Source organism: Streptomyces odontotermitis, assembly GCF_050510915.1.
Taxonomy (GTDB): domain Bacteria; phylum Actinomycetota; class Actinomycetes; order Streptomycetales; family Streptomycetaceae; genus Streptomyces.
The window spans coordinates 1-113173 of the sequence record NZ_JBNJLS010000018.1; the positions used below are offsets into that span (position 1 = coordinate 1).

Sequence of the window (113173 nt, forward strand, 5' to 3'; positions counted from 1 at the left end):
ATAGCCGCACAGCCGCACGCAATAATCCCGGCGACGTCGACGGCCGTCCGGGATATTGGTCGCCATGGATGAGGTCAAGGTCGTCGTCGCGCATTCCGAGCGCGCGACCCTGCGCGTCGGCGACGTGTTCCTGAAGGTGGACGCCGATCAGGCGCGCATCGACGTCGAGGTCGAGGTGATGGCCCGGGCGCCGGTCCCGACCCCGGAGGTCCTGTGGCGCAAGCCGCCCGTGCTGGCGATCGCCGCGGTCCCGGGGACGACGCTCGGCCGCCTCGGCGAGCCGTCGACCGCATCGCCGTCGGCGTGGGCCGCGGCAGGCGCCGCCATCCGGAAGTTGCACGACGCGCCACTGCCGCCCCGGCACGGACGGGCCGGCCGAGCGCTCGACGACCTCGCGGCGGAGCTCGACAAGGAGTGCGAGCTGCTTGTGGCGAACGGTGTCCTTCCCTCCGACCTGGTCACACGCAACCGGCAGGTCGCCGAGGCCGCGCTCCGGCCGTGGACGCCGGTGTTCACACACGGCGACCTGCAGATCGCGCACGTCTTCGTCGACGGTGACCACGAAGTCACGGGCATCATCGACTGGTCCGAAGCCGGTCAGGGCGATGCCCTGTACGACCTCGCCACCTTCACGCTCGGGCACGAGGAGCACCTGGGCGACGTCATCGCCGGCTACGGCACCGACCTCGACCTCGATCTCGACGTGATCCGGGGGTGGTGGTCGTTGCGCAGCCTGCTGGGGGTCCGCTGGCTGGTGGAGCACGGCTTCGACCCGTCCGCGCCGGGCTGTGAGGTCGACGTACTGAAGTCCCGGATGTGAAGAGAACCCCTGGGCGAACGCCCTGCGCGACCTGCGCCGACGCATCGACCACTACGCCACTCCCGAGCAGTCCCAACGCTGCGTCACCGGGATGCAGACCCTGTTCTCCGGCCTGGCCTGGGAAAGCCGCTACCGGATGCGCACGGTCACGCGACGCTCCGTTCCGAGGGCTGGTGCTCGTGTCGTACGCGGGCCGAGTGCCGCCGCCAGCGCGGCCGCGACGCGGTCGGCGTCGACGTTCACCGGATGGCCGCGCCTCGGCAACTGCCCGGACGTGGACACGTACTTGATGATCCGCCGGGGAAGCATCGGCATGGAGCCCCTCACCAGCCTCAACGACATCGCCGACGGGTACGTCCTGGCGCCGGACATCTACCACTCACCCTTGGTGCGCGCCCTGCGCGAGCTCTGCTGGACGCTCATCATCTGCGACAACGACCTCTACTCGTACAACAAGGAATCGGCCCGCCACACCACGTACTTCAACTACATCAACTGCATCGCCGAGGAGCAGGGGATTCGGCCCCAGCAGGCGCTCCCGCACGCCATCGCGCTGCGCGACCGCATGATGTGCCTCTTCCTCGCCCTGCGCGACCAGGCCATTTCCCGGGCCACTTCGGACACGCGCCGCTACCTCGTCAGTCTCGGCCTGTGGCTGCGCGCCAACATCGACTGGGCCACCAGCAGCCACCGCTACTACTGCGACGCCCCGGAAGACCTCTACACCGACCGCCCCGTCGACGACCGGCTCGAACCCCCGGACCTCCCCTCCACCACCTGGTGGTGGCAGCTGCTCGCCCCGCGGCAGCACCACAGGGCGCCGACGTGCTGAGCACCACCGAAGTGCCCCCAGCCCCCGGGCGGCTGCCCGGCCTCGGCCACCTGCTCCCCTTGTGGCGCGCCCCGCTGAAGACCTTCAGATCACTCGACGCCCACGGCCCCGTGGTCCGCCTCGACGTGGCCGGCTGGAGCGTCCACATGCTGACCCGGCCCGAACTCGTGCGCCGCGTCCTGGTCACGGACACGGGCGCCTTCACCAAGGGCCGGATGTTCGACGTGATCAAACCGCTGTTCCGCGACGGCCTGCTCGCCGCCGACGGCGAGACCCAGCGTCGCCAACGATGCCTCGTACAGCCCGCGTTCCATCACCACCGCATCGCCGCGTGCGCGCCCACGATGGCCCGCCTCGCCCGGGAGCTGTCGGACTCCTGGCAGTCCGGGCAGGTCCTCCGGGTGCACCCGGTGATGCACCAGCTGACGCTCGCCACCGTCGCCGACATCATGTTCACCTCCGCGCTCGCACCGGCTGCCGTCGACGACATCTGCCGGGCCATGCCCGTACTCATGCGCGGCATCCTCGCCCACGCCCTCACCCCCGGGCCGCTGGCACACATCCCCACGCCCGCGAAACGCCGCTTCACCCGCGCCGTCACCGACACGCATCACCGCATCGACGAGATCATCGACGCCCACCAGGACAACCCCGACCGGCCGGATCTCCTTTCCGCCCTGTTGGCCGCCCGTGACTCCGACACTGACGCGCCCATGACGCGCGACCAGCTCCACGACGAAGTCATCGGCATCTTCCTGGCCGGGACCGAGACCTCCGGCACCTTCCTGGCCTGGTTCTTCCACGAGCTGGCCACCCGTCCCGAGATCGAGCGCCGCGTCTTCACGGAGGTCGACACGGTCATCGGCGAGCGCCCCGTCACGTACGAACGGACCGCCCAACTCCACTACACCGCACGCGTCGTGAAGGAGGTCCTGCGCCAACGCCCCAACCTCCTGCTCACCTACACCGTCACCAGACCCGTTCACCTGGGCGACCACCTGCTGCCGCCAGGGGCGGAGGTCGGTTACAGCCCCTACGGCATCCACCACAGCGAAGCCTTCTATCCCGACCCCGACCGCTTCGACCCCGACCGCTGGCTGCCGGACCGCAACACCCTGCCGCCGCTGGCCTTCCTGCCGTTCAGCGCCGGCCGCACCCGCTGCGTGGGCGACCACTTCGGCTGGGTCGAGATGCTCATCGCCATCGCGACCATCTGCCGCCGCTGGCGACTCCGGCCCGTCCCCGGTCACACCGCGAAACCCGTACCCGCTGCCTTCATCGAACCGGGCGATCTGCGCCTCATGGCGACTCCCCGCCGTGCGGGAGGCCAGTGAAGAGCCGGAGGGCGAGAAGAGCGCCCGGAAGCAGAGCGGTGAGACGGTGCAGCGGCTTCGATTTGCTGCCCGGCGATGTCGGCCAGGAGCGTGGCACAACAGATCGCCGCATACGGCGTCGATTTCCCTGCGAATGAGAAACGTGATCTCGTCCTCCCGGTTTTGGCGGTGCGTGATCACATGCGCCGGCCGAAACGGCCGACGCGCACGCACAAGCGATGCGTCCACGCAAGCCGCTCGCGTCGGTATCCGGCCCCGGTCCCATGAACCTGAGCATCACCAAGACCAGGACCGTGGGCACCGCCCGCTATAACAAGGTCTTCAAGAAGACCACTCAGCGGGGCAAGAAGGCGTACCGGCCCATTGGCGTCTGCTGCAAGTGGAACCTCAAGAAGGTCCACGAGAACGATTGCGCGCGTGAATCATTCGCTTGCGTGCACGACGTGGCCCGCCGGAATTCCTGGCGGGCCACTTCCCTTTGCCCGGGACCGAATGGGAGTACGCGGTCCACCGGGATGCGCAGGCAGGGTTAGGGTCTCTGGCGGTGCGTCCGAACTGTACGGACGCTCGTGTAGCAGCCGTTCCTGGCCAGGAGCTGGGGACGGAGGAAAGTGTGGGGGTTGGACTGATGGGCAAGGGCGGGGCGTCCATACCGGACGAAGAGTGGGATCGCTTCCTTCGGGAGGCCGAGGCGGGGGACGCGGGGGCGCCCAAGGAGCCGTCGGCGCGGGCCCGGATGGTGGCGGGGCGTTTGCCCAAGGACGGCAGCCGGCCGGAGGGATGGCGCAGTCACCAACCGAAGCCACGGCGGCGGGGCAAGGGCTGGTACGCGGTCGGTCTGCTGGTCGCGGCCGGGCTGTTGGTCGTGGCGCTGGACCCGGGCAAGGTGACCGGCTGGTTCGGCGGTGGGGACGGGGAGAGCGAGCCGCTCGCCGCGGAGTCGACCCGTCCGAGTGCGGCGCCGGCCGAGGTCGCTGCCCAACAGCCGACCATCAGGGAGCCGTTCAGGGGCTCTCCCGCGGCGCGGTGGGGCGACGGGGCGGCAGGGATCCACGTGCCTGCGGCGAGGGCGACCGGCTGGATGAGCAAGGAGCAGGTCTCCAAAGCCCTTGAGCGCACCCAGGAGTTCCTGTCCGCCGCCAGTCTGGATCCTGGCGTGCTGCGCGGGGAGTACCCCCGTAAGGCGATCGCGTGGATCAATCCGCAGCAACCCGATGTCCAGGACTACCTGAAGACCGCTTTCCACAAGCCCAGTCGCGAGAACGACCCCCTGATGCTCTTCAGCCGTTTCGAGAAGTCGAAGGTGCGGCCTGCCGGGAAGGTGGTGAAGACGCGGGGCCGGATCACCTTCCGTGAAGGGAAGCGCGGAGCGCTCGAGGTGACGGCCGATGTCACGTACGTCTATCCGGTCGTACGCGCTGCCGCGGGAAGCGACGACGTCGCGCGCGTCATCGTGCGCCGCGAGACAGTGCTGAGCTGGGACAACCCGGCGAAGGTGGCGATCGATCCGGGCACTTTCTCGCTCCTCTCCTACAGGGCGGACACGACCAACGGCGGCTGCGGCACGCCAACTGGCTACTTCACCCCGGAGTTCAGGGCCGAGCGCGCGGACACAGGGCAGGGCGACGGCCCCGAGGTCGACCCGTACGACCGGAGCACGTCGATGGACGCGCGCATGCGGGAAGCCAAGGAAGGAGAGTGCGGAACCGCCACACGCTCCTGAGCGGACGGCAGGGCCGCCGGGCGGGAGACCGTAGGGGAGGGGCGGCCGAGTCATGGTCTCCCGAGCCGTGTCTCCCGATCCGTGGTCGTGCGGAGCGGAGACGGCGCCCGAGCAGAGGGCGTACGCGGCGCTGTCGCCGCTGAGACCGGGGAACTGTTCCCCTGCCTGATCGCGTCACCCGGCATGCGGCGACTGACACGAACCCTGCTGGGCGCCGCCCTCCCCTCCCTCTGACCGGCTGTCAGAACACCGGAGCCCGGCTGCGCCTCACGATGACCGGATGACCGGAGCTGTCAGTCGGTGATCGTCACACAGGGAAGGCCCACGCTCTCGCCTCCGCGGAAGCCCTCCGCGCAGAGCCTGGTGCCGGCGGGGAAGTGCCGTTGCGGATACGCCTGGTCCCGGTAGGTCCTGAACGCGGCGACGTCCTCGACCTTGGTGTTGGCGCTCCAGCCGTCGGTGGTCCACACGCGAGCGCTGATGGTGTGCGGCTGGTTGGTGTTGGTGACCGAGACCTCCACCCTGCCCAGGTAGGTGCCGCTGTCGTAGGTCTCGATGCAGACGGAGTTGTTGCACCACTTGCCGTCGGCCGCCGCGGGCGGGGCCGCGCCGATGGCGGAGCAGAGTGCTGCCGCGACCACTGCGACTCCCGAGGCGATCTTCTTGGTGATGTCGTGCATGGCAGGCGACCTCAAGCATTCTTCTGGCCCGGCGACGAGGCACGGGATTCCGTCGGTACGTGTTCCTCAGGGCCAGGCAGAAGACCAGACCGTGGTCGGCGGTGGACCAGGGCGTGGTCGTCGATGCGTGGGGCCCCGAGCGAATCAACGCCGGGCAAGATCATGAGTTACGCCGCGACGGTGACTGTTCACACCCGGGTGACGAGATCAACTCCGGCGGAGACAATCCGGCCATGGCCCTCACGCAACAGCTCGCCCGCGTGAGTCCGCAGTACCTCGCCGAGTGCCGACGGGCCGCCGCGGATTCACCCGACAACGCCCCCTGCTGGGACCCGCCGACCGACGACACCGTCGACCTCGACTGGTCGATGTGGGGACTCATCAGGTTCCTGCGGTCGGTGCCCGTCGACGCCGTGCACACCGACGTGCTGAACCGGAGTGTGTCGGGGGATGAGCTCGACGGTGTCGCGTACCTCGACCATGTGGCGTTCTACGACGGATTCGACGGACCACCCGCCCTGCTGGGCCCGGCAGCGGTCGCCGAGGTCGCCCGCGGGCTCGCCGCCATCGACATGAACCAGTTCCTTGCCCTGCTCCCTGCCGATGCGGCCGATGCGGCGCAGGTCACCGGCTTCGGCAGCTTCGACGGCGATCTGCGGGCCTACCTCGCCGACCACTTCAGCACGCTCCGGGACTTCTACCTCGCGGCGGCGGCTCGTGGCCTGGCCGTCGTGATGTGGGTCGACTGAGCCGACTGACCGGAAGGGGTGGGGCAGTTCCCCGCCGAAGCGTTACATGGCGCCGGGGAGTCCCAGGGCGATCAGGAGGGCCGAGGAGAGCTCTTCCGCGAACAGGGCCGACGCGGTGAGGGTCCGGCGGACGGCACCTTCATCGGCTGTGAGCCCGGCAGCGGCTGACCAGGCGAGTGCGCCGGCCACGGCGGGTTCGACGGGGAAGTGCTCCAGCGGTATCTCATAGCTCTCCGCCATGTCCCGGTTGAGCAGGCCCTCCCAGCTCTTGCCGTCGGGTGTGAGGCCTTCGATGAAGCCCAGATCGCTGTCGTGGAAGGACACCATGACGGCCGGTGCCCCGGTCTTCGAGACGAGGTGCGCCAGGCTGCGCTGTCCGGCGTCGGCGAAGTCCGCGACCTGCCAGCCCTCCGCCGGCGCCTCCGTGTCGTCGATGCCCGTGAACCCTGCTGCCCGCATGAGCTGGTGCAGTTCCCCCGTGGACCGGATCGCCAATGATCCGCCTGAATTTCCCATGGCCCGGAAGGTAGCGGTCGCCACTGACAAACCAACCCGTGCCGCTGAGACGCCGACAACCTCGCGTGGACCGCAAGCGGAGCGACCGCCTCGTGCTAGCGTGACGCGTTTGCAGCGCCACCGTGCCGGACGTCGGCGGGCCCTCCGACACCGGAAGCCCGATACCCGATGCTCGATGTCTTCGGCTCGGTGGCCGCGTCCCAGCCGAGCCTTCCTCGGTACGGCCCCTTCGGAGGAAGGCTCTCTGTGAGCGATTCAGCACGCGCCGACGTCCCGCGAGGCGACGAGTCCGACGAGTCCGTGGTCTCGCCCCTCACCCCGCCCCTGCCTCCGGCGGCGTCCTTCGCGGAGCTGGGGCTGCCCGCCGAGGTGCTGCGCACGCTCGACGAACTCGGGGTGACCAAGCCCTTCCCCATCCAGGCGGCCGCGCTGCCGAACGCTCTCGCGGGGCGCGACGTCCTTGGCCGGGGGCGCACCGGATCGGGCAAGACGCTCGCCTTCGGACTGGGACTGCTGGCCCGGACGGCCGGGCGACGGGCGCAGCCCAAGGAGCCGCTCGCGCTCGTCCTGGTGCCCACGAGGGAGCTGGCACAGCAGGTCGGCGAGGCGCTCACCCCGTATGCCCGGGCGCTGCGGCTGCGCCTTGCGACGGTGGTCGGCGGGGTGTCCATCGGGCGGCAGTCCGCCGCGTTGCGGGAGGGGGCCGAGATCGTGGTCGCCACGCCCGGCCGCCTGCACGACCTCATCGAGCGCAAGGACTGCCGTCTGGGACGGGTGCGGATCACCGTCCTGGACGAGGCGGACCAGATGTGCGACATGGGGTTCATGCCGCAGGTCACCGAGATCCTGGACCAGGTGCGTCCCGACGGGCAGCGGATGCTGTTCTCGGCCACCCTCGACCGTGACGTCGATCAGCTGGTCAGCAGCTACCTGCACGACCCGGCGGTCCACTCGGTGGACCCGTCGGCCGGCGCGGTCACCACGATCAAGCACCACGTTCTGCTGGTGCACGGCCCGGACCGGTACGCCGTCGCCACGGAGATCGCCGCACGTGACGGCCGCGTCCTGTTGTTCCTGGACACGAAGCACGGGGTCGATCAGCTCACCCGGCATCTGCGGGCCAGCGGGGTGGCTGCCGGGGCCCTGCACAGCGGCAAGTCGCAGCCGCAGCGCACCCGGACGCTGGCGCAGTTCAAGGACGGGCAGGTGACCGCGCTGGTGGCGACGAACGTCGCGGCGCGGGGCCTGCACGTCGACGACCTGGACCTCGTGGTCAACGTCGACCCGGCCGCCGACCCGAAGGACTATCTGCACCGCGCGGGCCGCACGGCCCGGGCCGGCCGCTCCGGCACGGTCGTGACGCTGGTGCTCTCGGGCCAGCGCCGCGAGACGAGCCAGGTCATGAAGGACGCCGGCGTCGCGCCCACGACCACGAAGGTGCGCTCCGGCGAGGCGGAACTGAGCCGGATCACGGGTGCCAGGCGACCGTCCGGGGAGCCCCTCGACGGGGGACCCGCCGCGGCGCGGCCCAAGAACCACAACGCTCCGTTCCGAGGTCTGGGGACCAGCAAGGACGAGTCGCGTGGCTCCGGCTCCGGCGGCAAGTCCCGCAAGGGGAGCGAGGCGCGCAAGCTCGCGGAAGCGCGCAGGGCCGCCCGTGTGCGGCGCGGTGGCTGAGCGGGGGCGCCAGGTCAGGGCGCGTCCTTGCCGCTGGGCGCCCGGGTGCAGGTGATGACCCGGGGCTCCCCGTCCGACTGCTGGGGGAAGGTGAGCACCACCTTGTCCTTGGAGCCGGTGACCTTCATCTTCACGTAGCCCTCTTCCCGCCCGCCGTTGTCGATCAAGCCGCCTGACACGGAGTAGGTGCCGTCGAGGGCCTTGTCGGCCTCCTCGGGCATCTCGTGGACGACGTACGGGGCGCGATCCTCCCCTCTCTTGTAGGAGAGGAGGCCGTCCTGGAACTGCCATGTGCCCTGACCCGACCATTCCGCACCGGGCTCACCGCCGGCGATCCGAAATCTCCCGTCCTTGAGCACATCGACTCGGGCGCCGTCCCCCTCCTCGTTCTTGAAGTTCCAGGTGCCCTGCAGGAACGCGTTCAGCGTCTGACGCCGATGCGTGCGGCTGCACAAAGGTCCATGACCGCACGCGGAAGTGACATTGACATGCCATCAAGTGGCCAGTGAATCCTGTCAGTTGTGAGGTGTGAATGCCCGGTGTGATTCCGCTCGCCTGGATTTCCTGGAGGACATGTGACGTTCCGCCTGCCCCGCACCGCCCTCTTCGGCGCGATAGCCGCCGCCCTGACGGTCGGCCTGGGCGTCCCCGGCCCGGCGTCCGCCGGCCCACCGGGCCAGGACCCGCTTTCCGGGGCGATCTCGCCGACACCGCAGTCCGTGCAGGACCGCTCCGACAGGGTCGCGGTCACCGGCACCGTCACGCTGGTGGCCGGGGAGAAGACCGACGCCGCCGCGCTCGAGGTCACCCGGAGCGCCCTGCGCGAGGCGGGGGCGCAGCATGTCGTACGGAGCCGGAGTGCCCGCGCCGCCGGACTGAACGTCTACGTCGGCGGCCCCACCGAGAACCCGGCCTCCGGCGACGCCCTCAAGGCCCTCGGCCTCAAGAGTCCGGCCGGGCTGCCCTCGGGCGGCCATGTCCTCGGCATCGGCAAGGGACGCATGGTCCTGTCCGGCGTCGACGCGACGGGCACGTACTACGCGGCCCAGTCCCTGCGCCAGCTGCTGCCGCACCGCGACCGGCCCGGCACCCGGGTGCGCGGCATCGCCGTACGCGACTGGCCCGCCACCGCACTGCGCGGCGTCATCGAGGGCTTCTACGGCACCCCCTGGTCGCACGAGGCGCGCCTCGACCAGCTCGACTTCTACGGCGAGCACAAGATGAACCTCTACGTGTACTCGCCCAAGGACGACCCCTACCTTCGTGAGAAGTGGCGCGAGCCCTACCCCGCCGAACAGCTTTCGAAGATCAAGGAGTTGGTGGACCGGGCCCGCGCGCGGCACGTCGACTTCACGTACGCCCTCTCACCCGGCCTCTCCGTCTGCTACAGCTCGGACGCCGAGGTCAAGGCCCTCGTCGACAAGTTCCAGACCCTCTGGGACATCGGCGTGCGCACCTTCGCCGTGCCCCTGGACGACATCAGCTACACGGACTGGAACTGCCCCGCCGACGAGGCGAGATGGGGGACGGGCGGAGGCGCGGCGGGCGCGGCCCAGGCCCATCTGCTCAACCGCGTGAACCGCGAGTTCATCGCCGGGCATCCCGGCGCGCAGCCTCTCCAGATGGTGCCCACGGAGTACTACGACGTCACGCCGTCCCCGTACAAGAAGGCCCTGGCCGAGCAGCTCGACAAGAACATCCTGGTCGAGTGGACGGGCATCGGCGTGATCGCCCCGACCATGACGGTCGCCCAGGCCAAGAAAGCCCGCGAGGTGTTCGGGCACCCCATCCTCACGTGGGACAACTACCCGGTGAACGACTACGTCCCCAACCGCCTGCTGCTCGGCCCCTTCAACGGCCGGGAGAAGGGACTGGCCGAGGAGCTCGCGGGCATCACGGCGAACCCGATGATCCAGCCGTACGCCTCGAAGATCGCGCTGTTCACGGTCGCCGACTACACCTGGAACGACCGCGACTACGACCCCCGTACGTCGTGGAGTGCGGCCCTGAAGGAGATGGCGGGCGGCGACGCGCGGGCCGAGAGGGCGCTGCGGGTGTTCTCCGACGCGAGCTACGGCTCCCTCCTCAACGAGCAACAGGCACCGCAACTGGCGGCCGCCTTCGCGAAGTTCTGGGACGACGGCGACGAGGCGCGCCTGGAGGGGGTCCTGACGGAGTTCGAGGCGGCACCCGGCGTGCTGCGTGACCGGCTGCCCGAACCCGGCTTCCTCGCCGACGCCGAACCCTGGCTGGGCTCCGCCGAGGCATGGGGCAAGGCTGCGTCGGCAGCGCTGCGGATGGTCGGCGCGGCCCGCGACGGGGACGGAGAGGCAGCCTGGAAGCTCCGCCGCGAACTGCCCGAACTGGTCGCGAGGGCCCGGTCGTTCACGACGACCAAGCCCGGTGGTGGAACCGTCCCGGTCCTCCTCGGCGACGGCGTGCTCGACGCCTTCGTCGACGATGCGATCGCCGAGCACGACCGCCTCCTCGGCGTGGCGGGCCGCCCCAAGGCCACCAGCACGCTCGGCACCTACCAGGACAACCCGCCCGCCCGCATGACGGACGGCGACGACACGACGTACTACTGGAGCAACGGCGCCCCGAAGGCGGGCACTTCACTCACCCTCGACCTGCGCCGGTCCCGCACGCTCGGCGAGGTGCGCCTCGCGATGGGCAAGGCGGGGAGCCCCGACGACTACTTGCACACCGGCGTCCTGGAGTACTCCGAGGACGGCAAGGACTGGAAGGCGCTCACCACCTTCTCCGGGAAGGCGGAGATCACCTTCACCCCACCGGCCGGGACGCGGGCCCGCTACGTCCGGGCACGGGCGACGGCCGGGCAGGAACAGTGGCTGGTGGTGAGGGAGTTCGGCGTTGCTGGGGCGGGCGTCCAGGTGGGCGGAGGCCCACCGGCGGAGACGGGCAGCGCGCAGGCCGCCGCGGCGGACGGCGACCCCGCGACGGTGTTCCGGGCCGCGCGGGTGCCACGGGCCGGGGAGAGCCTGGTGGTGGAGCCGGGCTCAGACTCGGGTTCGGACTCGGGTTCGGGCTCGGCGAAGGCCCTGACCGCGGTGACCGTGCTGCAGGCGGGCGATCCGGTGCGGGCCCGGGTCGAGGTGCGCAGCGGGGGCACCTGGCGGACCGTGGGCGAACTGACCGGCGCCTACACCAGGTTGCCCGCTGCGATGAACGGGGACGCGGTGCGTCTGGTGTGGAGCGAGGGGAACGTGGCGCCGCGGATCGCCGAGGTGGTCGTGGACTGACCTCCAAGCCGCCGAGCTGGTCGTGGACTGACCTCCACGCCGTGGGCCCCGCCCGGAACGTGTCCGGGCGGGGCGCTGGGCTGCCGCGGCGGGCAGTGCGTGGACCGCGAGAACCAGCCCTTACCGCAAGGGCGTGGGTGCGGAGCCTGCGGAGGGCCGGCTACTTCTTGGCGGCGCGGAAGAGCTTGAAGGCGAAGTCACCGAAGGCCGGGGCATAGGAAATGCGGTCGTTGGGTCCGCCCTTGTCCCATCCACCGAGGCTGCCGATGACGCGACCGGTGCCGGTCCTCTTGTTGTAGCCGACGACCCAGGGGCTGCCGGAGGTGCCGCCGTAGAAGCCGGCGCAGCTCATGCGCATCTGCTTGTACTTGCCGAGCCGCTGCGTGTTGACGCGGCAGTAGATGGGGCGTCCCTTCTTGTTGTGCTTGGCGTTGGGGTAGCCCATGACGGTGACCTTGTGCTTGAAGCCCCTGGCCTTGGTCAGGGTGAGGCCGGCCTTGGTGGCCTGCTGCACCAGCTGGCCCTTCTTGTTCCTGGCCAGGCGGGCGAACGCGTAGTCGTAGCTGGAGGTCATGTTGTTCTTGGGGTCGTACTTGTCGCGGTACCAGCTGTTGACGGGGAAAGTCCCGTAGGGCGCCCTGTTCTTGGCGGCTCCGTTGTACTTCGGAACGAAGACGCTCTGCCTGCTGCCGAAGGTGCAGTGCGCCGCGGTCAGGACGACGTCCTTACGAGGGCTGTTGATGACGCTTCCTGAACAGAACCGCTTCTTGCCCTTCTTCACGTAGAAGAACGTGCCGACAGTGCTGGTGCCCCGGAAGTAGGCGGCCTTCTTCCCCTTCAGCTCGGCGGCACCCGCGGGTGCGGCGTCTTTGGAGGTCTCGGATGTGGCTGCGGCCATCCGCTCGGGCGTCCAGTACTCGGCTGCGGCCTTGGCGGTCGCCCCGTTTCCGACGTCGACCTTGGTGACGGAGGGCGCGGACGGCGCGGAGGCGGGGGAAGCTGCGGGGGCGTCGTTGAGGGGCGCGGGTTCGGCGGCGTGGGTGAGGGTGGTGGTGAGGAGAGTCGTGGTGAGTGCCGCGGTCACGGCGAGCGGTATACCCCGTTTGGCCTGCATGGTGTGGTTCTCCTGGTCGGTCTTTGATCTTGTGGTGCGCCGTTGACCGTAAGCGGCGGTGGCCGGGCGGCGATAGTGACCAAAGGGGCAAGTGGCGCGGGGTGCAGGGGTGTTGGGATACTCGACCTCTTGGAGAGGATGTTGCTGCGCGCGGTGGGGGGTGGCCGTGGGTGTGGCTGTGATCGCGTTGTCGGGGTGCAACGCCGAGGAGCGATCTCGCAGCCTCAGCACCTGTCCCGTGAAGACCCGCTCAACTGCGGCGTCCCAGCTTGCAACCGCACTGCCCGAACGCATCAGCTGCTGTCATCAAGGGGAAGGCGTACGTGACACTCGATGACCAGAGCGCTCGGGCTCTGCTCCGGCAACTCGACGAACCCGACCGCAAGTGCTTCCCCCGCGCCTACGACCACGCTGCCGTACGGGCTCGGTTCGACCGACTTGCGGGCGGCCTGGACCGGCAATACCAGGCTGCCTGCACGGTCGACCGGCATGTCCAAGACGGAAGTCACCATGGGACGATCCGCATCCCGGCGACCGTCACCGCCTGCGGGAACAACATCACGGTGACCGTCAGTAATTTTGGGAACCTGGCAGCCGTGACCTTTGATGATCCCGGACGGTACGACGGAGGCGAGGAGAGCGAACTCTCCCAAGCCGTCGACCGAAAGCGGGTCGACAACGAGCTCGAAGTACTCGGTTACGTCACTCTCTCCGAGCACCTGCTTGGGACGAGATACGACGGTGTCACCGACCTCTCCTACTTCCCGCCCGAGCATCGCCCGACTTGGTTCACGCGCTTCTTCGACTACCTGTGACGGTGCTTCGAGTACACGGGTCCAAGCATTCCGAGGGCCCATCTCCGATGGCGCACCATGACGACACGGACCGAAAGGCGGAGGGGCATCGGGTCAGCCAACAATCGCTGTCACACCGTCAAGTGGACAGGTCCGACGTGCAGGAAACACGCCGAAGGGTGTCATGTTTTGTCGCTACTTTGGTCTCGCGGCGACTGGACCGCCCGATCGGTCGTGCCATGAAGGAGGGGCAAGTGGGGTCTCACATCAATCCGTGCATCGTGTTCAACGGGAACGCGCGGCAGGCGATGGAGTTCTACCGGGAGGTTTTCGGCGGCGAGTTGGAGTTGGGAACGGTGGCGGACTTCGGCAAACCGGACTCGCTCAACGCACACAAGGTCATGCACTCTCGCCTGGACACTCCCGCCGGCTACACGCTGATGGCATGGGACCATCCCGATGACAGGCCGGGCCACCCGCCCTATCGCCCCGGCAACAATGTCGCCGTCTTTCTCGACGGCGACGATCGGGAGCTTCGCGACTACTTCGAGAAGCTGTCCGTCGATGGCACCGTTACGCTGCCCCTGGAAAAGCAGGTGTGGGGCGACGAGGCGGGCTCGCTGGTTGACCGGTTCGGGATCAGCTGGATGTTCAACATCACCGCCCAGAAGCGCTGATCGACGACCGAGTCTCGTCCGCGTCTTCGGGGTCGTCGACGAGCAGCCGCGCGGCATGGTCGAGGTCGAGCCATGCCTGCCAACGTCGGCCAATGGCATCCAGCCCGGTCATCAGGGCGATGTCGCTGTCGGACACAACGGCGACACAAGCAGGCGCGCCGCTCGAGGCGACCAGGGAGGGCAGGTCCCCGTCTTCCCATAGCCCGTGCCCGAGGTGCAGCATCTGCCAGCTGTCGGGCCGCGGCTCAGCGTCTGACACCGGACATCGCAAAGAGCAGCCGCACGCGAAGACGTCGGCGCTCGGTGTCGCGGCGGCACGCGACCTGCTGGAGTTGCTCGAATACGCCTGGCACGACAGTCCTGGTAGGTCTCGCGTTGAGAACCGTGCTGGGCCACTTGATGCAAGGCCAGGAGGGAGCGTGACCTCGGAGCCGTCGCTGGTCGGCGGCCTCCGGCAGACCCCTTTTCCTCAGAAGTCGCTCAACTCACGTGTAGCTGACGAGCCTCCTGGCCACCATGCCCATGACTGGCTCGGCCGATCATTCACGGGGGGTACGACATGAAGCGCATTCTCACCGCAAGCGCGGCCGTGGCACTGCTCGTCACGGGCACGGCGGCCTGCACGTTCGGAGGCCGGGAGGCATCCTCCACGGAGTGCAAGAGCGGGACCTACACCTGGTCGGACGTCCAGCGGAAAGACACCCTGACGGGCCTGGCCAAGCCGATCCGGTTCAAGAAGAAGGCATCCCACTACGTCGCGGACATCAAGCCGCTGCCACGAGGGCACCACCAGGTCACGTTCACTGCGGAGACATCGGGACCGGAGGCAAAGGGAGCGCTGAAGTCGCTCGGCAGGCAACTCAAGCTCGACGGGAAGCTCGCATCCCTCGGTGAAGAGGTCGGCCACAGCGCCGTCGGCTTCGAGGACGAGAGCGACAGCACCCTCAAAGGCGCGTACTACGCCTGGTCCTCGGCGGACATCGTCAAGGCTGAGTTCTCCTACCGCTGCAACGGCGCCCAGCCGGTGCACGGCTCCGTACTGACCTGGGAGTCATCAGGGACCGGCTTCCTGCCCTGCACCGACCGGCAGGAGGAGGACGAGGAGGCGGACAAGGCGGCTCTCACGGCCGCCCGGGAACGCTGCCCGCAAGGCTCCCCGGCAGCTGAAGCGCCCCAAGAGGAACTCGGGACCGCCTGATCAAGCGAGGAGGCGGGGGTTCCACCACAGGTGCCGCGCGAAGCGACGAAGTGCGGAGATTCCGTGCCCAAGCATTGAAGTGCCACACCTGCCTGTCATGAGCATGTAAGCATCGTATACATGAAGAAGACATTCGCTGTCGCCTCACTCGCTCTGGCCGCTGTCCTCTCCTTAGCCGCACCTGCCGCGGCAGACCCCGGGGACACAACTCCGCCCGGAACCACCCCAGCACTGGGATGCCTCGTGCCCCAGAGTCCGGCACTGAGCTTGGTCGACCTCGCCAACCCCCCGCTCGGCTACCCCGTCGAGCAGGTCAAAGACGTCGCGAAGCAGCTGGGGCTGCCCGATGTCCCCACCGTCGCCGGCGCCGGCTGCGACACACCCCAGGCCACCAACCTGGTCGACGGCACTCACGAGTACCCCGGCTCCGGCCCCGTCATCCTCCGCAAAGGCGACCGCTCCTCGACCCAGCAGTACTGCCTCAACTCGATCAGTCTCGTTGTGCCGAGCACGAACATGCGCACGGTGATCGGTTCGGATTGCCACCTGCAAGCGAACGCGATCGTCGTCCCCTGACCGTGTGGTGCCAAACGGCGACCATGCTCTGCGGGCTCCACATCACTGCAGCCCAGCGGCTTGAGGTGCGTGCGGCATGTCGGGCCGACTCGTAGTCGGCCCGACATCCTCCACGCGGAACCTGCCGATGGCTCCTCGTCCAGCACGCCGCGTTCACCGACGAGCGGCCAGCACTGCCGCAAGGCCCTCCCGCAGGTCCTCGACGAAATACTCGGGGACCTCCAGCGACGGGAAATGTCCGCCGGCTTCGGCTTCCCGCCATCGGACGATCTGCCGGTATCGCTCCTGTGCCCAGGGGCGCGGACATTTCTCGACGTCGCGGGGGTACGCAGTGATTGCCGACGGGACGTCGACCCGGAGTTCGGGGTCGAGTGAGTTGTGGCTTTCGTAGTAGATGCGGGCCGCCGATGCGCCGGTCCGCGTCAGCCAGTACAGGGTGACGTCGTCGAGAATTCTGTCTCGGGACATCGTCTCGAACGGGCTGTCTTCGGTGTCCGACCATTCGGCGAACTTGTCGAGAATCCAGGCAAGTAGCCCGACCGGTGAGTCGACGAGCGAGTAGCCGATGGTCTGCGGCCGGGTCGCCTGCTGCTTCGCGTACGCCGCGCGGTGGCGCCAGAAGTCGCGGGTTTCCTCGGCCCACTTGCGCTCGACCGCCGTCAGCCCGTCCATGGTCAGCCCGGGCGGTCCCTCCGCGAACGTGGTGTGGATGCCGAGGACGTGTGCGGGGAACCGGCCGGCGAGGACCGTGGTGATATTGCCGCCCCAGTCGCCGCCGTGGGCCGCGAACCGGCTGTAGCCGAGCCTTCCCATCAGCTCCACCCATGCGGCCGCGATCTTTTCGGTTCCCCATCCGGTGGTGGCCGGCTTGTCGCTGTAACCGAAGCCCGGTAGCGACGGGACCACGACGTGGAACGCGGGCGCGTCCGCGTCTTTCGGATCCGCGAGCTCGTCCACCACATCGATGAATCGAGCAATGCTGTCCGGCCAGCCGTGCGTCAAGAGCAGGGGAGTGGCATCCGCGCGCGCGGACCGGCGGTGCAGGAAGTGGATTCCCAGCTCATCAATGGTCGTGCGGAACTGGCCGATCTCGTTGAGGCGCTCCTCGAACGACCGCCAGTCGTACTCGGTGCGCCAGTAGTTCACGACATCGACGAGGTCGGCGAGAGGAACCCCCTGTTCCCACCGGCGAGGGTCGGGCGCGGCGCGGTGGACCGTCTCGGGCTCCGGCAGTCGCGCCGCGGCCAGTCGCGCGCGCAGATCGTCGAGGTCGGCGTCAGGTGCGTGGGCTTCAAAGGCGTGCACGTCGCTGGTCGGGCGGGACATGAGACCTCCTGGCCGTCGTGGAACGGGCCACGACCTATCGAGAACCGGCTTTGACGGTTCTAGCAGGTGTCCGAGCCATGCTGCAACCGGCTAAGGTGGTTCCATGCCTGCTGCGTTCCCTGACTTCCGCCTCGGCAATGTCCTCGCGACCAGCTTCACGGGGACGCTGTCGGAGCGTCATGGCGACGCCGTGGAGCGCATTCCCACGCCGCACCGGCTCGTCGACTGGCTGACGGTGAGCGGCCTCGCCGTGGACTCCTGCACCCCTGGCCAGCTCGAACTCGCCCGGGAGCTGCGGGAGTCGATCCACGCCGCCGCGACAGCGGCCGCGGTCCAGGGCGCTCTCCCTGCGTCTGCCGTCCGCGTCATCAACGAACGCAGTGCCCAGGGCCGGGCCTCGGCGATCCTGACGCCCGAGGGCCGGCGACAGTGGCGGCTCAACCCGGCCTCCTGCGTGGAGGATGCCCTCGGCGTGATCGCCGCCGACGCGATCAGCATCATCGCGGGGGAACGAGACGGAAAACTGGCCTTGTGCGCATCACCGACCTGCCAGGCCGCCTTCTTCGACACCAGCCAGAGCCGCACCCGCAAATGGTGCGACATGAACACATGCGGGAACCGTCAGAAGAAGGCGCGCTTCCATGCCAACCAGCGCAAGAACGCCAGATCAGCGGAGTGACCGTCACCTCGGTGCATCCGAGGGGGCACCCACGCGCGGGGGAGTTGTGCCGGCTGTGAGTGCCTCAGAGTGAGCTGGGCACGACGAACAGCCCCCAGGTGACGAGCGGTCCGGCGATGCTGATCCCCAGACCCCAGGCCAGGAGACGGCGGAAGACGAACTCCCGCTGATCCTCGGGGGTGTTGGCGGTCACCAGGGCGCCGCTGGTGGAGAAGGGTGAGGCGTCCACCACCGACGAGGAGATGGCCAGCGCGGTGATGAGGCCCACGGCGCCCACCTGGCCGCCGAGCAGAAAGGGCACCGCCAGGGGGATCAGGGCGCCGAGCATGCCCGTGGTGGAGGCGAAGGCGGACGCGATCGCGCCGATGAGGCAGATCAGCAGCGCGCCGACGAGAGGCTCCTGGATGGACGCGACCTGCTTGCCCAGGTAGTCGATGGTGCCGATGCGTTCCAGCTGGCTCACGTACGTGACGATGCCGCACACCAGCAGCACGGTGGACCACGCGCACCGGTCGACCGCGCCCTTGGCCGACTGGGGCGAGACCAGAGAGAGCGCGACGGTGATGGTGAGCGCCATCAGTCCGACGTCGAGGTCGAAGAAGAGGGCTCCGACGACCAGGCCGAGCAGTCCGAGGAGGGTCAGCGTGCGAGGGCCGTCCAGGCTCAGGGGCTCCGTGGGTGCGGTGGCCGTGGCGGTCGGGGCGACGATGAGCGTCGGCTTTCTACGCCTGTCCGCCGTCTCGATCGTCCGGCTCCCGGTGTGCGGGTCGCCGCTGCCTCGGTAACTGTCGTCAGCGATGCTGCCGTCGTCCCGTTCAGCTCCGTACGATGGCGCGCGTTGCCCCAGCAACTCCCGTCCGCCGAAGGCGAAGAAGGCGAGGGTGCACAGGGCGGCGTTGAAGAGGAACGAGGCGGTGAACAGCAGGGCGGGGTTGCCCGGGAGGCCGTTGCGTTCGACGACGCCGTTGGTGATGCTGCCGAAGACGCCGATCGGCGAGAAGCCGCCCGCGCTGGCGCCGTTGGCGATGAACAGACCCATGAGCACCGGGCTGATGCCGTGGGTCACGGCGAATCCGAGCCCGATGGGGGCGATGATCCCGACCGCCGCGGGGGTGACCGCGCCGACCGCGGTGAGGAGGGCGGTGACGAGGAACATCACCCAGGGGATGAGGGCGATCCGGCCGCGTACGGCCTTCATCGCCGCCTGTACGAGCCAGTCCACGGTTCCGTTGTTGTTCGCTATGGCGAACAAGAGTGTGACGCCGACGAGCACGACGAAGAGGTCGCCGGGGAATCCGGAGAAGACGTCGTCCGCGGATTCGTCCACCACCGTGGACCCGACGATGAACGCGGCCACGATGGCCAGCGCGCCCAGGTGGACGGAGGTGAAGGTGGCGAGGGCGAAGATCAGTAACAGGACGACGAGGGAGATGACGTGATCTGACATGGAGGCTCCCTTGCGGTGGGCCGATGGCCAGGCCGCGGTGTGCCGGGACGCGTGACGCGTGACGCGTGACGCGTGACGCATGGCGCGTGATGCGTGATGCGTGATGCGTGATGCGTGATGCGTGATGCGTGAGGCGTGACGAGGGGGGCGCGCGGCATCGAGGTGCGTCGTGCGAGGCGGCGCACGGGTGTCCGCCCCTGCGGCAGGCGTGCCTCAGGGTGGCAGGACTGTTCCGTAAGGCGGAATGCTGCTTTCGCGAAGGGGAGTATTGGGGCGTCTCGCGGGAGGCGTCAAGGGCCCTGTCGGATTCCGTGGTGGTGAGTTCGCCGCCGCCGGGCGCTCGTCCGCCCGCCACCGAGGTGTGCGGGGGAGCCGGTCCGGCGGCTGTGTGAGGGCGGCCCGATCGCCGTATGGACGCGGATCAACCGTCGGGGCGGAGTCGCCGCGCCGTCGCTAGATCCGCTCCGTCCCGCCCTGCCGCGAGTGATCCAAAGCGGCGCCGACCTGCCGGGCCGTCTCGCTCACCAGTGCGCCGTGGGCGGCGCTCGCCTCCGCGGTCATCCGGCTCGTGGGCATGTTGACGCTGATGCTGGCGATCGGCAGCCCCGACGCGTCGAGCACGGGGGCCGCCACCGCGGACACGTCGGTGCGCCACTCGCCGCTGTTGGTGGCGTACCCGCGCTCCCGGATCAGTGTCAGCTCGTCGAGGAGGCGCTTGCGGTCCGTGACCGTCGCATCGGTGAACTCCTCCAGCCCGTGAGCCAAGTGACGTTCCCTCACCTCTGGCGGGCTCGCGGCCAGCACGGCCTTGCCGTTCGCGGAGGCGTGCAGGGGCAGGAGCGTGCCCAGAGCCAGGATGATCCGCACCGGCTTGGACGTCTCCAGGCGCTCGATGAGGACCACCTTGTCGCCGTTCGGGACGGTCAGGTGGACGGTCTCGTCGGTGCGCCGTCGCAGCTCCTCCATGAGCGGCACGGCCACGTCGCGCAGGCCCAGCTCCCCGGTGGCGCGCCGTCCGACCTGCAGCGCCTTGGTGGTCAGGACCCAGCGGGTGACCTCGCCGCCGGCCGGGCGGATCCAGCCCGCGGTGTGCAGGGTGCGCAGTGCGCGCTGGGCGGAACTCTTGGGCAGATCCAGTGTGCGGGCCAGGTCGGCGACGCCGATCGGCTGCCGCGCGGAGACCTCTTCCAGTACGCGAAGGGCGTTGAGAACGCTCTGCATCCGTTGACTCCTCCTGCGCTCGACTCCTATGCTCCGCGTGCCACTTGATGACACACCGTGCCACAATGCGGCACGCTTCTCAAGGGAGTTGGCCACAGTGACCTCTCGCACCGGGCGGCACTTCTTACAGATCCCGGGCCCCACCAACATCCCCGACCAGGTGCTCCGCGCCGTCTCGGCGCCGACGACCGACCACCGCGGCCCCGAATTCGCCGCGCTCACCACCGAATTGCTCGCCTCCCTCAAGCCCGTCTTCGGCACCTCCGGTCCCGTCGTGATCTTCCCCGGCTCCGGTACGGGCGCCTGGGAAGCAGCCCTCGTCAATACGCTCAGCACGGGCGACCGGGTGCTCTGCGCGGAGACCGGCCACTTCGCCACGCTCTGGCAGCGGATGGCCCAAGACCTTGGCCTCTACGTCGACTTCATCCCGGGTGACTGGCGCCACGGAGCCGCCCCCGAGGGCATCGCCGAACGGCTGGCCGCCGACACCGTCCGTACGATCAAGGCCGTCTGCGTGGTGCACAACGAGACGTCGACCGGAGTCACCAGCAGGGTCGCCGACATCCGGCGGGCCATCGACGCCACGGGACACCCGGCGCTGCTCCTGGTCGACACCGTCTCCTCGCTCGGCTCCATGGACTACCGCCACGACGAGTGGGGCGTGGACGTCACGGTCGCCGGATCCCAGAAGGGGCTGATGCTCCCGCCCGGCCTCGGCTTCAACGCGGTCAGCGACAAGGCCCTGGCGGCCTCGCGCACCGCGCGCCTGCGCAGGTCCTACTGGGACTGGCGGCCGATCCTCGAGGCGAACCGGCGCGGCTTCTTTCCGTACACTCCCGCCACCAACCTCCTCTACGGCCTCGCCGAGGCGCTGCGGATGATCGAGGCGGAAGGGCTTCCCGCGGTCTTCGCCCGCCATGACCGGCACGCGCGGGCCACCCGAACCGCCGTACAGGCATGGGGACTTGAGGTGCTGTGCGCGGACGAGCGCGAGTACTCGTCCGCGCTCACCGCCGTCCTCCTGCCCGACGACCAGGACGCCGACAAAGTGCGGGAGATCATCCTGGAACGCTTCGACATGTCGTTGGGGGCAGGTCTCGGAAAGCTCGCCGGGCGGATCTTCCGCATCGGTCACCTCGGCCACTTCAACGACCTCGCGCTCGCGGGCACGCTCGCCGGCGTGCAGATGGGCCTGCAGCTGGCGGGCGTACGCATCGATCCGAGCGGGCTCGCCGCCGCACTGGACATCCTGCGAGAGCCCCATGGATGAACAGGCCACGGGCGCACGCCGCCGGGACGAGGTGTCGCGCAGCCTTCAGCACCGGCTCACCCAGGACCTCGACGGCGAGGTCCGGTTCGACGACTACACCCGGCACTTGTTCGCACGCGACGCCAGCATGTACGCCATCACACCTGTGGGGGTGGCCTTCCCCCGGCACGACGGCGATGTCGCCGCCGCCGTCGCCGCGGCCGCCTCCCACCAGGTGCCCGTTCTCCCGCGCGGAGCCGGCACGAGCCTGGCGGGCCAGACCGTCGGACCCGGTCTGGTCCTGGACCTGTCGCGGCACATGAACCGCATCGTGGAGCTCGACCCGAGCAGCGGCACCGCCGTGGTGGAGACCGGTGTCGTGCAGGACCAGCTCAATCGCGCCGCGGGCCCATGGGGCCTGATGTTCGGCCCGGACACCTCGACCAGCAACCGCGCCACCATCGGCGGGATGATCGGCAACAACTCCGCCGGCAGCGGTTCGGTGCGCTACGGCATGACCATCGACCACGTCCGCGCACTCGACGTGGTGCTCTCGGACGCGACCCGCGCCCACCTCGCCCCGATCGACGAGACCGAACGAACGCGCAAGGCACGCCTGACCACCCTGGAAGGCTCCCTCTACCGCGAACTCCCCGCCCTCGTACGGACCAACGCGGCGGCGATCGCGGAGGGATTCCCCGCTCACTGGCGGCGCGCCTGCGGCTACCGCCTGGACCGGCTCGCACGCGAGGACACCCCCTTCGACCTGGCCAAGTTCGTCGTCGGCTCGGAAGGCACGCTGGCCGTGGCGACCACGGCCGTGCTCGACCTGGTGCGCAGGCCGCGCCGCACCACGATCGCCGTCGGCCACTTCACCTCCGTGGCACACGCCGTCGAGGCAACCGAAGACGCCCTCGTCTGCGACCCGGCCGCAGTGGAACTCATGGACCGGACGATCCTCGACCTGTCGCGCCGCAAGATCGAGTACGCGGCGCTCGGCGACCTCCTGAAGGGTGACCCCGAGGCCCTGCTCTTCGTGTCCTTCACCGGCGAGGAGGAGGCGGAACTCCTCGACCGCATGCGGCGCCTGACCGCCCTCTGGTCCCGGCACGGCCACGGCTACCACACCCTGCAGGCCGTCACCCCCGCCCAGCAGGCATCGCTGTTGAAGGTCCGCAAGGCGGGACTCGGCCTGCTCATGGCCGCCGGCGAGGGCACCCGACGCCCGCTCGCCTTCGTCGAGGACACCGCGGTCGACCCGGCCCAACTCGCCGACTACACGCGCCGGTTCAAGGACGTCCTGGACCGGCACGGCATGACGGCGGGCTTCTACGGCCACTGCTCGGTCGGCTGCCTGCACATCCGCCCCTATCTCGACCTCGCCGACCCGGCGGACGTCAGCCGCATGCGGGCCGTCGCAGAAGAGATCAAGGACCTGGTCGCCGAGTACGGCGGCGTGAACTCCAGCGAGCACGGCGACGGCCTGGCCCGCAGCGAGTTCAACCGCGAGATCTTCGGAGACAAGCTGTACGAGGCGATGCGCCAGGTCAAACACCTCTTCGACCCCCATGGCGTACTCAACCCCGGTAAGATCGTGGACGCCCAGCCCATGACGGACAACCTGCGCGACGCGTCCCTGCCCCCCTCCCCGCCCCTGCGCACCCGCCTCTCCTTCGAGGTCGTGGGCGGCGACGGCGGCGACGGCGGTGGCATGCGCGCGGCAGCCGACCGGTGCATGAACATCGGCCTGTGCCGCAAGACCGGCAGCGGCGCCATGTGCCCCTCGTACATGGCCACCCGCAAGGAGGAGGACTCCACCCGCGGCCGCGCGGGCGCCCTCGTCAAGGCCCTGTCCGAACCCGACCCGCACACGGCCCTGGGTGACGAGCGTCTGCACGAGATCCTCGACCTGTGCCTGATGTGCAAGGCGTGCAAGAGCGAATGCCCCCTCGGCGTCGACATGGCCACCCTCAAGAGCGAAACCCTCTCGCACCACCACGACCTGCACGGAGTACCGCTGCGCAGCCGCCTCTTCGGCGCGATCCGCACCCTCAACCGCCTCGGCTCCGCGACCGCCCCCCTGTCCAACCTGCCCGGCCGTCTCACCCCACTGCGCCACCTCATGGAGCGCCTGCTCGGCATCACCCCGCAGCGCCCACTCCCGGTCTTCGTCCACCACAATCTGCTGCGCTGGTCCCGCCACCGTCACCGCCACCGCACACCCTCCCCGTACCCGACCACCCACGGGACGCTCACCTACCTCGCCGACTCCTTCACCACCTACACCGAGCCCGACATCGGCCGGGCAGCCATCGAACTCCTCGAACGCGCCGGGTGGCGCGTGCAGTTGGAGAGCGGAGGCTGCTGCGGCAGAGCGAGCCTGTCCAAGGGCCTGATCGACGACGCGAAACACAAAGCCCAAGGGCTCGCCCGCAGACTGCACCACTCGACCGCACCCGACTCACCGATCGTGGGCTGCGAACCGTCCTGCCTGATGACGCTGCGCGACGAGCACCGGGCCCTGCTGCCCGACGACCCCGCGGTCGCGGATGTCGCGGGTCGCATACGCCAGGTGGAAGAACTACTGCTGGAAGCCATCGACGCGGGGCGCCTTACTCTGCGCGAGACGTCCTGGCTCACCGGCCGCAGACTCCTGTACCACGGCCACTGCCACCAGAAGGCGGAGGTGGGAACTGCCGCAACCGTCGCACTGCTCAACCGCATCCCGGGCGCGACGGTCGTCGAACTGGACGCCGGCTGCTGCGGCATGGCCGGATCCTTCGGCTTCGAGTCCGAGCACTACGAGATGTCGATGACGGTCGGTGAGGACCGTCTGTTCCCCGCGGTCAAGGCAGAGCCCACCGACACGGTCGTGGTCGCCACCGGCGTCTCCTGCCGCCAGCAGATCTTCCACGGCACCGCGCGCGATGCCTGGCATCCCGTTCAGCTGCTGCGCGAGGCGGTGCTGGTCGAACGGACACCGCAGGGCTGACTGGGAACGCGTCGCCGACGGGTCGAGGAGCGCAGCCGCGTGCGGAGCGCGCCCGTCACCCCGTCCCGCGAGCCCCCAAAGCGCCCTCGCTGTGCGCCGTTCGCGCGATGGTGCCGCACCGCTCTGTGGCTCAGCATCGAGAGCACCACCACCGGAAGGGAGTGCCATGAGGTTCACACGGCGCCTCACCACCCTGGCCATGGCCCTGATGACGGCTGCTGGTGGCGGCCTGCTCGCGGGGGCGGCACCCGCAGGCGCCGCCGCCCCCGACCCCGGAAGCCTGTTCCGCAACACGGGCAACGGCCTGTGCATGTCCACAGCCGCCGACCCCGCCAACGCCTTCCAGGGCACCGCCACCTTCGCGCCCTGCGACCTGGGCGATCCCCGCCAGCGGTGGCGGTTGAACCTGGCGAACCAGCCTGCCTGGCAGATCGTCTCCGTCAGCACCGGCAAGTGCCTTGCGGACGTGGCCGGTTGGGGCCTCGCCTGGCTCGGCACCTGCGACCCGAACGACGTCAATCAGTTCTGGCACTTCAACGGAAACAACGCCGGGGACCTGTTCTGGGTGTCGCACGACGACGGGAAGCTCCTGAGCACGCCCTACCGGGAGGGCACGTCCTATGTGACGGTGCGCAACGACCTCGACCCCAAGGACGTCCGCTACAAGTGGCGGCTCCTCAGCTGACGGGGCAGCGAACTGGCTTATGCAGAGGGAGGGGGAGTGCTTTGACCGGTCGCTGTCGCCGGGCGGGCCCCGCCGACTGGTGGAGATTCACGAACGCTAAGCTCTGCGTCTCATGGGGATACCGATCATGGGTTCGATGGGCCAGGGGCAGCCCGCGTGGGTCCCGCCGACCGACGTCGAGCGGGCATTGTTCGACGCCAAGTCGCGCGGGGACTGGGACGGTTATCTGCGCGTCCTGCTCGGAGTGGACACCCTCGCGTACGCCGACCGGGAGAAGGCCGACCGCAACAAGGCAGACGGCGGCTGGCTGACGCACCGGGCCGACGACGGGCAGACGTACTTCGCCGTCTACACACGTGGCGAACTCCTGCCCCGCCGCCCCCAGGTGGTGGCCGTCGCGGTGTCCGTGCCCCTGCCCGCCATGGAGTGGTGGGGCGGCGAGACGGACGAGCTGAAGGGCATCATCGTCAACCCGGGCACGCCCACAGAGGGCCGCTTCCCCGACGCCCGCAAGAAACGCCGCCAGTGGAAGGCGCTGAAGAAGGACGTTCCGCAGCGCGGGCACGACGACGACGCGCTGATCACCAAGTACACGGGCCCGCTGCACGGCCCGCTCGCTCACGGCCTGGCCTGCGGCACACATCTGGCCGTGCACCGGCAGGTCCTGTGGAACGACATCGGCGACGTATGCGTCGACTACCGCGACGACGCGGAGGTGCTCCGCGACTCGTGGGGCACGACAGAGCGGGCGGCCTGGGTCGGGCAGCTGAACTTGCTGCTGGCGGGGCAGAACAGCCCGCCGGAGCCGGAGTTCGCGCTCAGCGTGCGTCGCGAACTCGCCGCCCGCTACCCGGGCGCGCACGCCGATCCGCAGGCGTGGCAGGGCGCGGCCGCCGACGCCCTGCACCAGCGCGGCGCGGGCCAGGAAGGGATCGCCCGGGTCCTGGACGCCATCGGCAAGATCACCCGCTATGAGGCCCGATTCCGCGCGGACGGCATCCTGGCACCGGACGGCTATGTGTCCTCCGCACTCGGATACGACTACGGTCGCGCGGTCAACTACGCCCGCTGGGGCCTCGGCGCGCGCTTCGCCGAACACGCGGAGGTGGAGCAGGCGGTGCTGCGCGCGGGCGAGCTGTGCCGCGAGACGTACACGTCATGGGAGGAGTTCTCCGCGGGCTACATACTCGGCCGGGTGCTCCGCTTCGACGAGGAATCCTTCGGGCACATGTACTCCTCGGCGGTCACACCGCACCGGATCCTCACCACGGACCCCGCGAGCCCATGGCGGAACATCCCCTTCCGGCCGGCCTAGAGCCTGGCGGCGCATGCTGACCTTGAGGGGTGTTCGGCGGCCACAAGGCGGCTGGCGAGCCATCGCCTGGAGCCCTGGCGTTGTGGCCGGAGAGTACAGACAGGAGCTTCCATGTCCGAACGGTCCGAAGAGGACGCCTCGCGCATTCCCATGACCGCAGCCGAGATCGAGTCGGCCCACGTGAGCGCGCCGCCCAAGCTCAACGGCCGGGTCACGCTGCGGGAGTACGACTCGCGGTGGCCCGCGGTCTTCGAGCGGGAGGCCGCTCTGATCCGTGAGCGGCTCGGACATATCAACCACCGGATCGAGCACGTCGGCTCCACGTCTGTGCCGGGCCCGCCCGCCAAACCGGTCATCGACCTGCTCCTGACCGTCCCCGATTCCGGAGACGAGGCCGGCTACGTACCGGCGCTGGAGAGCCTTGGCTTCACGCTCGTCATCCGTGAGCCCGAATGGTACGAGCACCGGCTGCTGCGCAAGCACGACCTCGATCCGAGCAGCGAATCGGCCAACCTGCACGTCCTGCCCGAAGGCTGCCAGGAAGCCGACCGCATGCTCCGGTTCCGCGACCGGCTGCGCACGGACAACGGCGACCGCACGCTCTATGCCGAGGCCAAGCGGTCGTTGTCCCAGCAGTCCTGGGAATACATGCAGAACTACGCCGACGCCAAGTCCGAGGTCGTCGCGGGGATCCTGGAACGGGCGATGGCCGGGGGCAGACCAGGGCCGGACACGCAGCTCATGCGGCCGTGACCCGTCGTGCTGGTCAGGCTGTCCGCCGTGCGGCGTCGTGCAGGTGGTCGACCATCCAGAATTCCTGCACTCGTTCGCCGTCACCGGTCATCGCCGTGACCAGGCTGCTGAAGATGTCCGGGAGCCAGTCCGTCGTCGTGGGCCGGTGTGCCGCGACGCACTGCGCGAGGACGCCGAAGACAATGGCCTGCCGGAAGGTGCGCTCGGAGGGGCGTTCCCACTCCGGGACGAACTCATCTGCCTCGCCGGCCCGGAGCGCCTGGGCCTGGGAGAGGGCACGATGCTCCGCGGCGGTGAGTTCGTTCCGCAGCCGCGCTTGGGCGGCAGGTGAGGTGTCGCTCATTGCGAGGGCGGCCGTGGCCAAGGGGTGCGCACGCAAGTCGGCGTGTTCCACGGCCAGTTCCAGGGCGTGGCGGCGCATACGCCCGAGCAGTGCGGGGCCGGGATCCGCCAGATAGCTCACGAAGGGCTCCCGCTTGAGCAGCGGTGAGTCCATGAGTCCCTGCGCCAGCAGGTACCGCGGTACGGGCGTGATCGCCACGACGCGATGGGGGCCGCGTGCCCACGCCTCGTCGAACTGCGCGCCTGTGGCACGCTCAACAGCCGCAAGTCCCGAGCCCCAGCTGCCGTCCACGCCCAGAGTCAGGCCCTTCAGCAGGGGGTCCCAGGCGTGCGGGCGGGCCCCGAACGGGTCCTCGGGGACCACCATGTCGAGCGCGCAGGAGACCAGGCCGTCCTCGGCCAGACTCAGTTGGGACACCGCGTTGACGTTCCAGAAGGCGCCGGCGGTGCGGCCGAGGCGGGAGAGCGGGCGCAGGACCTCCTCGCGGGACCCCTGATAGTTGTTGTTCTCCACAACGACGACTGTCGGTCCCGACCGGGAGACCAAGATGGCGTCCCCGTCGTCGTACTCGCACAGTTCCTCCAGGCGCAGGGGCCGGGCCCGCTCGGGATCGCCGCCGAACAGCCGTATCACGGCGTCCTCGTCGTTGCTGCACACGACGGTGAACGTGGCCGCCACCTGAAGTCCCCAGTCGGTGAGGCGGTCATCGAGGAGTTGGGGTGAAGTCATGCGGAGATTGTCGCCGCCGCCACTGACAAGGGCCGAGTCTCCTTCTGAGAGGGAGCCCGAGGCGGAACTCAGGTGTGTCCCGCCACCTCACTGGCATAGGACGCACGGCCGAAAGCCAGGCCGGCGCGGACACGAACGAGAGCGGGAGAGCGCCGTATGAGGAGCCGAGCGGAAACGGCAAGAGTGGTCATGTGGAGCCTGGCGCTGGGCCTGGTGACACTGGTGCTGGTCGGCTGCACACCGCTCCTGCTGCAGTGGGCCTCCTCCCGGAAGGTCGACTGGGGCAAGCTCAGCGAGATCAGCCAGGCATACAGCGCGGTCTCCGTCGTCTTCTCCGGCGTCGCGCTGTGGGGGGTGGCCCTGTCCATCGCCTACCAGGTGCGTCAGACCAAGATGGGGCGCGAGGAGGTGCGCCGATCGGCCCACCGCGAGCTGCTGTTCAGGGCGTTGGACGATCCTTCGCTCGTGCCGTGCTGGGAACCCCCGCGCCCCGGAGACACCCCGGAGACCTGGCGACGGCTCGTCTACACCAACCTCATCATGGTCGCTTGGGAAGCCGACTACCGGAACCGGCGCCGCGACGACGCGCTGCGCCAGGAACTGCAGACGCACTTCACCGGTGAAATCGCCCGCCTGCACTGGGAGCGAGGACGTGACTGGTGGCGCACCTATGCCCGTGCGGAGAAGGACAAGGCCGCCCTGCGGTTCGTCGAGATCGCGGATGACGCGTACCGCAGCGCCGTCGTCGAAGGACCGGCGGTCCCGGCCGCCGACTACTTCACGCGAAGCCGCCCGTAGCCCTGGCCCTGGCCCTGGCATGGGCCCGGGCCCTGGCATGCCGCCCCGCACCGCGGCGACGGACCGCCCATACGTCTCCGTCAACTCACATGCACGCGCGCTGACTTGTACCTTCCCGCCATGTCGATCCCTGGCGGGTGAAGCGCTCCGCCGAAGCCACAAGTAGTTGATCGAGTAGAGACCAAAGTCCCTATCGCCCAGGGCAGATCGCCGATTGCATGGCTTCCCAGGACGTTTCCCCCGTACCGTCCCTACTGGATTGGGATCTCCATGAGTCAAGTCTCTCGACGGCGCGTTCTCACCCTGGCTCCCGCTGCCGGCCTCGGCGCGGCCGTCCCCGTCTCCCTCGTGACCGCGAGCGCGGCCGGCGCGGCCTCAAGGCGGCCGAACTCCCCACGACAGGCCGCCAAGAAGGGCGCCACCCGCTCGCTCCAGGAGATCACGGACGAGTGGGGCAAGTGGATGGCCCGGGAACGCTTCCCCGGCTCCAACGGCTGCCGCTTCACGGCCTCCACGGACTACGGCCGGCAGAGCTTTCTGAGCGACTACCACCAGTACCAAGTGAGCACGAAGTACAGCGGCATCACCTACGACCCCAACGCCCCCTCGCCGGTCCCGGGCCAGGTCAGCTCCGTCACCACCAACTACCGCAACGGTTCGACCGTCGAGCAGCTCGTCACGTACAAGCAGAGCAAGACGACCGAGCAGGACCTGCGGATCTCGGTGACCGAATCGCTGAAGATCGGCGTCTCCGTGGAGGTGTCGGCCGAGATACCCGCCGTGGCCAAGGTCTCCGAGACCACCTCCATCGAGACCAACCTGTCCTCCACACAGGAGTTCACCCACAAAGAGACCCAGACCTGGGGCGTGGACCTCCCGCTCAAGATCCCGGCCAAGTCCCTCATCGAGGCGTCGCTCGTCATCGGCACCCAGAAGTACGACATCGACTGGACGGCGACCGCCAGCCTCAAGGGAGCCGTGGCGGTCTGGTTCAACGACAAGGTCGATCTGAACCACGACGGCGACTACCACTGGCTCTGGTTCGTCCCCATCGAGGAGGTGTTCCGCGACTGCCGGACGAACGGAATCGTGGACACCACCGGCTACGAGATCACCGGGGACGGCGTGGACGCCTTCGCCAGCGGCACGTTCAGCGGCGGCCAGGGCACGTCCGTCAACGTGAACGTCGTCCAGAAGGACCTCAACGGCAGGCAGCGCAGCAGCGCACCGCAGTCATTCGCCGTCCCCTTGAACCAGGACGGCAGGAAGGTCGTCCGCTCCGGCCGCTGACAGTCGGCTCCTGGTAGCCGGCGCGCGGCGAAATGGCGTACGCGAGCACCTGGTTGCACTGCTGGTCGTACTGCTGGGCCAACAACTCCCAGCAGTACGACGCCGTGTCGCCGAGGAGCCGGTCAAGCCACCGCGGAGACGGTCAAGTCACCGACGGGAGCAGGAAGAGGTGGATCGACTGGTCCTTGGCGCGGTACCGGTCGCTCGCCGCGCCCTTCTTCGCCCGGTCCGAGACCACCACCACGTGGTCGGACGAGACCCAGGAGACGCCTTCGGGGGTGCCGTAGACGGTGCGCCCCTTGGCGTCAGTGGGCAGGCGGTAGACCGTGCCCTCGTCCACCTGCCACTTCTTCGTGGAGAGGCGGCCCACCCACAGCGCGGACGACGCCTGCGACAGTACGGCGATCCGGCCGTCGCGCACGGAGAGGCTGCTGTAGTCCTCGAAGGGCAGGGACGCGGGCAGCCGTATCGTCGCCGTGCAGTCCCACTGGTCGGCGCCGCTGCGGAAGACCTGGATGCGGCCGCCGCCGGGCCGTCGGCCCTCCTTGCCGCCCGCGCAGCGGTTGCCCTCGCACAGGCCGAGCAGGTACCCGACTCCGTTGCGCTCCACCCACTCCAGGCCCTCCATGCCCTTGTTGGCGTCCGTCAGCGGGAAGTCCAGCAACGCCGAACCGCGGAGCCGCAGTCGGCTGTCGTGCTCCTGAACCCGGGCGCGGAACCCCTTGGGCTTGATCGGAACGGCCTCGCTCAGCGTGAAGTAGCGGTCCTTGACCGGGTCGTGAGCGAGATCCTCGTAACCCTCGGCCTCCGTGCCCTTGCCGCTCTGTGAACGCCCCGCTGCCTTACGCCTGTTGGGCACCTGCAGGACGCCGTTCTCCGGGGACTTCGGGGACAGCTCGCTGCTGATCCTGATGAGCGAGGTCAGGTTGTCGCAGACGACGAGGAAGACGCCGTCGCGGTAGAGCACGCCGCTCGCTTCGAGGCGGCTGCCCGCGCTGTCGCCGATCAGGTCCTGGATCTTGGCTTCCTTGACGAGGCGCAGCTCCGGGGGCTTCGCCTTCTTCGGCTGCTTCTTGGCGGTGGTCATGACGGCAGGGCCTCCATGGCGCCGGGGAAGACGGCACCGCTGGCGCCGTTGGGGTAGGTCTTGCGGAGCTCTGCGAGCTGCTGTCGGGCGCTGTCGTAGCGCATCCGCGTGTAGTGGTAGATCCCGTAGGTGAACTGGGCGCCGCGGCTGAGCTCCCACTGGCGGTACGCGGCCCGGTACACCTCGTCGTTGGTGAACTGCCGCCCGGTGAAGGGCTGTCCGTGCGGGCTGTCCGACTCGAGGTACGCCGAGGGCGCGATGCGCTGCCACAGGCCCTCACCCCCGGAGCCCTCGGCGCCGATCAGCGCGGCGACGCGCTGAGGGCCGAACTCCGTGTCGAGCAGGTACTCCAGGTGATCCAGGTAGTACTGGCAGAAGTCGTGGTGGCGCAGCAGGTTGGTGAACAGCGGCAGCCGTGACACGTCGTGCGGGGCGTGCGTGATCCGGCAGTAGCCGCGGGTCATCGCGGGCCAGTCGAGCAGGTCCGTGTACTGCCACGGGGTCGCGAAGAAGTCGATGCCCGAGCTGTTGTCGTAGTCCCAGGGGATGAACGTGAAGTACGGGCGGGACGTGAAGCCCTTCGCGTCGCCGAGCCGCCCCGAGTTGTAGAGGTAGTAGTTCGACGGCGTCGCGAAGTAGTTGTCCCAGCTGCCGAGGAGCACGTTGGCGCCCGCCCAGCGCAGGAAGGCCCGCACGTCCAGGACGTTCTCGACGGACGAGCGGAAGGCGTCGGAGGCGAACGCGCCCTCGCCGCCGCTCAGTTCGACCCCGTTGACCGCGCGGATGAGGGCGGCGAGGTCGTCGTAGGTGTTGGCGGCCGGGTCGTCCTCGTTCGTCTTGAGGCGGTACGTCCTGTCGTCCACCGGGCTGCCCTCGGTGAAGTACAGGCGACCGTCGTCCGCGCCGCCCGTGCCGGTGCGGTGCTCCAGGGTCGCGCAGCCGACGTCACCGCAGTACGCCTTGTAGAGGTTGCCCTCGGAGTTCTTGCCGAAGTGGTCCTTGAGGAACTTCTTGTCGACCTGCTCGATGACGGAGAACAGCCCCATGTAGCGGTCGTTGAGGAAGAACATGGCGTACGTGTGCTGCGCGGCCGGTATCCCCGCGCGCTCGAGGAGCCGCCACGCGACGGCCTCGCGCATCTGCGAGGGGTCGTTGTACATCGCCTTGAGGTTGACCCGTTCCATGCCGTGCAGCCGGTCCTCGCTCTCCCCGACCTCGAAGTCCACCTTCCAGGAGCGCTTGGGCGCACGCGCGGTCATGTTGCCGCTGTTGACGAGGGAGAAGGAGGGCGTCGAGAGCAGCAGTTCACCGGGGGACTCGCTGCGGGCGAGCGTCAGTCGCGCTCCCGGCGGCGCCACCATCACCTTGTCCGCTGTCAGCACACCGGGCGGCCAGCCGGTGACCTTGACCTGATACAGGTCGTGAGCGAAGAATTCCGTTTTGTCCCGCGCCGCCGCCACGAAACTGTCCACGGCTTTCCCGGCCTCGGTGAACTGCCCCTGCGGATCCTGGAGTACGAGCTTTCCGTCCGCCGCGTCCACGTCGTGCTGCTCGGCGATCAGCAGGTCGAACAGCGCGCCGAACTCGGCCTTGGTGCGCAGTGCGGCGTCGGTGGGCCCCGCCGTCGCGTTGGCCTGCTCGGCGAGCCGTCGACCCGGGCCCGGCGGCAGGTCACCGGGCACGAGGGACCGGTTCTTGAACGCGTCCCGGAATGTTGCCTTGTCGATCGTCCTGTCCACGGCGTCTCCCCAAGGGGTGCCAGAAGGTGAGCTTCCTTCTCTACGCCCGGTGACACATGACCGCCAGCGGCAGAACCGGCCAGGGAAGTGGCTCGTGGAGCGGGCCCCGGCAGGGGTGGCAGGCGACCGGTCGCCTGCCACCCCTGCATCACGCCGCGCGTGGGCGTGGTGCGGCGAGGCGCAGTGCGGTGCAGTGAGGTGCTGCGGTGCGGGTGGCCCCGGCACCGGGCGCTGAGCAGGCTGCGCGCCCGCGCTGAGCAGTGATGAGGCGGGGACCGCCGGGATGCGAAGGCGTGCTCTTATGCCGCTTGTGATGAGCTCTTGAAGTCCACGGCAGCTTGCGCCTCACGGAGCGCCTTTTCGGCTTCTCGCCGCGTCTCGGCCGGAACATCGCCGAGCTCCTTCACCAGGGCGGCGTACACGGGGACGTCAGACGCGGGCGAACGGTCCTGCTGGCTCACTGCTGTGCTCTCCATCTGTGGCGGAAACAGCTGGCGAGTCTAACGAGAACCACAGACGTGGTGATCGGCGACCACCCCTCGACGGCGATCACCCCTCGACGGCGACCACCCCTCGCCAGGGTGCTGCCCCAGACTGTGCCCGACACCGCCATGCTCGCGGTGGTCCGAGGCTGAAGCGCAGACGGCTGCCTTCGTGGCCGGGCAGGGGGGGGCGATGAGACCGTTGACCTTGGCCTGGGTGAGGCGGCACCTGGAGGTCGGCGAACGGATCGTGAGCACGGAGGCGCTGCACGGCGGCATCACTGCCGACATGCGGAGGCTGACCATCGCCGGGCGGAACGGCGGCACCCGTGACCTGGTGCTGCGGAGTTTCGTCGACCCGCTCTACGCGGGGCGCGCCGAGGACGGGCTGAAGAGGGAGGCCGACGCCCTGACCCTGCTCACGAGGACCGACGTGCCGGCTCCTGGACTGGTCGCTGTCGATGCTGCTGCCGCGCAGTGTGAGTACCCGTCGCTCCTGATGACGCATCTGGCGGGCCGGACCGTCCTTGACGACGAAGGGCTGGAGGCGCGCGTTCCTCTACTGGCCCGCCGACTCGTGGCGATCCATGCGGTGCGACCTGTCGAGCAGCCCAGGGAGTATGCGGCGCTGACGGCCGCCGACACCGTCGTGACTCCCCAGGGCGCCGACGCGGCGGTGTGGGCCGCGGCGATCGACGTGATCCGCAGGCCCGCGCCACCCTATGAAGGGCGATTCCTGCACCGGGACTTCCAACCCGGCAACGTGCTGTTCGACGTGCCGCAGTCGGCTCCGACGAGCGCGCGGATCACCGGCGTCGTCGACTGGGCGGGTGCCTGCCGGGGCCCGGCGGATCTCGATGTGGCGCACTGCTCGACCAATCTCGCGCTGCTGCACGGCCCGGTGTGGGGTGAGCGGTTCGCCGACGCGTATGAGGCGGCGGGCGGGGTGCTGGCCGCGGCCGCGAGTGAGCGGCTGTACTGGCGGGTGCGGGACGCGCTGGCCTGCTCGGAAGAAGTACGGCAGGTGGCCACGCCATGGCGGAAGGCGGGGAGGGCGGAACTGACTTCGCAAGCCGTGGAGGAGCGGCTGGATGCCTATGTCACCAGCCTGATGGACGCTCCGGGCTGAACCATTGCAGCCCGGGGCGCGGGCCGATGGCGTGTGCCAGGTCCGGCCGAGCCGCTGACACGCCCGCACCGGGGCACCCTCAGTGAGCGCGCGGGCGGCAACGCTGTAGCTCGGGGGCTGGCCTGCCGGTCACGAGTTCGTCTGCGATGAGGCGTCCGACGGTGGGCGCCAGGGCGACGGCGGAGTGCATGACGGCGACGTAGACGGATCGGTCGTGTGTCGCGTATCCGATGACCGGCCCGTGCGCGGGCATGGGGCGTCTGCCGGTGCGGTGGCCCAGCAGGCGGCACTGGTCGCTTCCTCGGAAGGCCGCCTTCATGTGCTGGAGCGCGTCTTGAACGGCCTGTTCACGCGCTGCTGCGCCCTCGACGTGCGGCACGACCATCAGGAGGTCGCCTTCCCGGACTTCCCGCACCTCGAAATAGGGCCGCGCCACGATGGTCTTGACCAGGCCGGGCGGTGCTGAGACTCGCGCGAGGGTCGCCGGGGAGGCGGCGATGTCCAGGTCGGCTGAGAGCGGCTCGCAGAGCTGGGGGACGCCCGTCCCGGCGGTGAGGACGACGGTGGTGGCGGTGTGGAGCCCGGTCGACGTCAGCACTCCCTCGACGTGTCCGTTGGCCACCCGCAGTGAGGTCACGGTGGTGTCGTGGAGCACGGTTGCTCCGTGGGCGTCGGCGGCTGCTACCAGTGCGTGGGTCAGGGCCTTCGGGTCGACGCCGGCGTCGCTGGGGGTGTGGACGGCATGGTCGGGTGGGTGCCGGAGGTGGGGCTCCAGGGCTGCGATGTCACGTCGGCCGACGCGGAACTGGCCCGGCCCCGGCCGCGAGTCCTTGGCCGGTGCGTCGCCCCAGGACAGCGAGCCGGTCCGGCGGACAGTGACGTGGGGCAGCTCGTGCTCCAGGCGTCGGTAGTCCGCCAGGACGTACTCGCGGAGGTCTTGAGCTCCACCGGGCCAGTGGCCTCCCGAGCCGCGGATCCAGGCGAAGGAGTCCGCGGTGACCCCGGAGGCCGGTGCGGGTCCCCGCTCCAGCAGCGTGACCGGGACACCCTGACGGGCCAGGTGGTAGGCCACGGAGGAGCCGATGATTCCCGCTCCGACGACAACAACGCCTGACATGAGGTCCTTTGCGATAGATCAACGACCATTCAGGTTGTGGCTGCAGCCGTAGCACCACCTTTCACGTCGCAGACGGCGAGATCACTCAGTCGAAAGGCCCGACCGTGATTTGGAGTGCCACCTTGCCGTCTTCCTTGTGGACCTGCGCACCGAGGACGGACGGTTCGGTATAGCCGTCCTTGAGGTCGACGGCCAGGATGCAGCCGGATTTCTGGGTCATGCACGTGGCATCTATGCCGTACATCCCGACCGTTGAGACGCCCGGCACCGTTTCCAGCCATGACCTGATCTCGTCTCTTTGCCCGGAGCTCGGCGCGCCGGTAACGGGATCTCCCCCATAGATGACTCGCGCCCGGTCGCCGTCGACACGGTCTTTGGATTTCACGGTGAAGTCCGGTGGGTGGCCCATGTCCTCAACGGCTCGGAGATTGTCCTCGTACGCTCCGTCCCCCTGACCGGGGATCAGTAGCGCGGACGCCACGGAGGCCAGTACCGCCGCGCTGATCCACGCGATGCGACGGGCTGTCCGACGGTGGGCGACGCGGGGCGTTCCCGCAGGTGCCGTGGGTGCCGTGGGTCGACGTGCCGGTCCTGCCGGGGGCGGCGTGGCAGGGGCCTGGGCGGGCGCCGTGGGCCAATGGGCCGGGTCTGCGGGCGGCGTGGCAGGGGGAGTCGGCGGGGCGTTGGGGGCCGGCTGTGCCTCGGTGGGAGTCGGCTGCGCCCTGGCGGGAGTCGGCCGCGCCTTGACGGGAGTCGGCCGCGCCTCGGCCACCTGATCCAACTGGGCCTGCAGTTGCTCCATGGTCAGACGGTCGGCCGGTTCCTTGCGGAGCAGGCCCTCCAATATGGGGGTGAGGGGCCCGGCCTGCACGGCAGGGGCGGGGTCCTCGGTCACGACGGCGACCAGGACGGCGCTCGGTGCCGTCCCCGCGAAGGGCGCGTGCCCTTCCACGGCGGTGTAGAGAGTGGCACCCAGTGACCAGAGGTCGGACGCGGCGGTGGCCGGATGGCCCCGCACCTGCTCCGGGGCCATGAATGCGGGCGTACCCATGATCATGCCGGTGGCCGTGAGGGTGACGTCTCCCTCCAGGGCCGCGATCCCGAAGTCGGTCAGGACGGCCCGCCCGTCCTCGAGCAGGATGTTGGCGGGCTTGATGTCGCGATGGGTGATTCCCCTCCGATGCGCTGCGCTCAGCGCGGCGGCCACCTGTCGCCCGATGTCGGCGACGTGTTGCGGGGACAGGGGGCCCTGCTGGTCGAGCAAGTCGTCCAGGGACCCCCCGGCCACCAACTCCATGACGATCCACGGCCGCCCGTCCGCACCGGTGACCCGGTCGTGGACGGTCACGATGCCTGGATGCTTCAGCTGCGCGGCCGCCCGCGCCTCGCGCCCCAGCCTGGCGATCCAATTGGCCCGCTCCTCGGCCCCCAGGTGCTCGGGCAGGCGCAACTCCTTCACGGCCACGTCCCGCCCCAACTGCTCGTCGTAGGCGCGCCAGACCGCGCCCATCCCGCCTTGACCAAGCAAGTCGGTCAACCGGTATCTGCCCGCGAGGAGTTGCCCGTGATCGTCGTCCACGGACGGAATATATCCAGGGGGCCTTGGAGGGCGGAGCCGCTGTCCCAACTCCGGGACGCACACTGCCACAACTCGGGGAAGCACACTGCCTCAACTCCGGTCAGCAGCAGGGCAGAAGACCGTGCCCCTGCCGACGTCCACCGTCTCAGCGCACCTAGCGGTGGCCGCATGGAGTGGCCGATTGGAGCCAATCGTGCCGACTTGCCTGAGGTGCGGCTGTGCAGGCAATAAAGTGACCGACCATGGCGACGCGGCGGCGCAGTGGCGACGGTGCCACACGTTTGCCCAGGTGGCTGGCGCGGCTCGAACTGGCCCTGCCCTCACGCCAGTTGGTCTACGTCCTGACGGCGGTCGTCGCGTTCGCGGTCGGGGCGATGATCTCCACGGTCGTCGACCCGTGGCTCGCCCTCCCCGGGATCGTCCTCGCGGCCGCGCTCCTCTGGTTCATCGCCGTCACCACAAACCGGTCGCTGTGGCTGATGATCCCCTTCGCCCTCGCCACCCTCGCCCTCGGCGTCTTCGCCCTGTTCCTGGCCCAGGACCGGGCGTTGACCGACCGGGGCAGCTGGGCCGAGCTGACGATCGTCGACAAGTCCCGCAGGAGCGACAACTTCTACTGCCAGGTGCGCTACCCGGACGGCCATGTCATCCAGGGATCGATCGAGGGCTGCACCAGCAGGGAGATCGGTGATCGCATCCGCCTCTTCGTGGACCCCGAGCTGAAGGCCGACCCCAGCACCACCGGACCGCGGGTCGCCCTGTGGATCTGGTCGGCGGCGGGGGCGGACATCGTCTTCACCGCGTGTGTCGTTCTCGCGGCGGTCCAAGGGGTGCGCAGGCGGAGGCAGTTGGCGGCGAGCACGTAGGGCGGCTACTCGGATACCGAGTGGCCGGGCGCGCTCACATCACAAAGGGCGGCCATCACAGGCCGAGCCATCCGTGCACGCGCCCTGTCACCAAGAGGCGGCAGGGTGCGTGCAACAAGGGGATCTGCACGCAGATCCGCCGGGAGGCACACCGGGTAGTGCGCCCTACTGCGGGGCCTGGAAGCCGCCGATCTTCTGCTCGAGCAGTTCGGCCAGCCGCAGCGGGGTGCGGTCCTCGAACATCGGGCCGATGAGCTGCACTCCCACCGGCAGCCCTTCGGGGGACCGTCCCGTTGGTATGGCGGTGGCGGGCAGGCCGGGCATGGTGGCCAGACCGGCCCAGACGAGCTGGTCGAAGTACGGGTACGCGACGCCCTCGACGTCGATCCGGCGTTCCATCGGATTGGGGTGGTGGTCGTGCGGGAACGCGGGAGTGGGCGTGATGGGACACACCACGGCGTCGAACTCGGCGAAGAGCTGCCGCCAGCCGTGGCGGTGGAGCTCGCGACGGTTGTTCGCCTCCATCCAGTCGCGGTGGCTGAACATCATGGCGCGCAGCCGCGTGGCGTCGAGGCTCTGGTCGTCTGCGCTCAGCGCGGCGACGCGGGTCCGCAGCTGCTCGTACGCTTCGACGGGAAAGCGTGCAACGGAGCTCGAAATCAGCAACTGCATGTAGAGCGTGGCGGCTTCGGTCAGATCGGGCAGCAGCGGAGTGTGCCGTTCGACGCGGGCGCCGCCGTCGGCAAGGGCGTCGGCCACCCGGTTCACGCCCGCCCGCACAGCGGATCCGGTCGCGATGAGCGGATGCTCGTCGATGACCAGGACCCGGAAGTCGCCGAGCCGCTCGTGGCGCGCGGGCGGCAGCGTCACGTCGTATGCCACACCGTGCGTCAGCGGGTCCGGTCCGGCCATGACGTCGAGCAGGAGCGCGAGGTCGCGGGCGCTGCGCGCCATCGGACCGACGACGGCGAGGTCGAGGTCCACCGGCAACGGCGGTGCCGGCGGCACGACCATGCCGCGGGGCGCCGCCAGTCCGAGTGTCGGCTTGTGGGCGTAGATGCCGCAGAAATGCGCGGGGGTACGCAGCGAACCGGCGATGTCCGAGCCGATGGACAGCGCGCCGAATCCGGACGCCAGGGCCGCCGCTGATCCTCCGGAGGATCCGCCTGACGTGCGAGCGTGGTCCCACGGATTGTTGGTGGTGCCGTAGATCTCGTTGAAGCTCTGGATGTCCTGCAGTCCCAAGGGCACGTTGGTTTTGCCGAGCACCACTGCGCCCGCTGCCTTGAGCCGCGACACCTGTACGGCGTCCTCGGCCGGCACGAAGTCCCGTTGTTGCGGCAGGCCCCAGGTCGTGGGCAGTCCAGCCATGTTGTAGGACTCTTTGACCGTCACCGGAATACCGAGCAGCGGCCGGTCCTCGCCGCGGGCGCGTGCCTGGTCGGCATCGCGCGCGGCGGCCCGCGCACGGTCGAAGTCCGGCACGCAGATCGCGTTGATGGCCTTGTCGTCCCGCTCGATACGGGCGATCGCTTCATCGGTCAGTTCCGCCGAGGTCACTTCACCGGCACGCAGTGCGGCCGTGAGTTGTTCGGCCGTCTGAAATTTCCACTCCATGAATCCGACCGTATGGGCCCCTTGAGCAGGGCACGAAATGCGGGTTCGTGCAACGGGATGGATCTCTCCATACGCCTCAATTCCCCTCCGCCCACGGCCGATCCGTCCGGTCGCCGACGATGGCGACGTGCGACGTGCGACGTGCGACGTGCGGCGGACGGGGGATGGCGGGGGGAGGGCGGAGGGAAAGGTGAGCGGCTCGTGGAGGTGGGTTGCCGCGATGCAGTCCCGTTCTCAGCGGGCCGGGATGTGCGCCTCCCCGAACAGGCGCTTGGCCATGCCGAGGCGTTCATACGTGGCGATGGCCGACGCGTTGCCGGTGCGCACCATGAGTGCGGCCCGGCCCCGGCGCCGCCGCCCACCTCGCCGACGAAGCCCGCCCAGCGGTGGTGCACGCCCGCGCGCCCCGGCTGCGCGTAGGAGTCAGGGAAGAAGCGGTCGAACAGCGATGTCGCTGCCTTCTCCTCGCTTACCAGGGACGGAGGACCCTAAGGAGGAGGCGCAGTTAGGGTGCGCCTCTCCTCGAGTGAGCTCGTCGGTCAGGCTGTGAGGGCGTATCGGTCCTGGCCGGGGCTGGGACAGAGACGTTGGTGTTCCTGAGCGACGACTCAGCGCATTTGGTTGAACGTGCGGAATCGGTCCGGGGTGTACCAGGCGGTACCGGTGCTCCCCGTAACGATGCGCTCCGCATCCCGGGCATGGCCGGGCTGTTTGCGGTTGACGTCCCACTCCTGGTACTGAATCCGATTGCCGCTGGCATCGGTGACGGGCAGCGTTTGCTCTCGGTTGGGCCATGTCGCACCACCGTGGGTGCCCGATCCGTCCTCCGGCGGCCACTGGCCGGCATCGATGAGCTGCAGGGTCTGCCAAGCACGGTCGGGAACGGTGCCATTGCTGTCCTGGGCGGAAGGGGCCCCGCCGACCGATGTGCTTGTGGTGACGGTGGAGCCGAGGATCGGTCCGTCGTCGGCGGCGCACACGGCGGAAGGGGCCCAGGCACACAGGCCCGCCACGAGCGTGGTGCAGATTGTCCGGAGGGTGTTGAGACGCATGCAGAAGTCGTACGCCATCTCGGTAGTCGCCTACTAGCCACTGTCCGGGTGAACCCTCACCCGGACATTCAGAGGTGCGGACTGCGGGTCCCTTCGCGGGTTTCCAGGCAGCCTCGGGAAACGGCAGCGCTCTACAGCGTGCCTAGCGTGGATGAAGCACCATCTGTCTCCTGCCCGAAACGGTAGAAGCACCCCAGCCCCGCCACCAGACCACCAGCACGAACGCCCAGCTCAGCCAGCCCTCAACCAGTCACTCGAGAAGAGCCGCATCCGCGCAGTTAGGCTGCGCATGTGTGGAGAGAGGCAGCAGGTAAGGCGTCTTCCGAGGCCGAGTTCGACGAGCCCGTGGGCATCGACGCGCTGGCCGCGGCCGAACAGCGGCTGGGGCACCCGCTGCCGCCCGACCTCATCGGTCTCCTCCACGAGACGGACGGCATCGTGGGCCCCTATGGGGTCGCCACGGTCTGGCCCCTGGAGCGGATCATCGAGGACAACCTCCGCTTCCGGTCGGACCGTTCACTCGCCGACTTGTACATGCCCTTCGACGCGCTCCTCTTCTTCGGCGACAACGGCGGCGGTGACCAGTTCGCGTTCGTGCGCACTCCGCAACGGCCCGACATCTTCGTGTGGCAGCACGAGGACGACAGCCGCCGATGGGTGGCGCGCGGCCTGTGGGACTACCTGGACCGATCCCTCGCCGATGAGGGCGGGGACGACTGGTACATGTGAACCGCCTTGGGCGCAGCTCTTGTGCGGGAGTTGCCTGCCTGAGTTCTGTTGCCGACCCCTGGCAGGACGGCGTCTGCGCCATGGTGTGGGGGAGGGCGCCTAATCGAGATCGGGCGCCTAATCGAGGTCGGGCGCCTAATCGAGTGTCGGCGGCCCCGCCTCGATGCGCCGCAGCACCGGAGCCAGGCGGTCCACATCGGGGCCGGGATCGAGTTGCCTTTCGTCCCACCAGGTGGCGCCCGCGTCGCGCAGCGGGCCGATCACATCCTTGGCCTTGGCGGCGTCCGCCGGAGTGGCGCCGCCGATGACGAGGTCGAAGGGGCGCCGGATGTCGCCTTCTCGATGACCGCGCACATAGGTGATCAACTCCCGTACGTCTTCGCGGTCCGGCGGGCATCCATGCAGGGCGTTCTCGAACAGGGGAACGGCACCGTCCCACCGCGCAGCCCGTCGCATGGGCGGACGGCTCGGCCAGAATCCCCCGATCCACACCGGCGGCCGGGGGCGCTGCACGGTGGCGGGCTGCAGGCTGACGTTCCGTGCCTGGTAGTGCCGACCGTGATGGTCGACGGCCTCGCCCGTCCAGAACCGGCCCAACAACTCCAGCCCTTCGTCCAGCCGTTCGGCGAGCACACGTCGATCGGTGGAGTCGCCGAAGCTGCCGTACTCGTCCTCGACCGGTCCACCCAGCCCCGCGGCGAAGACGACTCTGCCTCCGCTGAGGTTGTCCAAGGTGGCGACCTGCCGCGCGAGTTGCTGCGGCCGATAACGAGCCACTGGAGTGAGCAGCGTCCCCACCCGGATCCGTGACGTCGCGAGTGCGGCCGCGGTCAGCAGCATCCACGCGTCCCCGAAGGGCCGCCCGGAGTACTCCCGGTAGTGGACGTGGTCCCAGACGAAGAGCCCGTCCCACCCGGCCTCCTCGGCCGCTGCCGCTACGGTTGCCACGTTTCGGGGGTCGGCGAAGTCACCGAAGTTCGGAATGTTGATGGAGAAGCGCATCCGGGCATCGTGAGCCACGCCCACCTGCCCAGGCAAGGTCATTCGCGGGTCACACAGTGACCCGCGAATCCATCGGTGCCCCGGCTGGAAGACCTCCGGGGGCACGGTCCGGTCCATCGCGCAGACGGTGTCCCACCCGGACTACAAGAACGGCGAGGGAACCGGCCCCAACCGCAACGACCTCGCTCTGATCCGCCTGAACCGTGCGGTCGCCGAGAAGCCCGTCCGTATCGCCGACAAGCCGGGGCGGCCCGGCACCGCGACCCGGATTCTGGGCTTCGGCACCATCGACGACGCTCCCGACCCGACCAAGTGGGTCTTCCCCAACCGGCTCCAGGAGCTCGACACTCGCAGAGCGGCGGTCTCCGAGTGTGCGCCGGGCTACGCGAACAGCACCCGCCTGTGCACGGTCAGCCAGGTGCCGAAGGCCATGGCCTGCAACGGCGACTCGGGCGGCCCCCAGCTCCAGCGGGACCGGAACGGGCGCTGGGAACTCATCGGCGTCACCTCGGGCCCGGGTGCTCCGGGCGCCCCGGGCGTGCGGTGCAGCGAGGGCCCGGGGCTCTACACCAGCGCACCCGCCTACGCGGGCTGGATCCACAAGGCGACGAGCCGTAAGGGCTGATCCGGACGAGACCGTGAGCGGGAGGCTCCAGGGTCGGGGGAGTGGCACCGTACGCTATAGTCGATCATGAAGTCGTCGCCGGAACTCCCGGCGCCTGACGGTGCGTTGGTCGTCTAAGGAAAGACGCCCCGCTTCCTGCGGGGAAATGCAGGTGCAAGGCCCGCCCAGCGCTCCAAGACCGGCCCTCATTCCGCCATTGCGGGGTGAGGGCCGGCGCGTTGAGGCAGAGCTTCCACGGGAAGTCCAGCTCGTGACCGTGACCGTGACCTGGGTCGGGGTCGGGGTCGTGGCCGTGAAGGGCATAGCGGCGGGGTCGGCGGGGCCGGGACCCTGCCGACCCGGCCAGAGGGTCAGGTGAGGTCGAGGAAGTTCCACCGGGCGTCGGGCTGGGCGCCACTGAGCCACTTGCCGCAGTTCTGGAGCACGACCGGGCTCGAGGTGATGTGTTGCGTGCCGGTGCCAAGGTCGCGCAGGAAGCGGTCGATCGGGCCGCGGCGGATCGCCGCTGAGCCTGCCCAGCGGTGGACGGTGCGGCCCACCTCGGCCACGGTCGAGGTGCTGTGGTTCAGAACGAGACGGATCAACGTGTCCTGCTCCGTGCTCGGCAACTGGCCCTGGTCCAGGGTCTGTTCGATGTCCTGCCAGACGTCGTTCACCCAGGCCCGGGCCGCCCGGAGCCCGGCCTCGGCCGTCGCGTACTCCGCGTGGAACTGGGAGGTGTCCACCGCGGCGCCCCGCGAACCGGTCCGCCCGGCGGCGACCCGCTTCAGCTCGTCCAGGAGCCGCCGGCCCACACCAAGGGCCCAGCCCGTGTGCCCGATCGCCGACATGTTGACCAGGCCCAGGCGGTAGAGGGCGCCGCCGTTGACCGGGCTGGTGGTGGTCGCGACATAGGTGTACTCGTGCGGCACGTACACGTCGGTGCAGTGGTAGTCGATGCTGTGTGTCGCGCGCAGCCCGAGCACCTCCCAGTTGCCGTCCAGGCTCACCCGCGACTTCGGCATCGCAAGGACCCGCAGCTCACCGGTTCCCTCCACCTGGATCGCACTGTGGATGTGGGTGGCGTGCGCCATCCCGGAGGCGAACTGCCACTGGCCGCTGACCCGATAGCCGCCCTCCACCGGCACGGCCTGGCCGGGCCGTGTGCCATGCCCGGACAGCAGCGCGTACTTGCCGCTCGCCACGTCGGGAAACAGCTCCTGCGCCGCCTCCGCCGCAAGGTACGCCGCGGTTGTCCCGGTCATCAGCTGCAGCGCGAACATGGTCCACCCGGCCGAGGCGTCGTGGTAGCTCGCCCGCTCCACCGTCTCGATCAGCTGCCGCGGCGCGAACTCGTACCCGCCCAGACTCAGCGGAAGCTCCGCCCGCACGATCCCCGTGTCCAGCAGCGCCCGCGCCGTGTCCTCCGGCAGCCTCCCCAACTCCTCGGCGGTATGGGCCCGTTCATCGAGCATCCCGCCGAGTGCGTCGATCCTCTCCAGCACCCCCGCCAGCTCGGCACTGACATGCAGCCGGCCCGTGTCCCCCATGAATGTCCTCTCCTTGTGGCCCGAGTGCCGATCGTCTCACGCACCCGCCCGGCATCCCGGCCCGCCGGACCCCAACAAGCCGCAGCCGTACGCCTGTTGAAGCCAGAGTCGAGAGTGTCCGTCCCGTGGCGGTGTCAGGTGGCTTGTGAGGTGCCCGGTGACCGGGCGAAGTCGGAGAGGGTGTGGACGTCGGTGTCGCGCAGACCGATGCGCGGGTCGACGTGGTGGAGAAGCCCAGGGCCGCGATGGCGGGCGGTTACGTATGCCTCGTCGAGGCTGCTCTGTTCGTCGTCCACCCAGGCGGAGGGGCGCCCATGGGCGCAGTCCACAAGGAGGCTGGTCTTCCAGTGGACCCCGTCGGGGCCTTCCTGTGGCATGTGGCACCAGTGGCGGAGAACAGACGAAGTCAGAACGGGCTGAGCCCCGCCACCGGCGTCCTCCGGCGGCGGGGTTCAGACAGCCGGTCAGACTGTGCTGTCAGTACTTGAGGCACTGCACCAGGGTCTTCTTGATGACCGCGCCCCTGAGCTTCCCGGGCACGTCCTTCGCACGGATGCTGTACGTCACGGCGCGCTTGCCGGTGGGCGTACCGCGCCAGGCCAGGAGATAGCCCTGGTAGGCGTTGAAGTCCTGGGTGTACACGTGATGGCCGCGCCCCGGGGTCTTGAACTTGTGCTCGATGCGGCCGATGGCCTGCGAGTTGATGAAGACCTGCTTGCCCTTGCCGCAGCGCTTGGTGGCGACCTTCTTGTCGTTGACCTTGCCCTTGCCGACCGTCTTGGTGCCACGGGTGCTGCAGAAGGCGAACGCCTTGGCGAGGTTCTTGCCGCTGCCGTAGGTCGAGGTGAGCTTCCAGGCCGCGTTCTTGCGCCAGGTCGGCAGGACCGTCGTGGAGATGCCGTCCGGCGTGTTCATGTACTGGCGGGAGCGGATCTTCTTGGTGCCTGCGGCTCGCCACGAGGCCCGGAACTTGCCGGCCCCCTTGGCGTACAACCAGACGGTCTGGCCCTTCTTCGGGCAGGACTTGATGCCCTTCTTGGAGTGGAAGCCCTTCACGGCGGCGTCAGCGGGGGAGCTGACGGTCAGGGGGGCGAGCAGCGCGACGCCCACGGTGAGCGCGGAAGCGGCGACGCCGGAGCGGCTGCGCAGGAACCTCATGATGCACGGCTCTTTCTGGTCGGGAACGAGGGCCCGCCCACCGTAGGGGCCATGGCTGCGCCGCGACATTGTCCGAAAGGGCAGCCCCTAAGCAGCGGGCCCCTGGACAAGACCACTCCGTGGACAAGCCCCCTTCGCCATGCTGCTCACTCGGAGGCTCGCCGCGTTCGTCGACGATGAAGAGCGCCGTGCGGTCGATGAGCGGTCTGCCGCTGCTTGTGCGAAGTCGGTTCGCTGATACGGGCGGCAGCCCCGTACTGCCCTCGATGAGGGGAGACCCGACGCCGTCGGGAATTGCGCGCACGGTCCTGCCATTGCGTCGGCGGTCGCTAGTGTCGACCCATGTCCAGTCCTGGAGATGTGCCGCCGGAGATCCTGAACCGGCTGCGGCCGATCTGTCGGCAGCTGCCCGAGTCGTACGAGGAACCGGCCTGGATCGGTGTGCGCTGGCGGATCCGTACGCGGACATTTGCTCATGTCTACGCGCCGGACGCGGAGCGTCACCCGGTCTACGCGCCGTTTGTGTCCGCAGATCAGGAACTGGTCGTGATGACTTTTCGGGTCCCCGTCGACGATTTGCTCGGCCTGACCGCCAGCGGGTTCCCGTTCCTCCGCGCCGACTGGGGCCACAACGTCGTTGCCGCCGTGCTCGGTGACCACACCGACTGGAGCGAGCTCACCGAGCTGATCACCGACAGCTACCGCGAGATGGCCCCGAAGTTCCTCGCTGCCCAGGTCGCCCTCCCGCCTTCGACCAGCTGACCGGCGGTGGGAGGGGGACCCGGGCGTGCGGCACCACCGGTCTTCTTGCCGCCGCACTCCTTGTACGTGTCGACCACGCCGGACGGCCGACGCTTGCCTGCCCATCTCCTCGGCCGGTGCCACGGCCGCCGGGCCGGCTTTCGTAGCGTCAGGCTGCGCCTGTGCACCTGCTGCGGCCGGTGTCGCGAGCACGGCCGTGCCCAGAGCGGCGGCATGCTGAGCCGAAAGGGCGATGCCGCGTAGGCGGCCGAAGGGGCTGCGCGCGGAGCGTTGGCGGCCCCGAAGAGGTGTGCCGGTTCCCCGGATTCGCGGTGTGTCCGCGGCGACTCGCCTGGCGATCCGGAAGGTGGAGGAAGAGCGTCTGTGGCCGGGGGATGTGGCCGCTGCCCTGGCGGAGTGCCGGTGGTATCTGGAGCAACCAGGGCGCGTTCTGCCGGATCCGGAGACGGCCTGCGAGTGTTGTGATCCTCTGGTGGCGCGAGACCGCCTGGAAGACGTACTGCAGTGGCTTCCCCGTGGTGCTCGGACCGACCTCGGAAGGCTCGTTGCCAGGTTGGACGCCGAGTTCGACCGCCGGGCCGTCTCCCTCAGCTCTCACCTCACGCTGGCACCTCCGTTTCGCGCTTGCGGGTATTGGCGTCGGAGATTCATGGAGAACTGAGGGCCCGGTCCCGTCCAACCGCTGTGGTGCAGCCAGTCCGCGAAGGTCATCACGTCGGGGTGCAGGCGGCGCAGGAGGCCGATGTTCCGGTCCTGGGCGTAGAGATCGCGGTCGGCGAAGAACCGGAACATCGCCGCGTAGTCGTGGCTGAACTCGGGGACGGCGGCGTGCAGTTCGTCGTGCGGCATCGGGGTGTAGGTGCTGGGGGTGCCCGTGACCTGGGCGAAGGTGGCGGCGATCTCGTCGCCGGTGAGGCTGTCGCCGATCACCGCGAGGTCACGGGCGCCCCAGGACTGCCAGTTGTCGAACATGTGGCAGGCGAACCAGGCGATGTCGTCGAGGGCGACGAGCGGGTAGCGGGCGGCGCCGAGAGGGAGCCGGAAAGTCAGGCCGCCCCGGCCGTCCGGTCGGGGGGTGAGCCGGTCCCGCAGGTTCTCGAAGTACGGCGCCGTGGTCAGTACCGAGACATGGTCCGTGTACCAGCCGTCGGTCTCCTTGCGGAGCATCTCCTCCGACCGCATCAGGTCGATGTGGGCGGCGACGGCGGCCTTGCTGTCGAAGTGCGGGACGGGGTGGCCGGTCAGGGACACCGCGCTGTCCAACGAGGACCAGATGAAACGCTCCACGCCGGCCCGCTCCGCGGCGGCCACGAGGTGCAGCCCTTGCCGATACTCACCCACGGCGCTGCCCGTCGCGAAGAAGTCGGTGTTGGCGAACACGCGGTCGGCCTGCCCGATCAGGACATCGAGGGACGCCGGGTCGGAGCGCACCAGTCGCACGCGGTCGGGCGCGGTGGCGGCGAGTTCGGTGGCGTGGGCGGACTTCGGATGGCGGGTGGGGACGGTGAGGGTGGCGTCGGTGGTGGCCAGCAGGTGTCGGACCACATGGCTGCCCATGGCTCCGGTGCCGCCGACGACGAGGACGTGGGTCATGGCGTTGTTCCTTGGTGTGTCAGGACGTGTTCGGCCGCCTGGGCATGGGTGGCAACCCAGACGTCGCCGGACTCACGGATGGGGTCGAGGATCTGGCCGACCATCCCCGCGAGGAGCGGCCGTCCTGCGACGTGGGCGTGGATGGTCAGGCGGAAGACGCCGGGGCCGGGAGCGGCGAGCAGCTGGTTCAGCAGCTCACGGTGCAGGTCGCGGTAGGCGTACGGGCCGGCCGCGGCGTCGCGGACGTCGGAGTGGTCGCTGTGCATGAGGGAGACCAGAGGACCGTGAGCGGTGGACAGGACCCGCGGGAGGTCGTGGTCGCCGTGGTCGCCGGTCCAGCGGTAGCCGGACTCGGCGAGCAGCTCGTCGGTGTGTCTCGAACCGGTGGCGCGCGGGCTCATCCAGCCCGTCGGGCGCACGCCGGTGACGCGGTGAAGGATGTCGGTGCAGCGAAGGATATTGGTCCGCTCGGCATCGGCATCGAGCAGCGCGGGCACCACGTCCTGGGCCCAGGAGTGCGCGGCGACCTCGTGGCCCGCCTCGTGCACGGCCATGACGGTCTCGGGGTGCCGCTCGGCCACCAGCCCATTGACTCCGACGGTGGCGGGCAGGTCGCCGAGGACGTCGAGCAGCCGCCAGATGCCGGTGGTGACGCCGTAGTCCGCCCACGAGGTGCTGTGCGTGTCGTCGATGCCGGACAGCGGCCACGCCGCGGCCATCGGGGCGTAGGCGGGCCAGTGCCCTGGCGACCACATTTCCAACGCGACGGTGACCAGCGCGGCGACCTTCCGCCCGCCCGGCCAGTCGATCTCTGCCCTCATACGGTTCCCCTGCTCGATAGCTTCCGCAGTGGACGCTAGGGAGGCGGCAGGTACCTGCAGGTTCCTGGCGGCGGGCTACGGTCGGGGCATGCGTGCGTACTCCGGCAGCGTCTTCCTCGCCGACTGCCCCGCTCGGCTGGCGGTCGAGATCATCGCCGACAAGTGGGCGGTGGTCGTGCTGTTCGCGCTGAGCCGACAACCGTGCAGGCACGGTGAGTTGGTCGACCTGATCGGCGGAATCTCACGCAAGGTGCTGACCCAGACGCTCCGGCGGCTGCAGGGGTACGGCCTGGTCGACCGCCACGCCGGGGCCGGGAAGGTCGAGTACGTCCTGACGGACTTGGGCCGGACGCTGGTGAGGCCGATCGCCGTGCTGACCGAGTGGGCTCACGAGCACGGCGCGGCCGTGGTGGGATTCCAGGAGTCCAAGGAGACGGAGGAGACCAAGGAGCCCTAGGAGCCCGATGCGTCTTCGCCGACCGACCCGGGGGATGGTCGACGCCGACGCCAGCGCCACCGAGGACCGCTAACCCGGCTCCGAGCCGGGCCCGCGCCCCCTCATGCGCACCAACTGACCTACGCCTGCTCCTTGTACACGGCTTCGATGTTGTTGCCGTCCGGGTCGTCCACGAACGCGCAATAGGCGCGGTACTCGGGCCAGAGCCGAGGCTCGTACCGAGTCGTGCCACCAGCCGCCAGGGCGGCCTCATAGAAAGCGTCGACCGACGCCCGGTCACGAGAAGGTGACGTGGTGGATAAAGGGCCATCGTCCAGTCATGACCGCGCAGTGCACGAGAGGGGCTATGCGACGTTCACTCCGGCCCAAGCCGCTCCCACCGCTTGGTACTCGGCGCTCCCGGATCCGTACAGATCGGCAGCCGCAGCCAGTGTGGCGCTGCGCGCCGCCCGGTAGTTCGTGGTCGACGTCATGTACACCGTGAGTGCTCGGTACCAGATACGTGCCGCGGCCGTGCGGCCGATGCCGGTCACCGGGCGGCCGTCATAGGTCGGGCTGTCGTAGGAGACGCCGTTGATGACCTTCGGGCCGCTGCCCTCCGACAGCAGATAGAAGAAGTGGTTGGCGGGGCCTGCGGCGTAGAAGGGGTGGATCTCGCCGATGCCTGCGTACCAGTAGTCCTTGGAGACGCCGTCCCTGGAGGGCCGGTCCATGTAGCGCAGGGCGGTGCCGTCGCCGGGGCCTGCCTCCTCGCCGATCAAGTAGTCACCCGGGTCGGCCGTGTTGGCCGCGTGGAATTCCACTGCTGCCGCGAAGAGGTCGCTCGTCGCCTCGTTGAGGCCCCCGGGCTCCCCGCCGTAGGACAGGCCGGCCGTGGTCGCGGTGACGCCGTGGGCCATCTCGTGCGCGCCGACGTCGATGCGGGGGAGGGAGCCGGGCGGAGACTGCGTGCCGTCTCCGTAGGTCATGCAGGAACTGGTCATGTCGTAAAAGGCGTTGAGGTAGTTGACGCCGTAGTGGACGCGGCTGCACCCGCCCTTGCCGTCGCCGAGGACGCCCTTGCGGCCGTGTGCCGACAGGAAGTAGTCCCAGAAGACCGCGTGAATGTAGTGCGCGGCCACGGCATCCGACTGGCGGCCGCCCTCGCACCAGTTGTTGTCGTCGTCGGTCACCAGGGTGCCCGGGCCGGTGGTGCTGTTGTTCATGTCGTACGTCTTGTGGTTGCCGCGCTGCGGGTCGTTGAGTTCGTAGCGGCCGGTGGTGGCGTTGTAGGTGGTGTCGAGCGGGACCCGGCCCACGTTCGTGCCGCAGCCGACGCCGACTGCGGCACCCGGGACCGTCGGTCGGGCGGCGTTCGCGGGACCGGCCTGCAGGGCCAGGGTGGTGAGGACGGCGGTTGCCAGGGACAGGCAGCCCCACGCGGTGTGGCGGCGAGCAGGACGGATCGGGGCCATGTCGCTTCCCTACGGGCTGTTGGGCGGAGGGCAGAAGCTTGTCAGGAGCCCGACAATCGTACGGTTGGCGGTGTTGCCGACGTACGCACACGACAAGCCATGCTGCTGATTGATGCCGCTTAGAGGTCGCGCGGATAGGCGCTCCACGACGACGGGCTTCCCTTTGCCCGGGGGAGCTCTGGCCATTGGGCCTAGGGGAGAGTGAGTTGTCAGGTAGATGCCTGCCGGGGCTCCCCTGGTAGCGTTCACGGCATGTCTGCTGCTTCGTGTGCGGCCGCTTGCGCCGCAGTGACCAGGACGTCCCGCTAGCGGCGGGACGTTCGACTCACATCCCTTTCCTGGACGTCCAGCCGCTTCGTGACCAGACCGGAGCGGCACATTCGTGCTGCTCAGAGCTTTCTCTGAGCAACGGAGTACCTGATGCTTCCAGGCATCCATTCTTCACGCGGGCACAGCCCGTCCCCTGCACGTGCATGGCTGGTGCTGTGCGCGATGTCCATGCTGCAGTTCTTCATCGCGGTCGACGTGACCGTGGTCAACGTCGCCCTGCCCTCGATCGGCGCCGACTTCGACGTCGACGGGCACACACTGACCTGGGTCGTAGTCGGGTACACGGTCACCGGTGGCGGAATGCTGATGCTCGGTGGTCGGCTGGGCGACCTGCTCGGGCGGCGGCGCGTGCTGCTGCTCGGCACTGGCCTGTTCGGCACCGCGTCCCTGCTGGCCGGCCTTGCCCCCACGTTTTCCCTGCTGGTGGTCGCGCGCCTGCTGCAAGGCGCTGGCGAGGCCATCGCGCTGCCTGCCGCGATGGCCACCATCGTCCTGATGTTCCCCGAAGGCCCACGTCGCTCGCAGGCCCTGAGCGTGTGGGCGGCGGTGGCCAGCTGCGGTCTCGTGCTCGGATTCGTCCTGTCCGGAATCATCACCGCCCACCTGGGATGGCGGTGGATCTTCCTGGTCTCGGTTCCCTTCATCCTGGCCGTGCTGCTGGCAGCCGTCCTTCTGGTCGAGGGTGACCGGCCCGTGGCCAAGGACGCCCCGCCACTGGACCTTCCCGGCGCGCTGCTCCTGACAGCCGCCCCGCTGCTGTTCACCTTCGGCGTGGTCGAGGCCGGGGAGCCCGGAACGCCTGCATGGGTCGTCCCGGGGGCGCTGGCCGGGGCAGTGGCCGCCGGGGCCGGGTTCGTGCGTGCCGAGGCACGCTCGCGCAACCCGCTGCTGCCGCTGCGCTTCTTCGCCAACCGCACGCGGGTGGCGGCCAACCTGACCACGATGCTGCTGAGCGGGGCGTTGTCGACCTCGTTCCTGCTGTTCACCTTCTATCTGCAGGACCGATTGGGCATCGGCCCGCTGGGCGCGGGCCTGACGATGCTGCCTCTGGCCCTCTCGCTGATCGTGTTCTCCATGCTCGTGCCTCGTCTGCTGGGCCGCTGGGGAGCACGCACGTGTGTGCTGGCCGGCATCGGGTTCACCGCGGCCGCGATGGCCGCGATCGCGCTCGTCTCGGCCCTGCAGGCAGGTGGGCTGTTGATGATCCCGGCCATGATCCTGATCGCGGCCGGGATGGGGTTCGGCATCGTGGGGCTGCAGTACGTCGCGGTCAGCGGCGTCACCGAGGACGACGCCGGGATCGCCTCGGGCGTCCAGCGCGCGGCTGACCAGCTGGGCGGAGCGACCGGGGTGGCAGTCTCCGTCGGGATCGGGTTTGCCCCGACCCTGCACTCCCTCGATCCATTCCTGGTCGCCACACTGCTGGCCGCCGGGGGGCTCGGAACCGGTGCGGTCGTGGCCTGGGGCATGCCCGCCCCTGTTCCCACAGCGGACCTGCAGGAACAGACCGGGTAACCCTCGCCCCGCCGGGGTGCGCCGCCCTGACTGCCAACGCGGCACACCCCGGCGGGTCTTGCTGGTCAACGCCCTATACGGCCGAGCGAAGGTCACGTGCCCGTCCTGCCCTCCTCCATCACCGACCCTTTGTGGGATCAGTTCCAAGCCCTCCTGCCCAAGCGGGAGGCGGCCGCTCATCCGGTGGACCGAGGCAAGAGCGGTCTGAAGCGCTCGGTACTGGTCGACGGCGGCGGCTTGCCGCTGGGGTGGCTCCTTGCCGGTGCGAACCGCAACGACTCGCCGCTGCTGCGTCCCGCCCTGGAGACCCTGCGCCTGTTCGGGTTCCGTCTGCCACCGGCGGTCACGGTGCACCTGGACGCCGGCTACGACTCACACCCCAACCGGGCGCTGCTGGAAGAGCTGGGCTGCGCTGGGCGGATCACCCCGAAAGGGCAGTTCGTGCCGATCAACGACACGCACCGGTGGGTGATCGAGCGGACCAACTCCTGGCACAACCGAGGGCTCAACGCGTTAGCGATCGTGACCGACCGGCGCGCGGTGTTGCAGGAGGCGTGGGTGGCGTTGGCCGGCGCGGTCATCGTGATCTGCAGACTGCTACGCCGGGCCTGGACGGCATACCGGTGGGACGCCCGCCCGGAGCGACGGCCCTGACCTACCCGCGCGAACTCTTACCCGAACCGCCCCTGCGGCGGCGGCCTTTCGGTGCCTCGGCCCGGCCGGGACTGAGGCACCGATTCCGCCTCCTGGCCTCCTAGTTGTATTGACCCGCAGCGTTGTTGACGCGGCTGATGGGTGGCTGGCCATCGAGTGCGGTGTGGCAGCGGTGGTGGTTGTAGGTGTGGAGGAAGTCTGCAAGGGCCGCGGTGCGTTCGGTGTTGCTGGAGTACGGGCGTACGTAAGCCCATTCATCGAGGAGCGTGCGGTTCAGGCGCTCGACCTTGCCGTTTGTTTGCGGTCGGTACGGGCGGGTCCGCTTGTGGATGATGCCAGTGTCGCTCAGTGCCTGGCGGAACAGTTGGGATCGGTAGCAGGAGCCGTTGTCGGTCAGGACGCGCTCAACTGTGATGCCGTGTTCGGCGAAGAAGGCGTTCGCGCGATGCCACAACGCGGCCGCGGTCTCCTTGCGCTCGTTGGCCAGGACTTCGCTGTAGGCGAGCCGGGAGTGGTCGTCGATGGCGGTGTGGACGAAGCTGTAGCCGATGACGGGGCTGCCCCCTTGCGTGTGTCGGTCGTCGCCTGTCTGTTGGCTCCGGCCTGTTGGCGGGGCATGATGCGGGGTCCGCCGCCGTCGGGGATGTTGCCGAGCTTCTTGATGTCGACGTGGACGAGTTCGCCGGGGCGCTCGCGTTCATAGCGGCGGATGACTTGGCCGGTGGGCCGGTCCATCCAGCGCAGTCGGTTCAGGCCGTGGCGGGTCAGGACGCGGTGGACCGTCGAGCTGGGTACGCCCAGGACCGGTCCGATCCGTGCGGGGCCGAGCTTGCGATCGCGTCGCAGTGCGCTGATCTGCTCCTCGACGTCGGCTGGGGTGCGGTGCGGTGTAGTCCGAGGTCGGCTGGAGCGGTCATACAGCCCTGGTTTGCCTTCGGCTCGCCAGCGCCGGACCCACTTGTGGGCGGTAGTTCGAGAGATGCCCATTTCGTCAGCCACATGGGCCACGGGGCGGCCTGTCCGGACCCTGTCGACCAGGAGCTGGCGGCCGTGAACGGTCAGCCGGGCGTTGGGGTGGGTCACCTTGACCTTTCTGCTGTGGCGGGTTGATGAACTTCCGCACGCGCCGGTGGAGGTTCCGGCCCGTGAGGCCGGGCGGCAGGGATGTACTGCCGCCCAGCCGTGTCCGGTGGGGTCAGACAAGGACGGGTGTGTCGTGCTGGGTGGTGGTGCGGGCCCGGTAGAGGAGAGACGTGATGAGGGCGTCGGCAAAGAAGAGGCCGGCGGCCCAGGCGAAGGCGGTGGTGTAGCTGTGCACGGCGGCCTCGCCCTGGACTGCCGCGTCCGTGGCGTTCTTACCGACCAGGTAGGAGGCGGCGGCGCTGGCGGCGAGGGTGTTGAACAGGGCGGTGCCGATGGAGCCGCCGACTTGCTGCATGACGTTGACGGCGGCTGAAGCGACGCCGGCGTCTTCGGCGGGCACGTTCTACGTGGCAAGGGACATCGCGGGCGGAATGACAGCGCCCAGACCCGTGCCGATGACGACCAGCGGGGGCAGGACATGGATCCAGTAGCTGGAGGTGAGGGTGATGGCAGTGAGCCACAGCAGACCGGCGCCAGAGGTGACGAAGCCAGCTGGCAGTACCTTCTTCGCTCCGAGAGCGGGAAGGAGCTTGTTGGTGGAGACCTGGGCGACGATCATCATCGCGAAGATCATCGGCAGGAACGCAAGGCCGGTGGCGACAGGGCTGAATCCACGGTTGATCTGCAGGTAGTACGTCAGGAACAGCAGGACGCCGAACAGGCCCGCGCCGGTGACCAGTAGAGCGGTGAACGAAGCGGCCCGGTCACGGTCGCGCAGTACGCTCAGGGGCAGCAGCGGGTCGCTGGCACGGCGCTGCCAGAGGACGAACATGGCGATCAGTACGACCCCGGCGGCGAGGAAACCCCAGGTCAGGGGCGAGCCACAGGAGTGGGACTCGGCGTTGGAGAATCCCTAGACCAGAGCGAACAACCCGGCCGAAATCATCACGGTGCCTGGCAGGTCGAGGCGGGAGCTGGCCTTGTCCCGGGTGTGGGTCAGCAGCCGCACTCCGCCGAGGATGACGACGGCGGCGAAGGCGACATTGATGAACATGGTCCAGCGCCAGTCCAGGAATTGCGTCAGCGTGCCCCCGACCAGCAGACCGAGCACCGTGCCGGAGGCTCCGATCGCACCGAAGATCCCGAACGCCTTGGCGCGCTCCTGAGGTTCGGTGAACGTGGTGTTCAGCAGCGACAGGATGGCCGGGGCGAGCAGCGCGGCGAAGATGCCCTGCAGTGCGCGGGCGGCGACCAGAACCGCGAAGGAGGGGGCGATGCCGCCGAGGGCGGAAGCGACGGCGAAGCCGCCCGCGCCGATAAGAAGGGCTGGTTTGCGGCCGAAGAGGTCGGCCAGTCTTCCACCGAGCAGGAGCAGGGCGGCAAACGCCAGCGCGTAGGCGGTGATGATCCACTGCCGGGAGCCGTCGGAGAACCCAAGGTCGTCCTGGGCCGACGGCAGGGCGATGTTCACGATGGAGGTGTCCAGGACCACCATCAGCTGAGCCAGGCCCAGCATGGCCAGGATGCGACCACGACGAGGCGCGGGCGCGCCTACGCCGTCGGATTCGAGGGCCGCAGCAGACGCGTACTCATGACGAACTCCAAGTCAACGAACGAAAAGGCAGGGAGCAGAGGGTTGGGCGAGCTGCGGCTTTTGGCGCGGCCCGCTCTACGGGTCAGGGGCGGCGCGCGATCCAGGTGGTGCGGGTGGTGTGCACGCGCAGATCGTCACGGCGGGCAATGCTGTTCGGCTGTGTTCCGTCCAGCAGGACGTCCAAGGCCGCCAGGTCATCCGCGTCGAGCAGGTCGGTGGCGTGGGAGCGCAGCTTGGCCAAGAAAGCCTGGGCATAGGCGTTCACGGACGGTCCCGCCTGGGCGTGGTCGAGACGGATCTCGAAGGGCCGCTTCTCGACGGTGAACCCGGCGTTCCTGAGCTGGTCGGTCCACTCGTGGTCCGGTTGGGTGTTCGTGGCGGCGTGCAGGCGGGCCTCGAGGCCGGGCCGGCCGACCCCTGTGTCCTCGGGCAGATAGAGGGGGAAGAAGTCCATCTCGGTGACAGCCAGGAGCCCGCCCGGCCGCAGCAGCTCGAAGGTCCGGGCCAGAGTGCGGGCGGGGTCGGCCACGTGGTGCAGGAACGAGGCAGCCCAGATCAGGTCGTACGGCCCGTTCTCACCGATCTCGTCCCAGGGCCCGTCGATGTTTGCCTCAACCGTGCTGATCCGGTCGGCGACGCCGTGTACGGCGGCCTGCTTGCGCAGGCGGTGCAGCATCTGCGGGGAAAGGTCCACCGCCGTCACGTGCGCCGAGGGAAACTGGCGGGCCAAAGCGACACTGCCGGTGCCGGGACCACTGCCCAGATCCAGGATCAGGGATGGGCCGGAGGACGTGAGTTCCGCGAGCCAGCCGGTCAGCTCAGCGAGGTAAGAAGCGAGGACTTCAGCGTCAAGTTCGAGCAGCTTCGCCAGAGCGATGTCGGAACCTGCCGCCCGCTCATGCCCGATATGATCGCCAGTGTCGTGGTGTGTGTTCATACCCCGACGGTAAAGAGATCATTGCTGGGATGTCATAGGCTCTTGCCGGTGGAGCAAGAATCGACTTTGGATGCCACCGTCAGGATGCGGATCAGGTCTCTGCGCAAGGCGCGCGGCTGGTCGCTGGACAACCTTGCCGAGCGCGCGGGCATCAGCCCGTCGCAGCTCAGCCGCATCGAGACCGGGCACCGCCGTATCAGCCTCGACCAGCTCACCGCCATCTCCGGGGCGCTGGGCAAGTCGCTCGACGAACTCGTGGAGTCCCCCGATGACTCCGACGTTGTCATCCGGCCCACCCGCGATGAGGCCCGCGGCCTGACCACTTGGTTGCTCACCAGGGGCGACGGGCCCCAGGGGCTGACCGTCGCCAAGATGCGCATCACCGACCAGGCGGGCAGCGTCGCTCCGAACGACATGGGTGTCCATCCCGGCAGGGACTGGTTCACCGTGCTGTCCGGGACCGTCGTCCTATATCTCGGCGAACGCGTCATCCGCGTCGAGGCCGGCCAGGCCGCCTCGTTCTCGACCATGACCCCCCACGCCGTCCGCAGTGACCGAGGCCCCGCCGAGGTCCTGGTCATCCTCGACCACGAGGGCGACCGCAACCATCTCCAGACCTAAACCGACCGCGAGTGTCAACAACGCTTGTGGTCAATACACCTAGGCTGTGTATCGAAAGTGGATCTTGAGCTGTGAATGATCACGGTTCATGGGGCGTGGAGATCTCACGGACGAGCAGTGGGCGGTGCTGGAGCCGTTGTTGCCGAAGGGCGCCAGGGCGGGGCGGCCGCCCGTCTGGCAGCGGCGTCGGCTGATCGACGGCATACGGTTTCGGGTCCGGACCGGCGTTCCGTGGCGGGACGTGCCCGCCGAGTACGGACCGTGGAGCCGGGTCTATGACCTGTTCCGCCGATGGCAGCGGAGCGGGACCTGGCACCGAATCCTCACCCGGCTCCAGTCCCTGGCGGACGCGAAGGGGGCGATCACGTGGGACCTGAGCATCGACTCCACGGTGTGCCGCGCCCATCAGCATGCGGCCGGGGCCCGCAAGCAGGGCGACCTGCAGAAGGAACCGCCGGGCGGCATCTTCAACGAGCCCCATGATCACGGGCTGGGAAGATCACGCGGCGGGTTCACCACCAAGCTGCACCTGGCCGTCGAACAGGGTCAGAAGCCCATGTCGATCGTGGTCACGGCAGGACAGCGCGGTGACTCTCAGTTCGAACCCGTGCTGGAGAAGGTCCGCGTGCCCCGCATCGGACCGGGCCGGCCACGCGTCCTCCCCGACCGCGTGCGTGCCGACAAGGCGTACGCCTCCCGCAAAAACCGCGCTTACCTGCGCCGCCGCGGAATCCGCTGCACCATCCCGGACAAGGCCGACCAGGCACGCAACCGCCAGAAGCTCGGATCCCGCAGAGGCCGACCCCCGCACTTCGACCCGGTCGACTACCGCGAGCGCCATGCGGTCGAGTGCGGGATCAACCGCCTCAAGAGGAACCGTGCTGTCGTCACCCGATACGACAAGCTGACGGTCCGCTACGAGGCGACCGTCCTCATAGCGGCCATCGGCGAATGGCTATGACCAGCGCACATCAAGCGCGTCCAAAACCAGCCCGCAGGCATGAAGGTGCTCTCACTCCACGGCAGCATTGAGGAGGATCTGCGCCAGCTCGCGCGGCTGGGAGAACATCGGCCAATGGCCGGTGTCCATCTTGGCCAGCCGCCAGTGCTTGCTGGTCAGCAGCTCGGCCAGGTCTTCGTCGGGCTCGGCGTCGTCGGGCTCGGCCCCCGGCATCACGCACAGGATGTATGTCGCCGGAAGTTCACCGAGCGGCCCCGCCAGGACAGCGGGCTCGGTCAGCGTGGCCCCCGGGTGAGGCGTCGAGCCGCGCACGAGGCGTGCGATCTGCTCATCGGTGAGACCTTCGCCGTCGTAATGAGCAGCTGGCGCAAGCGGCCAGAACCCCCCATTCTCGGCGATCGACGCCTCCACTGCCGCCCCGCCCTCCGGCCAGGCGGAGACAAACGACTCGCCGTCCGTGGGAACGCTTGAGTCGACGAATACCACGCGGGCCAGTCGGTCGCCGATCCGCTCCGCGGCCTGACCGACCGGGATGCCCGAGTAACTGTGACCCACCAGGACCACGTCACGCAGATCCTGGCGTTCTACCTCGGCAACGATGTCCTGGACGTGAGTCGCTTGCCCTGCCGGTACACCCCGCTTGTCAGCAAGACCGGACAGCGTCAACGGATAGACGCCGTGGCCAGCCGCACGCAGATACGGCACCACCTCGCCCCACGCCCACGCCCCGAGCCGCGCACCGGCCACCAGCACGAAATTCACCATGCCCGCACCGTAGCCGGGCAGCCTGACGATCTTCTAGGAAATACTTTCGATACAGGCCCTAGTCGGCCTTGGCCGGCTTGCTGCAGAACTCCGCCTCGAAGACGTCCGCGTACGGCTTGCCGTCCTCCAGCCAGTCACTGTTGAGGTGGAACGTCAGGCTGTGCTTGCCGTTCGCGGTGGTGGCCGAGCTGGAAAGCGATCCCCAGACGATGCCGTCGTGACCGTAGACCTTCTTGCCGCAGCTGAGGGTGCGCACGATCAGCCCGAGGCCGTAGTCGAAGAAGGTGCCCGTCTTGACCGTGGTCAGCAGCTCCTTCTGCTGCGCGGGCTTGAGCAGCTTGCCCTGCATCAGGCTGCCGTAGAACCGGTTGAGGTCGCCGGTGGTGCTGATGACCTCGCCGGTGGCACCGGACCAGGCGGGGTTGTACTCCGTGGCGTCGTAGACCTCGGGGCCCGGCTTCTCGGCGTAGAGCTTGGAGTAGCCGATCGCGTAGGGCGCGGGCATCTTCGGGTTGGTGCCGGGGAAGGTCGTCTCCCTCAGGCCCAGCGGCTTGATGATGCGCTGCGTGGCCTCCACCCCGTACGGGTTTCCCGACACCTTCTCGATGATCATGCCGGCCAGCACGAAGTTGGTGTTGGAGTAGTGCCACTTCGATCCGGGCTCGAAATCCGGCGCGTACTTGAGGCCCATGTCGACGATCTGCCGCGGGGTCCGGGTCTCGAAGCGGTGCGCGAGGAAGCCCGGACCGTTCATGTACGCGCGCCACTCAGGAGTCTCGACCATGTCGTGGATCCCGCTGGTGTGGTTGAGGAGCTGACGGACCGTGACCTTGTTGCCGTCGTTTCCGTTTCCCTGGACCACGCCGGGCAGCCAGTGCTCCACGGTGTCGTCCAGGCTCAGCTTTCCCTCGCCCTCGAGCTGCAACAGGACAACGGCGACAAAGGACTTGGTGATGCTGCCGGCCCGCATGTGGTCCTTGGCGGTGCGCTTGCGCTGGGTGGCGACGTCGGCGTAACCCGCCGAGCCGAACCACCGGCCCTCGTTTGTCTGTGTTTCGGCCGCGACCCCGTACATCCCCGCCCGCTGAACGGCGTTGAGGGCTTCCTGCGTCGCGCTGTGGTCCGCTGCCGTGGCCGTGGCGGCGGGCTTCGCGGGCGCCGACGGGGCGGCGACAGCGGAACCGGCGGTGCAGGCGAGGGCGGCCACGGTGCTGACGGCGGCCGTGGCGGCCCACGCCAGACGGCCACTGTGATGACGTGTGGTGAGCATCGACATAGTGCTTCCCCCCAGAGGCAACTCGGCCGGATTTTCCGCCCGAGGGCCCCAGATTTTACGTCACCAAGATCGCGGAGACATGACCGGTCGGGTGCCCGCAGGACCGTTGGTGGGCGCAGCCGTGGGCAAGTGCGGCTGTGGCAGAGGTGATCCGCATCCGCGCGGCGTCGGTGCGGGGAGTGCAGGGCCCGCTGGCGGTCTGCGGGGAGGCGCTCCTGCCGTCCGAGTGGTCATCGAAGCGCGGCGCATACGTGTCGTTGTGTACGTGTGCGGGAGCACGGTGCGTGCACGCGAGCGCTGGGGAGGCGCGGAGACCAGCAGACGGATCACGGGTGATGCCGTGGTGCGCCTTCGCCGTGCGAGTGCGAGTGCGAGTGCGTGGGCGGCGGTGCGTATCAACTCACCTGCGGGGAGCCGGTCGGCCGCGGGCTGCGGGCGGGGCACGGGCTGCGTCGTCATCGGTTCACCTTTCGCCTTGCGGGTGTTCGGGTGTTCGGGTGTTGCGGACAGGCCCTAGTCGGCCTGCGGGGGACGGTCCTCGCAGGGGAGCAGCAGGGTGCGGTCGCGGGCGTCGTACTCGAAGAGCTCGGCGTACCGGCCCCAGCTGATCGCGACGTGGAGCTGCCGCTGTGCCGCGAGCTCCGAGGAGTTCGTGCGCAGGCGGTCGGTGACGTGCTCCTCGCGCAGGCGTCCGTCGGCGGATGCCGTGAGGAGGGTGCGGATGGTGGCGATGAGCGGGACGTTGGCGAGCACCGCGGCGGCGAAGAGGTGCTTGCGGGTCAGGATGTCGGCGGCCGCGAAGCCGCTGCCGGTGGTCGTCAGGCGCAGCTTGCCGTCCCTGATCCGGGCGTAGGCGAGCGCCTCGGCCGCCTCCACCAGCGGCATCAGGTCGTCGACCGCGTACACCAACGCGTCGGAGAGCGCGGGGAGTTCGACGGCGCCGCCGCGGTTGTCGAGTTCTTCGAGGAGGCCGGTGAGCTGCTCGACGTTCACGAGCGGCAGTGGCTTCGCGGCGCGCAGCGGGTCGTGCGGGCCGGCGGTTGCCGGGGATTCGGCCCGCTGGCCGGTGAGGGACTCGTACGCGTCCTCGATCAGGGCCTCGAAGCCGCGCGTGTGGCGGTTGCGGGGGCGCGGCAGGTCCACCCGGAGTTCGACCTCGATGGTTCCGGGGTCGGTGCCGAGGATGAGGATGCGGTCGGCGAGCTGGACGGCCTCCTCGATGGAGTGGGTGACCAACAGGGCGGTGCGGGTGGGGCTTTCGGGGTGGGTGAGCAGTTCGAGGAGATCGTTGCGCAGCGTCTGTGCGGTCAGGACGTCCAGGGCGGAGAACGGCTCGTCCATCAGGAGTACGTCCGGCCGCACGACCAGCGCGCGGGCGAAGCCGACGCGCTGGCGCATGCCGCCGGAGAGCTCCTTGGGGTAGGCGTTCTCGAAGCCGTCGAGGCCGACCATGTCGATGGCCGCGAGCGCCCGCTCCCGGCGCTCGGCGGGCGCGACGCCCCGTGCCTGCAAACCCAGTTCGACGTTCTGCTGCACCGTGAGCCAGGGCATCAGGGCGAAGGACTGGAAGAGCATGGCCGTGCCGGGGTTGGGGCCGTCGACCGGCTTGCCGCGGTAGTGGACGGTGCCGGAGGACGGGGCGAGGAGCCCGGCGACGTGGCGCAGCAGCGTCGATTTGCCGGAGCCGGACTTGCCCAGGAGGGCGACGATCTCGCCCTCGTGGAGGGTGAGGTCGATGTCGTGGAGGACCGGGAGCACGTCGCCGCCGGGGGTGGAGAAGTGCTTGTGCAGGCCGGTGACGGTGATGACGGACGTCTCGGTGATGACGGGGACACGTACGACTGCGGTGTTGCTGAGGTTCATGGGATCGCTCCTTGGCAGTGGAGGGAGAGGGAGGGGGAGGGGTGGGGCGGCGGCGCGCTCGCCGTGCGTGGCCCGGCCCGGCCCGGCCACAGGCACGTGGCCGGGCCACGGGTGACAAGTGACAGGTCACAGGGCGCAGCGGCGCTGTGCGAAGCGGTAGAGGCGGCGCCAGAGCAGGCGGTTGATGATCACGACGTAGACGCTCATGAGGACCGCGCCGAGGAAGTTGCGGGCGAAGTCGCCCGAGTCGGTGGCCTGCGTGATGTACGCGCCGATGCCGACGGCGGTGAGCGTGGTGGTGCCGTAGCTGACGAGCTCGCCGGGGATGGAGGCGTTCCAGGCGCCGCCGGACGCCGTCAGGGCGCCCGTCGTGTAGGAGGGGAAGACGGCGGGCAGGATCAGCTTCTTCCAGCGCAGCCAGCCGCGCAGCCCCAGGTTGTCGGCGGCCTCGCGCAGGTCGCCCGGGATGGCGCTGGCGCCGGCGATCACGTTGAACAGGACGTACCACTGGGCGCCGAGGGCCATCAGCGCGATGGCGCCCCAGTTCAGGGAGATGCCGGAGGCGTGGAGCGCCACGATGGCCAGCGGGAAGAGGAAGTTGGAGGGGAAGGAGGCAAGGACCTGGACGATCGGCTGTGCGATGCGGTTGACCTTGGGGTTCATGCCGATCCAGGCGCCGATCGGCACCCACACCAGCGTGGAGAACACCACGAGGATCATGACCCGGCCGTAGGTGATCAGCGCGAGCCAGGCCGCGTGCCCGACCTCGCCGACGGGCACGTTGGCGAGGATGTACGCGCAGGCGTGCCAGAGGATCAAGGCGAGGGCCACGGCATAGAGGACGTAGAAGACGAGGTCGGCGCGCCTGCGGCGGACCGGGTCGTGGTGCAGCCGCCCGGGGCTGGTGCCGAGCACGCGCATGGCGCGGTCGAGGCGCTCACCGGCCGGGCGCAGCATCCGCCCGAGCAGCGAGGGCACGGCCGAGCGGCGCAGCAGGTTCAGGAACCAGCTGCGGGGCTGCTCGGCGATCTCGCAGTCCTCGGTGCGGAACCGCTCGGCCCAGGCCGTGACGGGCCGCCAGAAGAAGAAGTTGACGGACACGACCATCGTGATCATGACGGCGATGGCCAGGGCGACCCGTGAGCCCTCTCCGTTGTCCAGGGCCTGGGCCACGTACGAGCCGACGCCGGGCAGGCCGTTGTCCTTGCCGTGCACGCTGATCGTCTCGGAGGCGGACAGCGCGAACCACGCGGCGCCGAAGCTGATCATGCCGTTCCAGACCTGGGCGATCATGCCGCTGGGCACGTCCACCTTCCAGAACCGCTGCCATCGGGTGAGACGGAGCAGGCGGGCCGCCTCGTCGAGGTCCTTCGGCTGGGTGGTCAGGGACTGGTAGAAGGCCATCGCCATGTTCCACACCAGTGCGGTGAACACCGCGAAGACGGAGGCGAGTTCGAGGCCGAGAGTGGAGCCGGGGAACAGCGCGATGAATCCGGTAACGGTGATGCTCAGGAAGGTCAGGACCGGCACCGACTGCAGGATGTCGATGGCCGGCACGATCACCTTGGCCGCGCGCCGGGAGCGGGCGGCCCAGGTGCCGAAGACGAAGGTGAAGATCACCGCGGGGACCAGTCCCGCGAACATACGGAGCATGGAGCGGCCCGCGTAGTAGGGCAGTTGGCCCGGGTCGGTGGAGACGACCGGTGGCTGATCGGCGTCGAAGGGCTGGTCGGCCGAGGCGCCGAGGCGGGCCACGAGATAGAAGACCGCGACGATGCCGAGCAGGACGAGCACGTCGACGGGGCGCGTGCGGGCGACGCGGACAGCGCCGCGGGAGGGGAACTGGCGGAGTTTCGACATGGGGAACCCGGAAGGTCATGCGGGCACGGCGGCGGGGCGCGGGGCTCCGCGCGGGCACGGCCCGGGGGACGGGTAGGGGCGAGAGCCGGAGAGCGGCAGCCGGAGGCTGCATGCGGCAGCGGAACGCCGAACAGGGCGGCAGCACAGCGATGGCTCTGCCGAGACTGAGAAGAAGAATGCTGAGATCAGGCGGCGAAGCGCCGAGGCCGGTCACCGGGAACGACACACCGGTCACGGCGGGACGGGCTACTGGGAGGGTCGCCGTAGAACACAACGACCACCTCCTCTCGTCCTCGGCCAGGGCGCGTGGTCGGTTCCCGCGCCGCCCGTTCACCATGCCGAACGGCCTCTGAAGGCGACCTGAAGCACCTGAACCGCTCTTCAGGAAGGCCCTCGCACCCCTTGGCTAATCTATCGATATTCGATAGGTTCCCATCGTGGTTCGATGGGAGGACGGGGCATGGGAAAGCTGACAGTGCGCGCGCTGCGCGCCGTGCTCGTGCTGGTGCTCACCGGCACCGTGTTCGTACAGGCATTGATGGTGTGGGCGTTGGTCAGCGGGAAGGACCCGGAGGACGGGTCGCTCCCGCTGACCCCGCTGCGTGTGATCACGATCCTGGGCATCGGGACGGTCCAGATCGCCCTGGTCTGTGTAGGGCGACTGGTGACGATGGTGCGACGCGGAACCGTGTTCTCCCACGCAGCCTTCCGGTACGTGGATGTCATCATCGGCGCGATTGTCGCGGCTGCCCTCGTGTGGTTCACGGTCACGGCCCTCAACGCACCCGGCCAGCGGGACGACCCGGGCGTCACCCTCATCATGGGCGGGATCGGCCTGGCCATCCTGGGAGTCGCGCTCATCGTGCTCGTGCTGCGGATGCTGCTCGCCCAGGCCGTCGCCCGCGACGTCGAAGCCACGCGGATGCAGGCCGAGTTGGACGAGGTGATCTGATGCCGATCACCGTCGAGATCGACGTGATGCTGGCCCGGCGGAAAATGTCCGTGGGTGAACTCGCGGACCGCGTGGGGATCACACCCGCCAACCTGGCGGTCCTCAAGAACGGCCGCGCCAAGGCGGTGCGCTTCACGACGCTCGCCGCGCTCTGCGAGGTGCTGAAATGCCAGCCGGGCGACCTGCTGCGCTGGGAGGCCGAGGACACCGCGGGCGAATGAACCGTGCCTGCCGACGCGTCACCGCCGATCCCGGTTGCCTTGGACCGTACCCGGGGCCCGGGCACGTTGCCGGCACTGGGCAGTCAGCCGCCCGGCTGCCGGTTGTTGGCGTTGTGCCACCGCAGATACGCTTCCAACTCCCCACCGCACGAACCATGACCCGGCCTCGAGCCTCCAAGATCCGTGGAGAATACGCATGAGTGATGTGGGCTTCGGCACCGGCAAAGTGGTCGTGAACCGGGCGATGTCGCTGGACGGCTTCATCGCCGGCCCGGGCCACGCGATGGACTGGATCGCCGAGCACCTGACCGCGGCCGAGGTCCCGGAGGTCATGGCGGCCACGGGCGCCATGCTCATCGGCCGGGGCACGTACGAGGTCGCCAAGCGCATGGCCGACCAGGACACCGCGTACGACGGGGGAGCACAGTTCGTCCTCACGCACGAGCCTCCCGAGGAGCCGGACCCTGCCGTCACGTTCCTCACCTGTGGACTTGAGGAAGCCGTTGCCACGGCACGCGACGCCGCGGGCGGCAAGAACCTCGAGATCCTCGGTGCCGACGTGGCCGCCCAGTGCCTGCAGCACGGGCTCGTCGACGAGATCCTGGTGTACGTCCTACCGGTGCTGCTGGGCGACGGCGTCCGCTTCTCGCCCCCAAGCCTCGGCAGGATCGACCTGGAGCCCTTCAGCAACACCCAGTCGGGCGCCGTCACGACGCTCCGCTTCCGCGTGCGGAAGTAGCCGCGACCCTCCAACAGCTGGTGCGACCGCGAACGTTCGCGCCTGCCACGCCGTCTCGGCAGACCCGGGTGCCCAGGTGTCGGGCCGACCGCGAGGCCGACCCGCCCCCTGCGCACCAGCCGCCCCCCCCCCCGCACGGTGCGGGGGTCAGACCAGGGTGTCGAAGGTGTAGTAGGGAGTGTGGTCGAGCAGGTCGGCCGGGGTGACGTCGTTCCACGGCCGCATGGTGTCGTTCAGGTCGACGACGTCGGGGGTGTCGGCGTCCGGCAGATACGGGGCGTCGGGATGGCGCTGCTGCCATTGGGCCCAGAGCTTGTCGACGAAGGCGTGATGGAGCCAGAAGACAGGGTCGTTGGGGGAGACGCCGGTGGCCATCTGGCCGCCGACCCAGACGTGGACCCTGTTGTGGAGGTTGGCGCCCCTCCAGCCCTCGAGGTGGTTGCGGAAGCCCTGGGAGGCGCTGTTCCAGGGGGCCGTGTCATACGTGGAGAGGGAAAGGACACGGTCGACCTCGGCCCGGGTGGGCAACTGCGTTCCTTGGGCGCCCAGGGCGCGGCGCAGGTAGCGGCGTCCGTCGACGCTGACGTTGACGGGCCACCCCTTGCCGGCGGCGCTGAAGGGCCCGTCCATGACTTGCCCGTCGCGGGCCCGTCCGGTGCCGCCGAGGAAGTCGGGCGCCCACAGCGAGGCGGCGGGGGTGCGGTCGGCGGTCCAGTCCCAGTAGGGCAGCGTCACCGATGCGTCGATGGCCTGCAGGTCCTGTTCGAACTGGATGAGGAACCTGCGATGCCAGGGCAGGAACGACGGCGACCGGTGACCGACGCGGTCCCCGAAGTCGGTGTCGCTCATGATGAATGCGTTGTGCGTGGTGACGTAGGCGTCGTACCTGCCGCGGCGTTTGAGTTCCAGCAGGGCCTCGACGAAGCGCCGCTTCTCGTCGGCGGTCAGGGCGGCCTGGTTCTTCCGTAAGGACACGATGCTCCTCCGGCCGGGGTCAGCGGGTGGCGAACGGGACCAGGTCGGCCCCCTGGAGGTCGACGACGGCCGCCCGGGTGAGCTGGCGGGGAGTGGCCATCGGCGCGTAGTGGTTCACCACGCTGATCCACGTGCCGTCCGCGTTCCGCATCACGTGCAGCTCGCGGCCGTCGATGAACACGGCGTAACCACCGCCGTGGTGAGGGCCGTCGGCCGTGGGCGAGCCCTGTATATGGCGGCCCTGGAACACCTCGTCGAAGGCTTCCGGCACCGTATTGCCGGACAGGGGAGCGGCGGCATTGCCGGACGGGTGAGCGGTGGCGTGGGCCTTGGTGGCGGTGAGAGCCGCGACGGTGAGGCCGGCGGTGGCGCCGGAGGCCAGGCCCAGGGCATGACGGCGGGTGAGTTGAGACATGGCGATTCCCCGATACGTGGGTGAGCTGGTTGATGCGAGATGCGAGATGCGCGATACGAGGTGCGCGATACGAGGTGTGCGATACGAGGTGCGAGATGCGCGAGATGTACGAACTGAGGGAATGGACGAGGTGGGATTCGAACCCACATGCCCCAGGGGGGGGCGGCGGATTTTAAGTCCGCTGCGTATGCCGCTTTCGCCACTCGTCCGCGAGCCGCAGGCAGCCGCCTGCGGCCGGCTTGACCGGATCGCGTTCGGTCAGCCCTGCTGCGCAGGCAAGACGGCGATGTGCCGGGCCGGGTCCGTCACATCAGTGACCGTGTAGGTGGCGGTGATGGCGGCGGAAGCGATCGAAGTGGGGCAGAAGAAGCCGCCCTCGATCTTGACCGGGATGGACGCACCGGCGAAACGCAGTGCGGACGGTGCGCCGTTGGTCCACGCTGCCCGCGCATGCGCAGCAGCGTCGGGTGCGGCCGTCACGGCGCAGCTCAGCAGTCCGCTGGTCGTCAGCGTGAACCCCTGGGCAGGGATGATGAGTTCGGCGGGAGCGCCGTTGCGCAGGGCGAGCCGCCAGGTGCCGTGGTCGGAGTTGGTGGTGATGTCTGCCTTGAGGCCGGGGGCGTTGGTGGTGCACTCCTTGAACGTCGGTGGCGCGATGTCCAGGACGACCGGGCCGTCGGGGCTGGTGTTGGCGGGCCGGTCGGGGACCCGGTTGAGCTTGCCCGTGGACGGTGTTGTCGTGGACCGGGCGCAGGTGATCTTCACCGGTCCTGCGTCGAGGACGACGTCGCCTTCTGCCGCTGCCGAGAACCGGTGGCCGCTGGGGGTGACGGTGGTGCCGGCAGCCGACGCGACGGGCTCGTCGTCGGCCGCGGCCGATGGGGCAAGGGTGAGGACGGCGGCGATGCCCAGTGCGCATCCGTGCAGGACGGGGCTGTGCATCGGTGAGTTGACGCGCAAGACAGGCTCCTTGTGTCGAGGCGGGGGATCGGCCCCTGATGTTGAGGCAACTTCCGCTGCGATGAGCTCTTGTGACGGACCGCTGCACGACGCATGCCGCCGACAGCCCGATACGGCTGCGCCTGGTGACCTCGGCCGGTGAAGTCACGGTCCCCAAGGGCGTGTTGCTGCCGCGCCGCAGCAGACGTCGCGCGGGGCCTCTGGCCGAGAGCGGCGTGCGACGGTCAGGCCGTCGAGCACCTGCTGCTCGACGGCCTGACGGGATGAGCGGGCCTGCTCATCCGGGGCGCACGGTCAGAGCTGGAACAGGTACGACGCGTTGAGGTTCTTTACGCACGTGTTCGGGAACGTGTGCTCGTAGCTGACGCGCTTGCCCTTCCAGTAGCCGTCCACGGTCACCGTGACCGGGCGGTACTCCAGGGTGCATGCCTTGTTCTGGTTCAGGCCGGCCAGGCTGTCGAAAGCGCCGTCGACACGCATGAGGTCCTCGCACGCCTTGACCGCGTGAGGGTGATCGCCGGTCACCGACGGTGCGCATCCCAGGCTCACCGTGCGCTCCGCGCGCATGCTCTGGGCGTTCTCCCCGTGGCCGACGCCGATCACGAGCCGGGACTGGGGCTCCGGGGAGGCGGCTGCGGCCGTGCCCGCGGTGGCTATCAGCAAGGTCGCCCCCAGCGAGGATGCGATTGCCGTTCTCTTGGTCAGGGTGCGCATGAAGGACTCCTTCGTCGTTGATCATGCCGACGAGGTGCAGTCTTGCCCAACCGCACACCAGAACGACAACCGAGGGGAAACGTTTAGACACTCACGGTGAGTACTGCCTGGCCAAATGACGACCTCACCACCAAAGCTCCAACTATGGGTAGAATTAACGAAGTTGTTGCACTTCGGGTGTATGCGCGACAGTGAGGCGATCCGCCCGAGACTGGCGAGGTGCTTGCTCGGGGCGGGCTTCAAGCCAGGGTATTTAGGCTCAAAAGGGGCAAGTGGACCTGGCTGGCGCGGATGCGCGGTGCCGCTTGCGCGTCAGCCGTCGAGGCGCGCCAGGGTGAACTCAGTGCGACAGGGCCGAAGTCGACGCCCCGCCGGAGTCCCGCACCCTTGGCCGCGCTGCCCTGGGCAAGGCCACGAGAGGGAAGGGTCACGGCGTGGGGGAGTGGCGCCCCATGCCGTAGTTGATCTTGAATTCTGTGCCAGAACTCCCCGTGCCCGACGGCACGTTGCTCGTCCGGGGAAGGCGCCCCGTCTTGTGCCGGGTGGGGGCGGGAGGTGCATGTGCTGGGAGAGTCATCCGCGGCGTGCGCCGGGTCCGGGGCGGGGATGTTCGACCGCTGCGCGGGTGGGCAGTCCGCGCAGCAGTGTGTCGAGGTAGGGACCGAACCGCGGACCTGCGGTGTCCGCATCGGGGTCGTCGGCCGCGGCCCCCAGCCAGCGCACCACCCCGAATCCGAAGACGAACCAGCTCTGCTCGGCCTCCTCCTCGCCCGCTCCCGCGGTGCGGAAGGCCGCGATCACTCTGGTGCGCAACCGCGCGAAGGACTCCGGGTGATGACGGTGTGGGCGCGCGACGTGTGCGGCGTACCCGGGCACGGCCAGGAACTCGTCGTGCATGGCCCACGCGAGCCGCGCCAGCCACTCCCGCCAGTCGTCGGGCCCCGGGTCCTCCGTCGGCAACACCCGCTCGACCATGACCTCGCTGACCAGATCGAGAACGCCGTCACGATCGGGCACCCACCGGTAGAGCGACGAGTGCGAGACGCCGAGCCGGGACGCGAGCTCCCTCATGGTCAGCGTCTCCATGGCGCCCTGCAGCGCGGCTTCGACGATGCGCTCCCGGCTCAGTCGTGGCGGCCGGCCAGGCCCGCTTCGGGTCGTGTTCATCGCCTTCATCGCCGCCAGCGTAGGCCATGCAGCCAGTTAGTGACCATTGGTCGCTAACTCTGCTAGCCTCGCGCCATGGCCATCGCAGAAGCGCATGAGGCAGAAGCAGTACATGAGATCGCCGCGTCGGAGCTGCCGATGCCGGACGCCCAGAACGTGATCCTGCGGGAGCTGCGCACACTCGCGGACCGAGCCGAGCCCTTCACCGCGATCCTGTTCATGCCCGCCCCGCCCGAGCGCCCCGAACCGCAGCCGGCGGGAGCCGCCACCGACCGTGTACGCGCACTCAAGGCATTGCGGCCCGCGTTGACGGCCCACTGCCGCGGGATCGCATTCGTGACACCGGCCGACATCCCGCGGGAGCGTGCGAAGGCCGTCCACAGCGGAGAGAACCTCTGGGGCTGCCCCACCATGGCCACCCAGGACCCGACCGCGGCACGCGCCTGGGCCGAAGCCCGCGCCACGGAAGCGTCGGGATGACCAACTACCGGTCGCCGCGGCACCATGAGCCCTTCCTGCCTGCCCGACGTGCCGGACTCGGAGTACGGGATGCACGGGGGCCTGTCCGTCCGCGACCGCACCGACTACATCAAGGACGCGGTGGACGCGGCCGACGGTGATGTGGACTTCGCGGGCACGGACCTCGTGATCGTGCCCGCGGATCCCTACGCGCCCGGGGCCGGCAACATCAGCGGAGCCCCCGTCGCAGGGCAACGGCGCCTTCGACCTGCCCAGCCCCGCCGGCGCCACCCTCAAGGGCTCCCTCACCCTCAACTCCGGCCCCGTGCCCCAGACCAACATCCTGCGGCACGAACTGGACCGCACCATGCCCCTGCCCGACCTGTACGACACGCCAAAGTCGGGCGGGGCGGCTGGTCGCGATTTTCGGAAGGAGGCAATCTCCTGGACGCTTCCGCAGGGGCAATGCTCTAGTCCCGGGCATGACCACTGTGACGAAGCTTTCGCCGGCCCCTGTCATCGACGAAACGACCCGGCTCCTGGTCGAGCATTACGTGTTCCCCGAGATAGCTGAGCAACTCGCCGGCCTGCTGCAACGACGCCTCGACCAGGGCGCCTACCACGTCGACAGCGCCGAGGAACTCGCCAAGCTGGTCACCGCGGACCTGCAGTCCCTCAACGACGACCGACACCTGCGCCTGAAATACCACGCCACCCCCGTCCCCGCGAAAAAAGGGGCGGCCAACTTGGAGGCCATGCGCCGGGACTTCGACACCTCACTGGGCGGCGCGCCGCGGGTGGAACTGCTCGACCACGAAATAGCCGTGGTCGAACTGGCACCGATGCTGTTTCCACTGGAATGGGCCGCCGAACCGCTGAGCGCAGCCCTCAGTCTGGCCTCCCGCGCCCAGGCGTTGATCGTGGACCTGCGCGCCAACCTCGGCGGCGACCCCGACACGGTGGCCTTCGCCGCCAGCTACCTACTGGACCAGCGCACCCACCTCAACACCATGTACTGGCGCGGCGACCAGCGCAGCGAACAGTCCTGGAGCCTGCCCCATGTCCCCGGCACACGCTTCGGCGCCAGCAAGCCCCTCTACCTGCTCACCAGCACGAACACCTTCTCTGCCGCCGAGGAACTCGCATACGACCTGCAGCAGCTCGGCCGCGCCGTTGTCGTCGGCGAGCCCACCCGCGGCGCAGCGCACCCGTGCGACGGCTGGACGGTGCACCCACACCTGGAAGTCACCGTCCCCGTCGGCCGCGCGATCAACCCCACCACCGGCACAAACTGGGAAGGCACCGGCGTACAACCGAACATCCCCTGCGCAGCGGCTGACGCCCTCGACCGCGCTCACACACTGGCCCACACCCAACTGACAGGCTGACCCGGGCCAGATCACGACACCAGGGCGCACAGCGCCTCCGGATTCCACCGCGGCGCGTGACTTCGGGCAGGGGGACTTGCTGGAGCCGGGCCCATGGCGGTCCTGGGCCATCAACTCCTGCCAGCAGAAGGCGTGTTCATCGGCACACCCCTCCCTTCAGCACCTCCCGCCTCGGCGTGCATACTGAGCGCCCGGAAGGCCGACGGGGGAGACGGGGCCGACAGTCCAGGATCCTCCTCAGGCGGTGCCAGGCCGGGAGTCTGACGGTGCGTCATCCGGTGGGACGTCGGATGAGGTCACCCGAGGTTGTCTCCTCGGCCCGCACTTATGCGAAGCACCGCGCGTGGCCCGAGTTCCCTACTTCTCAGGAGCCGTCTTGCACATACCCAGATACGTCACCGCTGTCTGTGCCGCCGCCGCGGCGACGGTCATGGCCACCTCCACGTCCGCGGCCGCGGAGACCGGCCCGACGCAGGACAATTTCCTTCCCGCCATGTTCTATTCCATCCTCCGCCTCGACATCGATCCGCCGGGCGCCAACGACTGGAACTGCCGTCCCAGCGCCGCCCATCCGCGTCCGGTCGTCCTGGTGCACGGCACCTACGAGAACCGCTACAACAACTGGGCCCGGATGTCCCCCGAGTTGAAGGCCCAGGGCTTCTGCGTCTACGCCCTCGACTTCGGCGACACCGACGACGCCGGAGTGGCTCTCGCCCCCACCGTCAAGGGCTACGGAGACATCAAGAAGTCCTCCAAGGAACTGGCCGCCTTCGTGGACAAGGTGCTCGCCGCCAGCGGCTCCGACCAGGTGGACCTCGTCGGCCACTCCCAGGGCGGAACCCTGTCCCGCTGGTACCTCAAGGCCGACGGCGGCGCGAACCCGAGCGACCCCTCGAAGAACAAGGTCAAGAAGATCGTTCAACTCGGCGCGACCAACCACGGCACCACCATGAGCGGCATCGAGACACTCGCCGACAAGCTCCACATGCTGGAAGCCGGGGAGAAGCCCCTCGGGAAGGCGGGCGTCCAGCAGTACGAGAAGTCCGACTTCATCAAGGAGCTCAACGCCGACGGGGACACCGTTCCCGGGGTCGAATACACCGTGATCGCCACGAAGTTCGACGAGATCACCACCCCCTGGCGGAGCACGTTCATGACGGCGGGCCCCGGAGCAAAGGTGCAGAACATTACCTTGCAGGAGGGCTGCTTCGTCGACCTCTCCGCCCATCTGAGCATGTCGTACAGCCCGCGTGCGATCGGACTGGTGAAACGGGCCCTGGACCCCTCGGCCCCGGCGGCGCCCTGTGTGCCGAGGGCACCCGCCTTCTGATCCCGGTCAGCGGGTCCGCCCTGGCTGATCCTGATCGTCGAAACCGTTGGCGGCGGCCTGCTGGTGAACTCGCCGCGCTACCAGCCGAGGCATGGCGCGACCGGTTTGCCTCCTGTGTTCCTGACACGCGTGAGTGATACAAGAGGAGACTTCTGATCGGCCAGGTGATTGCCCAGGGCCGAGCCCCTGGGCCTCGGCCAACTGCCCAGTCCCACAACGAAAGTGATGGAATGATACGTCCGTTACGCGCCCTCGGCGTTGTTGTCCTTCTCGCAGGTATGGCCTTCACAGCGGCTCCCTCCGCAGGCGCCGCCCCGGCGCAGCCCCCCGCCCCGAGCGCGCGGTCGCTCACGCCCATCGGGGGAGGCACGGGGATCGTCTTCCGGCTGAAGCCGACGCCCGAGGAGCCCACGAGCTACTACGTCTGCACCCTCACCGCGGTCGGCCGCGACGCGTCGGGCAACCTGGTGGGCCTCACCAACGCCCACTGCTTCATCGACGAGCAGGGCAACAAACTGGTCGGCGAGCAGGTCTACCGGGACACCTCACCGGCAGGAACGGCCGCCGCCCCCGCCGACCTCAACGCCAGCCGCCCCGACCTGGAGACGGGATCCATCGGCACGGTGACCTACGTCAGTACACCGAACAACCTGCTCAACACCGGACCCAAGGGCCTGGACTACGCGGTGATCAAGCTGGACGAAAGCCGGGTCGCCCCCACCAGCACCGTCGGATCCGTCACCATCACCTCGATCGGGGCGCCGCCCGCCAACGGGACCCGGATGTGCAAGCAGGGCCACCGGACCGGCCTCACCTGCGGCATCAAACTGGGCACCAACGGCATCTGGTTCACGCACCTCATCTGGACCGACGGCGGCGACTCCGGTTCCCCCGTCGTGAACGGCCAGACCCTGGTCGGCAACGCATGGGGCGCCCAGCACAGTTCGCCCATCCTGAGCATCATCGACGAGATGAACGCCAACGGCGGCGTCGGCGCCGGCTTCCACCTCGCGACCTGAAACCACTACGTGAATGCGGCGGCGGGCCCCGGCTTCGCGCCAGGGCCCGCCGCTGTCCCGAGGCGGGATCGCTGCGCCGCGTCACAGGGCCGTCGGCCCGCTCCCCGCCCTCCTTTCCGACATCCCACTCTGGAGCGCGGACGGTCACACCCGTTGCGGTGTTGCCGACAGGGGGCACCTGCGGAGTTGAGCCGGCCCCACAGCTGGGTGGTGCATATGTGGTGCACTATCGGTGTCGATGTGCTTCACTGAAGAGGTCCGTGCAGAGTGCCTTGACAGGAGTGAGCACCATGGCAGTTCCCCATCCCGAACACCCGGCCAGCGAGCGTTTCTCGGTGACCCTGGTACCCCCGGCTGTCGTCGCGGTCAACGAACTGGCTGAGACAGGACGCGTCAGCAAGGCCGACGTCATCAACCGGGCGGTGCTCCTGCTCGGGTTCGTCGAGCGCGAGCGGGCCAAGGGGGGCGAGCTGATGATCCGGACTCCGGACGGTGAACTGGAGCGCATCCACATCCTGTGACGGGGAAGCCCTGAGAGGCCCCATGCCTGACATCCGTCAGGTCTGACATCCGTCTCGAATCCCCAGAACAACACAGATGACACGGCGCAGGACGAGGACAGCGATCCTGAACGGGAACACGGGTGAGACTGTGAAGGGAAATTGAGGAGACTGCCGACGACCGGTGCGCCAAGGTGTGCAGATGGAGATGCCCGACGTTTCGCGTGCGACGGCGGCTGCGATCTCGGTCGCCGCATCGCTCGACCTACCAGCCAACGACGCCATCGTTCTCCACAACTCGAACAGGCTGGCGCTGCGGCTGACGCCGTGCGACGTCCTTGCCCGGGTCGCCCCGATGGGGCACGAGGCAGCAAAGTTTGAGGTCGAGCTCGCTCAACAGCTCGCCCAGATCGGATGCCCGACGGGCCTCTTGGAACCTCGGGTGGACCCACGTGTGTACAGGCGCGACGGCTTCACCGTGACGCTGTGGACCCACTACCCACCCGTGACCCCTCACACCTCACCAGCCGCCTACGCCAAGGCCCTGGAGCAGCTGCACGCGGGCATGCGCAAGGTCGACGTGGCGAGCCCACGGTTCACGGAACGCATCGCGGAGGCGGAGGAAGTCGTTGCCAACCCGAATCGCTCGCCGAAGCTCGCCGACGCCGACCGCGCGCTTCTCAGCGGCAGACTGGTAAGCCTGCGACGAGCGATCGAGGCGCGCGGCACCGTCGAGCAGCTGCTCCACGGCGAGCCGCATCCAGGCAACGTGCTGAGTACGGAAAACGGTCCGTTGTTCATCGACCTCGAGACGTGCTGCCGTGGTCCCGTCGAGTTCGACCTCGCCCATGCTCCCGAGGCGGTCTGCGAGCACTACCCGAACATCGACCAACCACTGCTGGGCGAGTGCCGACACCTCATCCTCGCGATGGTCGCAGCATGGCGATGGGAGCTTGGCGACGAGTTTCCGAAGGGGACGCTATTCGGGGAAGAACTCCTGCGCGCGCTGCGCGACGGTCCGCCTTGGCCGACACTCGACACGATGAACGAACGATTGGGCGGCCTGTAGAAGTCGAGCGTGTGCGGGAAGGCGCCGTCGTCAACGCTGCTCGTCATGATGTTGGCAATGGCGATCACGATGAAGAACTTCGGGCTGCTGCGGACAGACCTTCAGAACCTGTCCGTGAGCTGATCTTTCGGGACCCTTGTGGCGGCTGGTATGCCGTCAATGCAGACTGAACTGCATGGAGTTGATCGCGCAGGGGCGAGACGCTGACGTGTATGCCCTGGACGATTCCAGGGTGCTGCGCCGATATCGGCACGGCGGACCCACGGAGCTGGAAGCACAGCTGATGGGGCATCTGGCGGCCTGCGGGTATCCCGTGCCGAAGGTGTACGAGACCACCGATACCGGCATGGTTCTGGAACGGCTGACCGGGCCGACGATTCTGGACGTGCTGGCCCGGCGCCCGTGGCGGGTCGCCTCCCTCGGCCGGACGCTGGGCCGCCTCCATGCTCGGCTGCATACGGTGATGGCGCCGAAGTGGCTGCCTCGGCGGTCCGCGACGCTGGGTGATGACCGGGTGCTGCACCTGGACCTGCATCCGGGCAACGTGGTGTTGACCCGGCAAGGCCCCGTGGTGATCGACTGGCGCAACGCGGGAGCGGGTGACCCTGCCGCGGATGTGGCGATGACCGTCGTGACGGTCGGCAGCGCACAGATACCCGGACTGGCTGCCCGCCTGGGGCGGGATCTGCTCGTACACAGCATGGTCAAGGGGAGCCGGGGCAATCCCGCAGCACGTATCCCAGAAGCAGCCGAGGCCAAGCTGGCGGATCCGAACCTGACGCCTGCGGAGGCGGCGTGGCTGCGGCGTTGTGTCATCGACCAGCCCGGCTCACCAGGCCACTGATCAACGGAGACCTCACCATCCTGACCAGGCAGTTCACGGACGGGTTCTCGGGGCCGCAGGCACACGTCGAGCGTGGCGTATGACGGGGGCTCTGCCGAAGACCGAGCTCAGTGTCTGACGGCGCAAGAGCGCGAGGACATCGCGAGGGTGGCAGAGCGGGCCAGACGCTCACGGCAGAAGGCATACGCGATTGATTCGAGCTGCTCGCGGGTCACGGACAACGCCCACCGGTCGGCCTCACGGTGGTTTGGGCCCGTCCGGAGAGGTGGGAGAGGGGTCCGGTGTGACGGGGGTGGGCGGTGTGGCGGGGTGGCGTGAGGCCCAGGCGGTGAGGCCGGTGAGCATGGTGTAGAGCTCGCGCGCCTCGTCGGTGGCGGTGTACTCGACCTTGGGCGGCACCGTGGGATACACGGTGCGGGTCAGCAAACCGTTCTCTTCCAGTTCGCGCAGCGTCAGCGTGAGGATCCGGCGGCTGATCCCCTTCAGAGCGCGCTCGAGTTCACCGAATCGGACAGGCCCGCGCATGGTTTCGCTCAGCACGCCGAGCGTCCATTTCCCGCTCACCTTGCCGAGCACGTCGAGAACGGTGCAGACCTCGCGGCCGGCGGCCTCCTCGGCCGTGCATGCGTTCCTACGTGACATAAATGTGCCTACTTCCGTTGTGCGACGTGCTCTTTGAGGATGGGGTGCGGGCACGCCAGTGCCTTCGCGTGAGGCGGCCTGGGCCGTTCACGCCGATCCACATGCTCAGTAAGAGGCGAGGTACGACTGGTGAAGAACGACCAGAGGACGGCGGAGCTTCCCGTTCCGGTAGCGCTCGATGCCACGGTGCGGGAAATGTTCGACGGGCGGAACTTCGCCGTGGTGGCGACGCTCAACCCCGATGGCGGCCCGCAGACCTCCGTCGTCTGGGTCGGGCTCCGGGGCGGCTCCGTGGTCTTCTCCACGACCGCGGGGCGGAAGAAGGCACGGAACCTCGCCCGGGACCCGCGTATCAGCCTGACGGTCTATGACCGTGCGAATCCCTACCGGTCAGTGGAAATCCGTGGAACCGCCGAGCTGTTGCCGGACCCGGACAAGGTGCTGCCGCGCGAACTGTCCCAGAGGTATCTCGGCGAGGACCCGCCGACAGAGCCGGCCGACATCAGCAGGCTGATCGTGCGGATCACCGCGCAGAAGGTCATCGCGATATCCCTCTAGGTCGCACCGCAGCGCTCTCGGCCGATGGTGCAGGAGATTGTCGTTCCGCGCGCTGACCGCGTCCGTGCGCGGGGTTTCGGGCCGATCTCGGGGCCCCGGCCCGGGACCCCGAGGGGACGGTCGGCTGCGGGGCCCGGCGGACGTCGGCGATACCCAAGGACGTTGCAGCCCGCTTCGGTCAACCGGGTCGCACATCGCACCGTCTGCCCGGCGCTCCGGACAGCTCCGCAAGAGTTTCCCGGTCGGCAACTTCTCCTTGTGGTGCAGCTGCAGTCCGGCCCAGCGCCTGCTGGACGTCGGAGGGGCGCCGCTGGCGGACGTGGTTGGGTTCGTGCGCACAGGTCGAGCAGGCGCGTGCGGTCGAAGGTCGTGTTCCGCTTCTCGGTGGGGGTTCATGACCGTCGAAGTAGGTGATCGGAGAGACCCGTTGCGTGCGCCAGGCGGCGATCGCGCCGCGATGGGCGATGACGTCGTCTGTAGTGGACAGGGCAGCGGGCACGATTTGTGCAGGCTGCGGCCTCACGCGGATGGCCTGCCCAGGCCCAGCAGCCCCAGGCGCTTCGTGAGGGTGCAAGACACCATCGGTGCGGCCGTGCCCGAGAACGGCCTCTTCACCGGATTGCACTTACCTCCCTGACCATTACGACGGGCGATCGGCACCAGGCTTCGCGGTGTGTCCGCAGGCGTTCCCGCGTGTGCGGTCGGATGTGGACCGGGTGCGGGGGTGGGTGAACTGGAGGCCCCATCACCTCACGCAGGAGCCGGATATGTCAGGGCTTTCGGTCTTCCGTCGGCGTCGTTCGTTGTATCGGGCGGCCGTGGCATGGATGGCGGCCTGTGTGCTGGCCGCCACCGTCACCGCGACCGCGGGAGCGGGTGCCGTTGACGGCGGCACGATGGCCGACCCGGTGTCCAAGGCGAAGAAGCTGGCGACTCCTTTCCTCCCGGGTGCCAATGACTGGAGCTGCAAGCCGGGCGCGAAGCATCCGCGCCCGCTGGTCCTGGTTCACGGGACTCTGTCGCTGCGGGAGGAGTTCTTGCTGACCGCGCCCTTGTACAAGAAGGCGGGCTACTGCCTGTTCGCCCTGGACTACGGCAGGGAGCCGCTGACGGGACTCTTCATCGGGGGCACTGGCCCGATGGTCAAGTCCGCCAAGGAACTCGCCGTCTTCATCGACGGTGTCCTGGCCGCGACCGGCACCCGTCAGGTGGACATCGTCGGCTACTCACAAGGCGGTGTACTGCCGCGCCAGTACATGAAGCCGGATCCGGGTTCATACACAAGCTCAACCAAGGCGGCGACACCGTACCCGGGGTCTCGTACACGGTCATCGTGTCCAAGAGGGACGCCTTCCTCGGCCGCTGTCAGGACCACGCTCTGGACCCCGCCCACGCCGTGAAGCCCTCCTGCTGAACGCCCCGGCCAGCACCTGAGCGCGCTCGCCGGCACGGTCAGCAAGGAAGTGGCGAACCCAAGCCGGCACGCGCCTGTTGGAAGCCGGGCGAAACGTCATGGTCGCCTGTCTGCCTTGACGGCGAAGGTTCCAGGATTCTGACCAGCAGCTCAGCCAGCGACAACCCCGAACACCCCACCGCTCTGGGCGACTTGCTGGGACTGGCGGCGGGAGACCTGCAGCGCATCGAGGATCCGGCTCCGGACGACGACGTGCCAGGTCACCCGTCCACCACAGGAGCCTGAATCTGTGTTCGTAGCGGCCCTCGCAGACATCGTCACCACGCTGTGACGGGTGCCCCTGCGTGCTCAACCGGACTTTGCGACGGCCCTGGGCAAGGGGCCAGGCACCTACCTGAGCCGGGCTGTTTTCCCGGGTATCACCCTGGATGCCCCGATCAGGAATCAGCAATGCTGATCCAGCAAGCGCACCACGGCTCCACAGTGGTCTGCGGTCCGTGAAATCACTGCCTTCCGGAGGGCTGACCGATGGCTGCGGATATGGAGGGTCTGGCCCCCGCTGAGCGGTCGGGTCAGGTGTGGTGGCACCCACGAATCCATGCCCACGTGGTCGTCGGGCTGATTGTTCGGCGCAGCATCGCGACCATCGGCAGTTTCGGACAGCGCCGGTCGGGGAGTCGATCGCGCAGGCAAATGGGCTGTCTGGAATGCCTCTTTGCCTTCGTAGTTCCTACCGCCGCGCTGGTGGTGTGGCGAACCCCCGCCAGAGCAGCAGCACGTGGCACCTGAACGTTCCACAGCTTCCCCGACTCCATCCTTATGTCTCGGGGTTGCTGAGTCTCGTCCGTCGGCCTTCAGCCAGAACAGGAGATTGATATGCAGAGATGGTTTCAGCGGACGCTCGTCGCCGGGATTGTCGCGCTATCCGCGTTCGGCACCATCGGCACCGCCTCCGCATCGGCCGCGCCGCCCTCCCACGGGCACACGACGTCCGTCCCTGCCGCGGACCCCTACATCTACGGCTACTACCAGCTGTACGGCGACTGCGATGTGGTCGGCTTCGCCGGGGTGATGAACGGGGCCTGGCGCGGCTATGTGTGCGACAGCCGATACGTTCCGGGGTATTACGCGCTCGTCGTGGTCCCGTGACCGTACTTGCCCGTCTTCCCGCCGCATCCAGCCTCTTCCCGTGCGACCCGGCCGGGAAGAGGCCCAGGGGCAGCCATCAGTAGTTCGCTCCCCACGTCCGCGACTCCTGGTCAATGACACGCCCCCCCGCATCTGGACGTGCAACTGCGGCTCCCATGCGCTGCAGTGACTTGCTCTTGTGCCGTCACTTTCCTCCCGGACACCGCGACCGGCATCGGCCGCCTACGGGCAAAGACAGCAGAAACGCCGCAGCTGTATCAGCCGCATAGGCGGACGCGATCGTGCGGCGCGTACTGCAGAACCAGATGACCTGATCGCCTCAGAACGCGGCCGTGGTTCCCGGGCAGAGGCTGGTCGACGATGACGACCAGGCGTGCTTCAGCATCGATGACCACCTGATGAGCCGTGGAACAACGGTAGTTCTCCGCCTGTTCGGCGATCGATCGGTGCATGGGGCAGGGGCAGCCGTCGGCGCCCAAAGCGCGGTCCCGGGGCCGCACCGCGTGCGAGCATGACCGCGTCGGCCCGCTGACTCCCCCCGTGGTCAGCGGGCCGACCCACGACGAGGCGCAGGCGCAGGCGCGCAGCGCGGGGCGTGCCGTATCAGCCTGGCCGCGTGAGCCGACCGGATCACTTCGTTGTGGGCAGGCATTCGGCGAGCAGGTCGACGACGTCTCGCCAGGCTCGCTGCGCGTGCTGCGGGTGGTAGCCGACGCCGGGGCGCACGGTGTGGTCGACCGATGGGTGATGGAAGGCGTGCAGGGCACCGCCGTAGACCACGAGGCGCCAGTCGACACCCGCGGCCTCCATCTCGGCGGTGAATGCGTCCCGTTGCGCGGGCGGCATGATCGGGTCTTGTGACCCGACTCCGGCCCACACCGGGCAGCGGATGCGCGCCGCCTCGCCCGGTCGGCCCGTGGTCAGTGCGTTGACTGTCGCGATCGCGCGCAGGTCGACGCCGTCGCGCCCGAGTTCCAGCGCGATGGCGCCCCCGGTGCCGTAGCCGACGGCGGCGATGTGGTCCGGGTCGGTCCGTGGCTCGGCGCGGAGCACGTCGAGCGCCGCGTGGCCGATGCCGCGCATCCGGTCGGGGGCGGCGAGCAGCGGCATGCAGCGGGCCAGCATCTGCTCAGGGTCGCCCAGATAGCGCCCGCCGTGGAGGTCGAAGGCCAGCGCCACGTATCCCAGCTCGGCGAGCGCATCGGCCCGGCGGCGCTCGACGTCGCTGAGCCCCACCCCCTCGGGCCCGACCAGGACCGCGGGCCGGCGGTCGGCACCGGCCGGGAGCGCGAGATGCCCGTACATCGTCAGGCCGTCGGCCGGGTACTCGACCGTACGCGTCGTGATCGTCGTCATGAACCTGGACTGTAGAGATCGTGGGGCACAGTCGGGCCGGTGTTCTGCCGCTGGCAGAAGGCAGGCTCGTGAGTAGCAGAAAGCTCCGAGTCGCTGAATGTGAGGGCCTATCAGGGGTGATGGTGGATCTGGCCCGGCGTAGGGCCGCCTGTCTGCGGCCTGCTCCAGGAACACGCGGAGCGGACCGAGAGTGTTCCGGCGGGCACCTTGGCCAGGCGGTGGCTGTCGCGCTGGGAAGCAGTGACACACCACGATTGCCCAGTACGTCGACGTCGTGGTCGGAGAGTCTGCGTCTCAGCCCTGCCTGATGACGAGGTGTCCGGGCGTGGACCGCCGGGGAGGCCGGTCCCGTGCGCAGGCAGCCCGGGGCAGACCACCCGGTGTCGCGTCAGCCCGTGACCCCGGGCACGACCAGGCCGGTCTCGTACGCGATCACCACCGCGTGGGTCCGGTTCTGCGCACCGAGCTTGGTCAGCACGTTCCCGACGTGTGTCTTCACCGTCTCCAGGCTCACCCCGCACGACTCCGCGATGTCCGGATTGGACCGGCCGGTGGCCATCAGGCGCAGCACCTCCTCCTCACGGCTCGTCAGCGCCGCCTGCGGCAGGGCCTCGGCGGACTCCCGCGGGCGGGAGGTGACCATCTGGCGCAGGGCCGCCGGGAAGAGGATCGCCTCGCCCGCCGCGACCACCCGTACCGCCTCGGCGATCTTGGGGACGGGCAGCCGCTTGAGTACGAAGCCGCTGGCCCCGGCGCTGAGTGCGGCGGTGACGTAGTCGTCGTTCTCGAATGTCGTGATCACCACGACTTTCGGCGGATCGGCCGGCCCGGCGAGGAGCTGCCGGGTGGCTTCGATGCCGTTGCGGCGCGGCATCCGTACATCCATCAGGACAACGTCCGGACGCAACTGCCGCGCCCGCTCGACTGCTTCGACGCCGTCGGCGGCTTCCCCGACGACGGCGATCCCGGGCTGCAGGGCGAGCAGCGTGCGCAGACCGCTGCGGGTCACCGCGTCGTCGTCCGCGATCAGGAGGGTGATGCAGCTGGACGCGTCGGCGGCGCCAGTGGTGACGGCTGCGCTCGCGTCGGGGCCGGTCGTGACCGCTGCGCTCGCTTGTGAGCCGATCATGCGGGCAATCGTACCGGCAGCCGGACTGCGAGCCGCCAGTGCTCCGGTCCGTCCGGACCGGCCTCGATGTCGCCGTGCAGGAGCCGTACGCGCTCCATGAGGCCGGGCAGGCCGTGCCCGGACGTCGGGAAGGCAGCCGGGCTCGTGCCGCTTCCGGCTCCGGTCCGGTTGACCACCTCGAGCTCCAGCGAGTCCGGCGCGGCCGCCACCGTGATCCGGATCGGACCGCCCGCTCCGTGCCGCAGCGCGTTCGTCAGCCCTTCCTGCAGGATCCGGTACGCCGCTCGGGAGAGCGTCCCCTGCACCTGCGCGCAGTCGCCCGACTGCTCCGCCTGCACCACCGCGCCCGCGTGCCGCAGCCGGTCGAGCAGTTCGGGCAGGTCGGCCAGGGTCCGGGCGGGCGCCGTGCCAGCCTGCTCCTCGCGCAGCATGCCCAGCACGTAGTCCAGGTCCTCGAGGGCGGCCCGGGTCGACTCCTCGATGCTGCGCAGGGCGGCCCGTGCCGCCACCGGGTCGGCACAGAGCACCTCGCCGGCCACCGCTGCCTGGATCGTGGCGGCTGTGAGGGTGTGGCCGATCGAGTCGTGCAATTCGTGGGCCAGCCGGTTGCGTTCGGCAAGGGCCCGTTCCCGCTCGCCCGCCAGCGCGAGCCGCTCGGCCGACGACGGGCCGAGGAGCCTGGGCGCCAGCCACCGCAGGGCGTGCGTCACCGCCAGGCACAGAGCCCCTGCCAGCAGCAGGCAGCAGAGTGCCGCTGCCCAGCTCTGCCACCCGGTGTCCGCCCGCAGCGTCCAGCCGTTCACGCTCACGCCGGCCTCGGCGCCGGCCCAGCCGCCGGGAAGGAGCAGCGCCGCGACGAAGAGCAGCACGCTCAGCTGTGCTCCCGCCCACCCCAGCATCACGTGCGCGAGCAGCCAGAGCGGGGTGCGCAGGCGGTCGGCGCCCGCTGCCGGGGCAGAAGCCGTCGAGTCACGGGCCGAGCTCGCACGCCCACGTCCGCCCACCGGGTCAGGCAACGCCACTCCCAGCATTCGCCGGGCGCAGGCGATCAGCACGCGCCGTGTGGTGCGAGCCAGCCCGACCACAGCGATCAGTACGGACCAGACCAGCACGGTCAGCGTGAACTGCACCCCCATGGATGCGGATGGCCACGCCATCGCCGGTAGTGCCGCGAAAGGCAGCAAGGGAAGGCTCGCCAGCGCGCCGCAATAGGCGAAGAGCGCACCTGAATACGTGGAGCCGCGAAACAGCGGCCGGATTCCTCTGAACATGGCCAGGCAAGTATGACCGGACGGTCCACCGGCGGCCTCCCTCGATCGGGGGAGCGAATTCTCCCGCCTTCCCGCGATGTGTCCGTGGGCCCCGAAAACCAGAATCGGGACCTCACCAGTTGACGTGACGGAAGGACGGGCTGATGAACGCCCAGGGAATCGAAACACCGCTGAACCACACGGTGTCCGCTCAGGAGCAGGCCGTACGGGCTCGGACGGCACCGACCGCGATGGCGCCGGTCCCGACAGCGCCGAAGAACGGCCTGGCCACCGCGGCCATGACACTGGGCATCGTCGGCCTGTGCACCTCGGTCGTCTTCATCGGCGGCCCGCTCGCCGTGCTCGGCCTGATCCTGGGCATCGCCGCGCTGATGACGGCCAAGCGGACCGGCGTCGGCCGGGGCAAGGCCGTCACCGCCCTGGTGACGTCGTCCCTCGCGATCGTGGTGTCAGGGCTGGTCGCCGTCTTCATGGTCTGGTACGCGAACCAGACGCAGGAGTGCTACCAGCCCGACAGCTTCCACCAGTACACGCAGTGCGTCCGCGAGCACTTGAACGGCACCTGACCGCCCTTCCCTCACCGGTGAACCGGTTGCCCACTCTCTGCGAACTCCTCCTTCTTCTCGACCTCCTCGACCTCCTCGACAAGGACGAGCACCACCGTGCGAAACAGAAACACCCGCCTCACCACCCTGCTGACCGCCGGCCTCGCGGCGGCCTCCCTTGCGGCACTGACACCCGAAACACTCCTCACCCCGTCCAAGGCGTCGCATGCCTCCACCGCCACGAAGTCCTTGCGGCAGTACACGCAGCAGGAGTTGCGGTGGACACCCTGCGACGCGCAAGGCAGCGACACCCTTCAGTGCGCGAGCCTCAAGGTGCCGCTGGACTACAGAAACCCCGGCGGCAAGACGATCAGCCTCGCGATATCCCGGCTGAGGGCGGGCAGTGAGCAGGATCGCCGCGGCGTGCTGCTGCTCAACCCGGGCGGCCCCGGCGCACCGGGACTGCATCTGCCCACCGACCCGGTCATGAAGTTCCCCGCGGAAGTGAAGCGGCGCTACGACCTCGTGGGCTTCGACCCGCGGGGCGTCGGACGGAGCACACCCGTCAGCTGCGGGCTGACCGCCGAGGAACAGGCCGACCATCCGTACAAGGCGCAGACCTTCGCGAAGGACAGGGACCGGGTCCGTTCCTTCGCCGGAAAGTGCCGGGCCAGGGCGGGGGACAAGCTGCCGCATCTCACCACCCGCAACTCCGCTCGCGACATGGACGTCATCCGCGCCGTGCTGGGCGAGAAGAGGATTTCCTATCTGGGGGCCTCCTACGGCACCTACCTGGGCGCTGTCTACATGCAGCTGTTCCCCCAGCGAGCCGACCGGATCGTGCTGGACAGCGCCACCGCCCCCGCGCGGATCTACCGGGGCATGTTCCAGGACATGGCGAAGGCCGCCGAACAGGCATTCACGCGCTGGACGGTGTGGACCGCCCGTCGGCACACGGCCTATGGACTGGGCGACACTCCGGCCAAGGTCCGCAAGACCTACTGGAATCTGATCGCGCAAGCGAACCGCAAGCCCATCCCTTTCCAGGGGCAGGCCCTCACCGGCGACGACATCCGTGCCGACAACAGCACGTTCTTCCACCTACGGAAAGCCGCCGAACGGATCACCCGGCTGAAGGACGTGGCCAAGGGCGGGAACCCAGCTCCGTCCGGCACGCCGGGTCAGGCCCGGCAGCCCGATGACAACTTCGCCTCCATCGCCTGGTCCTTCATGTGCGCCGACACTCGCACCTGGTCGCACGACCCCGAGCGGTACCGCCGTGAGGCGATCCGCGACAAGGCCCGATATCCGCTCTACGGCGACTTCGCGGCCGCCATCACCCCCTGCGCCTTCTGGGAGCAGGGCAGCGAGCCGCAGACCACGATCGACAACAAGGTCGGGGCGCTGATCACGCAGAACGAGTGGGACTCCCAGACCCCCCTCTTCTCCGGCCGTGCCATGCACCGGGCCCTGCGCGGCTCCCGGATGCTCACCGTCGCCGGTGGCGAGGGTCACGGCGTCCTCTATGCGCCCGACGGCAATCCCTGTGCGGACAAGGCCGCAACGGCCTACCTGACCACGGGCCGCCTCCCCGCCCAGGACCTGACCTGCCAGGCAACGTCCGGGCACAAGTAGCAACGCCACACGTCGTTCGTCCCCACACCTCCGAGCCTCGCGCGGGCGGCCCCGGCCGCGCGGCCTTCGGGCCCCGACCGCCTGAACGCGGTGACCGTCCTGGCGGGCAGGCTCGGAGTCCGGGCCGGCCTGGGGAGCGTGTGGGCGGCTGATTCGCTGGGGCGGCGCAAGACGACCGCACCATGATTCCCCTGCGAGCGGCGTCATCGCCCACCAGTGAGGGGAGTTCAGCCCTGTGGTCACATACCCGCGTCGTCGCCGCGCGCCAGACGGGGCGTACTCCCATGGCGCGTCCGGTTCGCTCTGCTGCAGGACGAGTCCGGCAGCCACACTGCAGCCGTGGCCGCTGTCGGGCGCGGGTAGGCGGCCGGGTCCGCTGGTACCGAACGCCGAGCACTGGCTTGGCCTGCGCCGGTGGGGCGCCTGCCGGACTGCACGGGGCGAAACTCCTCGGCAGGAGGCGTTAGCTGTCGGTGGGGAGAGGGCTGGGGAAGGCGTCGGGGAGGGGCTGGCGGAGCAGGTGCTTGTGAAGATCGCTGTGGGTGTCACTGGTGTCGATCCGCAGCCACGAGCCGTCGCGGAAACGCAGGAGCAGCATCCGCGTCGCGTACTCCCAGTTGAACGGGTCGACGAGGCTCGCCTCGTCGACGCCGAGCCGGGCGACGATTTCCGTGTGCTGCTCCCGGGACAGGACGGCACGCACAGGTGGGGCGGCGAGGACGATGCCGTCCTGGGTGACGAGCACAAGACGCTGGTCGTGGGTGGAGTGCGTGTACCAGCGCAGCAGGAACTGCCCCGCTGCACCGTGCCAGTTCCCGTCGAAGACGCGGTCGAGCCCTTGCTCGACGATGAATGCCTCGTGCCGCCGGGCTTCCCCCTTCTTCCCCCGCAACCGCTCCTTCTCGCTCTTGGAGTCGAGAGTGCGATGGACAGCTTCCCTCGCTTCCGCCACCAGGACCGCCAACCATCCGATCAACTTGAACGGTGCGGCGAGCACCTCGACAACCATCTCCAAGGGGTGCATCCGCCCTGGGCGGAGCCGCGGAGAGCCGGCCGACTCGAGCACGTCGGCGGGCGGCGTGGGAATCTTGCCGATCGTGCACCATTCCGACGCCTCGGCCTGTATGCCCAAACGGTCGGCGATTGCGCGTCGTTCGTCCTTGTATGTCACGTCAGGCGCTCCTCGTCGGCGTCGCAGAATGGCTGGGCAATGATCGACGAGCAGCTGTGCGTCGATCAAGGCCCAGGGTTCCGCGGAGGATTGGGACAATGACGCAGGCCGGGCATTCCACCGGCGCCGAGGATGTGCGGACGCCGCGCGGGGCACCGGAGCCGTACGCCTGGGCCCGCGCTGGTGGCACCGCATGCTGTCGATCGGGCTGTGGCCCAGGGCAGTCCCCTCACAGTGAGGGTGAAATCATTCGGGCATGAGTGCAGTGGAGCGGATGACGGAGTGGGAGCTGTAGATCATCAAGGAGTGTCTGGACGCGGCCCGGTGAACGGTCCGTTCTTCCCTGACTGGGAGTTCCACACTCTGATGGGCTTCACCCGGGACGAGATCGCCGTGATCGCCGTGTCCTGGCCGGCGTCTTCCGACTCTGGTGAGCGGGACGACGCGGTGAACAACGTGCTCAACATGCTGCTCGGCTATCCGCACGGCTACGATTCCCGATGGCATGAGTATTCAGCGGCGACACTGGCGCAGATCGCCCGGACATTCGCGAGCTGGCGCGGTGACGACGGTTTCGACGGGACTGCCAGGGGGACCTTCGACCGCCTCCGCTGAACGTCACGGCATCGCGGATACAAGGTCAGCAACGTCCGCGCGTGCGGCGGCTGTCCGGCGATCGTCGAGGTCATCGGCCGGTGCGGGGCTCAGTTGTGACTTCAGACAAGCTCAACGGGCGGGCTTCTTCTGTAGGGCCCCTGTGTCATGCCACTTGCCGTGCGTGCGTTGGGGTTTGGTGTCGGCGAAGGCATGGATGGTGCTCACTCGCTGGACGGATCTGATCGAGGCCATGGTCGATGTGGTCGACGGTGCGCGCAATCAACTTGTGTGGGGTGCGGTTCCCTCTGCCGGGAGAAGGCGTATCTGGCGGCGATCGAGACGGCTGTGGCTCAGCATGCGGACCGGTGCACTACCGGGTGTTGTACGGGCCGCCGCGGCATGCGGCGCTCGCCGAGCACCTGGCGCGACTGTCGTGAGCTGCCTCGCAGCCCGGGCTCGCAGAGTGGTGTCAGCGTCTGGCGGGCCTGCCAACTGTCGCCGCAGACTGGATTTATGAGTTCGCTGTTGAGCCTCCTGGCGGCGACCACTGCGGCTGCTTTGAGCACGCTCGTCGGCGTCTTCGCCGGCAGCGCCGTCAGCAGAAGATCCCAAGACCGCCACTGGGCCCGAGAACAGCAGGCAGCGGCATGCGCCGGTGTGCTTCGTGAATCGACCATAGTGCTCATGGAACTCGGCAGTTCGAATGCGAGTCGTTCCGTTGACTGGCGGCCGTGGAACGAGGCTCTGAGCATGGTGAACCTTGTTGCAGACAGGGATGTCGTGGAAGCAGTTCATGCTCTCGATGAGCAGTTCTGGCGTGCCTTCATCGCAGTAAACCGTGGTCCGAATCCCAGTGAGAGCTGGTTGACCTTGCGTTCTCGGGTCGAAGCGGCGCAACGCGATTTCGTCGCCGTCGCCCGCCAACGGCTTTCGTCTGCCGGGGAGCAGTTACAGCGCCTCTCTGGCCGCCCGGCTCCAGATGACCCGATCTGGGACGTGCAACGGGACTGAGGTGCTGGAGTCTGGATCTATAGCAGTGAAGGGCTCCTGCAGGGCATCCCTCGATGGTCCGTGTACCGGATCAACTTGCGTTGGGATACCGCACCATAGGCGGCGGAGGCTGGCCATCGGCTGGAGAGGTCAGACGTTCCTGGGTCAGAGGAGCAGCCGTGATGTGCGCAAGGCTATCCGCAGCCTTGGCGGGCAAGGGATGTCCGTTGTGCAGTCGCGTTTCGATCAAAAGGTCTTCAAGGCTGTCGCCGCAGTGTTCGCCAGCGCGGGGCCTCGTCGTCGGGGACGTCCGGGGAGGCGAAGTGGAACGGCACCCCGAGGGAGTCGGCCAGGGCCTGGCCGGCCGCTGCGGCGACAGTGCCCGGGAGCACGCCAGGGCGGTGGTAGACAGTCGCCAAGTGACCTTCCCCGGCGGGGTCGTCCAGGACGGCGACCAGCACCACGAACCAGTCGTGGACGGTGTCGCCGTCCCAGAGAGCCTCGACCGCCGCCACCCGGCCTGGCAGTGCCGCGGCGCGAGAGGCGAGTGCGGGGAGGTCGAGCAGGTCGGGCAGCCTGCGCTGCACGCGGTCGCCGAGTGCCTCGTAACGTGCGCAGACCACCTGTTCGGCCTCACGCAGGCCCAATCCCAGTGGTCGCAGGGCCTCCCACACGGTCTTCACTGCCGACATCCGGCGATCACGCAGCACGTTCGCATCGGCCTCCCGGCGGGTCTGTTCCTCCAGATAGGTCCACCACCCGCTCATCGGGCCTCCAAGCGGGATTCCGTCATGAGCCGAACCTACGGCAGCACACTCCGTCCTCCTCGACCGCGTCGACCTGACCCGCGGCCTGGGAGCGACCGCGGAACAACTGGCCGGCCCTGGCAGGGAAATCGAGAGTGAACCTGAATCCGAGAACGCGGCCCCCGCCCCGCCGGAGGCAGGGGCCATCGCTGCTCTTCGGGAAAGCAGGGGCGTTGTCAGTGGGCGCTGGGAGGGTGCAGGCATGACAGATGGCGAGAGAGCCCGCATGACGCGGCGCCTGAACGAGTTGCCGACCGCGGCCCGGGAACTGCTGTTGGTGACGGACTGGGATTCCCTCCAATACGCCTACGGCGCCGCAGGGGACATACCTGCTTCCCTGTGTTCCCTCGTGGACGAGGATCCCGAGGTGCGGTCCGCAGCGGTGGCGGCGTTGGACATGGGCGTTCTGCACCAGGGCTCGCTGTACACCGCCACCGCGCCCGCGGCGCTGTTCGTCGCCGCTGTTCTCGACCACCCCATGGCCTCTACCGAGCACGACGGGCACTTCCCATGGGACGGGGAGGGGCGCCGCAGCCTGCGGGCCGCTCTGCTCGGCTGGTTGACGCAGCTGGCCGAGTCAGCCGCCTACGGGGAGGATCCGATGCGGGACCGAACCAACTGGGATTGGGAGCCCTGGCACGACGAATCACGCGGCGAGCACGATCCGGACGAGCTCGCCGCACTGAGGGCTTGCCGGGGAATACGCCCCGCCCTGTACGACGCCATCGAGCCGTTCCTCTCCTCTGCCGATCCCCACGTCCGCGAGGCCGCGCTCGGCGCCGCGACGCCGCTGCTCTGTGCCCCGGAGCTCGCCGACCGGGTGCCGAGCGCCGCCGCGCTGCTGCGGGCTCGGCTGGGCACCGTGACGGATCGACGCGAACGAGCCGCCGTGGCGCGGGCACTCGGCGTGTGGGGGATGGACACCACCGACCTGCTCTCCGACCCTGACCCGGCTGTACGGGTCTGCGCCGCTCTCGGTCCCGCCCCTGTCGATCGGCCACGCGCGCTCGCGATCCTCCTCGACGCACTGCGGGCTCCGCGAACGACGGACGGCTGGTTCCCTGAGCCGCTGCCCGGGCTCGACGGGTGGTTCCGGTTCACTGTGCTGCGAGCTGCGCTCGCCCTGGCCGGATCGTTTGAGGAGGTGGCACCCGTGGCCGTCGCCCTCGTGGCCGCCCGCGGTACGTCAGTCGTTGATTATGAAAGCGGGCCGATCCTGTTCAGAGCGTTCCCTGACGGCTACGACCCGGCCCGCCCGTTCACCTCCGCCCAATGCGACTTGCTCCGGGCCTTCGTGGCCACAGACGAGGCGACGGGCAGCATCGGCGGGAACTGGTTGTGGTTCCGCGCGGCCGGACTGCCCGAGAACCGGGAGGGCATCGAGGCGTTGCTGTGACCTTGCCGCCACCGCATCATGCTCCACTTGGTATTGAGCATCGGATCTGTCCACCCAGGCCATCTGCGAAGGACGGTCACACCCGATGCGACGTAGCTCTTGGACTGGCGGCGCAGTCGAGCCCGGGCACGTCCGGTCGATTGCTGGTCGGTGCTGGGTGGCCCAGCGCACCTCTCCATGGCCCGGCCCATTCGGGTCTGCCTCGGGGCGTGTGAGGTCGCCTGTGCTGACTGCGGTGACCGGAGTCCGGCCGGTCCGGCGAAGCGTGATCGTTCCTGGAAACTGCCTTGCCGAAGGCGTGACTGTGATGATGTGGCCTTCTGCGTCTGAGTCCAGGGAGGCCGCCGTGTCCCGAACGCCGCAGGAGATCTTCGAGAGTTACGTCTACGCCGGTGCCATGACCCGGAACGCTGATGCCCTGGCCGAGAACTTCGCCGACGACGGTGTCTTCGAGGCGCCGCTCATGCCTGACGATGCTGCCTTCCCCAGAAGGCTGGTGGGTCGTGAGGAGATCCGGAGCGCGATGGCGGCGTACTACGAGCAACAGGCGAAGGGCGACCACTCACCGAACCTGGAGAAGTCCGGGTACGCGCTGCACACCACCTCCGATCCCGACGTATTCATCGCCGAGATCGACACGGTCTTCGACGGTGACGGCGACGGCGACGATGTGACTGTCTCGTTGGTACAGATCTTCCGCATCCGCGACGGGAAGATCGCCCGGCTGCGGGACTACTTCGCACCCGAGCTGATGACGTGAAGACGTCCGATCCGCTCCCACTGCAGGCACACGCTGCCCCGGCACCGCTCTCCTGTCCGTCACTGAGGTGTCGCCACCAAACTCCGCTGGAACCTGAGCGCGAACGCGAAGGAGGCGGCGACGCTCACTCAGTACACCCCGCCAGTGCCCCAACGCCCCGCTGAAGGTCCACACCCGCTGACCCGCCCCCCCTGAACCGGACTGTGGTCGGAAGCGTTAGCGGCCCGGGGGAGGGCACCGTGCGCTATAGCTGATCTTGAAGTCGTCGCCGGAACTCCCGGTGTGCGACGGTGCGTTGGCCGTCCAGGCCGCGACTCCCTGATCGTTGATGCGTTGTTCCGGACATGCTCAGCAGAGGGGAATTGTCGGACGCGGAGTGGGCGGTGCTTGACCCGCTGCCGCCGAGGAGCAACTGCCGATGCGGTCGGTGGAGGGATCACCGGCAAGTGATCGACGGGATTCTGTATCGGCTCAGGACGGGGTGCCAGTGGCGGCGCCTGCCGGATCGGTTCGGCACGTGGCAGACGGTGCATATGCGTCATCTGAGGTGGTCGGCCGCGTCAAAGGGGGCTACGCGAAGACCGGTTCACGTGCGCGCGCTGCGGCGCTACCAGGTGGCGGCGGTGCGGGTGGGGAGGCGTTGGGTCACTCGCGCGGCGGGCTGACGACGAAGGCGCATCTGGTGGCGGACGGCAGCACTGGCAGGCATCCGCCGCCTCGGGGGAGTCGGCGCGGCTGGACGAAGAAGTTGCTGGTGAGGAGTTCCGGGTGATTCAGGATGGGATCGCCCCGACTCAGGACGGGATCTCCGACAGCGGACGTCGGTCGGGGTGGGGTGGTGTCGGGGGGGGGGATTCTCGACCGCTGTGCCGCGAGGCGGACCAGGTAGTGGGGGGTGAGCAGCACATAGCGGCGCCAGAGGCGGCGCGGCTCGAGCGCGAGGCGCCAGGCCCATTCCAGGCCGTGGCGCTGGAGCACGCCCTTGTTGCCCGGCACGCGCTCGGGTGTTGTGCACGGGCGATCCGTTGTGGCACGCGGGACGCGGGTCCCGTCGAGGAACTCGGCCGAACGCGGCGGCGTTCATTGATGTTGCCGGGCGACAGCACGATCAAGAGCGGCAGGCCACGGGCGACCACGGGCGTCTGCCTCCGGCGACAGCGGTTCTGTCCGCTCTCACGCCGCGTCCTTCGCCTCGCCTCGACTTGCCACAAGATCAAGGGCCAGTGTGCTCATGGCCGGACTCGCACGCGGGGTTCGTCACGAACGAACCGGCTCAGCCGATAGGCGGTCGGCTGAGCCAGGCGGCCGCACAGCGTGTCGATCCGGATCGTCGACGCATCGATTCGTGCCTCGCGAAGGTGGCGCAGCTGGGCGCGCAACTCCGCCTCGTCCCGTGTTTCGAAGATCACTTCCCACCTCCCCGCGTCCGGCGCAATGAGAGCAGCAAGCCGCTCTCTCCCGGCCTCTCGCCGCCGCTTCCTCTTCCCCTGTCCTGGCACCGGCCCAGAATCGCCGCCCGGTGCCGGAACGGCAAGGCAAATCGAACCAAGCCACGTCCCCGCTCGATCACTGTTCGTCCGACAGGCTCTAGCGGGAAGGCCCGGTCGGAGACCTGCGGCGCTGCCGGCACCCCCGACGCACTCAGCGACTCGAGAGTGGCCAGGCTGATGGACGGGAACACGGTCACGGGCGAGGCGGGGCTTCATCGGCTCGCGCTTCTTCAGGAGTCTCCCGGCGGCCGACGGCGCCCCCGAGGTGACGGCCGCGCGTGACGATTTCTTGCCATCTTCATTTGGTGCGCGAGGGCGGTCATTTCGACCTGGGAAGTTTCACGTCCGGACTTACGTGAACGCCGATTATGTCGGGAGAGGGAAGCGAGAAACGGAGCAAAGGATGCCGCTTTTCGGATCCTTGCCGTCTCCGGTTCGCCCCGGCGTCCGAGGGTGACACGTCACCGGCGGCAGGCATCCTGGAATGGAACGGGTGGCGCAAATTTCGGAACGTCATCACCGATGAATCATGAAAAGCGGAGTCTGTTCTTCTGTATCTAATAGTGATGCGTCAGTTCTGACTGGCTTGAACCATTCCTCGCCCGATCTTTGTCGCTTGGTCGCGGCGTTGGAGCCTTGTAGGGTTCCAACTTCGAAAGTGATCAGAGTCCACCATTACCCCTGCGCGGCATGTTGGGAGTCAGTCATGCGACCGGACGGGCGGATCGCTGACCTCGTTCAGTCCCTGTCGAAACATCTGATCCACGGTATCGAAAAGGAGCAGTGGGAGTCGGCGCACAGGGATTTCCTCGATCTTGGCTTCGCCAAGTTGTCTTTCCTTGCTCCTGAGGGCACCAAGTCCGCGATGGCGGAGGAAATCGAGACGCTCGTCACCGAGTACGGTGTTCGTCGCGAGATGAGCTTCAGGGAGACGGGGCACACGCCACGGCTCATGCGTAATGTCCGCCGTAAAGAAATCCACCAACACGGCTCCGTGATCCCGGAGGTGTACGCATCCGACGCCTTCCGGGAGGCACTGGGGAAAGTCGCGGGTGAATCAGTGCTCGTGTGCCCTTACGAACCGGAGCAATATGTCATCACCGAACTGACCCAGTCCGGTGACACCCATGGATGGCACTGGGACGACTACAGTTTCGCCGTCGTCTGGGTCGTCGCCTGCCCTCCGGTCGAGCACGGCGGCTTCCTCCAGTGCGTGCCCCACACACAGTGGAACAAGCAAGACCCGCAGCTCCACCGGCAGTTCATAGCCCAGCCCATCCACTCCTTCGAGCTGCGGCCGGGTGACCTGTATTTCCTGCGCACCGACACCACCCTGCATCGCGTCTATCCCGTGAGTCAGGGCCGACGGCTGATCATCAACATGGGGTACGCGTCGCGAGCCGATCTGCACAAGAGGATCAGCCACGAAACCATGGACAACCTCTGGAGCGGGACGCGTGAAGGACAGAGCGCGTGACAGCGGTCGAGGGGACGTCACCACCGCCCTCGTACCAACCCCGTCATCCTCGACTGAAGCGGCAGCTGGGGACCTCAGAGCTCGTCATCCACTACGTCACGTCCGTGATGGGCGCCGGTGTCCTGCTCATTCCCGCCCTCGCCTGGCGGGTCGCGGGGCCGTTGTCCCTCCTCGCCTGGGGAGTGCTGATCCTCTACAGCTTCCCCTTCGCGCTGATCTTCGCGAAACTGTCCATGCTCCACCCCACGAGCAAGGGTGTCTCCCGCTTCGTGGAGGCGGCATTCGGCCCGCGCGCGGGAAGGACCGCCGCTGTCTTCCTGCTCATCACGCTGCTCGCCGGGAACCCGGTCCTCGGACTGGCGGCCGGGCGCTACCTGCTGGCGGCGGTCGACCCCGCGGCGTCGAACAGGACGGCACTGCTCACGGGCGCCGCGGTCATCGTGTGCTGCGTCATGCTCAACCTCCTCGGCATCAAGGTCAGTACGCGCGTCCAGATGACGGTCCTCGCCATTGTGGTGGTGCTGCTGGCCGTGGTGATCTGCCTGGCGCTGCCGAAAGGCGACTACACGCGTCTCGCGCCCTTCGCGCCGCATGGCTGGGGGTCTCTCGGCAGCGCCCTCCTCATCTGCTTCTTCGGATTCATCGGCTGGGAGAACGCCGCCCCGGTGGCCGAGGAGGTCCGGGACCCCGAACGTACCTTTCCCCGAGGGATTCTCTGCGCCGTCAGCTGCGTCGGTCTCCTCTACTTCGCCATGGCGTTCGCCGTCGCCGTGGCACTCCCCGACACCGGCGCCGGCCCGTCGGATCTCACCGCGTTCGTGCGTCTGCTCCATGTGGCCACCGGAGCCGGACTGGAGAGCGGGGGATATCTGCTGGCCGGGATGCTGCTGCTCCTCACGACGAATGCCTGGTGCCTCGGAACGTCGCGCGTCGTCTTCGCCCTTGCCCGTGACGGCATTCTGCCGACCGGGCTGTGCCGGCTCTCGTCGCGTCGGCCCGTACCCGTGCGCGCCGTTCTCGCACTGCTGCCGGGCTATGCCGTACCGGTCGTCGTCCTGCTCGTCGCCGACGCCGGCGAAGCCACCCTGATCAAGGCGTCGTCCGCGACCTATGTCCTCATCTTCCTGATGGCGTTCGTCTCCGCCGCCCGACTGCTGCCCCGGGGACCGATCGCCTACCTGAACCTGACCGTCGTCGCGGCCACCCTCGCCATGCTGCCGTTCTTCGGGTTCAGCGTCGTCATCGCCTTCGCGATGCTGCTTGTCTCCGTCATCGCCGAACGGTGGCTGCGTCATCGCGTCACCGCACCGGACCAGAGAGGGGAATCAGCGTGACCGTGCGCCACATCCTCCGGATGCAGGACCTCTCCGCCAAGGAAATATCCTCACTGCTCGACCTCGCCGAGGCGATGAAGCGGGGCGAGGACACCCGCGCACCTCTCGCGGGACGCTGCCTCGGGCTGCTCTTCAACGTTCCCTCGACACGGACCAGGGTCTCCTTCCAGGTCGCCGCCGCCCAGCTCGGCGCCGACAGCTTTGCCTACGGAGTCGAGGAACTCCGGCTCGCCAACCGGGAGTCGATCGAGGACACCGTCGGAGTGCTCAACCGCTACCTCGACGCGCTCGTGGTCCGCTGGTATGACATGCAGGATCCCGGCGCGGGCCACCGGCGTCTGCGCACGATGGCCGAACTCGCGGCCATCCCCGTCATCAACGCCCTGGACGACGAAGAACACCCGTGCCAGGTACTCGCCGACCTCCTGACTCTCCGCGAGCTGTACGGAGGCGACCTGCCTGGCCAACGGATCGTGTATGCCTGGTCGTACTCACCGCGGCAGAAGACCCCCGGTGTACTGCACTCCTCCATGATGGCCGCGGCCCTGCTCGGGCACCGCGTCACCGTCGCCCACCCACCCGGCTTCGCCCCCCAGGAGCGGGTGACCCGGGCGGCCCGCGACATCGCGGACCGCACCGGAGCGCACGTCGAACTCACCGAGGACCTGGAGCAGGCCGTCCGTGACTGCGCCGCCGTCTACACCCTGAGCTGGAAGTCCCCGACACTCACCGGGCAGGACGAGATCCAGGCCAGGACCCGCTGCGCGGACCGGTGGCGCGTCACCGCTCCACTGATGGAACTCGCCGACGACGAGGCGGTGTTCCTCGACTGCATGCCCACCAACCGGGGCGAAGAGGTCGACGCCGAGGTCAAGGACGGCCCGCGGTCGAGGATTTTCCAGCAGGCGGAGAACCGCCTGCACACCCAGAAGGCCCTGCTCGCCCAGCTGTTCGACGGAACGCTCGCGGGAGGACGCCGGTGACCGGGACAGGAGAGCGGACAGCCCGACGGGTCGCCCTGGTCACGGGAGGAGGCGGTGGCATCGGGTCCGCCGTGTCGCGCCGGCTGGCGCACGAGGGCACAGCGGTGGCCGTCGTCGACAGGGACCGCGCCGCGCAGGAAGTGGCGGCGGACATCCGTGGGTCCGGCGGGCACGCCGAGGCATTCCTGTGCGACGTCTCCGACGAGAACGACGTACAGGCGACGGTGAAGGCGGTCGTCAGCAGACTGGGGGACATCACGGACGTGTGCTGTGTCGCGGGCAGCATCCAGCGTGGCACCGTCAAGGACCTGTCCCTGGAGTCCTGGCACCGGACGCTGGCGGACAACGTGGATTCGGTCTTCCTCGTCTGCCGGGCGGTCATCCCTCTCATGGAGCAGGTCGGAGGCGGCCGTATCGTCACCGTCGCCTCCGGCTGGGGTCTGCGCGCGGGCAAGGCGGCCGCCGCGTACTGCACGGCCAAGGCCGGAGTCGTCATGCTGACGCACGCGATGGCCCTGGACCACAGTCCCGCGGGCATCAGGGTCAACTGCGTCGCCCCCGGCGACACCCGCACACCGATGCTGGCCCGCGAGGCGCGCCAACTCGGCCAGTCCGACGAGGAGTTCCTCGCCGAGGCCGCGGACCGCCCCGCGCGCAGGATCGGGATGCCCGAGGACATCGCCGCCGCCGTGGCGTTCCTGGCGGGCCCCGACGCCGACTACGTCACCGGTGCGGTACTCACCGTGGACGGCGGAGGCAGCATTTGAGGCGGGACGCCACAGAATTCGCGATCAGAACGCGCTGCACACATCAAGATACGTGAGTTGCGCAGGCCGCTCACGTCAAGGGCAGGAACTCAACGGCCCTGCCGCGTAACGCTCATGACTCACCCAAGGAGAACGCGACTTGCCACATGTGGTCAGGAATTCCGCACTCCCGTCGCCTCCACCCCTGGCGAATGACCCCGGGCAAAGGGACCTCGCCCGGTTCGAGTTGCAGCGTCGGCCGCTCACCCGGTCCGAAGCGGCCGACATCATGCGCCAGATCAGGGAATCACCCCACATCACCGGTTACAGCGTCAGGGAGTGGACCGGGGGCAGGGACACGTTCGCCCTGGTGCACTCCGAGACCGGCCGACTTGCCGGTGCTCTTCTCGTGCACCATCTCGCGGGTCGATGGAGTGAGATAGCCGTGGTCTTCATGCTCGAAGAGTTTCGCGGCCGGGGGATCGGGCGGCAGATGCTGCGGGACTCCTTACGCGCCATGGAGTCGGCCGACAGGAATCTTCTGCTGTTCTTCTGCTCGCCAGGCATGGGCCGACTGACGGCGGAAGCGGGATTCACCGTCCTGGAGAGCGAAACCGACTTCACGCACGGCTCGCTGAGGCGCAAGCTCTTCCTCTCCGTCCTCTACAAGGCGCAGTGGCTGTGCAGTGCCTACCGGCTGCGTGAAATCCGCCGGAAGCGGCGGGATTTCGACTGCTCCTTCGAGTTCAAAGTGGGTGTCCTGATGCGGAAAGGAGCCTTGTGAAGATGACCGGCAATCAGCGTGACGGGCAGATCTGGGAGGGCTGGCTGACCGGTGGAAGCACGCTCCTGGAAGAGATCAATGCCTCGGTTCGCTTCGACCACCGGCTGGCCCAGCAGGACATCGACGGCTCGATCGCGCACGCGCGCATGCTCGCCGAGTGCGAGGTGATCTCCTCGGCGGAAGCGGAGCGCATCGTCTGGGGCCTCGAGCAGATCAGAGGTGAGATCACTGCCGGCGACTTCGTCTTCGACCCCGGGCTCGAAGACGTGCACATGAACGTGGAGGCCCGATTGCGGGACCTCATCGGAGCGACCGCCGGCCGGCTGCACACCGCCCGCTCCCGCAACGACCAGGTCGCCCTCGACGCCAGGCTCTGGGTACGGGATGCGATCGACCGGCTCGACGCGCTCCTGAGCCGGGTGATCGAACTCATCGGGGAGCGGGCCGAGGTTCACCATGCCGACGTCATGCCCGGCTTCACCCATCTCCAGTGTGCACAGCCGGTGACGATCGGACACCATCTCCTCGCCTATGGAGAGATGTTCCTCAGGGACCGCGACCGGCTCCGCTCAGCTCGCCGCCGCCTCGACGAGTCGCCCCTCGGGGCGGCTGCTCTCGCCGGCACGGGCTATCCGATCGATCCTCACGACACCGCGCGTCGGCTCGGCTTCCGGGCAGTGAGCCGCAACTCCCTCGACGCCGTGTCGGACCGGGACTTCATGCTGGACTACCTGTCCGCGGGAGCCACGCTCGCCATGCACATCTCGCGGCTCGGCGAGGAGATGGTCATCTGGAGCACCCCGCAGTTCGGGTTCGTCAAGCTCCCCGAGGACCTCTGTGCCGGATCGTCGATCATGCCGCAGAAGCGCAATCCGGATCTGCCGGAGCTCATGCGGGCGAAGTCCGGCCGGATCTACGGTGATCTGATGACGCTGCTCACGGTCATGAAGGGGCTTCCCCTCGCGTACAGCCGGGACATGCAGGAGGACAAGGAAGCACTCTTCGACGCGGCCGACCATCTCGAAGTGAGTGTGCGGGCTGCCGAGGCGATGCTGCACGGCATCAGCTTCCAGCCCGGGAAGACCCGTCGTGACGCGGCCCTCGGCAACACCGTGGCGACGGACGTGGCCGACTGGCTGGTGGCGGAGCAGGGCCTGCCGTTCCGTGAGGCGCACAGTGTCGTCGGTGGCCTCGTCAAGTGGCTCGGCGCCCAGGACCTGGAGCTCAAGGACGCCTCACCCGGCCGGCTCACCGACTTCGACGCCCGGTTCGAGGCTCTGCCCGCCGAGGTGCTCACCGTGGAGTACGCCGTCGCACGTCGTGCGTCCCCGGGCGGGACGTCGCCCTTCCTGGTACGCGAGGCTGCCGCGGAACTGCGTCGGCGCAATGCAGAGATCGACTAAGGAGTACTCATGTCCAAGCGCGCTGTGCTGGCGTACTCGGGAGGTGTGGACACCACCGCCTGCATTCCCTACCTGCGCCACGAGATGGACGCCGATTTCATCGTGGCGATGGCTGCGGACCTGGGGCAGGGCGAGGAGTTGGCGCCCGTACGGGAGAAGGCTCTGGTGGCGGGCGCCGATGTCTCGCTCGTCGTGGACGCGAAGGAGCGGTTCGTCCGCGAGTTCGGCTTCCCGGCGATTCAGGCCAACGCCCTGTACGACGGGCAGTATCCGCTCTCGTCGGCGCTCGGCCGCCCGCTCATCGGTGAGCTCCTGGTGGAAACGGCGCACACATACGACTGCGACGCCGTCGCGCACGGCTGCACCGGCAAGGGCAACGACCAGGTGCGACTCGATCTGACGGTCGGTCTCCTCGACTCCTCACTGAAGATCCTGGCCCCGGCCCGTGTGTGGCCCTTCAGCCGTGCCGACACCATCGCGTACTCGGAGAAGCACGGCATCGAACCGCACGTCTCCAAGGAAAGGCCCTGGGCCATCGACCTGAACATTCTGGGCCGGAACGTCGAGGCCGGCCTGATCGAGGATCTCTCCTGGGAGCCGACCGAGGAGGTCTGGTCCCTGACGGCGGCCCCCCAAACCGCCCCTGATACCGCGGCCTACGTCACCATCGGCTTCGAGCGAGGCATTCCTGTCACCGTCGACGGTGCACCACTGTCCCCCCTTGACCTCCTGGGGCGGCTCAACGAGCTCGGCGGCCGGCATGCCGTGGGACGGATCGACATGCTGGAGAACCGCGTGGTCGGCGTCAAGTCCCGGGAGCTGTACGAGGCCCCGGGCATGCTGCTGCTCATCCGGGCCCACCAAGAGCTGGAGAACCTGACCCTGCCCGCGGACGTGCTGACCCACAAGCGTCAGCTGGAAGCGGTGTACAGCAAGACCGTCTACGACGGTCTCTGGCACGGTCCCCTGCGCGCCGCCCTGGACGCCTTCGTCGGCTCGACCCAGACCACCGTCACCGGTGAGATTACCTTGAAGCTCTACAAAGGCTGTATGTCGGTGGCCGCGCGCAGCGCGGAACGGCCCATGTACCGGCATGAGTTGGTGACCTACGGCAACGACTGCACGTTCGACCAGAGCAGCGCGGAGGGCTTCATCGACATCTTCAGCCTGCCCAGCCGGGTGTGGAACAAAGTGAACGGCTGACGTGGTGGGATCGCCCTGCACGCTGCGCCGCGAGCAGAACACCGGAGCTTTCAGAACCGCGGTCGGGCCGATCGTGATCATCGGTGTCTTCGGTATGACATTGGGCATCACCTACCCCTTGCTGTCCCGCATGCTGGCGCAGCGGGGGGTGTCGGGCACCGTGATCGGGCTCAACGGAGCGATGACCCCCTTGGGCATGGTCCTGACCGCCGCGTTGATCCCCGCGTTGGTGCGCAGGCTCGGGCCCTGGCAGCTGATGGTCGCCGCAGCGGTGGGCACATCGGTGATCCTGGCCCTGTTCGCCGTGACCGATGGCCTGGCCCTGTGGTTCATCCTCCGTGCGGTGCTCGGCAGTTGTGCGGTAGCCATGTTCATTCTGAGCGAGACATGGATCAGCGAGAACGCCGACGGTGCGCATCGTGGCCGACTGCTCACCGCGTACACATCCGTACTTGCCCTGGGGTTCTGCGTCGGCCCAGCGGTCCTCAGCGCCTCGGACAACTCGGTGACGCCCGCCCTCACCGTCGCGGTGGTCAGCCCCCTGATCGCGCTCTGGCCTCTGTACACAGAGAAGACCCGGGTGCCGCACATGGGCGACTCGGGCCGGGTACCGGTGGGACCGCTGGCGCGGCAGCTGTCGGTCCTGCTCGTGGCAGTGCTGGCGATCTCCGTCTTCGACGCCGTCACGCTCCAGTTCCTGCCCCTGTACGCGGACGCGGCCGGTCTGCCGCCCGGACAGGGGGAGCTGGCACTGACGGTGCTGCTCATCGGCCAGATGACCCTGCAGTTCCCGCTGGGCTGGCTGGCCGACCGCCTCGACGCCCGCATCGCTCTGCTCCTGTCCCTCGCGGTCGGCACGGCGGGTGCGCTGCTGTTGCCCGCGGCGATGGGCCTGGGGCTCTGGCTGTGGCCGATGGTGGCGGTGTGGGGTGGGATCGCGTTCTCCGGCTACCCCCTGGTGCTGAGCATCCTGGGTGCCGACCTCGACGGCGAGAGCCTGCTCCTCGGCAATACGGCGTTCGCCATCATCTGGGGAATCGGAGGCATCCTGGGGCCCCCTTATGCGGGCGCGGCCATGGACGTGTGGGGTGACCACGGCGTGCCCTGGTCGCTGGCGGCCTTGTGGATCCTGGCCATGATCACCACGGTGGTCGTCTTCGTGCGGCGGGCCCAGGCGCGCTGAGTACTGGCCTGGGTGGCGCCGTGGAGACGCGCCTGCTCATCACACCTCCTTCCACCTGCTTGACGACTTCCTGGAAGTGCGCGACAGGCGAGACGGCCGCCTCAGGATCTGGCGCCTGTCAGACGTGGTTGAACGCCCGGAGCTGAGCTGGGAACAGACGCGATCCAGGCTGCCACCGAGTGCGTGTGCCGCCGCTCGTACCGAAGCGGGCGGCCCGCGAAGGACCTCTCGCCAGGAACGGCGCTCAGCCGGTTCGGTGGAGGTAATGCAGGACCGCGAGGACGCGCCGGTGCTGGGCGTCGGTTCGGGGCAGGCCCAGCTTGTCGAAGATCGCTGCGGTGTGTTTCTCCACCGCCCGGCGGGAGATGCCGAGCGTGTCCGCGATGGCAGCGTTGGTGCGGCCCTCGGCCATGGCGGACAGCACCTCGTGTTCGCGTCCGGTGAGCGGGGACAGCGCCTCGGCCGAGCGGCGCGCGGCGAGGAGTTGGGCGACGACCTCCGGGTCGAGCGCCGTGCCGCCGTCGGCGACTCGGTGCAGCGCGTCGATGAACTCGTCGATGTCCACGACCCGTTCCTTGAGCAGGTAGCCGAGGCCGGCGAGGCCGTCGGCCGCGAGTCGGGCGGCGTAGCGGGTCTCGACGTACTGCGAGAAGAGCAGTACGCCGAGGTCCGGATGGCGCTCGCGCAGTTCCAGTGCGGCGCGCAGGCCGTCGTCGCGGTGGGTCGGCGGCATCCGGATGTCGGCGACCACGGCGTCCGGGAGCCTTTCCTCGACGGCGGCGACCAGGGCTTCGGCGTCGCCGACGGCGGCGACCACGTCGAGACCGCGGTCGCGCAGGAGCTGCACGATGCCCTCGCGGACAACAGCCGCGTCCTCGGCGACGACGATCCGCAGGGGTGCGGTGGATGGCATGGCCTCTCCCTGGCTCCGGGGCTTACCGCACCTGCGTCAGGACGGCCGATGTGGCGTCAGATCCTGTGCCGGGAACGGGAGTTCAACGGTAATGGTGGTGGGGCCGCCGTCGGGGCTGTCGATCAGCAGCTGTCCGTCCACCGTACTGACCCGCTCCGCGAGGCCGGGGAGCCCGGTTCCGCCCGCGCCCCGTGTCGTGCCGGGCCGGCGCAGGTGCGCACCGCCGTGTCCGTCGTCGTGGACGGTGAGCCGCAGGACGCCTCCTGCGGGAGTGGCGTCGGTGCGGGCGGAGACGCGGACGGCGGTGGCTCCGGAGTGCCGGGTGGCGTTGGCCAGCAGCTCGGCCGCGCAGAAGTAGGCGATCGTCTCGATCGCCTCCGGTAGCCGCAGGAGCAGCTCGGTCTCGGCCGCGGCCGGGATCCCGGCCCGGGCGGCCAGGGTCTCCAGGGCCACGTCGAGACCGTCGTTGAGGGCGGGTGGGTGGATGCCGCGGACGAGCTCGCGCAGTTCACCGATCGCCGTTCTGGATTCGGCCAGCGCGCTGTCCACCAGTGCGCGCCCGGCGGCGAGTTCGGGCTCCGTCCCGGTCAGCAGGGCCAGTCGGTCGCGGGCCCGGGCGAGCGTCATCGCCACCGCTATCATCCGGGCCTGGGCACCGTCGTGCAGGTCACGCTCGATCCGGCGCAGTGTGACGGCGGAGTCCTGCACGGCGAGCGCGCGGGTGTCCTCCAGCACGTGGACACGGGCGTCGAGGCGGCCGGGCCCGAGCAGTACGAGGGCCATCGGCCGGACGGCCAGGTCGAGCAGCAGCCGGGTGCACCAGGTGGCGAGCGCCATCGGCAGGAGACCGCCCAGGCAGGTCAGCAGCGCGGCCGGCCAGCTGTCGAGCTGGACGCCGCCGAAGCCGAGTCCGAAGCCGCGGTGGCCGTCGTCCGAGCGGACCAGCCACCACCAGACCGGATAGGTCAGCGCGAACAGCGCGTACAGCCGAATCGTGGCGGAGACCAGCACCAGGAGCGCCGCGACCGGAAGGAAGGCGAGAGTGAATGCGGCACAGCGCCAGCCGTCGGTGTCGGTCAGTGCGGCGCGGGCGCGGGCGAGCAGTCCGCCGGGCGGCCGGGGCCGCCGGGGCGGCGGCTTGATCCGCTCACCGAGCAGCCCGCTCAGCAGCGCGCGGTGCACGGCCCCGGTGCCACGCGCGACGACCGGCACACCGATCAGCAGCGCCAGACCGACCAGAACGACCGACCCGAGCAGACCCGCGGAGAGCATCAACAGGAGCACGGCCCCGCAGAGGAACCCGGGCAGCGGTGCGAACAGCCCGTACGTGACCTCTCCCGGCGAGCCGAAAGCCGTGCGGAACAGGCCCCGAGTCAGCCGGCGCAGCCGACCGTGCCGCTGTTGCGAGTGCTCCGGCGCGGCCCCGCCACCGGTGGCGGGAGCTGTCTCGACGGGGGCGTCGGAGGCACCTGTGACGCTAGTGCCGTTTGTCTCGGCGGGCCGACGAGTGCCGTCAGCGCGGTCACGCTGACGGCGGTCGGGGGATTGCCCGTGGAGTGGGGGAGTCATGGTCATCTCTCTCGGCGTGGCACGCCGCTTCGGAGCGCTTCCCATCATCACCGACCGCCGGCTTGCGTAACGTCAATTGCTGTGGCGCGTCAGGCCGTCCATCGGCCGCACCCGCAGCATCCGCAGCAGTGGCGCACCTGAGGAGATGCCGACCAGCGCCGCTCCACCCAGTGCGACGGCGAGCCAGACCCACCCCGGCAGTCCGCTCAGCGGCGTGCCGGTACGGGCGCCGAGCGGCAGCATCACCGCGCAGCCCGCGACCGCCCCCGCGCCGACCCCGGCCAGCGTGACGATCGCGCACTCGGTCACGACCGTCCGGACGATCTGCCGTCGCTGGGCGCCGACCACGCGTAGCAGCGAGAACTCGCGCAGCCGCTCCAGGGCCAGCATCACCAGGGTGTTGGCGGCGACCAGTCCGCCGAAGCAGACGACCACCAGCGTGAGGAAGACCTCGCCCCACCTGTCTCCCGCGGAGTCGGTCCCGGATCCGGTGGCCGTGGTCAGCTCGGCGACCGCGAACGCCGTGACCAGCGCGACCGGGGTGATCGCCGCCGACAGCCTGCGCGCCCGCGCGCGGGTCCCGGCCACCGCCAGTTCCCCCGGCGCCCCGCCGGACGCCCGCAGCAAGCGGGCGCACAGAGCGCTCACGCACCGCCCGATCCATGGCCCGGCGAGGCCGATGGCGGCCAGGTGGCAGAGGAGCACCAGCGGGATCGTCTGGGACGCGTTCTCGACCGACCCCTCGACCGCGACGACGGTCAGCACGACCGCACCGGTCAGGGCGATCAGTGACGCCACCCCGCGCGCCGCGCCCACGCGTTCACCGCCCTGGATGGAGGACTCGGCGATCGCCGCCGACGGTCGGGTACGGGACGCCCGCCAGCCGGCGATCAGACCGCCGAGCTGTGAGCAGACCAGCATCGTCCCGCCCGCGGCCAGCAGCGCAGGCCACCCGACCTGGAAGGACAGGCCGGCCGGGGCCATGCCGTGCGCGGCCAGGCCACGCAGCCAGAAGTGGCCGAGCAGCGCCCCGAGCCCGTAGCCGACGGGCAGCGCGGCGAGCGCGGTGCCGAGCGCCTCGACGGCGACCATCCGGCGGATCTGCCGGGGCTCGGCGCCGATCGCGCGCAACAGCGCGCTCTCGCGCTTGCGTTGGGCCACCGCCAGCGCCATCACCTGGCTGATCACGAAGATGGCCAGATACACCGACATCACACAGAAGCCGATACCCATGTCGGAGAGATCGGCGAGCTGCGCGCGGGCGGCCGGATCCGCTCCCGGCGGCGCGGCCGACGCCGAGACGGCCATCGAGACGCCCGCGGTGACCATGGTCGCGGTGAGCACGAGCGCTGCGAAGGTGCCCGCCAGTGCGGACGGGCGGGAGCGGACGGCAGCGGTGGCCAGACCGGTGGGATGCAGGAGAGTCATCGGACCCGCCCTCCTGCCGCCATGACGCCCGCGACAGCGTCCGCGGCGACGGTGGTCGCCCCGCTGTCGTGGACCAGGCGTCCGCGGACAAGGCGCAGCACCCTGTCCGCCCGGTCCGTCACCGCAGGATCGTGGGTCACCAGCACGACCGTCGCCCCCTGCTGGTTCACCGCCTCACGCAACAGGTTCAGGATCTCGGCGCCGGTCTCCTGGTCGAGAGATCCGGTCGGCTCGTCGGCGAAGACCACCTCGGGCTCGGTGACCAGGGCCCGTGCGATGGCCACCCGCTGCTGCTGCCCACCCGAGAGCTGACCGGGGCGGGCCTCCTCGCGTCCGTCGAGGCCGACCCGGGCGAGCAGCTCCCGTGCGCGGGCCGGATCGCGGCGCCGCCCGTCGAGCCGGAGCGGCAACAGCACGTTCTGCTGCACGCTGAGGGCGGGCAGCAGGTTGAAGGACTGGAAGACGAAGCCGATGCGTGTACGCCGCAGCCGCGACAGGTTGCCCTCTCTCATGTCGCTGATCACCTGGCCGCCCAGGCGCACCACCCCGGACGTGGGCCGGTCCAACCCGGCGGCGCACTGCAAGAACGTCGACTTCCCCGAGCCGGACGGGCCCATCACCGCCGTGAGCGAATGCCGTGGCACCTGGACATCCACTTCGCACAAGGCGTGCACCGCACGCCCACCACGGCCGTAGGACCGGCTGACTCGCTCCAGCTCAAGCACATTGTTCATGCCATCGACGCTACGAATCAGCAGCTCAGAGCCACAATGGCGCACTCCCCCGAAGAGGGGGTTCGGTTCTTCCGAACCCCGGGCCCGGCACTGCGCATCCTGGCGCCCGTGAGCAGAGGCTCTCCCTGGGCCCCTGGCCCCCTGGGTGCGGAGGGACGGGGCGCCCGGAGGGGGCGAGGATGCCACACGGTCGCCATGGGGCAGTCACAGAGGGTCGAGGAGTACATCGAAGGCTTTGCCGGGCCGGGCCGCGAACTGCTCGGGCGGGTCCGCACGCTGGCCCGCGAGACGGTTCCCGAAGCGGGCGAGGCGATGAAGTGGGGCCACCCCGCATGGATGCATCCATCGGGAACAATCCGCGCTGGGCTGCAGGTGTCCGGCGGGGCCGGAGTCTTGAGCGTGCGCATGGAAGGCAGGCCGAGCGGCCACGCGAGTCCCGTATCGGATGATTGTTCGCCCGGGCTTGGTGCCGACAGCTGCAGTCGCCGCAGCGGCGCGGGGGAGGGAGCTATACGGCTATGGGTGTCGGTGATTTCCTCGACATCGACTTTGGCGGGAGCCAGGCACCTGGCACGACTGCGGGCTGCGCTGAACCCTGCGACTGCTGCGACTACCCGGAGGCAGAGCCTCCCGGGAGGAAACAGCGTGCCCTGCGCGCGGCTCGGTCGGCAGGGATGCTGCTGGGGGCTTTCGCGCTGGCCCTCGTGATCGCAGCCACCATTGCCGACTGGTGACACTCAACAGCCCCCGCGTTCGGACACCATGCCCCGTTTCCGAACTGCCGCCCGACTGGCGGCAGTCAGGTCGAACTGAGCCCGTGCTGTGCTGCTCGGGTTTGGGGATGTTGTTCAACTCGCCGCCCATGCAGGCGAGTTCAGGGAGATGCGCTCACGCGTCTTGCACTTGATTCGCCGCTGAGCCGTACTTCCATGGCCTGACGTCACACTGGCTCTGGTCCGACGCACCGGCCTGGCAGTCGCGACCCGCCCTCTGGCCGGGGGCGGGTCGCCCTGGGCGAGTGGCTCGTCGCCGGTGATGGGCGCACACTGCGCTCGCTGCCTTGCCGCAACGCTCGTGCGCACTGGGCGTCGGCCGGTGCATGCGCTATGCGGGTTCGGTGAAGTCCACTGCTGACCCCTCGTCGTTCGGCGCGGTCAAAGGCTCGATCGCCAACGGATCAGCTCAGAGATGCGCCGCTGCCGCTTCGTGGCGGGAGCTTCTCAACCTGGTTGAAGCATGCAAGCTCACTGTCCAGTTTATTGAGGTTGTGCTGCAGTCCGAAGTCGTTCAACTTGCCTTCGGTGACGGAGGTGTTCAGATCGTGCGCAGCCATGGCGACTGCTTGGTCGATGTCGGCTCGTGGGGTGGCGACGAGGCCGTGCACGCAGTCGAGGAGGCTGGGCGGGGGCGGTTCCTCGGCAGCGTTCGCAATCCCGGCACCGAGGCCGAGCGTCAGGACGGCAGCCAAGCCGATCGGGGTGGTGAAGCGTCGCATGATGTCCCCTCCTTGCAGGTGAGCGACCCCGAGCTACCCAATCTTGCTTACTCAAACGCTCGTTGGTCCCGGATTGACCGGAAGGTATGACGCGGGTGCGCGGCGATACCGGCCACCGACGCCGTGCCCAAGGATCAGCAACGAACTTGCCGGAGACCGCTCAGCAGTGCTTCGTTAAGTATTGGCTCCGTGCCTGTTCAGGGGGGGGAGGGGGCCGCAGGTGGTGCATGTACCGGTCCAGCGCCGCAGGGTGAGGAGTGCCTGGGTGGCGGCGACGAGGGTGGCGTGGTGGCTGCGGCCGCGCCGGGGGCGGCCCTCGAAGTGGTCCCTTCCCGAGGGACGCACGTCGAGCACGGCACAGCGCGAGGCCGGCCGGCTTCTGCTGCCCCGACGCCAGGTGACTTGCTGGAACCGGCTCGCAGCGTCGATGAGTTCGGGCAGGGACCGGGCCGCGTCGCGGTGACAGGCCGGGTGGGTGTCCCCGGCCCGCCCAGGGTGGCTCATACGGCCTGGCCGTGGCCGGCCGGGCGGTCTCTTCGGGATCCACGCCAGCACGTACGACCAGCGGCGTTCTTCCAAAGCGAGCCGGAAGGCAACGCTGCGGCCGTAGAGCGCCGCCCATCCGGCATCAACCCGCGCAGATCGCACTCGCCCAGGCGCCACTGATCCCGCCGCGGCAAGAACCGAACACCTCGCCAACGACCCCGGCCAACTCGCCCCGGAACCGCTCCGCTCCGCTCCGCCGAGCCTCATACCGGTCAGCATGTCCCCGAGCAGCCAGGACCGGAGACGCACCCGACGAAGTACTGCTTGGGGTCGTCCGGCGGAGCATGGGCCGAGCCCGAGCCCGAGCCCGAGCCCGGGGCCGGGGCCGGAACGGGACGAGGGCCGGTCAGTGCCTTAATCGTGTTGACCGGCCCCGGCAGGCAGTGCTGGAGTCGGCACGTGGACAGCATCCCCGCCAACCGGCGCCTCTGGAACCGGATCAGCAGCGCCTACCAGCACGAGCACGACCCTCAGATCGGCGCCGCACCACGGCTGTGGGGCATGTACTCCATCCCCGACGCGGACCTGCACGCGTTGGGCGACGTCACCGGCAAGCGCGTCCTCGAACTCGGCTGCGGCGCCGGCCAGTGGTCCAGGGCGCTCGCCGCCGAGGGTGCCACCGTGGTCGGGCTCGACCTTTCCGAGGCCCAACTCGGCGCAGCGGCGCGCGCGAGGGGAGCGGACCACTATCCGCTGGTGCAAGGCTCCGCCGAACAACTCCCCTTCGCCGACGCCAGCTTCGACCTGGTGTTCTGCGACTTCGGGGGGCTCAGCTGGGCTCCCCCGCATCTGGCCGTCCCGCAGGCCGCACGCGTCCTGGGCCGAGGCGGGCGCCTGGTGTTCAACGTCGCCAGCCCCTGGTTCGAAGCGTGCTACGACGAAGCCGCCGGCCGCGTGACCACGACGCTGCAGCAGGACTACTTCGGGCTGGACACCATCGCCGAAGGCGACGGCGCGACCAGCTATCAACTCACCTACGGCGACTGGGTCAAGGTCCTGCGCGGCGCAGGACTCATCATCGACGACCTCATCGAACCTCGACCCGCACCCGGAACACGCAACGGATACAACGAAACCGACCCACCCGACTGGGCACACCGCTGGCCGGCGGAACTGCTCTGGGTCACCCACAAACCGTGAGTTCCGCCGCGCCGAGACGCGAAGGCATCCCCTCGCCGGGCAAGCCCCAGACGCTGATTGAGCCCCACCAGGCGGCGCCTGGACTACCCTCACCCTTCACCAAGTCTGAGCCCGCGGGAGCTCCAGGGGCAGCCGTCTCCCGCGCCGGACCGGTCTCGGAACATCGGCCTCGGAACATGGTCCAACCGGTCACACGGTGGTCACGGGGCAGGCGCGCCGAGCGAGCCCCAGTTTGTGAAGCGCGGACCAGGGCGACCTCAAGTGGCCTCAGCAGCGAGTGGAAGTTGTCCCGTAACCGAAGTGGCTGGTGAGGAATTCTTCGGTCATGGGTGGGGTGATTTCAGCAGATGATCCGGAGCGGATCGAGCGGTTCGAGCGGATCGTCGGGTGGAGTCCGGTGCAGTTCAACTGGCTCGTCGTGCTGGTGCGGCGGCGCGGTGGTGGCATGCGCCGGGGGCGAACGTGGCGACTGCCGCTGGGGGAGCGGCTGTTGCTGGTGGCCACGCACTGGCGCACGCATCTGATGCTCAGGCAGGTGGCGCCGTTGTCCAGGGTCTCGAAGTCGGCCGTGGATCGGCCGCGGACCGGATCCTTGGCTGTTTGGCGCCGCTGCCGACGATCTCGTCGGCCCGCCGCAGACGCGAAGACACCGTCTACGTCGGCGACGGCACCCTGGCCCCACCCGGGACCGCATCGTCGTGGCCTTGAGCAAGAGCTACCGCTACTCGACGAACCTGCAGGTCGTCATCGACGCCAACAGCCGATTGACTCAGCAGCAGGAGGCCGAGAACGCCGTCCACCGTCGGGCCCGGGCACGGGTCGAACATGTCTGTCCCGGCTGAAGAAGAACTGGGCAGTCCCCTTTGGGGAGTGGCCTCGCAGTTCCTGCAGTCGGCGCGGGGCGGACCGGATGATCCAGCGATGGGGAGCGCGGGCTTCCCGGCGTCCGGTGAGCCGACTAGGAATCACTGTTGTCCATCACCGCCGACACCGCTGCTTCCAACGTGGGAAAGTAGCCCAGCTCCTTCTGCTTGCCAGACCGCTTGCGCGAGTACGCCTCCCACCCCGACCCCAGCGCGGCCGCCGCATGGCCCACCGGCCTGCCGCTGTTGCTGCCCTTGAAGACCGTCACCGATTCGTGCGTGTCCCCGTCCGCAGCACCGAATACCTCAAGGTGGAATCCCCGCACCCGTGCCCGCGCCTTCAATGCCAACCCGATGCCGGCCATGCGCCACCCCCGAATCTGGACAACCAACATCAACCCGGCCACTGTCCCAGCACGCCTCTCACCGGCTGAGACCCGAACTGGCCATCTCCAAGGGGTGCGGAGAACCCCAGGGCGGATGACTGCCACGGTGACGGTGGTGGCTTGACGCCGCACCACCTCGCCCCCTTAGCAGAGCCAGGGCGTCCCTCCGTCCCGTGCATCCTGCCTTGTGTAGTTGTCGGGCGCTGGGAAGCAGTGGCCGGTCCATACGTTGCCGAGCTTCGATGTCCTTGTGGGCTCTGACCAGTTGTGCAGCCTCGGCGGCATGAC

Annotated in this window: 101 protein-coding genes, 1 tRNA gene and 9 pseudogenes; 59 read left to right on the forward strand and 52 right to left on the reverse strand. The window is 68.9% G+C overall.

Annotation, left to right across the window (positions count from 1 at the left end; genetic code table 11):
- The first annotated feature begins 64 nt into the window (after positions 1 to 64).
- The 4 genes from ACQB60_RS34370 to ACQB60_RS34385 all read left to right on the forward strand — a co-directional run bounded on the left by ACQB60_RS34370 (position 65) and on the right by ACQB60_RS34385 (position 4709).
- The gene (locus ACQB60_RS34370) at positions 65 to 820 is read left to right on the forward strand and encodes a phosphotransferase family protein (RefSeq protein ID WP_496930036.1); all 756 of its coding nucleotides are present in this window, start codon (positions 65 to 67) and stop codon (positions 818 to 820) included.
- A 91-nt stretch (positions 821 to 911) separates the two neighbouring features.
- Positions 912 to 1652 (forward strand): terpene synthase family protein, encoded by a 741-nt coding sequence (locus ACQB60_RS34375; RefSeq protein WP_496930037.1) that lies wholly within the window; start codon positions 912 to 914, stop codon positions 1650 to 1652.
- Entirely contained in the window at positions 1604 to 2986 is a 1383-nt protein-coding gene (locus ACQB60_RS34380; protein ID WP_496930038.1) for a cytochrome P450, read from the forward strand. The genes ACQB60_RS34375 and ACQB60_RS34380 overlap by 49 nt, the downstream gene beginning before the upstream one ends.
- Before the next feature lie 628 nt (positions 2987 to 3614).
- Complete coding sequence (locus ACQB60_RS34385) at positions 3615 to 4709, forward strand: hypothetical protein (RefSeq protein ID WP_496930198.1); 1095 nt, start codon at positions 3615 to 3617, stop codon at positions 4707 to 4709.
- A 293-nt stretch (positions 4710 to 5002) separates the two neighbouring features.
- Here the strand turns inward: ACQB60_RS34385 and ACQB60_RS34390 are convergent, their stop codons facing one another.
- Positions 5003 to 5389 (reverse strand): hypothetical protein, encoded by a 387-nt coding sequence (locus tag ACQB60_RS34390; RefSeq protein ID WP_496930039.1) that lies wholly within the window; start codon positions 5387 to 5389, stop codon positions 5003 to 5005.
- Positions 5390 to 5622: 233 nt separating this feature from the next.
- Between ACQB60_RS34390 and ACQB60_RS34395 the strand changes: the two genes are divergently transcribed.
- Positions 5623 to 6138 carry a DUF1877 family protein gene (locus ACQB60_RS34395; RefSeq protein ID WP_496930040.1) on the forward strand — a complete coding sequence of 172 codons (516 nt, stop codon included), beginning with the start codon at positions 5623 to 5625 and terminating at the stop codon, positions 6136 to 6138.
- Positions 6139 to 6180: 42 nt separating this feature from the next.
- On the opposite strand, the gene ACQB60_RS34400 is transcribed toward ACQB60_RS34395, so the two are convergent.
- Entirely contained in the window at positions 6181 to 6654 is a 474-nt protein-coding gene (locus ACQB60_RS34400; RefSeq protein ID WP_496930041.1) for a hypothetical protein, read from the reverse strand.
- Between the two features lie 246 nt (positions 6655 to 6900).
- Here ACQB60_RS34400 and ACQB60_RS34405 point away from each other — a divergent pair, with 246 nt between their 5' ends.
- A complete protein-coding gene (locus ACQB60_RS34405; RefSeq protein ID WP_496930042.1) occupies positions 6901 to 8331 on the forward strand; it encodes a DEAD/DEAH box helicase in 1431 nt (476 codons plus the stop codon).
- Positions 8332 to 8345: 14 nt separating this feature from the next.
- Here the strand turns inward: ACQB60_RS34405 and ACQB60_RS34410 are convergent, their stop codons facing one another.
- Positions 8346 to 8786 (reverse strand): hypothetical protein, encoded by a 441-nt coding sequence (locus ACQB60_RS34410; RefSeq protein ID WP_496930043.1) that lies wholly within the window; start codon positions 8784 to 8786, stop codon positions 8346 to 8348.
- 120 nt (positions 8787 to 8906) lie between these two features.
- Here ACQB60_RS34410 and ACQB60_RS34415 point away from each other — a divergent pair, with 120 nt between their 5' ends.
- Positions 8907 to 11594: a glycoside hydrolase family 84 protein gene (locus ACQB60_RS34415; protein WP_496930044.1), complete on the forward strand. Its 2688-nt coding sequence runs from the start codon at positions 8907 to 8909 to the stop codon at positions 11592 to 11594.
- Between the two features lie 160 nt (positions 11595 to 11754).
- Here ACQB60_RS34415 and ACQB60_RS34420 read toward each other — a convergent pair whose 3' ends face one another.
- Positions 11755 to 12678 (reverse strand): trypsin-like serine peptidase, encoded by a 924-nt coding sequence (locus tag ACQB60_RS34420; protein WP_496930045.1) that lies wholly within the window; start codon positions 12676 to 12678, stop codon positions 11755 to 11757.
- Between the two features lie 353 nt (positions 12679 to 13031).
- Between ACQB60_RS34420 and ACQB60_RS34425 the strand changes: the two genes are divergently transcribed.
- Both ACQB60_RS34425 and ACQB60_RS34430 read left to right on the forward strand, forming a co-directional pair.
- A complete protein-coding gene (locus ACQB60_RS34425; RefSeq protein ID WP_496930046.1) occupies positions 13032 to 13523 on the forward strand; it encodes a hypothetical protein in 492 nt (163 codons plus the stop codon).
- Positions 13524 to 13756: 233 nt separating this feature from the next.
- A complete protein-coding gene (locus ACQB60_RS34430) occupies positions 13757 to 14179 on the forward strand; it encodes a VOC family protein (protein WP_496930047.1) in 423 nt (140 codons plus the stop codon).
- Here ACQB60_RS34430 and ACQB60_RS34435 read toward each other — a convergent pair.
- The gene (locus tag ACQB60_RS34435) at positions 14160 to 14315 is read right to left on the reverse strand and encodes a hypothetical protein (RefSeq protein ID WP_496930048.1); all 156 of its coding nucleotides are present in this window, start codon (positions 14313 to 14315) and stop codon (positions 14160 to 14162) included. The genes ACQB60_RS34430 and ACQB60_RS34435 overlap by 20 nt on opposite strands.
- 423 nt (positions 14316 to 14738) lie before the next feature.
- Here ACQB60_RS34435 and ACQB60_RS34440 point away from each other — a divergent pair, with 423 nt between their 5' ends.
- Complete coding sequence (locus ACQB60_RS34440; protein WP_496930049.1) at positions 14739 to 15377, forward strand: hypothetical protein; 639 nt, start codon at positions 14739 to 14741, stop codon at positions 15375 to 15377.
- A 267-nt stretch (positions 15378 to 15644) separates the two neighbouring features.
- Positions 15645 to 15953, forward strand: a complete 309-nt coding sequence (locus ACQB60_RS34445; protein ID WP_496930050.1) for a hypothetical protein — start codon at positions 15645 to 15647, stop codon at positions 15951 to 15953.
- Between the two features lie 153 nt (positions 15954 to 16106).
- On the opposite strand, the gene ACQB60_RS34450 is transcribed toward ACQB60_RS34445, so the two are convergent.
- Entirely contained in the window at positions 16107 to 17279 is a 1173-nt protein-coding gene (locus ACQB60_RS34450; RefSeq protein ID WP_496930051.1) for an epoxide hydrolase family protein, read from the reverse strand.
- 103 nt (positions 17280 to 17382) lie between these two features.
- Between ACQB60_RS34450 and ACQB60_RS34455 the strand changes: the two genes are divergently transcribed.
- Positions 17383 to 17958, forward strand: a complete 576-nt coding sequence (locus tag ACQB60_RS34455) for a CGNR zinc finger domain-containing protein (protein ID WP_496930052.1) — start codon at positions 17383 to 17385, stop codon at positions 17956 to 17958.
- A 64-nt stretch (positions 17959 to 18022) separates the two neighbouring features.
- Here ACQB60_RS34455 and ACQB60_RS34460 read toward each other — a convergent pair whose 3' ends face one another.
- Complete coding sequence (locus ACQB60_RS34460; protein ID WP_496930053.1) at positions 18023 to 19405, reverse strand: SLC13 family permease; 1383 nt, start codon at positions 19403 to 19405, stop codon at positions 18023 to 18025.
- Between the two features lie 453 nt (positions 19406 to 19858).
- Positions 19859 to 20626: an IclR family transcriptional regulator gene (locus ACQB60_RS34465; protein WP_496930054.1), complete on the reverse strand. Its 768-nt coding sequence runs from the start codon at positions 20624 to 20626 to the stop codon at positions 19859 to 19861.
- 97 nt (positions 20627 to 20723) lie between these two features.
- Between ACQB60_RS34465 and ACQB60_RS34470 the strand changes: the two genes are divergently transcribed.
- From ACQB60_RS34470 to ACQB60_RS34490, 5 genes are all read left to right on the forward strand, one after another.
- On the forward strand, positions 20724 to 21896 hold the full coding sequence (locus tag ACQB60_RS34470; RefSeq protein WP_496930055.1) for a pyridoxal-phosphate-dependent aminotransferase family protein: 1173 nt from the start codon (positions 20724 to 20726) through the stop codon (positions 21894 to 21896).
- On the forward strand, positions 21889 to 24867 hold the full coding sequence (locus tag ACQB60_RS34475; protein WP_496930056.1) for an FAD-binding and (Fe-S)-binding domain-containing protein: 2979 nt from the start codon (positions 21889 to 21891) through the stop codon (positions 24865 to 24867). The genes ACQB60_RS34470 and ACQB60_RS34475 overlap by 8 nt, the downstream gene beginning before the upstream one ends.
- Positions 24868 to 25033: 166 nt before the next feature.
- Positions 25034 to 25552: an RICIN domain-containing protein gene (locus tag ACQB60_RS34480; RefSeq protein ID WP_496930057.1), complete on the forward strand. Its 519-nt coding sequence runs from the start codon at positions 25034 to 25036 to the stop codon at positions 25550 to 25552.
- 112 nt (positions 25553 to 25664) lie between these two features.
- The gene (locus ACQB60_RS34485) at positions 25665 to 26867 is read left to right on the forward strand and encodes a DUF1266 domain-containing protein (protein WP_496930058.1); all 1203 of its coding nucleotides are present in this window, start codon (positions 25665 to 25667) and stop codon (positions 26865 to 26867) included.
- Positions 26868 to 26978: 111 nt separating this feature from the next.
- Entirely contained in the window at positions 26979 to 27620 is a 642-nt protein-coding gene (locus tag ACQB60_RS34490) for a GrpB family protein (protein ID WP_496930059.1), read from the forward strand.
- Between the two features lie 13 nt (positions 27621 to 27633).
- Here ACQB60_RS34490 and ACQB60_RS34495 read toward each other — a convergent pair whose 3' ends face one another.
- Positions 27634 to 28692, reverse strand: coding sequence for a DUF6461 domain-containing protein (locus ACQB60_RS34495; RefSeq protein ID WP_496930060.1), 1059 nt, complete (start codon positions 28690 to 28692; stop codon positions 27634 to 27636).
- 189 nt (positions 28693 to 28881) lie between these two features.
- On the opposite strand from ACQB60_RS34495, the gene ACQB60_RS34500 reads away from it, so the two are divergent.
- Together ACQB60_RS34500 and ACQB60_RS34505 are read left to right on the forward strand one after the other, a co-directional pair.
- On the forward strand, positions 28882 to 29490 hold the full coding sequence (locus tag ACQB60_RS34500; RefSeq protein WP_496930061.1) for a DUF6082 family protein: 609 nt from the start codon (positions 28882 to 28884) through the stop codon (positions 29488 to 29490).
- A 270-nt stretch (positions 29491 to 29760) separates the two neighbouring features.
- A complete protein-coding gene (locus ACQB60_RS34505; RefSeq protein ID WP_496930062.1) occupies positions 29761 to 30780 on the forward strand; it encodes a cytotoxin leucocidin in 1020 nt (339 codons plus the stop codon).
- Positions 30781 to 30922: 142 nt separating this feature from the next.
- On the opposite strand, the gene ACQB60_RS34510 is transcribed toward ACQB60_RS34505, so the two are convergent.
- From ACQB60_RS34510 to ACQB60_RS34520, 3 genes are all read right to left on the reverse strand, one after another.
- Positions 30923 to 31867, reverse strand: coding sequence for a hypothetical protein (locus ACQB60_RS34510; protein ID WP_496930063.1), 945 nt, complete (start codon positions 31865 to 31867; stop codon positions 30923 to 30925).
- Positions 31864 to 33606, reverse strand: coding sequence for a CotH kinase family protein (locus ACQB60_RS34515; RefSeq protein ID WP_496930064.1), 1743 nt, complete (start codon positions 33604 to 33606; stop codon positions 31864 to 31866). Before ACQB60_RS34515 ends, ACQB60_RS34510 begins: the two co-directional genes overlap by 4 nt.
- Positions 33607 to 33905: 299 nt before the next feature.
- Complete coding sequence (locus ACQB60_RS34520) at positions 33906 to 34067, reverse strand: hypothetical protein (RefSeq protein WP_496930065.1); 162 nt, start codon at positions 34065 to 34067, stop codon at positions 33906 to 33908.
- Positions 34068 to 34281: 214 nt separating this feature from the next.
- On the opposite strand from ACQB60_RS34520, the gene ACQB60_RS34525 reads away from it, so the two are divergent.
- Positions 34282 to 35217 (forward strand): phosphotransferase family protein, encoded by a 936-nt coding sequence (locus ACQB60_RS34525; protein WP_496930066.1) that lies wholly within the window; start codon positions 34282 to 34284, stop codon positions 35215 to 35217.
- Positions 35218 to 35296: 79 nt separating this feature from the next.
- Here the strand turns inward: ACQB60_RS34525 and ACQB60_RS34530 are convergent, their stop codons facing one another.
- Both ACQB60_RS34530 and ACQB60_RS34535 read right to left on the reverse strand, forming a co-directional pair.
- On the reverse strand, positions 35297 to 36334 hold the full coding sequence (locus tag ACQB60_RS34530) for an NAD(P)/FAD-dependent oxidoreductase (RefSeq protein ID WP_496930067.1): 1038 nt from the start codon (positions 36332 to 36334) through the stop codon (positions 35297 to 35299).
- A gap of 85 nt (positions 36335 to 36419) precedes the next feature.
- Positions 36420 to 37913 carry a serine/threonine-protein kinase gene (locus tag ACQB60_RS34535; RefSeq protein ID WP_496930068.1) on the reverse strand — a complete coding sequence of 498 codons (1494 nt, stop codon included), beginning with the start codon at positions 37911 to 37913 and terminating at the stop codon, positions 36420 to 36422.
- A 281-nt stretch (positions 37914 to 38194) separates the two neighbouring features.
- On the opposite strand from ACQB60_RS34535, the gene ACQB60_RS34540 reads away from it, so the two are divergent.
- Positions 38195 to 38779 (forward strand): hypothetical protein, encoded by a 585-nt coding sequence (locus tag ACQB60_RS34540; RefSeq protein WP_496930069.1) that lies wholly within the window; start codon positions 38195 to 38197, stop codon positions 38777 to 38779.
- A gap of 165 nt (positions 38780 to 38944) precedes the next feature.
- Here the strand turns inward: ACQB60_RS34540 and ACQB60_RS34545 are convergent, their stop codons facing one another.
- Together ACQB60_RS34545 and ACQB60_RS34550 are read right to left on the reverse strand one after the other, a co-directional pair.
- Positions 38945 to 40396 (reverse strand): amidase, encoded by a 1452-nt coding sequence (locus tag ACQB60_RS34545; RefSeq protein WP_496930070.1) that lies wholly within the window; start codon positions 40394 to 40396, stop codon positions 38945 to 38947.
- Between the two features lie 608 nt (positions 40397 to 41004).
- Positions 41005 to 41448, reverse strand: a complete 444-nt coding sequence (locus ACQB60_RS34550) for a ribonuclease domain-containing protein (RefSeq protein WP_496930071.1) — start codon at positions 41446 to 41448, stop codon at positions 41005 to 41007.
- A 291-nt stretch (positions 41449 to 41739) separates the two neighbouring features.
- Here ACQB60_RS34550 and ACQB60_RS34555 point away from each other — a divergent pair, with 291 nt between their 5' ends.
- Positions 41740 to 42177, forward strand: coding sequence for an SMI1/KNR4 family protein (locus ACQB60_RS34555; protein WP_496930072.1), 438 nt, complete (start codon positions 41740 to 41742; stop codon positions 42175 to 42177).
- A 135-nt stretch (positions 42178 to 42312) separates the two neighbouring features.
- Here ACQB60_RS34555 and ACQB60_RS34560 read toward each other — a convergent pair whose 3' ends face one another.
- Positions 42313 to 43179: an LLM class flavin-dependent oxidoreductase gene (locus ACQB60_RS34560; RefSeq protein WP_496930073.1), complete on the reverse strand. Its 867-nt coding sequence runs from the start codon at positions 43177 to 43179 to the stop codon at positions 42313 to 42315.
- 85 nt (positions 43180 to 43264) lie between these two features.
- On the opposite strand from ACQB60_RS34560, the pseudogene ACQB60_RS34565 reads away from it, so the two are divergent.
- Positions 43265 to 43804: pseudogene (locus ACQB60_RS34565) on the forward strand (S1 family peptidase); the annotation flags it as partial.
- A gap of 350 nt (positions 43805 to 44154) precedes the next feature.
- Here ACQB60_RS34565 and ACQB60_RS34570 read toward each other — a convergent pair.
- From ACQB60_RS34570 to ACQB60_RS34580, 3 genes and pseudogenes are all read right to left on the reverse strand, one after another.
- The gene (locus ACQB60_RS34570) at positions 44155 to 45333 is read right to left on the reverse strand and encodes an acyl-CoA dehydrogenase family protein (protein ID WP_496930074.1); all 1179 of its coding nucleotides are present in this window, start codon (positions 45331 to 45333) and stop codon (positions 44155 to 44157) included.
- Between the two features lie 134 nt (positions 45334 to 45467).
- A pseudogene (locus ACQB60_RS34575) lies at positions 45468 to 45704 on the reverse strand (hypothetical protein); the annotation flags it as partial.
- Positions 45705 to 45810: 106 nt separating this feature from the next.
- Complete coding sequence (locus tag ACQB60_RS34580) at positions 45811 to 46491, reverse strand: hypothetical protein (RefSeq protein ID WP_496930075.1); 681 nt, start codon at positions 46489 to 46491, stop codon at positions 45811 to 45813.
- A gap of 342 nt (positions 46492 to 46833) precedes the next feature.
- Between ACQB60_RS34580 and ACQB60_RS34585 the strand changes: the two genes are divergently transcribed.
- Entirely contained in the window at positions 46834 to 47253 is a 420-nt protein-coding gene (locus tag ACQB60_RS34585; protein WP_496930076.1) for an MmcQ/YjbR family DNA-binding protein, read from the forward strand.
- A 594-nt stretch (positions 47254 to 47847) separates the two neighbouring features.
- Here the strand turns inward: ACQB60_RS34585 and ACQB60_RS34590 are convergent.
- Positions 47848 to 48846 (reverse strand): NmrA family NAD(P)-binding protein, encoded by a 999-nt coding sequence (locus ACQB60_RS34590; RefSeq protein WP_496930077.1) that lies wholly within the window; start codon positions 48844 to 48846, stop codon positions 47848 to 47850.
- Positions 48843 to 49667 (reverse strand): polysaccharide deacetylase family protein, encoded by an 825-nt coding sequence (locus ACQB60_RS34595; protein ID WP_496930078.1) that lies wholly within the window; start codon positions 49665 to 49667, stop codon positions 48843 to 48845. The genes ACQB60_RS34590 and ACQB60_RS34595 overlap by 4 nt, the downstream gene beginning before the upstream one ends.
- 88 nt (positions 49668 to 49755) lie before the next feature.
- On the opposite strand from ACQB60_RS34595, the gene ACQB60_RS34600 reads away from it, so the two are divergent.
- Entirely contained in the window at positions 49756 to 50124 is a 369-nt protein-coding gene (locus tag ACQB60_RS34600) for a winged helix-turn-helix transcriptional regulator (RefSeq protein WP_496930079.1), read from the forward strand.
- Positions 50125 to 50243: 119 nt separating this feature from the next.
- Here ACQB60_RS34600 and ACQB60_RS34605 read toward each other — a convergent pair.
- Positions 50244 to 50402 (reverse strand): annotated as a pseudogene (locus ACQB60_RS34605) (VOC family protein); the annotation flags it as partial.
- A gap of 66 nt (positions 50403 to 50468) precedes the next feature.
- Complete coding sequence (locus ACQB60_RS34610) at positions 50469 to 51578, reverse strand: M4 family metallopeptidase (RefSeq protein ID WP_496930080.1); 1110 nt, start codon at positions 51576 to 51578, stop codon at positions 50469 to 50471.
- A 492-nt stretch (positions 51579 to 52070) separates the two neighbouring features.
- On the opposite strand from ACQB60_RS34610, the gene ACQB60_RS34615 reads away from it, so the two are divergent.
- Both ACQB60_RS34615 and ACQB60_RS34620 read left to right on the forward strand, forming a co-directional pair.
- Entirely contained in the window at positions 52071 to 53423 is a 1353-nt protein-coding gene (locus ACQB60_RS34615) for an MFS transporter (protein WP_496930081.1), read from the forward strand.
- 168 nt (positions 53424 to 53591) lie between these two features.
- Positions 53592 to 54077 (forward strand): annotated as a pseudogene (locus ACQB60_RS34620) (transposase); the annotation flags it as partial.
- A gap of 100 nt (positions 54078 to 54177) precedes the next feature.
- Here ACQB60_RS34620 and ACQB60_RS34625 read toward each other — a convergent pair.
- The 3 genes and pseudogenes from ACQB60_RS34625 to ACQB60_RS34635 form a co-directional block, all read right to left on the reverse strand.
- Positions 54178 to 55160, reverse strand: a pseudogene (locus ACQB60_RS34625) (IS481 family transposase).
- Between the two features lie 112 nt (positions 55161 to 55272).
- Positions 55273 to 56712 (reverse strand): annotated as a pseudogene (locus ACQB60_RS34630) (MFS transporter); the annotation flags it as partial.
- A 124-nt stretch (positions 56713 to 56836) separates the two neighbouring features.
- Positions 56837 to 57691: a class I SAM-dependent methyltransferase gene (locus ACQB60_RS34635; protein ID WP_496930082.1), complete on the reverse strand. Its 855-nt coding sequence runs from the start codon at positions 57689 to 57691 to the stop codon at positions 56837 to 56839.
- 84 nt (positions 57692 to 57775) lie between these two features.
- Here ACQB60_RS34635 and ACQB60_RS34640 point away from each other — a divergent pair, with 84 nt between their 5' ends.
- Both ACQB60_RS34640 and ACQB60_RS34645 read left to right on the forward strand, forming a co-directional pair.
- Positions 57776 to 58312, forward strand: a complete 537-nt coding sequence (locus ACQB60_RS34640; protein ID WP_496930083.1) for a helix-turn-helix domain-containing protein — start codon at positions 57776 to 57778, stop codon at positions 58310 to 58312.
- An 88-nt stretch (positions 58313 to 58400) separates the two neighbouring features.
- Positions 58401 to 59273 carry an IS5 family transposase gene (locus tag ACQB60_RS34645; RefSeq protein WP_496930084.1) on the forward strand — a complete coding sequence of 291 codons (873 nt, stop codon included), beginning with the start codon at positions 58401 to 58403 and terminating at the stop codon, positions 59271 to 59273.
- A 51-nt stretch (positions 59274 to 59324) separates the two neighbouring features.
- On the opposite strand, the gene ACQB60_RS34650 is transcribed toward ACQB60_RS34645, so the two are convergent.
- The 4 genes from ACQB60_RS34650 to ACQB60_RS34665 form a co-directional block, all read right to left on the reverse strand.
- Positions 59325 to 60038, reverse strand: a complete 714-nt coding sequence (locus tag ACQB60_RS34650; RefSeq protein WP_496930085.1) for an alpha/beta fold hydrolase — start codon at positions 60036 to 60038, stop codon at positions 59325 to 59327.
- Positions 60039 to 60096: 58 nt separating this feature from the next.
- Entirely contained in the window at positions 60097 to 61308 is a 1212-nt protein-coding gene (locus ACQB60_RS34655; protein WP_496930086.1) for a serine hydrolase domain-containing protein, read from the reverse strand.
- Between the two features lie 519 nt (positions 61309 to 61827).
- Entirely contained in the window at positions 61828 to 63177 is a 1350-nt protein-coding gene (locus ACQB60_RS34660) for an ABC transporter ATP-binding protein (RefSeq protein ID WP_496930087.1), read from the reverse strand.
- A 126-nt stretch (positions 63178 to 63303) separates the two neighbouring features.
- On the reverse strand, positions 63304 to 65037 hold the full coding sequence (locus tag ACQB60_RS34665) for an ABC transporter permease (protein WP_496930088.1): 1734 nt from the start codon (positions 65035 to 65037) through the stop codon (positions 63304 to 63306).
- A gap of 460 nt (positions 65038 to 65497) precedes the next feature.
- Here ACQB60_RS34665 and ACQB60_RS34670 point away from each other — a divergent pair, with 460 nt between their 5' ends.
- The 3 genes from ACQB60_RS34670 to ACQB60_RS34680 all read left to right on the forward strand — a co-directional run bounded on the left by ACQB60_RS34670 (position 65498) and on the right by ACQB60_RS34680 (position 66949).
- The gene (locus tag ACQB60_RS34670; protein ID WP_496930089.1) at positions 65498 to 65989 is read left to right on the forward strand and encodes a DUF2975 domain-containing protein; all 492 of its coding nucleotides are present in this window, start codon (positions 65498 to 65500) and stop codon (positions 65987 to 65989) included.
- Entirely contained in the window at positions 65989 to 66210 is a 222-nt protein-coding gene (locus ACQB60_RS34675) for a helix-turn-helix domain-containing protein (RefSeq protein ID WP_496930090.1), read from the forward strand. Before ACQB60_RS34670 ends, ACQB60_RS34675 begins: the two co-directional genes overlap by 1 nt.
- Before the next feature lie 196 nt (positions 66211 to 66406).
- Complete coding sequence (locus tag ACQB60_RS34680; protein ID WP_496930091.1) at positions 66407 to 66949, forward strand: dihydrofolate reductase family protein; 543 nt, start codon at positions 66407 to 66409, stop codon at positions 66947 to 66949.
- Positions 66950 to 67096: 147 nt separating this feature from the next.
- On the opposite strand, the gene melC2 is transcribed toward ACQB60_RS34680, so the two are convergent.
- The 6 genes from melC2 to ACQB60_RS34710 form a co-directional block, all read right to left on the reverse strand.
- Positions 67097 to 67924, reverse strand: coding sequence for a tyrosinase MelC2 (melC2, locus tag ACQB60_RS34685; protein ID WP_496930092.1), 828 nt, complete (start codon positions 67922 to 67924; stop codon positions 67097 to 67099).
- A gap of 19 nt (positions 67925 to 67943) precedes the next feature.
- Positions 67944 to 68339, reverse strand: coding sequence for an apotyrosinase chaperone MelC1 (gene melC1 / locus ACQB60_RS34690; protein WP_496930093.1), 396 nt, complete (start codon positions 68337 to 68339; stop codon positions 67944 to 67946).
- A gap of 122 nt (positions 68340 to 68461) precedes the next feature.
- Positions 68462 to 68548, reverse strand: a tRNA-Leu gene (locus ACQB60_RS34695).
- A gap of 49 nt (positions 68549 to 68597) precedes the next feature.
- Positions 68598 to 69299: a hypothetical protein gene (locus tag ACQB60_RS34700; protein WP_496930094.1), complete on the reverse strand. Its 702-nt coding sequence runs from the start codon at positions 69297 to 69299 to the stop codon at positions 68598 to 68600.
- A gap of 294 nt (positions 69300 to 69593) precedes the next feature.
- Positions 69594 to 70013, reverse strand: coding sequence for a subtilase-type protease inhibitor (locus tag ACQB60_RS34705; RefSeq protein ID WP_496930095.1), 420 nt, complete (start codon positions 70011 to 70013; stop codon positions 69594 to 69596).
- A gap of 573 nt (positions 70014 to 70586) precedes the next feature.
- Positions 70587 to 71189 (reverse strand): TetR/AcrR family transcriptional regulator, encoded by a 603-nt coding sequence (locus tag ACQB60_RS34710; protein WP_496930096.1) that lies wholly within the window; start codon positions 71187 to 71189, stop codon positions 70587 to 70589.
- 66 nt (positions 71190 to 71255) lie between these two features.
- On the opposite strand from ACQB60_RS34710, the gene ACQB60_RS34715 reads away from it, so the two are divergent.
- Together ACQB60_RS34715 and ACQB60_RS34720 are read left to right on the forward strand one after the other, a co-directional pair.
- Positions 71256 to 71660, forward strand: coding sequence for a hypothetical protein (locus tag ACQB60_RS34715; protein WP_496930097.1), 405 nt, complete (start codon positions 71256 to 71258; stop codon positions 71658 to 71660).
- A 461-nt stretch (positions 71661 to 72121) separates the two neighbouring features.
- Positions 72122 to 73027 (forward strand): S41 family peptidase, encoded by a 906-nt coding sequence (locus tag ACQB60_RS34720; protein WP_496930098.1) that lies wholly within the window; start codon positions 72122 to 72124, stop codon positions 73025 to 73027.
- 357 nt (positions 73028 to 73384) lie between these two features.
- Here ACQB60_RS34720 and ACQB60_RS34725 read toward each other — a convergent pair whose 3' ends face one another.
- Entirely contained in the window at positions 73385 to 73522 is a 138-nt protein-coding gene (locus ACQB60_RS34725; RefSeq protein ID WP_496930099.1) for a hypothetical protein, read from the reverse strand.
- Here ACQB60_RS34725 and ACQB60_RS34730 point away from each other — a divergent pair.
- The 5 genes from ACQB60_RS34730 to ACQB60_RS34750 all read left to right on the forward strand — a co-directional run bounded on the left by ACQB60_RS34730 (position 73521) and on the right by ACQB60_RS34750 (position 77789).
- A complete protein-coding gene (locus tag ACQB60_RS34730; RefSeq protein ID WP_496930100.1) occupies positions 73521 to 74357 on the forward strand; it encodes an esterase/lipase family protein in 837 nt (278 codons plus the stop codon). The genes ACQB60_RS34725 and ACQB60_RS34730 overlap by 2 nt on opposite strands.
- A 278-nt stretch (positions 74358 to 74635) precedes the next feature.
- The gene (locus tag ACQB60_RS34735) at positions 74636 to 75376 is read left to right on the forward strand and encodes a trypsin-like peptidase domain-containing protein (RefSeq protein WP_496930101.1); all 741 of its coding nucleotides are present in this window, start codon (positions 74636 to 74638) and stop codon (positions 75374 to 75376) included.
- Positions 75377 to 75666: 290 nt separating this feature from the next.
- Positions 75667 to 75897: a hypothetical protein gene (locus tag ACQB60_RS34740; protein WP_496930102.1), complete on the forward strand. Its 231-nt coding sequence runs from the start codon at positions 75667 to 75669 to the stop codon at positions 75895 to 75897.
- A gap of 181 nt (positions 75898 to 76078) precedes the next feature.
- Positions 76079 to 76945 (forward strand): phosphotransferase family protein, encoded by an 867-nt coding sequence (locus ACQB60_RS34745; protein WP_496930103.1) that lies wholly within the window; start codon positions 76079 to 76081, stop codon positions 76943 to 76945.
- Positions 76946 to 77120: 175 nt separating this feature from the next.
- Complete coding sequence (locus ACQB60_RS34750; protein WP_496930104.1) at positions 77121 to 77789, forward strand: aminoglycoside phosphotransferase family protein; 669 nt, start codon at positions 77121 to 77123, stop codon at positions 77787 to 77789.
- A gap of 237 nt (positions 77790 to 78026) precedes the next feature.
- Here the strand turns inward: ACQB60_RS34750 and ACQB60_RS34755 are convergent, their stop codons facing one another.
- Complete coding sequence (locus ACQB60_RS34755; protein ID WP_496930105.1) at positions 78027 to 78431, reverse strand: winged helix-turn-helix transcriptional regulator; 405 nt, start codon at positions 78429 to 78431, stop codon at positions 78027 to 78029.
- Between the two features lie 129 nt (positions 78432 to 78560).
- Here ACQB60_RS34755 and ACQB60_RS34760 point away from each other — a divergent pair, with 129 nt between their 5' ends.
- The 3 genes from ACQB60_RS34760 (at position 78561) to ACQB60_RS34770 (ending at position 81552) form a co-directional block, all read left to right on the forward strand.
- Positions 78561 to 78989: a PPOX class F420-dependent oxidoreductase gene (locus ACQB60_RS34760; RefSeq protein WP_496930106.1), complete on the forward strand. Its 429-nt coding sequence runs from the start codon at positions 78561 to 78563 to the stop codon at positions 78987 to 78989.
- Positions 78990 to 79816: 827 nt separating this feature from the next.
- Positions 79817 to 80389: an esterase/lipase family protein gene (locus ACQB60_RS34765; RefSeq protein ID WP_496930199.1), complete on the forward strand. Its 573-nt coding sequence runs from the start codon at positions 79817 to 79819 to the stop codon at positions 80387 to 80389.
- A gap of 890 nt (positions 80390 to 81279) precedes the next feature.
- A complete protein-coding gene (locus ACQB60_RS34770; protein WP_496930107.1) occupies positions 81280 to 81552 on the forward strand; it encodes a hypothetical protein in 273 nt (90 codons plus the stop codon).
- Positions 81553 to 82182: 630 nt separating this feature from the next.
- Here the strand turns inward: ACQB60_RS34770 and ACQB60_RS34775 are convergent.
- The 3 genes from ACQB60_RS34775 to ACQB60_RS34785 all read right to left on the reverse strand — a co-directional run bounded on the left by ACQB60_RS34775 (position 82183) and on the right by ACQB60_RS34785 (position 85194).
- Positions 82183 to 82908, reverse strand: coding sequence for a dienelactone hydrolase family protein (locus ACQB60_RS34775; RefSeq protein WP_496930108.1), 726 nt, complete (start codon positions 82906 to 82908; stop codon positions 82183 to 82185).
- A 388-nt stretch (positions 82909 to 83296) separates the two neighbouring features.
- The gene (locus tag ACQB60_RS34780) at positions 83297 to 84037 is read right to left on the reverse strand and encodes a response regulator transcription factor (RefSeq protein ID WP_496930109.1); all 741 of its coding nucleotides are present in this window, start codon (positions 84035 to 84037) and stop codon (positions 83297 to 83299) included.
- Positions 84034 to 85194 carry a sensor histidine kinase gene (locus ACQB60_RS34785; protein ID WP_496930110.1) on the reverse strand — a complete coding sequence of 387 codons (1161 nt, stop codon included), beginning with the start codon at positions 85192 to 85194 and terminating at the stop codon, positions 84034 to 84036. Before ACQB60_RS34785 ends, ACQB60_RS34780 begins: the two co-directional genes overlap by 4 nt.
- A 257-nt stretch (positions 85195 to 85451) precedes the next feature.
- On the opposite strand from ACQB60_RS34785, the gene ACQB60_RS34790 reads away from it, so the two are divergent.
- On the forward strand, positions 85452 to 85874 hold the full coding sequence (locus ACQB60_RS34790) for a DUF4190 domain-containing protein (protein ID WP_496930111.1): 423 nt from the start codon (positions 85452 to 85454) through the stop codon (positions 85872 to 85874).
- Between the two features lie 96 nt (positions 85875 to 85970).
- Positions 85971 to 87488: an alpha/beta hydrolase gene (locus ACQB60_RS34795; protein WP_496930112.1), complete on the forward strand. Its 1518-nt coding sequence runs from the start codon at positions 85971 to 85973 to the stop codon at positions 87486 to 87488.
- A gap of 463 nt (positions 87489 to 87951) precedes the next feature.
- Here ACQB60_RS34795 and ACQB60_RS34800 read toward each other — a convergent pair whose 3' ends face one another.
- Positions 87952 to 88728, reverse strand: a complete 777-nt coding sequence (locus ACQB60_RS34800; protein ID WP_496930113.1) for a hypothetical protein — start codon at positions 88726 to 88728, stop codon at positions 87952 to 87954.
- A gap of 237 nt (positions 88729 to 88965) precedes the next feature.
- Between ACQB60_RS34800 and ACQB60_RS34805 the strand changes: the two genes are divergently transcribed.
- Both ACQB60_RS34805 and ACQB60_RS34810 read left to right on the forward strand, forming a co-directional pair.
- Entirely contained in the window at positions 88966 to 89274 is a 309-nt protein-coding gene (locus tag ACQB60_RS34805; protein ID WP_496930114.1) for a hypothetical protein, read from the forward strand.
- Positions 89275 to 89769: 495 nt separating this feature from the next.
- Positions 89770 to 90267 (forward strand): hypothetical protein, encoded by a 498-nt coding sequence (locus ACQB60_RS34810; RefSeq protein ID WP_496930115.1) that lies wholly within the window; start codon positions 89770 to 89772, stop codon positions 90265 to 90267.
- 236 nt (positions 90268 to 90503) lie between these two features.
- Here the strand turns inward: ACQB60_RS34810 and ACQB60_RS34815 are convergent, their stop codons facing one another.
- Positions 90504 to 91013 carry a hypothetical protein gene (locus tag ACQB60_RS34815; protein WP_496930116.1) on the reverse strand — a complete coding sequence of 170 codons (510 nt, stop codon included), beginning with the start codon at positions 91011 to 91013 and terminating at the stop codon, positions 90504 to 90506.
- A gap of 241 nt (positions 91014 to 91254) precedes the next feature.
- On the opposite strand from ACQB60_RS34815, the gene ACQB60_RS34820 reads away from it, so the two are divergent.
- The 3 genes and pseudogenes from ACQB60_RS34820 to ACQB60_RS34830 form a co-directional block, all read left to right on the forward strand.
- Positions 91255 to 92448, forward strand: coding sequence for a hypothetical protein (locus ACQB60_RS34820; RefSeq protein WP_496930117.1), 1194 nt, complete (start codon positions 91255 to 91257; stop codon positions 92446 to 92448).
- Between the two features lie 346 nt (positions 92449 to 92794).
- Positions 92795 to 93208 carry a nuclear transport factor 2 family protein gene (locus ACQB60_RS34825; protein ID WP_496930118.1) on the forward strand — a complete coding sequence of 138 codons (414 nt, stop codon included), beginning with the start codon at positions 92795 to 92797 and terminating at the stop codon, positions 93206 to 93208.
- Between the two features lie 344 nt (positions 93209 to 93552).
- Positions 93553 to 93762 (forward strand): annotated as a pseudogene (locus tag ACQB60_RS34830) (transposase); the annotation flags it as partial.
- 265 nt (positions 93763 to 94027) lie between these two features.
- On the opposite strand, the pseudogene ACQB60_RS34835 reads toward ACQB60_RS34830, so the two are convergent.
- Positions 94028 to 94183: pseudogene (locus tag ACQB60_RS34835) on the reverse strand (WecB/TagA/CpsF family glycosyltransferase); the annotation flags it as partial.
- Between the two features lie 254 nt (positions 94184 to 94437).
- Positions 94438 to 94617 (reverse strand): hypothetical protein, encoded by a 180-nt coding sequence (locus tag ACQB60_RS34840; RefSeq protein ID WP_496930119.1) that lies wholly within the window; start codon positions 94615 to 94617, stop codon positions 94438 to 94440.
- A gap of 787 nt (positions 94618 to 95404) precedes the next feature.
- On the opposite strand from ACQB60_RS34840, the gene ACQB60_RS34845 reads away from it, so the two are divergent.
- From ACQB60_RS34845 to ACQB60_RS34880, 8 genes are all read left to right on the forward strand, one after another.
- Positions 95405 to 96175 carry a HalD/BesD family halogenase gene (locus ACQB60_RS34845; protein ID WP_496930120.1) on the forward strand — a complete coding sequence of 257 codons (771 nt, stop codon included), beginning with the start codon at positions 95405 to 95407 and terminating at the stop codon, positions 96173 to 96175.
- Positions 96172 to 97509 carry an APC family permease gene (locus ACQB60_RS34850; protein WP_496930121.1) on the forward strand — a complete coding sequence of 446 codons (1338 nt, stop codon included), beginning with the start codon at positions 96172 to 96174 and terminating at the stop codon, positions 97507 to 97509. The genes ACQB60_RS34845 and ACQB60_RS34850 overlap by 4 nt, the downstream gene beginning before the upstream one ends.
- Positions 97506 to 98492 carry an ornithine carbamoyltransferase gene (locus ACQB60_RS34855; protein ID WP_496930122.1) on the forward strand — a complete coding sequence of 329 codons (987 nt, stop codon included), beginning with the start codon at positions 97506 to 97508 and terminating at the stop codon, positions 98490 to 98492. Before ACQB60_RS34850 ends, ACQB60_RS34855 begins: the two co-directional genes overlap by 4 nt.
- Positions 98489 to 99259 carry an SDR family NAD(P)-dependent oxidoreductase gene (locus ACQB60_RS34860; RefSeq protein WP_496930123.1) on the forward strand — a complete coding sequence of 257 codons (771 nt, stop codon included), beginning with the start codon at positions 98489 to 98491 and terminating at the stop codon, positions 99257 to 99259. Before ACQB60_RS34855 ends, ACQB60_RS34860 begins: the two co-directional genes overlap by 4 nt.
- Positions 99260 to 99407: 148 nt before the next feature.
- Positions 99408 to 100022 carry a GNAT family N-acetyltransferase gene (locus ACQB60_RS34865; protein WP_496930200.1) on the forward strand — a complete coding sequence of 205 codons (615 nt, stop codon included), beginning with the start codon at positions 99408 to 99410 and terminating at the stop codon, positions 100020 to 100022.
- Between the two features lie 2 nt (positions 100023 to 100024).
- On the forward strand, positions 100025 to 101425 hold the full coding sequence (gene argH / locus ACQB60_RS34870; protein WP_496930124.1) for an argininosuccinate lyase: 1401 nt from the start codon (positions 100025 to 100027) through the stop codon (positions 101423 to 101425).
- 9 nt (positions 101426 to 101434) lie between these two features.
- Positions 101435 to 102628, forward strand: a complete 1194-nt coding sequence (locus tag ACQB60_RS34875; protein WP_496930125.1) for an argininosuccinate synthase — start codon at positions 101435 to 101437, stop codon at positions 102626 to 102628.
- 1 nt (position 102629) lies between these two features.
- On the forward strand, positions 102630 to 103811 hold the full coding sequence (locus tag ACQB60_RS34880; protein ID WP_496930126.1) for an MFS transporter: 1182 nt from the start codon (positions 102630 to 102632) through the stop codon (positions 103809 to 103811).
- 244 nt (positions 103812 to 104055) lie between these two features.
- Here ACQB60_RS34880 and ACQB60_RS34885 read toward each other — a convergent pair whose 3' ends face one another.
- From ACQB60_RS34885 to ACQB60_RS34905, 5 genes are all read right to left on the reverse strand, one after another.
- Entirely contained in the window at positions 104056 to 104706 is a 651-nt protein-coding gene (locus ACQB60_RS34885; RefSeq protein WP_496930201.1) for a response regulator transcription factor, read from the reverse strand.
- Positions 104707 to 104760: 54 nt separating this feature from the next.
- On the reverse strand, positions 104761 to 106341 hold the full coding sequence (locus ACQB60_RS34890; protein ID WP_496930202.1) for a sensor histidine kinase: 1581 nt from the start codon (positions 106339 to 106341) through the stop codon (positions 104761 to 104763).
- 24 nt (positions 106342 to 106365) lie between these two features.
- The gene (locus ACQB60_RS34895; RefSeq protein ID WP_496930127.1) at positions 106366 to 107721 is read right to left on the reverse strand and encodes an ABC transporter permease; all 1356 of its coding nucleotides are present in this window, start codon (positions 107719 to 107721) and stop codon (positions 106366 to 106368) included.
- A complete protein-coding gene (locus ACQB60_RS34900) occupies positions 107718 to 108455 on the reverse strand; it encodes an ABC transporter ATP-binding protein (RefSeq protein ID WP_496930128.1) in 738 nt (245 codons plus the stop codon). The genes ACQB60_RS34895 and ACQB60_RS34900 overlap by 4 nt, the downstream gene beginning before the upstream one ends.
- A 1177-nt stretch (positions 108456 to 109632) precedes the next feature.
- Positions 109633 to 109950: a hypothetical protein gene (locus tag ACQB60_RS34905; RefSeq protein WP_496930129.1), complete on the reverse strand. Its 318-nt coding sequence runs from the start codon at positions 109948 to 109950 to the stop codon at positions 109633 to 109635.
- Between the two features lie 945 nt (positions 109951 to 110895).
- Between ACQB60_RS34905 and ACQB60_RS34910 the strand changes: the two genes are divergently transcribed.
- Both ACQB60_RS34910 and ACQB60_RS34915 read left to right on the forward strand, forming a co-directional pair.
- Entirely contained in the window at positions 110896 to 111636 is a 741-nt protein-coding gene (locus tag ACQB60_RS34910) for a class I SAM-dependent methyltransferase (protein ID WP_496930130.1), read from the forward strand.
- A 325-nt stretch (positions 111637 to 111961) separates the two neighbouring features.
- A pseudogene (locus ACQB60_RS34915) lies at positions 111962 to 112495 on the forward strand (helix-turn-helix domain-containing protein); the annotation flags it as partial.
- 99 nt (positions 112496 to 112594) lie between these two features.
- Here ACQB60_RS34915 and ACQB60_RS34920 read toward each other — a convergent pair.
- Entirely contained in the window at positions 112595 to 112864 is a 270-nt protein-coding gene (locus ACQB60_RS34920) for a hypothetical protein (RefSeq protein ID WP_496930208.1), read from the reverse strand.
- Positions 112865 to 113173 lie beyond the last annotated feature (309 nt).

Excerpts from the sequence above, each read along its gene's own strand:
- ACQB60_RS34370 (WP_496930036.1), top strand. The coding sequence starts at position 65 with ATGGATGAGGTCAAGGTCGTCGTCGCGCATTCCGAGCGCGCGACCCTG.
- ACQB60_RS34375 (WP_496930037.1), top strand. The coding sequence starts at position 912 with ATGCAGACCCTGTTCTCCGGCCTGGCCTGGGAAAGCCGCTACCGGATG.
- ACQB60_RS34385 (WP_496930198.1), top strand. The coding sequence starts at position 3,615 with ATGGGCAAGGGCGGGGCGTCCATACCGGACGAAGAGTGGGATCGCTTC.
- ACQB60_RS34390 (WP_496930039.1), bottom strand. The coding sequence starts at position 5,389 with ATGCACGACATCACCAAGAAGATCGCCTCGGGAGTCGCAGTGGTCGCG.
- ACQB60_RS34395 (WP_496930040.1), top strand. The coding sequence starts at position 5,623 with ATGGCCCTCACGCAACAGCTCGCCCGCGTGAGTCCGCAGTACCTCGCC.
- ACQB60_RS34400 (WP_496930041.1), bottom strand. The coding sequence starts at position 6,654 with ATGGGAAATTCAGGCGGATCATTGGCGATCCGGTCCACGGGGGAACTG.
- ACQB60_RS34440 (WP_496930049.1), top strand. The coding sequence starts at position 14,739 with ATGAAGCGCATTCTCACCGCAAGCGCGGCCGTGGCACTGCTCGTCACG.
- ACQB60_RS34450 (WP_496930051.1), bottom strand. The coding sequence starts at position 17,279 with ATGTCCCGCCCGACCAGCGACGTGCACGCCTTTGAAGCCCACGCACCT.
- ACQB60_RS34455 (WP_496930052.1), top strand. The coding sequence starts at position 17,383 with ATGCCTGCTGCGTTCCCTGACTTCCGCCTCGGCAATGTCCTCGCGACC.
- ACQB60_RS34460 (WP_496930053.1), bottom strand. The coding sequence starts at position 19,405 with ATGTCAGATCACGTCATCTCCCTCGTCGTCCTGTTACTGATCTTCGCC.
- ACQB60_RS34465 (WP_496930054.1), bottom strand. The coding sequence starts at position 20,626 with ATGCAGAGCGTTCTCAACGCCCTTCGCGTACTGGAAGAGGTCTCCGCG.
- ACQB60_RS34475 (WP_496930056.1), top strand. The coding sequence starts at position 21,889 with ATGGATGAACAGGCCACGGGCGCACGCCGCCGGGACGAGGTGTCGCGC.
- ACQB60_RS34480 (WP_496930057.1), top strand. The coding sequence starts at position 25,034 with ATGAGGTTCACACGGCGCCTCACCACCCTGGCCATGGCCCTGATGACG.
- ACQB60_RS34485 (WP_496930058.1), top strand. The coding sequence starts at position 25,665 with ATGGGGATACCGATCATGGGTTCGATGGGCCAGGGGCAGCCCGCGTGG.
- ACQB60_RS34490 (WP_496930059.1), top strand. The coding sequence starts at position 26,979 with ATGTCCGAACGGTCCGAAGAGGACGCCTCGCGCATTCCCATGACCGCA.
- ACQB60_RS34495 (WP_496930060.1), bottom strand. The coding sequence starts at position 28,692 with ATGACTTCACCCCAACTCCTCGATGACCGCCTCACCGACTGGGGACTT.
- ACQB60_RS34500 (WP_496930061.1), top strand. The coding sequence starts at position 28,882 with ATGTGGAGCCTGGCGCTGGGCCTGGTGACACTGGTGCTGGTCGGCTGC.
- ACQB60_RS34505 (WP_496930062.1), top strand. The coding sequence starts at position 29,761 with ATGAGTCAAGTCTCTCGACGGCGCGTTCTCACCCTGGCTCCCGCTGCC.
- ACQB60_RS34510 (WP_496930063.1), bottom strand. The coding sequence starts at position 31,867 with ATGACCACCGCCAAGAAGCAGCCGAAGAAGGCGAAGCCCCCGGAGCTG.
- ACQB60_RS34525 (WP_496930066.1), top strand. The coding sequence starts at position 34,282 with ATGAGACCGTTGACCTTGGCCTGGGTGAGGCGGCACCTGGAGGTCGGC.
- ACQB60_RS34530 (WP_496930067.1), bottom strand. The coding sequence starts at position 36,334 with ATGTCAGGCGTTGTTGTCGTCGGAGCGGGAATCATCGGCTCCTCCGTG.
- ACQB60_RS34545 (WP_496930070.1), bottom strand. The coding sequence starts at position 40,396 with ATGGAGTGGAAATTTCAGACGGCCGAACAACTCACGGCCGCACTGCGT.
- ACQB60_RS34550 (WP_496930071.1), bottom strand. The coding sequence starts at position 41,448 with ATGCGTCTCAACACCCTCCGGACAATCTGCACCACGCTCGTGGCGGGC.
- ACQB60_RS34560 (WP_496930073.1), bottom strand. The coding sequence starts at position 43,179 with ATGCGCTTCTCCATCAACATTCCGAACTTCGGTGACTTCGCCGACCCC.
- ACQB60_RS34570 (WP_496930074.1), bottom strand. The coding sequence starts at position 45,333 with ATGGGGGACACGGGCCGGCTGCATGTCAGTGCCGAGCTGGCGGGGGTG.
- ACQB60_RS34580 (WP_496930075.1), bottom strand. The coding sequence starts at position 46,491 with ATGAGGTTCCTGCGCAGCCGCTCCGGCGTCGCCGCTTCCGCGCTCACC.
- ACQB60_RS34585 (WP_496930076.1), top strand. The coding sequence starts at position 46,834 with ATGTCCAGTCCTGGAGATGTGCCGCCGGAGATCCTGAACCGGCTGCGG.
- ACQB60_RS34590 (WP_496930077.1), bottom strand. The coding sequence starts at position 48,846 with ATGACCCACGTCCTCGTCGTCGGCGGCACCGGAGCCATGGGCAGCCAT.
- ACQB60_RS34595 (WP_496930078.1), bottom strand. The coding sequence starts at position 49,667 with ATGAGGGCAGAGATCGACTGGCCGGGCGGGCGGAAGGTCGCCGCGCTG.
- ACQB60_RS34600 (WP_496930079.1), top strand. The coding sequence starts at position 49,756 with ATGCGTGCGTACTCCGGCAGCGTCTTCCTCGCCGACTGCCCCGCTCGG.
- ACQB60_RS34610 (WP_496930080.1), bottom strand. The coding sequence starts at position 51,578 with ATGGCCCCGATCCGTCCTGCTCGCCGCCACACCGCGTGGGGCTGCCTG.
- ACQB60_RS34615 (WP_496930081.1), top strand. The coding sequence starts at position 52,071 with ATGTCCATGCTGCAGTTCTTCATCGCGGTCGACGTGACCGTGGTCAAC.
- ACQB60_RS34635 (WP_496930082.1), bottom strand. The coding sequence starts at position 57,691 with ATGAACACACACCACGACACTGGCGATCATATCGGGCATGAGCGGGCG.
- ACQB60_RS34640 (WP_496930083.1), top strand. The coding sequence starts at position 57,776 with ATGCGGATCAGGTCTCTGCGCAAGGCGCGCGGCTGGTCGCTGGACAAC.
- ACQB60_RS34645 (WP_496930084.1), top strand. The coding sequence starts at position 58,401 with ATGGGGCGTGGAGATCTCACGGACGAGCAGTGGGCGGTGCTGGAGCCG.
- ACQB60_RS34650 (WP_496930085.1), bottom strand. The coding sequence starts at position 60,038 with ATGGTGAATTTCGTGCTGGTGGCCGGTGCGCGGCTCGGGGCGTGGGCG.
- ACQB60_RS34655 (WP_496930086.1), bottom strand. The coding sequence starts at position 61,308 with ATGCTCACCACACGTCATCACAGTGGCCGTCTGGCGTGGGCCGCCACG.
- ACQB60_RS34660 (WP_496930087.1), bottom strand. The coding sequence starts at position 63,177 with ATGAACCTCAGCAACACCGCAGTCGTACGTGTCCCCGTCATCACCGAG.
- ACQB60_RS34665 (WP_496930088.1), bottom strand. The coding sequence starts at position 65,037 with ATGTCGAAACTCCGCCAGTTCCCCTCCCGCGGCGCTGTCCGCGTCGCC.
- ACQB60_RS34670 (WP_496930089.1), top strand. The coding sequence starts at position 65,498 with ATGGGAAAGCTGACAGTGCGCGCGCTGCGCGCCGTGCTCGTGCTGGTG.
- ACQB60_RS34675 (WP_496930090.1), top strand. The coding sequence starts at position 65,989 with ATGCCGATCACCGTCGAGATCGACGTGATGCTGGCCCGGCGGAAAATG.
- ACQB60_RS34680 (WP_496930091.1), top strand. The coding sequence starts at position 66,407 with ATGAGTGATGTGGGCTTCGGCACCGGCAAAGTGGTCGTGAACCGGGCG.
- melC1 (WP_496930093.1), bottom strand. The coding sequence starts at position 68,339 with ATGTCTCAACTCACCCGCCGTCATGCCCTGGGCCTGGCCTCCGGCGCC.
- ACQB60_RS34705 (WP_496930095.1), bottom strand. The coding sequence starts at position 70,013 with ATGCGCACCCTGACCAAGAGAACGGCAATCGCATCCTCGCTGGGGGCG.
- ACQB60_RS34710 (WP_496930096.1), bottom strand. The coding sequence starts at position 71,189 with ATGAAGGCGATGAACACGACCCGAAGCGGGCCTGGCCGGCCGCCACGA.
- ACQB60_RS34715 (WP_496930097.1), top strand. The coding sequence starts at position 71,256 with ATGGCCATCGCAGAAGCGCATGAGGCAGAAGCAGTACATGAGATCGCC.
- ACQB60_RS34720 (WP_496930098.1), top strand. The coding sequence starts at position 72,122 with ATGACCACTGTGACGAAGCTTTCGCCGGCCCCTGTCATCGACGAAACG.
- ACQB60_RS34730 (WP_496930100.1), top strand. The coding sequence starts at position 73,521 with ATGTTCTATTCCATCCTCCGCCTCGACATCGATCCGCCGGGCGCCAAC.
- ACQB60_RS34725 (WP_496930099.1), bottom strand. The coding sequence starts at position 73,522 with ATGGCGGGAAGGAAATTGTCCTGCGTCGGGCCGGTCTCCGCGGCCGCG.
- ACQB60_RS34735 (WP_496930101.1), top strand. The coding sequence starts at position 74,636 with ATGGCCTTCACAGCGGCTCCCTCCGCAGGCGCCGCCCCGGCGCAGCCC.
- ACQB60_RS34740 (WP_496930102.1), top strand. The coding sequence starts at position 75,667 with ATGGCAGTTCCCCATCCCGAACACCCGGCCAGCGAGCGTTTCTCGGTG.
- ACQB60_RS34745 (WP_496930103.1), top strand. The coding sequence starts at position 76,079 with ATGGAGATGCCCGACGTTTCGCGTGCGACGGCGGCTGCGATCTCGGTC.
- ACQB60_RS34750 (WP_496930104.1), top strand. The coding sequence starts at position 77,121 with ATGGAGTTGATCGCGCAGGGGCGAGACGCTGACGTGTATGCCCTGGAC.
- ACQB60_RS34755 (WP_496930105.1), bottom strand. The coding sequence starts at position 78,431 with ATGTCACGTAGGAACGCATGCACGGCCGAGGAGGCCGCCGGCCGCGAG.
- ACQB60_RS34765 (WP_496930199.1), top strand. The coding sequence starts at position 79,817 with ATGGCGGCCTGTGTGCTGGCCGCCACCGTCACCGCGACCGCGGGAGCG.
- ACQB60_RS34770 (WP_496930107.1), top strand. The coding sequence starts at position 81,280 with ATGCAGAGATGGTTTCAGCGGACGCTCGTCGCCGGGATTGTCGCGCTA.
- ACQB60_RS34775 (WP_496930108.1), bottom strand. The coding sequence starts at position 82,908 with ATGACGACGATCACGACGCGTACGGTCGAGTACCCGGCCGACGGCCTG.
- ACQB60_RS34780 (WP_496930109.1), bottom strand. The coding sequence starts at position 84,037 with ATGATCGGCTCACAAGCGAGCGCAGCGGTCACGACCGGCCCCGACGCG.
- ACQB60_RS34785 (WP_496930110.1), bottom strand. The coding sequence starts at position 85,194 with ATGGCGTGGCCATCCGCATCCATGGGGGTGCAGTTCACGCTGACCGTG.
- ACQB60_RS34790 (WP_496930111.1), top strand. The coding sequence starts at position 85,452 with ATGAACGCCCAGGGAATCGAAACACCGCTGAACCACACGGTGTCCGCT.
- ACQB60_RS34810 (WP_496930115.1), top strand. The coding sequence starts at position 89,770 with ATGAGTTCGCTGTTGAGCCTCCTGGCGGCGACCACTGCGGCTGCTTTG.
- ACQB60_RS34815 (WP_496930116.1), bottom strand. The coding sequence starts at position 91,013 with ATGAGCGGGTGGTGGACCTATCTGGAGGAACAGACCCGCCGGGAGGCC.
- ACQB60_RS34820 (WP_496930117.1), top strand. The coding sequence starts at position 91,255 with ATGACAGATGGCGAGAGAGCCCGCATGACGCGGCGCCTGAACGAGTTG.
- ACQB60_RS34845 (WP_496930120.1), top strand. The coding sequence starts at position 95,405 with ATGCGACCGGACGGGCGGATCGCTGACCTCGTTCAGTCCCTGTCGAAA.
- argH (WP_496930124.1), top strand. The coding sequence starts at position 100,025 with ATGACCGGCAATCAGCGTGACGGGCAGATCTGGGAGGGCTGGCTGACC.
- ACQB60_RS34875 (WP_496930125.1), top strand. The coding sequence starts at position 101,435 with ATGTCCAAGCGCGCTGTGCTGGCGTACTCGGGAGGTGTGGACACCACC.
- ACQB60_RS34890 (WP_496930202.1), bottom strand. The coding sequence starts at position 106,341 with ATGATGGGAAGCGCTCCGAAGCGGCGTGCCACGCCGAGAGAGATGACC.
- ACQB60_RS34895 (WP_496930127.1), bottom strand. The coding sequence starts at position 107,721 with ATGACTCTCCTGCATCCCACCGGTCTGGCCACCGCTGCCGTCCGCTCC.
- ACQB60_RS34900 (WP_496930128.1), bottom strand. The coding sequence starts at position 108,455 with ATGAACAATGTGCTTGAGCTGGAGCGAGTCAGCCGGTCCTACGGCCGT.
- ACQB60_RS34905 (WP_496930129.1), bottom strand. The coding sequence starts at position 109,950 with ATGCGACGCTTCACCACCCCGATCGGCTTGGCTGCCGTCCTGACGCTC.
- ACQB60_RS34920 (WP_496930208.1), bottom strand. The coding sequence starts at position 112,864 with ATGGCCGGCATCGGGTTGGCATTGAAGGCGCGGGCACGGGTGCGGGGA.